The organism is Paenibacillus paludis (assembly GCF_042610515.1).
Classification (GTDB): domain Bacteria; phylum Bacillota; class Bacilli; order Paenibacillales; family Paenibacillaceae; genus Paenibacillus_AQ.
Genome location: NZ_JBGJZP010000013.1, coordinates 57,672 through 173,014, shown reverse-complemented (window position 1 = coordinate 173,014; position 115,343 = coordinate 57,672). Strand labels below are relative to the sequence as shown.

At 49.9% G+C, this 115,343-nt stretch carries 97 protein-coding genes, 2 tRNA genes, 1 other RNA gene and 6 pseudogenes (2 of these 106 cut by a window edge); 78 read left to right on the top strand and 28 right to left on the bottom strand.

All coding sequences use genetic code 11. The annotated features are described in order from the left end of the window. The 12 genes from trxB to ACAN56_RS23080 all read left to right on the top strand — a co-directional run. Positions 1-916: the 3' portion of a thioredoxin-disulfide reductase gene (gene trxB, locus ACAN56_RS23135; RefSeq protein WP_038584642.1), read on the top strand. The gene continues 38 nt to the left of window position 1, outside the view; the window shows 916 of its 954 coding nt (coding positions 39-954); the start codon falls outside the window, past its left edge; its stop codon occupies positions 914-916. A 204-nt stretch (positions 917-1,120) separates the two neighbouring features. Continuing rightward, positions 1,121-1,348, top strand: coding sequence for a DUF1858 domain-containing protein (locus tag ACAN56_RS23130; RefSeq protein ID WP_038584645.1), 228 nt, complete (start codon positions 1,121-1,123; stop codon positions 1,346-1,348). A gap of 42 nt (positions 1,349-1,390) precedes the next feature. Continuing rightward, positions 1,391-2,650, top strand: coding sequence for a DUF438 domain-containing protein (locus ACAN56_RS23125; protein ID WP_076113246.1), 1,260 nt, complete (start codon positions 1,391-1,393; stop codon positions 2,648-2,650). Positions 2,651-2,969: 319 nt separating this feature from the next. After that, positions 2,970-3,920, top strand: a complete 951-nt coding sequence (locus ACAN56_RS23120; protein WP_038584650.1) for an ROK family glucokinase — start codon at positions 2,970-2,972, stop codon at positions 3,918-3,920. Positions 3,921-3,966: 46 nt separating this feature from the next. After that, complete coding sequence (gene rapZ, locus ACAN56_RS23115; RefSeq protein ID WP_038584653.1) at positions 3,967-4,866, top strand: RNase adapter RapZ; 900 nt, start codon at positions 3,967-3,969, stop codon at positions 4,864-4,866. 57 nt (positions 4,867-4,923) lie between these two features. Beyond that, complete coding sequence (locus ACAN56_RS23110; RefSeq protein WP_179091833.1) at positions 4,924-5,859, top strand: gluconeogenesis factor YvcK family protein; 936 nt, start codon at positions 4,924-4,926, stop codon at positions 5,857-5,859. Between the two features lie 42 nt (positions 5,860-5,901). After that, positions 5,902-6,831, top strand: coding sequence for a DNA-binding protein WhiA (gene whiA / locus ACAN56_RS23105; protein ID WP_038584659.1), 930 nt, complete (start codon positions 5,902-5,904; stop codon positions 6,829-6,831). A 97-nt stretch (positions 6,832-6,928) separates the two neighbouring features. Beyond that, entirely contained in the window at positions 6,929-7,198 is a 270-nt protein-coding gene (locus ACAN56_RS23100) for an HPr family phosphocarrier protein (protein WP_019914358.1), read from the top strand. Between the two features lie 147 nt (positions 7,199-7,345). Continuing rightward, a complete protein-coding gene (locus tag ACAN56_RS23095) occupies positions 7,346-7,870 on the top strand; it encodes a GNAT family N-acetyltransferase (RefSeq protein ID WP_379145899.1) in 525 nt (174 codons plus the stop codon). 126 nt (positions 7,871-7,996) lie between these two features. After that, positions 7,997-8,755: an SIMPL domain-containing protein gene (locus ACAN56_RS23090; protein ID WP_379145898.1), complete on the top strand. Its 759-nt coding sequence runs from the start codon at positions 7,997-7,999 to the stop codon at positions 8,753-8,755. Positions 8,756-8,991: 236 nt separating this feature from the next. After that, the gene (locus tag ACAN56_RS23085; RefSeq protein WP_379145897.1) at positions 8,992-10,092 is read left to right on the top strand and encodes a PdaC/SigV domain-containing protein; all 1,101 of its coding nucleotides are present in this window, start codon (positions 8,992-8,994) and stop codon (positions 10,090-10,092) included. Between the two features lie 121 nt (positions 10,093-10,213). Beyond that, entirely contained in the window at positions 10,214-10,852 is a 639-nt protein-coding gene (locus ACAN56_RS23080; RefSeq protein ID WP_379145896.1) for a GDSL-type esterase/lipase family protein, read from the top strand. A gap of 100 nt (positions 10,853-10,952) precedes the next feature. On the opposite strand, the gene clpP is transcribed toward ACAN56_RS23080, so the two are convergent. Both clpP and ACAN56_RS23070 read right to left on the bottom strand, forming a co-directional pair. Continuing rightward, on the bottom strand, positions 10,953-11,549 hold the full coding sequence (gene clpP, locus ACAN56_RS23075) for an ATP-dependent Clp endopeptidase proteolytic subunit ClpP (protein WP_038584671.1): 597 nt from the start codon (positions 11,547-11,549) through the stop codon (positions 10,953-10,955). 192 nt (positions 11,550-11,741) lie between these two features. Further along, a tRNA-Arg gene (locus ACAN56_RS23070) sits at positions 11,742-11,816 on the bottom strand. 332 nt (positions 11,817-12,148) lie between these two features. Between ACAN56_RS23070 and ACAN56_RS23065 the strand changes: the two genes are divergently transcribed. The 11 genes from ACAN56_RS23065 (at position 12,149) to ssrA (ending at position 24,792) form a co-directional block, all read left to right on the top strand. Continuing rightward, the gene (locus ACAN56_RS23065) at positions 12,149-13,201 is read left to right on the top strand and encodes a sugar-binding transcriptional regulator (RefSeq protein ID WP_038584674.1); all 1,053 of its coding nucleotides are present in this window, start codon (positions 12,149-12,151) and stop codon (positions 13,199-13,201) included. Positions 13,202-13,317: 116 nt separating this feature from the next. After that, positions 13,318-14,328 (top strand): type I glyceraldehyde-3-phosphate dehydrogenase, encoded by a 1,011-nt coding sequence (gene gap / locus ACAN56_RS23060; RefSeq protein ID WP_038584677.1) that lies wholly within the window; start codon positions 13,318-13,320, stop codon positions 14,326-14,328. Between the two features lie 110 nt (positions 14,329-14,438). Beyond that, positions 14,439-15,620, top strand: coding sequence for a phosphoglycerate kinase (locus ACAN56_RS23055; protein ID WP_038584680.1), 1,182 nt, complete (start codon positions 14,439-14,441; stop codon positions 15,618-15,620). 33 nt (positions 15,621-15,653) lie between these two features. Continuing rightward, positions 15,654-16,409 (top strand): triose-phosphate isomerase, encoded by a 756-nt coding sequence (gene tpiA / locus ACAN56_RS23050; protein WP_379145894.1) that lies wholly within the window; start codon positions 15,654-15,656, stop codon positions 16,407-16,409. 2 nt (positions 16,410-16,411) lie between these two features. Next, positions 16,412-17,956: a 2,3-bisphosphoglycerate-independent phosphoglycerate mutase gene (gene gpmI / locus ACAN56_RS23045; protein WP_038584686.1), complete on the top strand. Its 1,545-nt coding sequence runs from the start codon at positions 16,412-16,414 to the stop codon at positions 17,954-17,956. 58 nt (positions 17,957-18,014) lie between these two features. Further along, positions 18,015-19,301, top strand: coding sequence for a phosphopyruvate hydratase (gene eno / locus ACAN56_RS23040; RefSeq protein ID WP_038584689.1), 1,287 nt, complete (start codon positions 18,015-18,017; stop codon positions 19,299-19,301). A gap of 125 nt (positions 19,302-19,426) precedes the next feature. After that, entirely contained in the window at positions 19,427-19,690 is a 264-nt protein-coding gene (locus tag ACAN56_RS23035; RefSeq protein ID WP_038584692.1) for a YesK family protein, read from the top strand. A gap of 148 nt (positions 19,691-19,838) precedes the next feature. Further along, a complete protein-coding gene (secG, locus tag ACAN56_RS23030; protein ID WP_038584695.1) occupies positions 19,839-20,072 on the top strand; it encodes a preprotein translocase subunit SecG in 234 nt (77 codons plus the stop codon). A 244-nt stretch (positions 20,073-20,316) separates the two neighbouring features. After that, on the top strand, positions 20,317-23,358 hold the full coding sequence (rnr, locus tag ACAN56_RS23025) for a ribonuclease R (protein WP_379145922.1): 3,042 nt from the start codon (positions 20,317-20,319) through the stop codon (positions 23,356-23,358). A gap of 396 nt (positions 23,359-23,754) precedes the next feature. Then, positions 23,755-24,234, top strand: a complete 480-nt coding sequence (gene smpB, locus ACAN56_RS23020) for an SsrA-binding protein SmpB (RefSeq protein WP_038584698.1) — start codon at positions 23,755-23,757, stop codon at positions 24,232-24,234. A gap of 193 nt (positions 24,235-24,427) precedes the next feature. Further along, positions 24,428-24,792: a transfer-messenger RNA gene (gene ssrA, locus ACAN56_RS23015) on the top strand. Positions 24,793-24,970: 178 nt separating this feature from the next. On the opposite strand, the gene ACAN56_RS23010 is transcribed toward ssrA, so the two are convergent. Then, positions 24,971-25,186 (bottom strand): hypothetical protein, encoded by a 216-nt coding sequence (locus tag ACAN56_RS23010; RefSeq protein ID WP_379145921.1) that lies wholly within the window; start codon positions 25,184-25,186, stop codon positions 24,971-24,973. 103 nt (positions 25,187-25,289) lie between these two features. Continuing rightward, entirely contained in the window at positions 25,290-25,499 is a 210-nt protein-coding gene (locus ACAN56_RS23005; RefSeq protein ID WP_342437925.1) for an AbrB/MazE/SpoVT family DNA-binding domain-containing protein, read from the bottom strand. Between the two features lie 446 nt (positions 25,500-25,945). On the opposite strand from ACAN56_RS23005, the gene ACAN56_RS23000 reads away from it, so the two are divergent. The 6 genes and pseudogenes from ACAN56_RS23000 to ACAN56_RS22975 all read left to right on the top strand — a co-directional run bounded on the left by ACAN56_RS23000 (position 25,946) and on the right by ACAN56_RS22975 (position 30,446). Next, on the top strand, positions 25,946-26,929 hold the full coding sequence (locus ACAN56_RS23000) for a hypothetical protein (protein WP_379145891.1): 984 nt from the start codon (positions 25,946-25,948) through the stop codon (positions 26,927-26,929). Between the two features lie 436 nt (positions 26,930-27,365). Next, positions 27,366-28,217: a hypothetical protein gene (locus ACAN56_RS22995; RefSeq protein ID WP_379145890.1), complete on the top strand. Its 852-nt coding sequence runs from the start codon at positions 27,366-27,368 to the stop codon at positions 28,215-28,217. 13 nt (positions 28,218-28,230) lie between these two features. Continuing rightward, positions 28,231-28,673: pseudogene (locus ACAN56_RS35520) on the top strand (Rpn family recombination-promoting nuclease/putative transposase); the annotation flags it as partial. Positions 28,674-29,173: 500 nt separating this feature from the next. Continuing rightward, entirely contained in the window at positions 29,174-29,617 is a 444-nt protein-coding gene (locus ACAN56_RS22985) for a UPF0158 family protein (RefSeq protein ID WP_379145886.1), read from the top strand. 18 nt (positions 29,618-29,635) lie between these two features. Further along, positions 29,636-30,013 carry a hypothetical protein gene (locus ACAN56_RS22980; RefSeq protein ID WP_379145885.1) on the top strand — a complete coding sequence of 126 codons (378 nt, stop codon included), beginning with the start codon at positions 29,636-29,638 and terminating at the stop codon, positions 30,011-30,013. 148 nt (positions 30,014-30,161) lie between these two features. Further along, the gene (locus tag ACAN56_RS22975; RefSeq protein ID WP_379145883.1) at positions 30,162-30,446 is read left to right on the top strand and encodes a hypothetical protein; all 285 of its coding nucleotides are present in this window, start codon (positions 30,162-30,164) and stop codon (positions 30,444-30,446) included. A 194-nt stretch (positions 30,447-30,640) separates the two neighbouring features. Here ACAN56_RS22975 and ACAN56_RS22970 read toward each other — a convergent pair whose 3' ends face one another. Continuing rightward, on the bottom strand, positions 30,641-33,085 hold the full coding sequence (locus tag ACAN56_RS22970; protein WP_379145881.1) for a TOTE conflict system archaeo-eukaryotic primase domain-containing protein: 2,445 nt from the start codon (positions 33,083-33,085) through the stop codon (positions 30,641-30,643). A gap of 91 nt (positions 33,086-33,176) precedes the next feature. Between ACAN56_RS22970 and ACAN56_RS22965 the strand changes: the two genes are divergently transcribed. Next, the gene (locus tag ACAN56_RS22965; RefSeq protein ID WP_379145879.1) at positions 33,177-33,722 is read left to right on the top strand and encodes a DUF6155 family protein; all 546 of its coding nucleotides are present in this window, start codon (positions 33,177-33,179) and stop codon (positions 33,720-33,722) included. Between the two features lie 292 nt (positions 33,723-34,014). Continuing rightward, the gene (locus tag ACAN56_RS22960; protein ID WP_379145878.1) at positions 34,015-34,245 is read left to right on the top strand and encodes a hypothetical protein; all 231 of its coding nucleotides are present in this window, start codon (positions 34,015-34,017) and stop codon (positions 34,243-34,245) included. On the opposite strand, the gene ACAN56_RS22955 is transcribed toward ACAN56_RS22960, so the two are convergent. Next, positions 34,242-34,493, bottom strand: coding sequence for a hypothetical protein (locus ACAN56_RS22955; RefSeq protein WP_379145876.1), 252 nt, complete (start codon positions 34,491-34,493; stop codon positions 34,242-34,244). The genes ACAN56_RS22960 and ACAN56_RS22955 overlap by 4 nt on opposite strands. A gap of 163 nt (positions 34,494-34,656) precedes the next feature. On the opposite strand from ACAN56_RS22955, the gene ACAN56_RS35515 reads away from it, so the two are divergent. From ACAN56_RS35515 to tnpA, 4 genes and pseudogenes are all read left to right on the top strand, one after another. Then, positions 34,657-34,797 carry a DUF5131 family protein gene (locus ACAN56_RS35515; RefSeq protein ID WP_489685705.1) on the top strand — a complete coding sequence of 47 codons (141 nt, stop codon included), beginning with the start codon at positions 34,657-34,659 and terminating at the stop codon, positions 34,795-34,797. A gap of 2 nt (positions 34,798-34,799) precedes the next feature. Further along, a pseudogene (locus ACAN56_RS22950) lies at positions 34,800-35,357 on the top strand (DUF5131 family protein). A 43-nt stretch (positions 35,358-35,400) separates the two neighbouring features. After that, positions 35,401-36,465, top strand: coding sequence for a hypothetical protein (locus tag ACAN56_RS22945; RefSeq protein ID WP_379145874.1), 1,065 nt, complete (start codon positions 35,401-35,403; stop codon positions 36,463-36,465). 167 nt (positions 36,466-36,632) lie between these two features. Beyond that, positions 36,633-37,147: pseudogene (tnpA, locus tag ACAN56_RS22940) on the top strand (IS200/IS605 family transposase). An 807-nt stretch (positions 37,148-37,954) separates the two neighbouring features. Here tnpA and ACAN56_RS22935 read toward each other — a convergent pair. Continuing rightward, positions 37,955-38,179 carry a helix-turn-helix domain-containing protein gene (locus ACAN56_RS22935; protein WP_038584711.1) on the bottom strand — a complete coding sequence of 75 codons (225 nt, stop codon included), beginning with the start codon at positions 38,177-38,179 and terminating at the stop codon, positions 37,955-37,957. A gap of 287 nt (positions 38,180-38,466) precedes the next feature. On the opposite strand from ACAN56_RS22935, the gene ACAN56_RS22930 reads away from it, so the two are divergent. Further along, the gene (locus ACAN56_RS22930; RefSeq protein WP_379145873.1) at positions 38,467-38,736 is read left to right on the top strand and encodes a DUF6809 family protein; all 270 of its coding nucleotides are present in this window, start codon (positions 38,467-38,469) and stop codon (positions 38,734-38,736) included. An 80-nt stretch (positions 38,737-38,816) separates the two neighbouring features. Further along, a pseudogene (locus ACAN56_RS22925) lies at positions 38,817-39,322 on the top strand (Rpn family recombination-promoting nuclease/putative transposase); the annotation flags it as partial. A gap of 425 nt (positions 39,323-39,747) precedes the next feature. Here the strand turns inward: ACAN56_RS22925 and ACAN56_RS22920 are convergent. Then, positions 39,748-42,129, bottom strand: a complete 2,382-nt coding sequence (locus ACAN56_RS22920) for a glycoside hydrolase family 94 protein (protein ID WP_379145871.1) — start codon at positions 42,127-42,129, stop codon at positions 39,748-39,750. Positions 42,130-42,551: 422 nt separating this feature from the next. Between ACAN56_RS22920 and ACAN56_RS22915 the strand changes: the two genes are divergently transcribed. From ACAN56_RS22915 to ACAN56_RS22845, 15 genes and pseudogenes are all read left to right on the top strand, one after another. Next, entirely contained in the window at positions 42,552-42,884 is a 333-nt protein-coding gene (locus ACAN56_RS22915) for a hypothetical protein (RefSeq protein WP_379145870.1), read from the top strand. A 24-nt stretch (positions 42,885-42,908) separates the two neighbouring features. Continuing rightward, the gene (locus ACAN56_RS22910; RefSeq protein ID WP_379145869.1) at positions 42,909-44,090 is read left to right on the top strand and encodes a hypothetical protein; all 1,182 of its coding nucleotides are present in this window, start codon (positions 42,909-42,911) and stop codon (positions 44,088-44,090) included. Positions 44,091-44,099: 9 nt separating this feature from the next. Next, positions 44,100-44,873 carry a hypothetical protein gene (locus ACAN56_RS22905; RefSeq protein ID WP_379145868.1) on the top strand — a complete coding sequence of 258 codons (774 nt, stop codon included), beginning with the start codon at positions 44,100-44,102 and terminating at the stop codon, positions 44,871-44,873. Next, positions 44,870-45,319, top strand: coding sequence for a DUF5085 family protein (locus tag ACAN56_RS22900; RefSeq protein ID WP_379145867.1), 450 nt, complete (start codon positions 44,870-44,872; stop codon positions 45,317-45,319). The genes ACAN56_RS22905 and ACAN56_RS22900 overlap by 4 nt, the downstream gene beginning before the upstream one ends. A 1-nt stretch (position 45,320) precedes the next feature. After that, positions 45,321-45,785, top strand: coding sequence for a DUF5085 family protein (locus tag ACAN56_RS22895; RefSeq protein WP_379145866.1), 465 nt, complete (start codon positions 45,321-45,323; stop codon positions 45,783-45,785). 58 nt (positions 45,786-45,843) lie between these two features. Continuing rightward, the gene (locus ACAN56_RS22890; protein WP_379145865.1) at positions 45,844-47,730 is read left to right on the top strand and encodes a hypothetical protein; all 1,887 of its coding nucleotides are present in this window, start codon (positions 45,844-45,846) and stop codon (positions 47,728-47,730) included. 38 nt (positions 47,731-47,768) lie between these two features. After that, positions 47,769-48,515, top strand: coding sequence for a hypothetical protein (locus ACAN56_RS22885; protein WP_038584732.1), 747 nt, complete (start codon positions 47,769-47,771; stop codon positions 48,513-48,515). Positions 48,516-48,576: 61 nt separating this feature from the next. Continuing rightward, positions 48,577-53,202, top strand: coding sequence for a type VII secretion protein EssC (gene essC / locus ACAN56_RS22880; RefSeq protein WP_379145864.1), 4,626 nt, complete (start codon positions 48,577-48,579; stop codon positions 53,200-53,202). After that, a complete protein-coding gene (locus ACAN56_RS22875) occupies positions 53,195-53,446 on the top strand; it encodes a hypothetical protein (RefSeq protein WP_038584738.1) in 252 nt (83 codons plus the stop codon). Before essC ends, ACAN56_RS22875 begins: the two co-directional genes overlap by 8 nt. A 36-nt stretch (positions 53,447-53,482) precedes the next feature. Further along, positions 53,483-53,782 carry a WXG100 family type VII secretion target gene (locus tag ACAN56_RS22870; protein WP_038584741.1) on the top strand — a complete coding sequence of 100 codons (300 nt, stop codon included), beginning with the start codon at positions 53,483-53,485 and terminating at the stop codon, positions 53,780-53,782. Between the two features lie 17 nt (positions 53,783-53,799). Then, positions 53,800-54,102, top strand: coding sequence for a pore-forming ESAT-6 family protein (locus ACAN56_RS22865; protein ID WP_038584744.1), 303 nt, complete (start codon positions 53,800-53,802; stop codon positions 54,100-54,102). 74 nt (positions 54,103-54,176) lie between these two features. Further along, a pseudogene (locus ACAN56_RS22860) lies at positions 54,177-54,926 on the top strand (serine/threonine protein kinase); the annotation flags it as partial. Positions 54,927-55,031: 105 nt separating this feature from the next. Continuing rightward, positions 55,032-55,820, top strand: a complete 789-nt coding sequence (locus ACAN56_RS22855; protein ID WP_052092410.1) for a vWA domain-containing protein — start codon at positions 55,032-55,034, stop codon at positions 55,818-55,820. A 133-nt stretch (positions 55,821-55,953) separates the two neighbouring features. After that, positions 55,954-56,640: a PP2C family serine/threonine-protein phosphatase gene (locus ACAN56_RS22850; RefSeq protein WP_379145863.1), complete on the top strand. Its 687-nt coding sequence runs from the start codon at positions 55,954-55,956 to the stop codon at positions 56,638-56,640. 205 nt (positions 56,641-56,845) lie between these two features. Further along, positions 56,846-57,175 (top strand): annotated as a pseudogene (locus ACAN56_RS22845) (glycoside hydrolase family 88 protein); the annotation flags it as partial. Between the two features lie 631 nt (positions 57,176-57,806). On the opposite strand, the gene ACAN56_RS22840 reads toward ACAN56_RS22845, so the two are convergent. Continuing rightward, positions 57,807-58,691, bottom strand: a complete 885-nt coding sequence (locus ACAN56_RS22840) for a TIGR03915 family putative DNA repair protein (protein ID WP_379145862.1) — start codon at positions 58,689-58,691, stop codon at positions 57,807-57,809. Then, a complete protein-coding gene (locus ACAN56_RS22835) occupies positions 58,691-60,001 on the bottom strand; it encodes a putative DNA modification/repair radical SAM protein (RefSeq protein WP_379145920.1) in 1,311 nt (436 codons plus the stop codon). Before ACAN56_RS22835 ends, ACAN56_RS22840 begins: the two co-directional genes overlap by 1 nt. A 231-nt stretch (positions 60,002-60,232) precedes the next feature. On the opposite strand from ACAN56_RS22835, the gene ACAN56_RS22830 reads away from it, so the two are divergent. The 5 genes from ACAN56_RS22830 to ACAN56_RS22810 all read left to right on the top strand — a co-directional run bounded on the left by ACAN56_RS22830 (position 60,233) and on the right by ACAN56_RS22810 (position 64,596). Beyond that, entirely contained in the window at positions 60,233-60,682 is a 450-nt protein-coding gene (locus ACAN56_RS22830) for a LytTR family DNA-binding domain-containing protein (RefSeq protein WP_038584758.1), read from the top strand. Continuing rightward, positions 60,675-61,085 (top strand): hypothetical protein, encoded by a 411-nt coding sequence (locus tag ACAN56_RS22825; protein WP_379145861.1) that lies wholly within the window; start codon positions 60,675-60,677, stop codon positions 61,083-61,085. Before ACAN56_RS22830 ends, ACAN56_RS22825 begins: the two co-directional genes overlap by 8 nt. A gap of 187 nt (positions 61,086-61,272) precedes the next feature. Then, positions 61,273-61,464: a hypothetical protein gene (locus ACAN56_RS22820; protein ID WP_038584764.1), complete on the top strand. Its 192-nt coding sequence runs from the start codon at positions 61,273-61,275 to the stop codon at positions 61,462-61,464. 205 nt (positions 61,465-61,669) lie between these two features. Then, positions 61,670-64,456: a glycoside hydrolase family 3 C-terminal domain-containing protein gene (locus ACAN56_RS22815; RefSeq protein WP_379145860.1), complete on the top strand. Its 2,787-nt coding sequence runs from the start codon at positions 61,670-61,672 to the stop codon at positions 64,454-64,456. Next, the gene (locus ACAN56_RS22810) at positions 64,456-64,596 is read left to right on the top strand and encodes a hypothetical protein (RefSeq protein ID WP_379145858.1); all 141 of its coding nucleotides are present in this window, start codon (positions 64,456-64,458) and stop codon (positions 64,594-64,596) included. Before ACAN56_RS22815 ends, ACAN56_RS22810 begins: the two co-directional genes overlap by 1 nt. 89 nt (positions 64,597-64,685) lie before the next feature. Here the strand turns inward: ACAN56_RS22810 and ACAN56_RS22805 are convergent, their stop codons facing one another. From ACAN56_RS22805 to ACAN56_RS22790, 4 genes are all read right to left on the bottom strand, one after another. Further along, on the bottom strand, positions 64,686-67,367 hold the full coding sequence (locus tag ACAN56_RS22805) for an ABC transporter permease (RefSeq protein WP_379145857.1): 2,682 nt from the start codon (positions 67,365-67,367) through the stop codon (positions 64,686-64,688). Next, positions 67,364-68,047 carry an ABC transporter ATP-binding protein gene (locus tag ACAN56_RS22800; RefSeq protein ID WP_038584773.1) on the bottom strand — a complete coding sequence of 228 codons (684 nt, stop codon included), beginning with the start codon at positions 68,045-68,047 and terminating at the stop codon, positions 67,364-67,366. The genes ACAN56_RS22805 and ACAN56_RS22800 overlap by 4 nt, the downstream gene beginning before the upstream one ends. 66 nt (positions 68,048-68,113) lie before the next feature. Next, a complete protein-coding gene (locus ACAN56_RS22795; protein ID WP_379145856.1) occupies positions 68,114-69,304 on the bottom strand; it encodes a sensor histidine kinase in 1,191 nt (396 codons plus the stop codon). Then, on the bottom strand, positions 69,297-69,980 hold the full coding sequence (locus tag ACAN56_RS22790; protein WP_076113435.1) for a response regulator transcription factor: 684 nt from the start codon (positions 69,978-69,980) through the stop codon (positions 69,297-69,299). The genes ACAN56_RS22795 and ACAN56_RS22790 overlap by 8 nt, the downstream gene beginning before the upstream one ends. A 166-nt stretch (positions 69,981-70,146) precedes the next feature. On the opposite strand from ACAN56_RS22790, the gene ACAN56_RS22785 reads away from it, so the two are divergent. Then, positions 70,147-70,680, top strand: a complete 534-nt coding sequence (locus ACAN56_RS22785; protein WP_379145855.1) for a lysozyme inhibitor LprI family protein — start codon at positions 70,147-70,149, stop codon at positions 70,678-70,680. A 130-nt stretch (positions 70,681-70,810) separates the two neighbouring features. Here the strand turns inward: ACAN56_RS22785 and ACAN56_RS22780 are convergent, their stop codons facing one another. Continuing rightward, complete coding sequence (locus ACAN56_RS22780; RefSeq protein WP_076113433.1) at positions 70,811-71,236, bottom strand: LSm family protein; 426 nt, start codon at positions 71,234-71,236, stop codon at positions 70,811-70,813. A gap of 189 nt (positions 71,237-71,425) precedes the next feature. On the opposite strand from ACAN56_RS22780, the gene ACAN56_RS22775 reads away from it, so the two are divergent. Then, positions 71,426-75,166: an alpha-L-arabinofuranosidase C-terminal domain-containing protein gene (locus ACAN56_RS22775; RefSeq protein ID WP_379145854.1), complete on the top strand. Its 3,741-nt coding sequence runs from the start codon at positions 71,426-71,428 to the stop codon at positions 75,164-75,166. Between the two features lie 241 nt (positions 75,167-75,407). Here the strand turns inward: ACAN56_RS22775 and ACAN56_RS22770 are convergent, their stop codons facing one another. Next, positions 75,408-75,815 carry a DUF6855 family protein gene (locus ACAN56_RS22770; RefSeq protein ID WP_038584784.1) on the bottom strand — a complete coding sequence of 136 codons (408 nt, stop codon included), beginning with the start codon at positions 75,813-75,815 and terminating at the stop codon, positions 75,408-75,410. Positions 75,816-75,945: 130 nt separating this feature from the next. Here ACAN56_RS22770 and ACAN56_RS22765 point away from each other — a divergent pair, with 130 nt between their 5' ends. Next, positions 75,946-76,863: a helix-turn-helix domain-containing protein gene (locus tag ACAN56_RS22765; RefSeq protein WP_379145853.1), complete on the top strand. Its 918-nt coding sequence runs from the start codon at positions 75,946-75,948 to the stop codon at positions 76,861-76,863. A 195-nt stretch (positions 76,864-77,058) separates the two neighbouring features. Here ACAN56_RS22765 and ACAN56_RS22760 read toward each other — a convergent pair whose 3' ends face one another. The 4 genes from ACAN56_RS22760 to ACAN56_RS22745 form a co-directional block, all read right to left on the bottom strand. Then, positions 77,059-78,858: a helix-turn-helix transcriptional regulator gene (locus tag ACAN56_RS22760; protein WP_379145851.1), complete on the bottom strand. Its 1,800-nt coding sequence runs from the start codon at positions 78,856-78,858 to the stop codon at positions 77,059-77,061. Positions 78,859-78,984: 126 nt separating this feature from the next. After that, positions 78,985-79,974, bottom strand: a complete 990-nt coding sequence (locus ACAN56_RS22755; protein ID WP_379145850.1) for an NHL repeat-containing protein — start codon at positions 79,972-79,974, stop codon at positions 78,985-78,987. A 4-nt stretch (positions 79,975-79,978) separates the two neighbouring features. Beyond that, complete coding sequence (locus tag ACAN56_RS22750; RefSeq protein ID WP_379145848.1) at positions 79,979-80,416, bottom strand: DUF3788 domain-containing protein; 438 nt, start codon at positions 80,414-80,416, stop codon at positions 79,979-79,981. Continuing rightward, positions 80,413-81,426, bottom strand: coding sequence for a DUF4037 domain-containing protein (locus ACAN56_RS22745; RefSeq protein ID WP_379145847.1), 1,014 nt, complete (start codon positions 81,424-81,426; stop codon positions 80,413-80,415). Before ACAN56_RS22745 ends, ACAN56_RS22750 begins: the two co-directional genes overlap by 4 nt. Positions 81,427-81,626: 200 nt before the next feature. On the opposite strand from ACAN56_RS22745, the gene ACAN56_RS22740 reads away from it, so the two are divergent. Continuing rightward, positions 81,627-81,710: transfer RNA gene (locus tag ACAN56_RS22740), tRNA-Leu, on the top strand. A gap of 87 nt (positions 81,711-81,797) precedes the next feature. On the opposite strand, the gene ACAN56_RS22735 is transcribed toward ACAN56_RS22740, so the two are convergent. Further along, positions 81,798-82,709 (bottom strand): helix-turn-helix transcriptional regulator, encoded by a 912-nt coding sequence (locus ACAN56_RS22735; RefSeq protein WP_379145846.1) that lies wholly within the window; start codon positions 82,707-82,709, stop codon positions 81,798-81,800. Between the two features lie 158 nt (positions 82,710-82,867). On the opposite strand from ACAN56_RS22735, the gene ACAN56_RS22730 reads away from it, so the two are divergent. The 17 genes from ACAN56_RS22730 to ACAN56_RS22650 all read left to right on the top strand — a co-directional run bounded on the left by ACAN56_RS22730 (position 82,868) and on the right by ACAN56_RS22650 (position 107,461). Then, a complete protein-coding gene (locus tag ACAN56_RS22730; RefSeq protein WP_379145919.1) occupies positions 82,868-86,050 on the top strand; it encodes an alpha-mannosidase in 3,183 nt (1,060 codons plus the stop codon). Further along, positions 86,051-87,166 carry a glycoside hydrolase family 88/105 protein gene (locus ACAN56_RS22725; RefSeq protein WP_379145845.1) on the top strand — a complete coding sequence of 372 codons (1,116 nt, stop codon included), beginning with the start codon at positions 86,051-86,053 and terminating at the stop codon, positions 87,164-87,166. 139 nt (positions 87,167-87,305) lie between these two features. Then, positions 87,306-88,352 carry an inositol 2-dehydrogenase gene (gene iolG, locus ACAN56_RS22720; RefSeq protein ID WP_379145844.1) on the top strand — a complete coding sequence of 349 codons (1,047 nt, stop codon included), beginning with the start codon at positions 87,306-87,308 and terminating at the stop codon, positions 88,350-88,352. Positions 88,353-88,390: 38 nt separating this feature from the next. Beyond that, on the top strand, positions 88,391-89,221 hold the full coding sequence (gene iolB / locus ACAN56_RS22715; protein ID WP_379145843.1) for a 5-deoxy-glucuronate isomerase: 831 nt from the start codon (positions 88,391-88,393) through the stop codon (positions 89,219-89,221). 176 nt (positions 89,222-89,397) lie between these two features. Continuing rightward, entirely contained in the window at positions 89,398-90,408 is a 1,011-nt protein-coding gene (locus tag ACAN56_RS22710; protein ID WP_379145842.1) for a LacI family DNA-binding transcriptional regulator, read from the top strand. A 356-nt stretch (positions 90,409-90,764) separates the two neighbouring features. Further along, positions 90,765-91,775 (top strand): 5-dehydro-2-deoxygluconokinase, encoded by a 1,011-nt coding sequence (gene iolC / locus ACAN56_RS22705; protein WP_379145841.1) that lies wholly within the window; start codon positions 90,765-90,767, stop codon positions 91,773-91,775. Between the two features lie 103 nt (positions 91,776-91,878). Further along, positions 91,879-93,339 (top strand): CoA-acylating methylmalonate-semialdehyde dehydrogenase, encoded by a 1,461-nt coding sequence (locus ACAN56_RS22700; RefSeq protein WP_379145840.1) that lies wholly within the window; start codon positions 91,879-91,881, stop codon positions 93,337-93,339. 26 nt (positions 93,340-93,365) lie between these two features. Continuing rightward, entirely contained in the window at positions 93,366-95,336 is a 1,971-nt protein-coding gene (gene iolD, locus ACAN56_RS22695) for a 3D-(3,5/4)-trihydroxycyclohexane-1,2-dione acylhydrolase (decyclizing) (RefSeq protein ID WP_379145839.1), read from the top strand. Positions 95,337-95,374: 38 nt separating this feature from the next. Next, complete coding sequence (gene iolE / locus ACAN56_RS22690) at positions 95,375-96,271, top strand: myo-inosose-2 dehydratase (RefSeq protein ID WP_379145918.1); 897 nt, start codon at positions 95,375-95,377, stop codon at positions 96,269-96,271. A 365-nt stretch (positions 96,272-96,636) separates the two neighbouring features. Beyond that, complete coding sequence (locus tag ACAN56_RS22685) at positions 96,637-98,889, top strand: helix-turn-helix domain-containing protein (RefSeq protein ID WP_379145838.1); 2,253 nt, start codon at positions 96,637-96,639, stop codon at positions 98,887-98,889. A gap of 403 nt (positions 98,890-99,292) precedes the next feature. Then, positions 99,293-100,906 (top strand): extracellular solute-binding protein, encoded by a 1,614-nt coding sequence (locus ACAN56_RS22680; protein ID WP_379145837.1) that lies wholly within the window; start codon positions 99,293-99,295, stop codon positions 100,904-100,906. Positions 100,907-100,978: 72 nt separating this feature from the next. Then, entirely contained in the window at positions 100,979-101,881 is a 903-nt protein-coding gene (locus tag ACAN56_RS22675) for an ABC transporter permease (RefSeq protein WP_379145836.1), read from the top strand. A gap of 25 nt (positions 101,882-101,906) precedes the next feature. Continuing rightward, positions 101,907-102,779 (top strand): carbohydrate ABC transporter permease, encoded by an 873-nt coding sequence (locus tag ACAN56_RS22670; protein WP_340895433.1) that lies wholly within the window; start codon positions 101,907-101,909, stop codon positions 102,777-102,779. 26 nt (positions 102,780-102,805) lie between these two features. Continuing rightward, a complete protein-coding gene (locus ACAN56_RS22665; protein ID WP_379145835.1) occupies positions 102,806-103,756 on the top strand; it encodes a sugar phosphate isomerase/epimerase family protein in 951 nt (316 codons plus the stop codon). Between the two features lie 5 nt (positions 103,757-103,761). Continuing rightward, entirely contained in the window at positions 103,762-104,124 is a 363-nt protein-coding gene (locus ACAN56_RS22660; RefSeq protein ID WP_379145834.1) for a hypothetical protein, read from the top strand. 107 nt (positions 104,125-104,231) lie between these two features. Beyond that, positions 104,232-105,980 carry a hypothetical protein gene (locus tag ACAN56_RS22655; RefSeq protein ID WP_379145833.1) on the top strand — a complete coding sequence of 583 codons (1,749 nt, stop codon included), beginning with the start codon at positions 104,232-104,234 and terminating at the stop codon, positions 105,978-105,980. An 89-nt stretch (positions 105,981-106,069) separates the two neighbouring features. Beyond that, positions 106,070-107,461, top strand: coding sequence for an MATE family efflux transporter (locus ACAN56_RS22650; RefSeq protein ID WP_038584802.1), 1,392 nt, complete (start codon positions 106,070-106,072; stop codon positions 107,459-107,461). Between the two features lie 106 nt (positions 107,462-107,567). Here the strand turns inward: ACAN56_RS22650 and ACAN56_RS22645 are convergent, their stop codons facing one another. The 7 genes from ACAN56_RS22645 to udk all read right to left on the bottom strand — a co-directional run. Then, positions 107,568-108,902, bottom strand: coding sequence for a 6-phospho-beta-glucosidase (locus ACAN56_RS22645; RefSeq protein ID WP_038584805.1), 1,335 nt, complete (start codon positions 108,900-108,902; stop codon positions 107,568-107,570). Between the two features lie 6 nt (positions 108,903-108,908). Then, entirely contained in the window at positions 108,909-109,904 is a 996-nt protein-coding gene (locus ACAN56_RS22640; protein WP_379145831.1) for an N-acetylglucosamine kinase, read from the bottom strand. A 163-nt stretch (positions 109,905-110,067) separates the two neighbouring features. Next, positions 110,068-111,057, bottom strand: a complete 990-nt coding sequence (locus ACAN56_RS22635; protein ID WP_038584810.1) for a LacI family DNA-binding transcriptional regulator — start codon at positions 111,055-111,057, stop codon at positions 110,068-110,070. Positions 111,058-111,139: 82 nt separating this feature from the next. Beyond that, on the bottom strand, positions 111,140-112,528 hold the full coding sequence (locus ACAN56_RS22630) for an ABC transporter substrate-binding protein (protein ID WP_038584813.1): 1,389 nt from the start codon (positions 112,526-112,528) through the stop codon (positions 111,140-111,142). A gap of 55 nt (positions 112,529-112,583) precedes the next feature. Further along, positions 112,584-113,462 carry a carbohydrate ABC transporter permease gene (locus tag ACAN56_RS22625; protein WP_038584816.1) on the bottom strand — a complete coding sequence of 293 codons (879 nt, stop codon included), beginning with the start codon at positions 113,460-113,462 and terminating at the stop codon, positions 112,584-112,586. Next, a complete protein-coding gene (locus ACAN56_RS22620) occupies positions 113,459-114,352 on the bottom strand; it encodes a carbohydrate ABC transporter permease (RefSeq protein WP_379145830.1) in 894 nt (297 codons plus the stop codon). The genes ACAN56_RS22625 and ACAN56_RS22620 overlap by 4 nt, the downstream gene beginning before the upstream one ends. 507 nt (positions 114,353-114,859) lie before the next feature. Continuing rightward, positions 114,860-115,343, bottom strand: partial view of a uridine kinase gene (gene udk, locus ACAN56_RS22615; RefSeq protein ID WP_038584819.1) — the 3' portion only. 158 nt of this gene lie beyond the right edge of the window; only the last 484 of its 642 coding nucleotides appear in the window; the start codon falls outside the window, past its right edge; the stop codon is at positions 114,860-114,862.

Genomic DNA, 115,343 nt, shown 5'->3' with positions numbered 1-115,343 from the left:
GCTGACTGCCGCGATTTATTTGGCGCGTGCCAACCTTAGCCCGCTCGTGATTGAAGGCTTGCAGCCGGGGGGACAACTGACAACGACGACAGAAGTGGAGAACTTTCCAGGCTTTCCTGAGGGAATCCTCGGTCCTGACCTGATGGATAACATGCGTAAGCAGGCGCAGCGCTTCGGTGCGGAATTCAAGAACGGCTGGGTGGAATCCGTGGATTTCTCGCAGCGCCCCTTTAAAGTAACTGTAGATGGACTAGGTGTGCTGGAGGCCGAAACAGTTATTATCTCGACGGGTGCCTCGGCCAGATATTTGGGCATCCCGGGTGAGCAGGAGAATGTAGGACGCGGGGTCAGCACTTGTGCAACCTGTGACGGCTTCTTTTTCCGCAACAAAAAGATTGTCGTGGTCGGCGGCGGCGATTCTGCAATGGAGGAAGCCAGCTTCCTAACCCGGTTTGCCTCCAGCGTAACCTTGGTTCACCGCCGTCCGGAGCTTCGTGCTTCGAAGATTATGCAGGACCGGGCGCGCGACAACAGCAAGGTAGCCTGGGCGCTTAACCGCACGCCGCTTGAAGTAACGGTCGGCGACGCCGGGGTTAAAGGGCTGACAGTGCGCAACAACGAGACAGGTCTTGAAGAACTGGTGGAAGCGGACGGTGTATTTGTAGCCATTGGACACACACCGAACACAGCATTCCTGGGCGGTCAGATTACTACCGATACCAATGGGTACATTGTGGTGAATCCGGGTACGACGGAAACGAATATTCCGGGTGTATTCGCTTGCGGCGATGTGCAGGATACACGTTACCGGCAGGCAATCTCCGCAGCGGGAACCGGTTGTATGGCGGCGATGGATGCCGAGAAGTTCCTGGAGGGCACCATGGTGCATGACTGGAGCGAAACGCTGGATAAATAAGTACAGATTCTTCTAAAATATCTTTTGAATAGGCAAGCCGGCTGGTCCCTTAATCAGGGACCAGCCGGCTTTTTCTTTTATCTTCAGAGATGTGCGGACTTTCGGATTGAACTTTTTTTCACTTAGTGATTGCAATCACTATTGCCCCCTATCGGCTATGCTAAGCTGTTGTTGAGAAGGATTCTCAGTAGGGAGAAGATGTATATGAACAAAGTGCTGAAGATGGATGAATCCATATTCGAGCTGGTGAGCCGGCATCCCGAGGTTGTGGACATTATGACAGAGCTGGGTTTCCAGGATATTGCCAAGCCGGGAATGCTGCAGACCGCAGGCCGTTTCATGACCTTGTCCAAAGGAATCAAACTGAAGAAAATGAATCCGGACGCCGTAAAGCTGACGTTTCAGCGCCATGGCTTCGAGATTCTTGAATAGAGATTATTTGCAAGACGATATGATAAAAGGAGCGGAATTCCAATGAGTGAACTGATTAACAACCGCGAAGTAGATGTGCCTGAGCAGACACGCCGGCAGGCGATGCTCAAAGAAATCATAAAGGAACTTCATGCCGGAAAAAGTGTGGAAGAGGTCAAAGCACGCTTCGCAGAAGCGGTAGGCGATGTTACGGTGGCGGAGATTTCCGCGATGGAGCATTCACTGATGACGGAGGAGGGTATTCCTGTAGCGGAGGTCCAGCGACTGTGTTCGGTGCATACGGCCATTTTCAAAGGCTCCATTGAGCAGATTCACCGTTCCTCGAAGCCGGAGGAGCAGCCTGGTCATCCCGTGCATACCTTCAAGCTGGAGAACCGCGAAATCGAACGTCTGGTCAACTTCCGCCTGGAGCTGCATGCCGGCAAATTTTTGAAGAATGCCAGTGAAGAAATCATCTTCAAGCTGCTGGAGGATCTCAGCCTGCTGCTGGATCTCGACAAGCATTACAGCCGCAAAGAGAACCTGTTGTTCCCTTATCTTGAGAAATACGGAATTTATGGCCCGACCAAGGTCATGTGGGGTGTGGACGACGGCATCCGCGCGATGATAAAAGAGGCTAAAGCTGCACTCAGCCAGTATAACGGCCAAGCCGAGGACATCGGAGTTATGCTTACGAACATCATCCAGGAAGTAAATGAGATGATCTTTAAGGAAGAAAATATTCTGCTGCCGATGGCGCTCGACAAGCTGACCGAAGATGAATGGGTCAAGATAGCCAGAGAAAGCGATGAGATCGGCTTCTGCCTGACTGCACCGGAGCAGGAGTGGATTCCTGAGCGTGCTGACGAACCGGAAGGAGCTGCAGTGCAGAGTGAAGCTGTAGGCGAAAGTCCGCAGGGCTTTATCCGTTTTGAGACGGGCCTGCTGTCGCTTCATCAACTAGAGACCGTACTGAACCATCTGCCGGTCGATATAACGTTCATTGATGAGAATGATGTAGTCCGCTATTTCTCACATGGCAAGGAACGGATTTTCGCCCGGACCAAAGCGGTTATAGGCCGCACGGTGCAGAACTGCCATCCGCCGCAAAGCGTTCATGTGGTCGAGAAATTACTGGAAGACTTTAAGGCAGGCCGCAAGGATGCTGAGGATTTCTGGATTGCGATTAAGGATAAATTTATCTACATCCGTTATTTCGCCGTCCGCGATGAAGCGGGCCGCTACATGGGTACGCTGGAGTTCACACAGAATATCGCACCGATTCGTGCGCTGGAGGGGCAAAAACGCATATTGTCAGAATAATGACAAGATTGATTTACTACACTTGTTCCTCGCCGGTTAACCCGGCAAATCTACCTGACTTCCCGCCCCTAAAGGCCGGGAAGTCTTTTTTGAATCCGCAAAAACCTGTTTTAGTTCTAATTAATCCCGGCTCTGCATTTCTTAACTATGCCATGTGTATTGTCCATGTGTCTTGCCTGGCCAATAAATTCATGTGCTCTGGAGGGCTTAGCTTTCAAATTAGCCGGGTGTGCCGCCTTTCCTTGACCGCAGAGAAAGCTTCTATTATAGTGGGTACGTAGGATTAACTATTTTAGCATAGAAAAAGGTGGCTTGTTACATGTCTGAAAATATCTACGTTGGCGTGGATTTAGGTGGAACCACGATTAAGGTTGGAATCTGCAATGCCGAGGGGAATTTGCTGCACACTTATGAAGGTCCTACAGGGACTGCGGATGGCGTCGATGCCGTCATCGATAACATCGAGAAATATGTGCGCCAGATTGTGGAGGACTCTCCATACTCTTGGGATCAGCTTGCCGGTGTAGGAGCGGGCCTTGCCGGGTTTACGAACATTCGTGAAGGAATCATCATCCTTGCGCCTAACATAGGTTTTAGAGATGTGCCGATCCGCTCCATTCTGGAGAACCGATTGAACAAGCCTGTGAAAATAGACAATGACGCGAATGTGGCTGCACTGGGCGAAGCCTGGAGCGGTGCGGGACGCGGCATTGAGAATTGCGTCTGCTACACACTGGGAACGGGTGTTGGCGGCGGCATTATCATTAACGGCAAGGTGTATCAGGGATTTGCCGGTCTCGCCGGTGAACTGGGCCATATCTCTGTAGTGCCAGACCTGGAAGCGATCCAGTGCGGCTGCGGCAATATGGGTTGTTTGGAAACCGTTTCCTCTGCTACGGGAATTATCCGTATGGCCAATGATGCTGTAGCACGCGGGGACCGCACCTCTCTGTCATTGGTAGAGAAGATTGCGGCGAAGGAAGTATTTGATGCGGCAAAAGCGGGCGACGAAGTTGCAATTCGTATTGTTAACCGTGCAGCGTTCTATCTGGGCAAATCCATTGCGGCGGTAGCTGCGGTGCTTAACCCTGAAGTGTTTATCATTGGCGGCGGTGTCTCCAAGGCAGGAGATATACTGTTTGACGAGGTCCGTCGTGTATTCGCCAAGCTGACTCCCGAGCCATTGCAGAAAGGCGTTACCATCGTTCCTGCCGAGCTGGGTAATGACGCTGGTATTATCGGGGCCGCCGGCCTTTTGTTGCGTTCTTAATAAGCTGGAATTATTCATATACTAATTTTAGGGAGGGGACGCTTTAATGACCGAATTGGAGCAATCTCCGTCGGCTGGTGCCACCCTGATCATTATTACGGGTATGTCGGGTGCAGGCAAGACCATTGCTGTACAAAGCCTGGAGGACCTCGGGTTCTTCTGTGTCGATAATCTGCCGCCGGTGCTGATCCCGAAATTCGCCGAGCTGATTGAGCAGTCGAAGGGGAAAATTGCCAAAGTGGCGCTCGTAATTGATCTGCGGGGGCGGGAGTTTTTTACGGCTTTGTCGGAGTCGCTGGCCTACATCAAAGACGAGTCAACCATCGGCTGCGAAATTCTGTTTCTGGATGCAACGGATTCTGTGCTTGTCCAGCGCTATAAGGAGAGCCGGCGGCATCATCCGCTGGCTCCCAAAGGGATGCCGCTTGACGGCATCCGCCTGGAGCGCCAGATGCTGGAGGAGCTGAAGAATTCCGCCACACTGTGTCTGGACACCAGCAGCATGAAGCCGGTGCAGCTGAAGGAGAAGATCGTATCGCGGTTTTCGCATCTTGGAAAAAGCACACTCTCCGTTAACATTACCTCGTTCGGATTCAAGTATGGCATTCCGATCGATGCAGACCTCGTATTTGATGTCCGCTTCTTGCCTAACCCACACTATGTGGATCAACTGCGGCCCAAGACTGGCCAAGACAGCGATGTCTACGATTATGTAATGAAATGGCCTGAAACGCAGACGTTTCTGACCAAGCTGCTGGATATGCTTCATTTCCTAATTCCGCAATACCGCAAGGAGGGCAAATCCCAGATTATTATCGGCATCGGCTGCACGGGCGGCAAACACCGTTCGGTAGCGATCGCGGAATATTTGGGCAAAATGCTTGGAGTTAGCGAGACGGAATCCGTAGCGGTTAGCCATCGGGATTCCGAGCGTGATCGGCATTAACGAGAGAAGGGATCATTAGTGGCTGAAGAACAAGGGCAGCGTCCGCGTATCGTCGTGATGGGCGGCGGTACCGGTCTGTCTGTCATGCTTCGCGGTTTGAAGGAAAAGCCGCTTGATATTACGGCTATAGTTACTGTGGCGGATGACGGGGGCAGCTCCGGTATTCTGCGCAGCGAGCTGCAAATGCCGCCGCCAGGCGATATTCGCAATGTGCTCACGGCTATGGCTGATGTAGAGCCGCTGATGGCGGAGATTATGAAATACCGCTTCAGCAGCGGAGAAGGACTGGCCGGACACAGCCTTGGCAATCTTATTCTTGCAGCGCTTACGGATATCTCCGGTGACTTTGTCACCGCTGTCCGTGAGCTTAGCCGGTTGTTCGCCGTTCGCGGCAGGGTGCTGCCGGCTGCTGGGCACGCTGTGGTGCTGCATGCGGAGATGTCGGACGGCACGATTATTACCGGCGAGTCCAAAATCCCGGAGGCCGGCGGACGGATCAAACGCGTCTTTCTGGAGCCGGCTGATGTGGAACCGCTGCCGGAGGCGCTGGAAGCCATCCGTAATGCAGATGCCATCCTCTGCGGCCCCGGAAGCCTGTATACCAGCATTCTTCCCAACCTGCTGGTGCCGAAGCTGGCGGAGGCCATTGTGGAATCCGAAGCGATTAAGATCTTTGTCTGCAATGTGATGACCCAGCCTGGTGAAACGGATAATTACACGGTCAGTGATCATCTTCAAGCGGTATATGATCATGTCGGCCTGCACTTATTCGATTACGTTATTGTCAACGACGGGGAGATTCCAGAGCAGGTTCAGGTCAAATATGCGGAAAAAGGCGCCCGCCCGGTGCTGCTTGACCGGGATGTGCTGGACGGTAACGGTTATAAGGTCATTGCGGATAAGCTGGTCTTATTCAAGACTTATCTCCGGCATGACACGAATAAACTCAGTCACCATATTTACCAGTTAGTGAAGGACTGGAAATCCAGATAGTTCTGGTTTGATTTTTGGATGAACATGAAAGAGGTGAGCCCCTTGTCTTTTGCGGCCCTTACAAAAAAAGAGCTGACGATGGTGGAGAGCCAGCCTTGCTGCGAGAAAGCGGAAATGTCAGCGCTGATCCGAATGAATGGTTCGGTGCAGCTTTCGAGCAAAAAGGTAGTTCTCGACATTTCGACGGAAAACGCCGCGATTGCAAGGCGGGTATATTCTTTGCTTAAGAAATATTACCAGGTCCATATCGAGCTGCTCGTGCGTAAAAAAATGCGTTTGAAGAAGAATAACGTTTATATCGTAAGAATCCCAAACCGTGTTCAGGAGATCCTGAAGGATTTGCGGATTGTTTCCGAAGGTTTCATCTTTACCGATGGGATCGACAAGGAAATCGTCGGTAAGAACTGCTGTAAGCGCGCATATCTGCGTGGTGCATTTATGGCGGGGGGATCAGTCAACAACCCGGAAGGTTCTTCCTACCATCTGGAAATCGCTTCCATGTATGAGGAGCACTGCAAAGCGCTGGTGGATCTGGCTGGGGAATTTCACCTGAACGCCCGCTGCATAGAGCGCAAGAAAGGCTTTATCCTATATATCAAGGAAGGCGAGAAAATCATTGAGTTTCTCAGTCTGATTGGAGCGCATCAAGCGTTGTTTAAATTTGAGGATGTGCGGATTATGCGCGATATGCGCAACTCCGTGAACCGGATCGTCAACTGTGAAACGGCGAATTTGAACAAAACGATTGGCGCTGCGGTGCGGCAAATTGAGAACATCAAGCTGCTGCAGCGTGAAGTGGGGCTGGAAAGCCTGCCGGATAAGCTTCGCGAGGTCGCTGAAATCCGTTTGGCACACCCGGACATCAACCTCAAGGAAGTGGGCGAGATGCTGAAGGGAACGGTCAGTAAATCCGGTGTAAACCACCGTTTGCGCAAAATTGACGAGCTGGCTGATAAGGTTCGGGGAAGCTGATTATTTTTTTTCTAGTGTGGATGAGGTTATAATGATATAATATTATAAAATTAATGTGAAATTTTTGGGCAGATCTCAAATAGGGGGTAAGCGTTTCATGACAAAGCACCCGGTAGTTGTACGGTTGAAGACGGGGCTCCACGCTCGGCCGGCAGCATTGTTCGTGCAAGAAGCTAACAAGTTTTCGTCGGAGATTTTCGTGGAAAAAGACGATAAAAAGGTTAACGCCAAAAGCATCATGGGCATTATGAGCCTGGCGATCAGTTCCGGCACGGAGATTTATATTAGCGCGGATGGCGCCGATGCGGATCAAGCTGTAACCGCTTTGACTAGTCTTGTAAGCAAGGAAGAGCTTGAGAACCAATAATTTTGCAAGGTCTTACTTATTCGTACACCAGAAACGTTGCTGCTCTCCCTCTCCGGGAGACAGCCAGTTTAAAAAGCCCCTTTGCGGGCTTTTTTTATTACCTTGTTTAGGAAATTTGAATTTGATGAAACTACAAGGAGAATGAGGATGCACAATCAGGTGACTTTAGCAGAGCCGACAGTAGAGCTGGCGCCGCAGTACTTGGCATTTTACGAAGAATGGCTGGCAGGTGGAGAGATATTCGTCCCTTGGGTAATTGGCATTGATCCCACCGACTTCGCGGCTATGGTCCGGTATTTGCAGGATAACGCGGATGGCGTAAATCTTAAAGAAGGCTGGGTACCTAGTTCTACATACTGGTTGGTGAATGCAGATTCCAAAGTGGTGGGTGCAGTAAATATAAGGCATCGCCTGACTGGAAAACTGCTTCAGAGCGGGGGACATATTGGATATGGGATACTTCGCTCTGAGCGGCGCAAGGGATTGGCAACCGAGCTTCTGAGACAGGCCTTGCTGAAGGCGGGCGGGCTTGGGATTACCAAAGCGCTTGTCGTTTGCGATGACAGCAATATTGCTTCCGAACGGACGATCCGCAGAAACGGCGGGGTGGAGGATGGTTCATACATCGAAGAGGACGGCAACGTGATCCGGAGGTTTTGGATCGAGACGTGAAATGCAGGCGGAATGTAACCTCTGCAAATTTTTTCTTCAAAAGCCTTGGGGGATATGCAACTTTTGCCAAGCAGTTCCGTCTAGAGGGTACCAACAATTTTTGGAGAATGAAAGGGGATGGCAAGGATGAAGAAATGGGGCAAAACAGTCGGTACCGTATTGCTGGCGGGAAGTTTATTGGTAGGGGGTACGGCTTTAAGCGGAGTGCTTCAGGCTCCTGAAAAGGCTTACGCTGCTGAGGATGTGCAGAGAAATGTCGTTAGTGTTGTAGGTAAAGGCGAGCTTTCGATCAAGCCGGATATCGTGTATCTGTCGATCGGCGTCAGCACTTCTGCTGCAACAGCTGAAGAAGCACAGAAGTCCAATGGAGCCAAAATCACCAAGCTGACCAACCTGCTGAAAAAAACCTGGGGTATCGCGGATAAGGACATTCAGAGCACGCAATTTTATGTGCAGCCTAATTACGCCTACACTGAAAAAGACGGTCAACAGGTTAAGGGTTATAACGCCCAGCACACGCTGCAAGTCTCTTACCGCGATCTGACTAAGGTTGGGGGACTGCTGGATGCCGCTTCTACAGCGGGAGCGAACAACATCGGAAGTGCACGGTTTGCCATCGAGGATCCTTCTGCATTCGAAGCACAGGTTATTGAGAAAGCAATGGCTAATGCAGATGTGAAGGCAGCCGCGATTGCCAAAGTGGCCAAACGCAGTCTGGGCCAGGTCGTTACGGTTATCCAGAACGATGACGGTAATAACCCGGTTGTCTATATGGAGAGCGCCCAAATGTCCAAAGCATCGGCCGATATGGCTGCAGGCACTTCGGTTGAAGCGGGAGAAGTTAAAGTATCCACCCAGCTTAGTGTAATGTACGAGCTGAAATAAGAAAGCGACGGGTGAGGCGTTGCTTCCGCTGTGATGGCGGAGGTAACGCCTCTTTTTGCTTTTGAAGTACAGAAGCAGGTGTGAAATCTCTCAATTTGTTTAAAGTAATGTAATAAGACTCGTAATATTTGCAGGGAAACTTTAAGAAACTGTAAGGAGCGTTGTAACAACCACGGTTGCTGTTTATCTTATAATGGGAAGAGTCCATCATCGTACCAGCGGAAGGGGAAAAAAGTATGAAGTATATGTCGAAAGAACAGGCCCGTAAATGGGGTGCAGGATTAATGGCAGCAGGATTGCTGCTGGGCGGAGCTCTTCTGCCTGCAGAGACGAGCCAGGCCGCAGCGGCCAAGACACAGGCTAAAGTCAATTCATCACTTGTTGTATTAAAAACAAACGGAACGATTTCACAGCATACCGGGATCGTAAGCGCAGGGAAAGTATGGGTGCCGGTTGCTTTTATGCGTGATACTCTGGGTATGCCGTTGACGTATGATAAAACGGAGAAAACTTATACGATCGGGAACGGAATTACACGAACCAAGCTGATGGTCTCCGATTACGGCACCTCCATCTCGGTCAATAATTATTTCCTGGGAGAGTTTGAAGGCAAGATTATAAATAACCGTCTGTATGTTCCCTTTGATCTGCTCAGCGATTATTTGGGCTATAAGGGGGATTGGAATGCTGCCTCCGGACGGTTAAATGTGATAAAGAGAACACAAAATCCGATTACGGTAACGACTGAAACTTACAGCAAGGACTACAAGGACGCACCGATCAAGCTGGATTACCCGCAAATCAGCGGTTTGGACAATGCCAAAGCGCAGGCAGCGATTAATAATACCCTTAAGCAGACGTTCCTAAAGTATGCGGAAGGGGCTGAGAAAGAAATTGCCATTAGAGCCAAAGATGACCGCCCCTATGAATACGAAGGAGGATACGTGGTTACGTACAATCAGGACGGGGTGCTCAGCCTTGTGACCAGCCAGTATGGGTATACCGGCGGCGCTCATGGAATGACCTACCGCAATGCCTTTACCTTCTCGCTCAAGGACGGAAAGCAGCTATTGCTTGGAGATTTATTCGGTGCCAACCCCAACTATAAAAAAGAGCTTAATGCAAAGCTGGCGAAGCTGCTGAAAGCAAATGGCGGGTATCTTGGCGGCTTCACCGGCCTGAATACGGAGAAGGATTTCTATTTGAAAGACGGCAAGGCGGTCCTTTTCTTCCAGCTGTATGAATACACTGCATATGCTGCCGGATTCCCTGAGTTTACTTTCACGTTCAAGGAGCTGCTCCCCGGCGGAAGCAGTCCATTTGCCGCATTGAAGTAAATACAGTGACCTGACTGCGAATCCGCCAATGCCGGATACGGACATTTCCCCGTTACCGGATCACCTAACCGTTCATAAGCTAAAGGAGAAACCAGCTTAGGAGCGGGGAGGGAAAGTAACGATGAGTATTCAGTACACGGCGATTGGTGATTCGTTAACGACAGGATTTGGAGCTCTGCCGGGCAATGGGTTTGTTCCGGTCTACCGCCGGATGGCCGAGGCGCGGCTGCGGGTGCCGATCGAATTATCCAATTTGGGAGTCAACGGTTTGACCACAGATGGATTGGAGCAGAGGCTGAAGGGGGATTACAACTATCGGCTTGCCATCAGTGAGGCCGAATTGATTACGATGTCCATTGGCGGCAACGATTTGATCAAGGCGGCCAAAGCGGCGGGCGGCCGGCCGGGCGATCTGGCTCCGGTACTGCAAAAAGCGCTCCGGGAATGCAAGCGCAATTTGCATGACATTATGGGCACGCTTTCGCAGTTGAAGGCGGGCATGCGGAGACCCTATATTATCAGAATAGTAGGACTGTATAACCCCTATCCCCAGTTGACGGAAGCGACGGATTGGGTGCGGCAGTTTAACCACTATGCTGCGGGATATAGCAGCCCGGTATGCCGGTTCGCCTCTATATATAATGAATTTGCCGGCAACGAGCGGGGGCTGCTGTCATTAGATCATTTGCATCCTAACGGAAGAGGTTACCGTGTTATCGCCGGGAAGCTGGACACGTTGGGTTATGGGCGTCTGGGGTAATTCTTCATCAATAGAATAATGTACCTGAACTATAAAACAGCAAAAGAGGCCGGCGGGGATCACTTAGTGGTCCCAACCGGCCTCTTTGTTGTTGCTTGTATTAAACGCCGGCAGGCAGCGTCTTCTCGATAACTTTATCGACAATACCATATTCAGCTGCATCAGCTGCACTCATGAAATAGTCGCGGTCGGTATCCTTTTCGATCCGTTCCAGCGGCTGTCCTGTGCGCTCGGACAGAATGCGGTTCAGCTTGTCGCGCAGCTTGAGGATGCGGCGGGCGCGGATTTCGATGTCCGTTGCCTGACCTTGAGCACCGCCCAGAGGCTGGTGAATCATAATTTCGCTGTTAGGAAGTGCAAAACGTTTGCCTTTGGCACCGGCGTTCAGCAGGAAAGCTCCCATCGATGCGGCCATACCTACGCAAATCGTCGATACATCCGGTTTGATGTACTGCATTGTATCAAATATAGCCATACCTGCTGTAATGGAGCCACCAGGGCTGTTTACATACAGGTGAATATCCTTCTCCGGATCCTCGGCAGCCAGAAACAGCATTTGCGCGATGATGGAATTGGCTACCACGTCATTAACCTCCGTTCCAAGGAAAATGATGCGGTCCTTCAGCAGGCGGGAATAGATGTCATAAGCGCGCTCACCGCGGTTGCTCTGTTCTACTACCATAGGAATATAACTCACGTGGAAAACCTCCTTGAATTGGTTCTTCGAATGTGTTCATTTTTACTGTTACCGTATTAACCACATGATAAACAAATTCAAACAAAAAGTCAAAGAAAGTCAAACTTAGTTGCAAAAAAAAGAGCCATCACCTGGCTCTTTGGTTAATCATTAGTATGAGTGCTGCTAAATTATAGACAAATAAGAAAATAATGGCGCGCCCGCCAAGAATCGAACTTGGATCTCAGGCTTCGGAGGCCTACGTCATATCCATTGGACCACGGGCGCAACAGAAATTATTATAATACACTTATTATGCAAATGCAATGGATTCATCCTGTTGTTTGGAAAATATCTTTTCCCGGATGTCTGTGGCCTCATTTTTAGTCCGGCTGGAAGTATACAGTTTGGGCGTTTGTGCGGCCAGCACAAGACTTTCAGCCCCTTACATGGCTTGGCAGATGTATAAGATGAAAAGAGGTTGAGAATTATACTCTCGGAAGACTTGCACTCCGCGTAATATTTGGGTAGAATATGGGTGGGACTTAAAAAGTTAACCCGGGACATTTTGAGACCACGAACAAGGGAATAGAGAAAGACGAAGTTGCAGGAGTGAAAGCATGCGTAATTTATTAGAAATCCAAAAGCAGCTTCTGCCTGATCTCATGGAAACCCTTAAGAGACGGTACACGATTCTACATCAGATCATGCTGTCCGATATTATCGGACGCAGGACGCTCGCCGCTTCGCTTGATATGACTGAGCGGGTACTGCGCGCCGAGACGGATCTTCTGAAATCGCAAGGGCTCATTGAGATCGAGAGTGTCGGCATGCGCATCAGCGATGCCGGGCGCAGACTGCTTGACCTGCTGGAGCCGATCGCCAAGAGCTTGTTCGGCCTGGATGATCTGGAAGAGAAGATTCGCTCAACGTACGGTCTTAGTAAAGTCATAGTAGTGCCTGGCGATTGTGAGACATCGTTGTTTACCAAACGTGAGCTGGGCCGGGCAGGCGCCAAAGCGTTGCTGGGTGTGCTCCGTGCAGGCGATACGATTGCCGTCACCGGCGGCTCGACACTGGCCGAAATGGCCGATCAGCTGACACCGCCGTTATCCCATTCCTATAAGAACGCCTGGATTGTTCCGGCGCGCGGAGGACTTGGGGAAAGTATGGAGATTCAGGCCAATACCATTGCTTCGACGATGGCCAAACGGCTTGGAGCCAATTACCGGCTGCTGCATGTACCTGATCTGCTCAGCGGAGATGCTTATCAATCACTGGCGCTGGACTCCAATATTGGAGAAATCGTGCAAATCATCCGTAGATCGCGTATTATTGTTCATGGAATTGGCGATGCCATTGAAATGACCCACCGCCGTAAGCTTGATGAGACTACGGTCTCGGAAATACAGGAAGAAGGCGCGGTTGCCGAATCGTTCGGCTACTATTTCAATGAAGACGGTCAGGTTGTCCATACCATGCTGACGATGGGACTGCGACTGGAGGATATTATCCGGACGGAAGTTGTCATCGGAATCGCCGGAGGCAAACGCAAGGCGAAGGCCATTCATGCGATGCTGCGGTTTGGGCAAGAGGATATACTCGTCATAGACGAGGCAGCGGCTGTCGAAATCGGCAAAGAAATCGACGCACAAATACAGCAGGTCCTATAGCATCCAGTTTCTGGAGAGCATTCGCAGTTATTTTGCATTATACTTAACATTGTTGTCTTGACAAGCTTAACAGCCTGTCTTGAATAAATAAAACGAAATCTAGGAGGAACTATTCAATGAGTGTAAAAGTTGGTATTAACGGTTTTGGACGTATTGGACGCCTTGCATTCCGCCGTATTCAAAATGTAGAAGGTATCGAAGTGGTAGCAATCAATGACTTGACTGATGCTAAGATGCTTGCTCATTTGCTTAAATATGATACAACTCAAGGTAAATTCCAGGGTGAAGTTGAAGTTCACGACGGATTCTTCAAAGTAAACGGCAAAGAAGTTAAGGTTCTGGCTAACCGTAACCCTGAAGAACTTCCTTGGGGCGACCTCGGTGTTGACATCGTGCTGGAATGCACAGGTTTCTTCACAACTAAAGAAGCAGCTGAGAAACACTTGAAAGGCGGAGCTAAGAAAGTAGTTATTTCTGCTCCAGCTACAGGCGACATGAAAACTGTCGTTTACAACGTTAACCATGACATTCTGGATGGTACTGAAACAGTTATCTCCGGCGCATCTTGCACAACTAACTGCCTGGCTCCAATGGCAAAAGTGCTGAACGACAAGTTCGGTATCGTTGAAGGCTTGATGACAACTATCCACGCTTACACTGGTGACCAGAACACTCTTGATGCTCCACACGCTAAAGGCGACTTCAGACGCGCCCGTGCTGCTGCTGAGAACATCATCCCTAACACTACCGGTGCTGCTAAAGCCATCGGCCTGGTTATTCCAGATCTGAAAGGCAAACTTGACGGAGCTGCTCAACGTGTGCCTGTAGCTACAGGTTCCCTGACTGAGCTGGTTACTGTTCTTAACAAGAGCGTTACTGTTGAAGAGCTGAACGCAGCAATGAAAGAAGCTTCCGATCCAGAAACTTACGGCTACACTGAAGATGAAATCGTATCTTCCGACATCAAAGGCATGACTTTCGGTTCCCTGTTCGATGCAACACAAACTAAAGTCCTGACTGTTGGCGACAAACAACTGGTTAAAACTGTTGCTTGGTATGACAATGAAATGTCCTACACTGCACAACTTGTTCGCACTTTGGAACACTTCGCTAAACTTGCTCAATAAGATCGTTTTTATATAAGCAGCATCTATAGAGCGGAAACAGAAGTTCCTTGTTTCCGCTCTTTCTAAATGGATTCGTGAGTGAACCAATATGGGTGTGGAGGAAACTAATCATGAACAAAAAGAGCGTCCGTGATGTAGAAGTAGCAGGCAAACGCGTATTCGTACGCGTCGATTTCAATGTGCCAGTGGAAGACGGTAAAATCACTGATGATACACGTATCCGCGAAACACTTCCAACGATTAAATACCTGATCGAGAACGGTGCAAAGGTCATTCTGGCCAGCCATATGGGCCGTCCTAAGGGTCAATTCGTTGATTCCATGCGCCTTACCGGTGCTGCTGTACGTCTGTCCGAGCTGCTCGGCAAACCAGTTGCCAAAGCTGATGAAGCGATCGGCGATGCTGTTAAAGCACAAATTGCTGAACTGAACAACGGTGATGTGCTTGTGCTTGAGAATGTCCGTTTCTATCCGGGTGAAGAAAAGAACGATCCTGAACTGGCTAAGCAGTTCGCGGAACTGGCTGACCTGTTCGTCAACGACGCATTCGGCGCAGCTCACCGTGCACATGCTTCGACTGAAGGCATCGCTCACTTCCTGCCGGCTGTATCCGGTCTTCTGATGGAGAAAGAATTGTCTGTTCTGGGCAAAGCTCTTTCGAACCCTGAGCGTCCTTTCACTGCCATCATCGGCGGTTCCAAGGTTAAAGACAAGATCGACGTTATCGACAACCTGCTGACTTTGGCTGACAATGTACTGATCGGCGGCGGCCTTTCCTATACATTCACTAAAGCTCAAGGCTTCGAAATCGGAAATTCCTTGGTAGACAACGACAAACTTGATGTTGCTCTTGGATTTATCGAGAAGGCTAAAGCACTAGGCAAAAACTTCGTACTTCCGGTTGACGTAGTTGTAGCCGATAAGTTCGGCGCAGACGCCAACACCAAAATTGTTGATACAACTGACATTCCTGCAGATTGGGAAGGTCTGGACATCGGTCCTAAAACTCGTGAAATTTATGCCGATATCATCAAAAACTCCAAGCTGGTTGTATGGAACGGACCTATGGGTGTGTTCGAAATCGACATCTTTGCTGAAGGTACAAAGGCTGTAGCACAGGCTTGTGCGACAACCGAAGGTTACACTGTAATCGGTGGCGGTGATTCCGCAGCTGCAGCAGAGAAATTCCACCTGGCTGACCAAATGGATCATATCTCCACTGGCGGCGGCGCATCACTCGAGTTCATGGAAGGCAAGGCACTTCCTGGCGTAGAAGCACTGAACGACAAGTAAGACGTAGAAGGTAGAAGGAGGCAATCCATTACTATGAGTAGAACACCTATTATCGCCGGGAACTGGAAGATGTTCAAAACCGTTCCGGAAGCAGAAGGCTTCATCGCTGAAGTCAAAGGCCAAGCAGAAGTAGCAGGCGTAGAGACTGTTGTTTGCGCTCCATTTACTAACCTGCCAGCACTGGTAGCAGCAGTTAAAGGCACAAGCATCAAGATCGGTGCACAAAACCTGCACTTCGAAGATAACGGCGCTTATACAGGCGAAATCAGCGGTGTAATGCTGAAGGACCTTGGCGTAGAGTATGTTATCATCGGGCACTCCGAACGTCGCGCTTATTTTGGCGAAACGGACGAAATCGTGAACAAAAAGATGCATGCGGCATTCCGTCACGGCATCACTCCAATTGTTTGTGTAGGCGAAAAGCTTGAAGAGCGCGAAGCTAATCAAACAAAAGATGTGTGCAAAGTTCAAACCGAAGCTGCATTTGCCGGTCTCAGTGCCGAACAGGCTGCTCAGGTCGTTATCGCCTATGAGCCTATCTGGGCGATTGGCACAGGCAAATCCTCCACTTCCCAGGATGCCAACGAAGTTATTGCTTATATCCGTACCCTTGTAAAAGGTCTGTATGATGAAGCAACTGCTGAAGCTGTGCGTATTCAATACGGCGGCAGTGTGAAGCCTGAGAATGTAACGGAGTACATGAGTCAAAGCGACATCGACGGCGCTCTTGTCGGCGGTGCCAGCCTGCAGCCAGCTTCCTTTGTTTCACTCGTTGAGGGGGCGAAGTAAGAATGTCAGCACCCAAACCTGTAGCATTAATCATCATGGACGGTTTCGGTTTGCGCAATACGACTGAAGGCAACGCTGTTGCTCAAGCCAACAAGCCTAACTATGACCGTTACCTGAAACAATATCCGAATACCACACTGACTGCTTGCGGCGAAGCTGTAGGTCTGCCGGAAGGACAAATGGGTAACTCGGAAGTAGGACACCTTAACATCGGTGCCGGACGTATCGTATATCAGGATTTGACCCGGATTGACAAGTCTATCCGTGACGGAGAATTCTTTGATAACGAAACGCTGGTTGCTGCTGTAAGAAACGCCAAATCAACCGGCAAAAAGCTTCATCTGTATGCACTGGTCTCCGACGGAGGCGTACACAGTCATATCAGTCACCTCTTTGCCATGCTTGATCTGGCCAAGAAAGAAGATATGCACGAAGTGTATATTCACGCATTCATGGACGGCCGCGATGTACCTCCTGACAGCGGACAAAAGTTCGTTCAGGATCTCGTAGCCAAGATTGAAGAGGTTGGCGTAGGTAAGATTGCTACGGTATCCGGGCGTTACTTCGCAATGGACCGTGACAAACGCTGGGAGCGTGTAGAGAAAGCCTATCGTGCTATGGTATATGGCGAAGGTCCGAAATATACCGATGCCCTGCAGGCGATCACAGCCTCCTATCAGAATTCCGTGTATGATGAATTCGTTGAGCCTAGTGTTATCGTAGACAGCAACGACAAGCCGGTTGCGGTAGTGGAAAGCGGCGATTCCGTTGTGTTCCTGAACTTCCGCCCTGACCGTGCGATTCAGCTGTCCCAAGTCTTTACCAACTCGGATTTCCGTGGTTTTGACCGGGGTCCTTTGTTCCCGCAAGGCCTGCACTTCGTATGTCTGACTACATTCAGCGAAACGGTGCAGGGCTTCGTGGCCTACTCACCGAAGAACCTGGATAATACCTTGGGTGAAGTGCTGGTACAGCAGAACAAGAAGCAATTGCGTATTGCGGAAACTGAAAAGTACCCGCATGTAACCTTCTTCTTCAGCGGCGGACGTGATGAAGAGCTTCCTGGGGAAACCCGCATCCTGATCAACTCTCCTAAAGTAGCAACTTATGATCTTCAGCCTGAGATGAGCGCATACGAAGTGGCGGCGGCCTGCGTAGCGGAAATCGAAGCGGATAGACAAGATGCTATTATCCTTAACTTCGCAAATCCTGATATGGTTGGACACTCCGGCATGCTGGAGCCAACAATCAAGGCTGTTGAAGTGACGGATGAATGTGTGGGTAAAGTTGTGGATGCCGTTGTAGCCAAAGGCGGCGTGGCAATCATCATTGCCGACCACGGCAATGCGGATATGGTATTTGACGAGAACGGACGTCCGTTCACGGCTCATACTACCAACCCGGTTCCTTTCATCGTAACTACCGAAAATGTTGTACTGCGCGAATCCGGTATCCTTGCTGATGTGGCACCGACGATTCTGGATCTGATGGGACTTCCGCAACCAGCGGAAATGACCGGACAATCCATGATCGCCAGCCGTAAATAAGCAGGATTTAAGCTTCACCATCACTACCAAAACCCATGATAAAAGGAGATTAACTTACATGACTATTATTTCTGATGTGTACGCTCGCGAAGTCCTCGACTCCCGCGGTAACCCTACTGTAGAGGTTGATGTTTATCTGGAATCCGGTGCTAAAGGCCGCGCTATCGTTCCTTCCGGCGCTTCCACTGGCGCTCATGAAGCTGTAGAGCTTCGTGACGAAGACAAAAACCGTTACCTGGGTAAAGGCGTTCTGAAAGCTGTTGAGAACGTAAATGAAATCATCGCTCCTGAAGTAATCGGTATGGACGCTCTTGACCAACTGGGCATCGACAAATTGATGATCACTTTGGACGGTACTCACAACAAAGGCAAACTCGGCGCTAACGCAATTCTGGCTGTATCCATGGCCGTAGCCCGCGCTGCAGCAGCAGCTCTGGATGTACCTTTGTATGTATACCTGGGCGGATTCAACGCTAAACAGCTTCCAGTACCAATGATGAACATCGTTAACGGCGGCGCACATGCCGACAACAACGTAGACGTTCAAGAGTTCATGGTTCTGCCAGTTGGCGCACCTAGCTTCAAAGAAGCTCTGCGTACAGGCGCTGAAATCTTCCACGCTCTGAAATCGGTACTGAAAGCTAAAGGCCTGAACACTGCAGTTGGCGACGAAGGCGGATTCGCTCCTAACTTCACTTCCAACGAAGATGCATTGTCCTCCATCATGGAAGCTATCGAAAAAGCCGGTTACAAACCAGGCGTTGACGTATTCCTTGGTATGGACGTTGCTTCCACTGAGTTCTTCAAAGATGGCAAATACCACCTGGAAGGCGAAGGCAAATCCTTCACACCAGCTGAATTTGTTGACCTGCTCGCTTCTTGGGCTGATAAATACCCAATCATCACCATCGAAGATGGCTGCTCCGAAGATGACTGGGAAGGCTGGAAATTGCTGTCCGAGAAACTCGGCAACAAAATCCAACTCGTTGGCGATGACTTGTTCGTAACCAACACTGAGCGTCTGGCTAAAGGTATCGAAGAAGGTATCGGTAACTCCATTCTGATCAAAGTTAACCAAATCGGTACTTTGACTGAAACTTTCGATGCTATCGAAATGGCTAAACGTGCAGGTTACACTGCAGTTATCTCTCACCGTTCCGGTGAATCCGAAGACAGCACCATCGCTGATATCGCTGTGGCAACCAATGCCGGCCAAATCAAAACAGGTGCTCCTTCCCGTACAGACCGTATCGCTAAATACAACCAATTGCTTCGTATCGAAGATGAACTGGGTGAATTGGCTCAATACAACGGCCTGAAATCCTTCTACAACCTCAAAAGATAATTATTTTTGAGTCAAGCTTTTCAAAGAGTCTGCCGGTTTCCGGCAGGCTCTTTTTTATTTGAAATTGCATCTGCCGCTCTGAATAGGTATTCTATAAATGTAGATAATTGGAAGGAGTGGATTGAATGAATGCTATTGTGGCAGGGATTGCGATTGGAATACTGATTGTAATCATAAGCTTAGTTTTTACACGAATCCGGGGACTGCATTCCGGGCTCACGTTTTATCCGGGGATTGTCGGCTTGGTTGGCGGTGCAATTCTGCTCGTGCTCAGTTTTTCAGTGATTGGGCGCTGGGAAGGGATTGCCTATGCCTTTATGTGTGTTCCTATCATTGTGATTTCTGCGCTGTTATTGCTGACTCTTACGTTTTTCAGGAGACAGGCTTAGGAGATTGACACCCGGTATCTCCAAACTAGATTCGTAGTCAGAAGGTTGTATTCATACGGTAGCTATGATAAAATAAAAATGCTGTTTATGAAACGTAAAACCTAATTTAGCATAGATAGTGATGCTTGGACGTAGGAGGTGGAAGTGAATGGATATCTTTTTGAAAGTAGTTCTCCTGATTTTTTCCGTCGGTCTGATTGCGGTCGTTCTTCTGCAAAAAGGGAAAAGCGCAGGTCTCTCCGGTGCCATCTCCGGCGGTGCTGAGCATCTTTTCGGTAAAACTAAAGCACGCGGTATGGAGCTTGTACTGCAGCGTGTAACGGTTGCACTGGCAGCTGGATTCTTCATTATGGCGATCGTTGTTGCCATTGTAGTTGATTAGGACGTCTACAATAAGCCTTCGCACTGTTCTGAATAGAATGGGGCGTGGGCTTTTTTGGTGCAATTTTTTGGACTGCGTTAACTTTGTGATAATCATTACAGGGATGCTCTGGATTGATTTCGTGTATACTAGGGTATGAAGTATATAAAGGTAAAATTTACTTGAATGATTTCGGGTGAAGCAGGACAAGACATACATATATGCCAGCAGCGCTTGAAGGCTGCGGAGGGCCGAGGTGACTAACTTGATAACACAGGAAATATTGCTTGATTTTATGCGGGAGACCGCTTATAAACCGCTCACTTATGACGAATTGGTAAGCCACTTCGAGTTGCAGGATAGCGCGTCGTTTAAAGCGTTCGAGGATTTGCTGCTGGAGCTTGAACAGGACGGGAGAGTCGTGCTGACCCGGAATGCCCGTTATGGCGTGCCGGAACGGATGGATTTATTGCGTGGACGGCTGCAGGCACATTCGAAGGGGTTTGCTTTTCTAATCCCGGACGACCGTGATCATCCCGATGTGTATGTACACGCCAACGATTTAAAGGGTGCGATGAACGGGGATATCGTACTGGTGCGTGTCACTTCGAAAAGTCCGTCCGGCGGGCGGATGGAAGGCGAAGTGGTGCGGATCGTGAAAAGAGGTGTGCTCCAGACTGTTGGGGTATTCCAAAGCCTGGAGACCTACGGTTTTGTGCTGCCGGATGACAAGCGGATTAACCGCGATATCTTTATTCCGAAGCAGTCCTTTATGGGAGCGGTCGACGGCGAGAAGGTTGTGGTCCGCATTGTAAATTACCCGGAAGGCCGCGCTGCGGCTGAAGGGGAAATCATTGAAATTCTGGGACATAAGGACGACCCGGGTGTTGATATTTTATCCGTAATCCGTAAGCACCAGCTGCCTGAGGCTTTTCCGTCTGAAGTGATGACCGAAGCGGAGCAGGCACCGGATTCCATTACCGATGAAGAAATTATCCAGCAGGGACGCCGCGATTTGCGCGGGCTCAACATTGTCACCATCGACGGTGAGGATGCCAAGGATCTGGATGATGCGGTTAATGTGGAGCGGCTGGAGAACGGGCATTACAAGCTGGGCGTCCATATCGCCGACGTCGGCTATTATGTGCGCGAAGGTTCGGAGCTTGACAAGGAAGCTTATGACCGCGGATGCAGTGTGTATCTGGTGGACCGGGTGATTCCGATGCTGCCGCACCGTCTTTCTAACGGGATTTGCAGTTTGAACCCGCAGGTGGACCGGCTGACGATGTCCTGTGAGATGGAATTTAATGAGCATATGAAGGTCGTGAAGCATGATGTCTTTACGAGTGTAATCCGCACCAAAGAAAGAATGACTTACTCCAATGTCCGTAAAATCGTCGAAGACGAAGATCCGGAGCTGCTGGAGCGTTATAGTCCGCTGATCGAGGACTTCCGTCTGATGAAGGAACTGGCCATGAAGCTGCGCGATGCGCGGATGCGGCGGGGAGCGGTTGATTTTGACTTTGAAGAAAGCAAGATCATCGTCGACGAGAACGGCAAAGCTGTTGATATCGTAAAACGTGAGCGTTCAGTAGCCGAGCAAATTATCGAAGAGTTCATGCTGGCGGCCAATGAGACGGTAGCCGAGCATTTCCACTGGCTAAAAGTGCCGTTCCTCTACCGGATTCATGAAGATCCGGATCCGGAGAAGCTGCAGAACTTTATGGCCTTTGCCGCCAATTTCGGCTACCACGTCAAGGGACGCGGGAATTCTGTTCACCCGCGCGCGCTGCAGAGCCTGCTGGAGGACATTCAAGGCACTAAGGAGCAGACAGTCATCAGCACGATGATGCTGCGCTCCATGAAGCAGGCCAAGTATGATGCGGAGAGCACGGGCCATTTTGGACTTGCGGCGGAATACTATTCCCACTTCACATCGCCGATCCGCCGGTACCCGGACCTTGTCATTCACCGCGTGATGCGCGAGGTGATCGAGAACGGCGGAGCCCTAAGCCAGAAGCGTCATGATTACCTGTCCAGCCGGATGCCTGACATCGCGCAGCAGTCCTCTGAACGCGAACGCGTAGCAGTGGAAGCAGAGCGTGATACGGAGCAGCTGAAGAAAGCGGAATATATGCAGGATAAGGTCGGCGAGGAATTCGAGGCGATGATCAGCAGTGTAACCAGCTTCGGCATGTTCATTGAGCTGGAAAATACCGTCGAAGGCTTAATCCGTCTCAGCGCGCTGAGCGATGATTACTACCACTTCGACGAAGCTCATATGGCGCTCATCGGCGAGCGCACCTCGAAGGTGTTCCGTATTGGCGACGAGGTGAAGATCCGTGTCGCCAAGGTCAACATGGACGACCACACGATCGACTTCGAGCTGGTCGACATGAAGCCGCGTGCGGCGGGCGAGCACCGCAGCTATAGCGGACGCAGCGGTAAAGGCGGCCGTCCTGGCGCCGGCGGCTTCAGCAAGCCGTCCGGTGGAAAAGCCGGCGGCAAGGGCCGCACCGGCGGTAAAGGCAAGCCCGGCGCTGTCGGCGCGGGCAAGGGCAAATCCGGCGGCGCGCTGANCGGACGCAGCGGTAAAGGCGGCCGTCCTGGCGCCGGCGGCTTCAGCAAGCCGTCCGGTGGAAAAGCCGGCGGCAAGGGCCGCACCGGCGGTAAAGGCAAGCCCGGCGCTGTCGGCGCGGGCAAGGGCAAATCCGGCGGCGCGCTGAACGCCGGCAGAGGCAAGTCCGGCGCGGTGGGAACCGGCGCCTGGGAAGCGCCGCGCACAGACGCGGCGGCCGGTAGCGGCGCGCCAGCAGGCGGACGCGCCAAGCGTGGCAGCGGCGGCCCTGCAGAGGCCGCACGCCGGGCTTACGCCGCCCTGAACGGCGAAGCGGGCGGCAGCAGTGCGCCGCGCGAACGCAGCGGCGGGGGACGTGGCCGCGGCGGAGAGGCCGGAGGCGGTGCCGGGGGACGCGGCATCAGCTTCGGGTTCGGCTCCGGTAAGGGCGGCTATGGCGCGCCAGCCGGCGGCGCAGGCGAGCAAGGTGCAGGCGAGCTGCGCGGCGTTGACGCGAACACCCGGTTCAGCAGCCGGGAGGATCGCGGGTTCGAGAGCCGCAGCGGAAGCACAGAAGGCAAGAATAAGGGCCGCCGCAAGAAGAACAAGAGCGGCGTGTTTATTGGCCCTTCCGTCACTCCAGGCAACGTGGAGACCTCCGACAAGGTAGCCGCTAAGCGCAGTGACAAAGGCAGCAATGCGGAAGGCGCAGTACGCCGAAAGAAAAAGAAGAAAAAACCTCAGGAGTAAGCTGAGATGATGAAGGCGCTGTTCCCGTGAAGGGAGCGGCGCTTTTTTACTAATAAAGAATTTTATGTTCGGGGTCCCCCGCAAAAGGAATGCATAAACTTCCAAGTCAAAGTCACCCTACACTGGGATTAACGTCAACCCATTTATATCCTATGTGGTGTTGTGCCAGGATGTATTTTTTATTTATCCATCATATTGTATATAAATTATCTCCAAAGCGGGGCTTACTGACATACGTATGTCAAAATGCCTGGTGGTGAATGGGCGCTGCTTCCTTGCGTTCCCCGGAGCGATTTTGATACAATATAGATCTGACGTTTGGATAATCAAACTTACCTGCTTGTTAAGGCAATTTGATTGTCTCTGCTTAGGAATACGATTCAAGGAGTGACTCTCATGGGTAAAAAAGCAGACGGGAAAGTGCTCGCCCAGAACAAAAAAGCTTCCCATGATTATTACATCGAGGACACTTACGAAGCTGGCTTGGTGCTGACCGGCACAGAAATCAAGTCGCTGCGTAATGGACGCGCGAATATTGGCGATGCTTTTGCGACGATTCGAAACGGTGAGATTTTCGTGCACAACATGCATATCAGCCCTTTTGAACAAGGGAACCGCTCCAATCCTACCGACCCGACGCGTACACGCAAGCTGCTGATGCATAAAGAGCAGATTCACAAGCTGCTGGGACAGTCCAAGCGTGAGGGATTCACCATCGTGCCGCTGAAGGTGTACGTCCGCAACGGATACGCCAAGCTGCTGATCGGCCTCGGTAAAGGGAAGAAAGAGTACGACAAACGCGATTCCGCCGCAAAACGTGATGCTCAGCGCGATATCCAGCGTGTGCTGCGCGACAAGCAAAAGATCGCAAGATAAGCCCGGGCAGGAGAATGCCCAATGTTCCAGATTCCACCTTCAATTCCTTTAACCTTCGTGTTAAAGTGTTGATAAATGTGCTATACTGTGTAAGTAAAGCTTAATGCTTCTTTGCAGTCTTCTTGAAGAAGAGACTGTGGATCGGATCACTTTTGCTCGCTGGTCCGCTTAATCCGAAGCGCCCTTTTAATGAGGGGCCGTTCTTGGATTCGACGGGGGTAGTTCGAGCATGAGTAGCGAGTAGTGGGGACGCGTCCGCTTCATCAACGCTAAAGCCTATTAAACGGCAAACAACAAACAAACTACGCTTTCGCAGCCTAAGAAACTGTGTGCGTGCTTCTACCCTGCATCGCCCATGTGACAGGGATAGGGGCTAACAAGTAGTGGGATACGCTGTCTCATCTCCGCCTGCGGTGAGCTGAAGAAGACAATCAGGCTGACCCGAAGGGGACCCGGTTACGGGGGGCTTCTAGGGTGACATCAAATCCGTGACTACACTCGTAGAAGCTTATGTGCCGTTATCTTCGGACAGGGGTTCGAATCCCCTCGGCTCCATATGGAGTATCACCAAAAAAGCGACCTTAACGGTCGCTTTTTTTGATTTATGCCCTAATCTGGACACAATGGGCTTCAATAATATTGGATAATTCCTTAAGCGTAAATTTATGATTAACCATATCTAGCGTGAAATCTTCAGCTTTCTTCGTATCCATCTCAAAGGTCAAATTATTGAGCTTTAAATAAACAATAAGTGCTGTAAAGGCAGACCGTTTATTGCGTTGTGAAATGAATGGTTTTGGCCTAATGATTCAAACAATGCAGCGGCTTTTTCAAGAATAGCAGAACAAGCTTCATCCCTAAAAGCGGAAGATTGCGGGCGAAAGACTGCCGATTCGAGTAACCCGGTGTCTTTTACACCAATTTGTCCTTCAGGGCTATACCGTTGAATCATTGCTAGATTAATGGCAATTGCTTCTTGTATGGATAGATAGCGAGTTAGCATCCTTTAACTTTAAGCCCACGTAATGTCTGATCGTATTTATGCATAACGTCTGTCAAAGAATCCATGAAGTCCTTGCTGATTCTATTAGGCAATGCGACTTTATTTGATTTTCTGATAATAATCCCCCCATCGCTTCGTTTACATCAATAAGAACAGTATCCCCTTGATCTAGTCCTATCTGCTTTAAATCATCTGTCATAGTAATGCTGAGGCTATTTCCAAACTTTGAGACTTTACGTTCCATTTCGATCACACTATTCATTGGAGTTCCTCATAACCAATATATATTACGGTCACCCTGAGCTTGGCTAATGTCATGTCCCTTTAAATATAAAAAAAGTTGTTGTAATTCATATGTAATATGTTTACACTAAAAGTAATAAATTGGTAATAACGAAAAAACGCGGACGGTTGTGAAGTGTTTCACAAAAATCACCTGAGGTATGTAAGTGATGGTAGGGATTATTTGCAACATCTGCTTTTGAGAAAAATTATACATAGTATTGCCCTCATTAATTCAACTGATATCTGGAAACCCAATAGAGGCTTGACACCAAAGAAAGACGAAAAGTTAGCTTGTACCAGTTAGAGATCCCGCTTTTGTGGAAGGGGAATTATGTAAGGTGGTGGTAGATGTTAAGGTTGGAATCCTTGTAGACCCTATAATCCAAACTTAGTCATATCTTATAATGGAGAGGTAGATGATAAATGAAGAAGAATTTTTTATTATCAATTACACTATGTTTTTCCTTGCTTTTCTGTTTGGCAGTACCTGCAGCCTTTGCTAATTCAGTAAGTGAAGATGAAACCCTGAATAATGGATATTCAATAACTGATGCCTATGAGTACCCATTACAAATAGATACTGGGGAATGGAAAGAAATTCAATCCTCCGAGGAAAAAGTTAAGGTTTCTCAAATCCCAGAATCCATTTTATATAATATGACGACAGAAGCATTGGTAGAAACAGTAATGAATTATCCATTAATGGTTACTATGTACGCTTTTGATACCGAACAAGCAGGATTTAATGCCGTTTACAGTACTTTTAATGGTTTACAGGAATTAACAAAGAGGTCTGACGCCGCCTTTGAATTAGAGCGATATCGTAGTAATACTGCTCTTTTAAAAACAACAGATACTAAAATAATCGTTCAAAGTTATTATGCCGAAACTTTACTTGCAGCTATTGGCTCTAATAGCCGTGTAAGTTCAGATAGCGTTATTACTCCATATTTCACCAACAGTTCTGTAACTACACCTAGAGGTACTAGTGTGCCGACATTTAAAGATCTGACCTGGGCGGATCATGGATATACATCGGCACAAGGGGCTGCAATTCAAGCTCAGTTCGTAGCAGCATTTCCTAATGCAACAGTTTTGAGTGCTCAGAATCCCAGTTATAATTGTCACTCGTATGCATGGTATTCTACAAGTTCGGCTAATACACATTGGATGAATAGCTCAAGTGGGTATAGAACGGATGGCAGCTATACCAGTGGAACGGCGAGAGTTGGGAGCAAAGTGGATTATGGAGCAGGAGATCATTCAGCCATTGTAACATATGTTGGAGGAGGATCGGGACCCAATATTACAGTTAAGTCAAAGTGGGGACATAATGGAGTGTTCTCACATAATATTGTTGATTCTCCTTATACGATGGGTGCTTATTCTTGCACTTTCTGGAATTGATTATAACCACAAGTTATAATACTGTTTCTCTGGTTATACGTGATAGTGATTTGAAGGATGGGTTACAGTAGTGATGTTATTGAGGACTAAAGTTCCTTCGGTTGACATCAAAACTGTGACTACACTCGTAGAAGCTTATGTGCCGTTATCTTCGGACAGGGGTTAGAATTCCCTCGGCTCCATATGGAGTAAGTGAAAGACACCTTTAAGGGTGTCTTTTTTGATTTAGCAGAAGTGTTAGATGATACGTACTCGTTAAAAGGCAGGGTATAACTTTTTTTGTGCTTACATCCTCCACCGTTTAGGAATTGGATTCGAGAGTGAAAATATGGTGTGAGTATGTTATTCTTTAACAAATCATTATATACTTTTTCAACGGAAGCACCGTGCCTAATTATTTATTAAGCATGGTCTTTTTGATGGAGGAGATGGAAGAATGAAACATTCTTTAGAAGTGATTTCGAAAGAAATAAGGAGCAGGGTTGAGGCGAAGTTTCCGGTATTATTGGCTAATTTAGCTGAAGAGTTAGCATATGACATGATGTTTACGCCTAAATATAAAATTACTCGCGAATACGACCCTCCATGGGATTGTTCGGGTATGCTGGTTCAGGAAAATGATTTAATCTCGGTTGATGATTATTATAGTGTTGAAGACTTTTTTGATGAGTATACCGGGCAATCTACAGCTAGCTATACAAGTGGTATTGGTTTTTTACATAATAGTTTTGGAGAAAAGTACGAAGATGTGGTTAGAGAATTTGTTTTTGGATGTTATATTGAGGTTCTGTCAGAAACAGATAATAACCTTCTCATTCAGCAATTGTTAGCGCATGGATATGATATCTCAGGGACGGAAAATGAGGATATCATCCAAGCTGTCACGGATTATGAGCTCTTTGAAGAGCCATTCTGGTATCATCTTGAAATTATTGAGCGTGTGAAGCCGCTTAGCTTAAAAATGATGGTTGCCCGTGGTAAAAATGGAGCTGTAAAAAAGCGTCATCATCAATTAGCAAGGCGTATAGAAGAAGATAAAAAAATAAGTTTCGAACAGAACGAAGCATATAAAATTTGGAATAAGCTACAGAAACTATTTCGCTTACAAAAGGGATATTCACTCTCAAAGATTGAAATGAAGGATTATATAATGTTTAGTGAATTTCTAGAATATAGCCGTATATCTTATGACGAAAAGATCTTCTTAGCTAAATATATGGGCAATAAGTTTTCTAATAAAGTATGTGTGTGTTTGAAGGATGGGCAAGGAATCAACTATAGTGATTAGGTTGCTGGCGTGCCTCAGCGAGGGAGACAAATATCCTGAGTTGAATAAATGCGTGACGATTAACATTTTAAACTATGGGTTCTTAAAGAATGAGCAATATCATAACGTATTCCATCTGCGGGCGGGCTGATTAATTGGCTATTGTTCTTAACGGGTGCCGATACATCACAATTGGAGGTGCTAAAGATGAATGAGCCGGGTTTGGAAAAGGCTATGGATACTTTGCAATATTTGAGTCAGGATTCGGATGCCAGACGATTGTATGAGGCTAGACAGAAATATTTGCATGATGAAGCATCTATGGTTGAGGGGGCGAAGTCTGCGGGTATTGCAGAAGGCGTAAACAAAGGAAAAAAAGAAGTCGCTCGTAAGTTGCTGGCAATGGGGATGGATTATGCAGCTGTAGCTAAGGCAACAGGGCTTAGTGAAAGTGAAATAAAGTCGTTAAATCCTTAACATGTGGTTGTGGTGTTGTTTACCATGCAAGCTTCATCAACGCTAAAGCCTATTAAAACGGCAACCAACAAAACAACAACACTTTCGCAGCCTAAAGAAACTGTGCGCGTGCTTCTGCCCTGCATCGCCATGTGACAGGGATAGGCTCTAATAAATAGTGGGATACACCGTCTGGTCTCCGCCAGGACGGAAGAAGGAAGAAGATAATCAGGCTCACCCGAAGGGGACCCGGTTACGAGGGGCTTCTAGGGTGACATCAAAACTGTGAATGCACTCGTAGAAAGTTATGTGTCGCTATCTTCGGATTGGGGTTCGGCTCCCCTCCATCTCGAAACCCTCTCCTAGAGCGCATTTTTTTTATTTTCCAGGACCTGAATTGTAGTCCAAATGGCTATAATGGCTCCTAATATTTCGGACTTCCAAGTTGTCTGCTTAATTTTGCCCACACTGAAATAGTTCTGCTAAAATAGGATCATATAAATCAAGTGAGGTCGATCGAAATGAAATTAATGGACGAGCTTATTGATGCTTACTTGGATAACAACTTTGAGCACCCGTATTATTTGGATCTGCATACTGGACAAGTCATTTTGGATTTAGATGAGGCGTATACAGGGGAACCGGGAATCGACTGGGATGACGAGGAAAACGAAGAACGTTATATCGATATTCCAAAGATTGATTCAAATGAGGCATTTTATGTAATGACAAAATTTGCTCAGCGTACTGAATCCGATCCCGAGGATGAATTATTTGATGCTCTTGGTGGTAATAAACCTTTTAGAAGGTTTAAGGATGCGCTTGATAGATTGGATATTTGGGAAGAGTGGAACAGGTTCGAAAACAAGTATGCAGAAGAAGCAATCCAATCGTGGATGGATCGGTTTGAGCTGGATTACAATGAATTTAGCGAAAAGCACAATAATAATATTCCTTTTTCATAATGAAAGGGCGTAGTTTGTTTGAATAGACAAGAGTTACAGAAGAAGGTTCGTCATACGGTGCAACAATTGATCTGGGAAAAAGGGTATGCGAGCCCACTGGATTTGTTCTTGAAGATGGAGAAGGTCTCTCCGAAGCTTGTTGAGGAATGGAGATTAGGAAGGGTTCCATATCTTGAACGGGTTCTTCATGGCAACTTGGGTCAATTCAGCTTCATCATGAAAGAATTCCGAAAAACTGCAAGGGAGATCAACCTTAAAGAGTCCTATACCGCCTATATGTCCTGGGGAAAAGGTTCGAAACGCCCGCTACGTTTCTCGAAATCAGGTAACGACCAAGTGGAACGATACTATTCCACTCACTATGTAAAGCTGCCAAACCCCGAGCAGCCCAATTAAAAGTCGCTTTTAGTGGGGCTTAATCAGCCGCAAAGATGTAATGAAGAGGGGGCGTAATTATGTGTCGGGTGGATTCTTGTGAAGGAGCAAGAATGTTTGCGGCTCTTGGAATATGTCAAGAAGCAGCCTTCTCGAATGGAACAGGGGGGTGTCCAAGGTACGATGGGATGAAGTTCAGGAGCGTTTTCCTAATGAATGGGTCGTTTTTGAGGCGAATAAGGCCTATTCCAAGGAAGGCCAGCGTTTTATTGAAGAAATGTCGGTGATTGACTCCTATGTGGACTCTACCAAAGCATTGAAACGGTACAGTGAGTTACACCAGGAAGCTCCACATCGCGAGTATTGTTTTTTCACACTTCCCGTCCTGAGGTTGTGGCGCGAGAACGATATGTGGGGATCAGAGGGCCAAGATGAATATAACAGAAATCTTTGATACTGGAGAAATGCAACTGAAACTAACATTCGCTAAACGGCTATCTACATACAGTTTCAGCAACAATCCCCGCCGAATTGTGGCTCTGCACGTCCACCCCTTAGTTTCTAGTTTCTAGAACCCCCTTCCCGGCAAGGCTTTTCAGCTTTTTTTGGGAAAGGGGCTCTACACGTCTTTTCCATTGTATTAAAACGTTACAGCTCCGCCCCCTTATATCCCATCTTCCGATAGCCTTTCACTCTTTTCTTGAACATCGCCATTAACATAGGGACCTGAAGGTCGATATAATCATATATTTTTACTTCTTCTTTATTCACATGACTTCGGTGCAAGCGGCCCGCATATTGCTGCAAGGTGCCTGACCAAGAGATAGGATGGACAAGGAACAAGGTATCCAGTCTGGCATCATCGAAGCCTTCGCCTATCAGTTTTCCGGTCGCGATAACCACACGTTCTTGATCATCTGGAATAGAGGCGATTTGGGCGCGTAGAGCCTCTCTCTGTTTTTTCCCCATTCTGCCTTTAAGCATAATTACGTTTTTCGCAAAAGACTGCAATCTCTCTGCAAAATATTCAGCATGAGCGGTTCGTTCAACCAGTAGCAGCGGAGAGCGGCCTTCATCCAGGCAGGTAAGCAAATCGTCAAAAATAAGAGTATTACGTTCTTCGTTGTCTACAAGTTGCTGATAGATGTCCTGAATACCGGAAATCTTTTCTCCTGGCTTGATCTGAAAATGGGTATACCGAGGAACAACTCTTAAAGAAAATCCTCTGGAGCTGCTTAAGGCTTTGGCATCCACCTTTAATAGCACTGGTCCAAGCTGAAATCGTACGATTGCTTCTTGTCCGTCCTGGCGTTTAGGTGTGGCAGTTAAGCCGAATACATACTTAGCTTTTACTTCACGAAGAACCTGTTCGAAGCTGTAGGCTGATACGTGATGGCATTCATCCACAATGACTTGGCCGTATTCACTTACAATAGGTTTAACAATCCCTTTATAGTTGAGGCTCTGAATGACAGCAATATCGATGATGCCGGTTCTTTTGTTTTTGCCACCTCCGATCATACCGATCGCTTGTTTTGGAACTTCGAGAAAGGTTTGCAATCGCTCCTGCCATTGTTCCATGAGCTCCCGGCGGTGCACCAGAATAAGGGTGTTTGTCTTTCTTGAAGCGATGATGCTGACTGCTACGACAGTTTTACCGAATGCGGTTGCTGCCGAGAGAACGCCTATATCCCGGCTTAGAATCGCTCTCGCCGCTGTATCCTGAAGAGTGGTTAGCGTACCGGTGAACTCTGCCTCTATTGAAGTTCCAGACGAACGTTTATCGTCAAGTGATACTTTGACCTGATTTTGCTCAAAAAAGGATAACAGATCCTGCAAGCATCCCCGTGGAAGAACCACGTAACTCTCCAAATCCTCTGCACATGAGATAACCCGGGGTTTACCGTAGGTGGAGAGCCGCATAGCTTGTGATTTATAAAAATCGGGATTGGAGAACGACGCCAATTTAATCAGAGCATGAACGGCACTTGAAGGAAGTCCAGACTTAGGAATATAAAGACGATCTGAATGCAGAATCTGTATTTCAGCAGGCAATGATTCCATCAAAATCGGCTGCTTCTGAATATAATTACTCTGTTCCTCTGCCATTCCGGTTACTTCATCGTCAGATGCTGCTATCAGGGTGTCATTATTGAACAGTCTATGTTCCCCGTGCGTGTATATAAATTGCTTTACTTCGTCTTCGCTCATCTTGCCAAGTCCGGATAAAACACTCCATTGGTCAGCATAGGGCTCGAAGTGTTCATCAATAAAGCTGCTGTTTCCCTGTTTACGTGGTCCACCCTGAAGCGGCAGAGCAATTAGGTTGCCAAATCCGCCTTTGGGCAGCGTATCCTGATTGGGAAACAGGCGGTCGTAGGATTCCATGCCGATCTGATATCTCTTGTTCATGGTTAGACTCAGTAAAGTCATTCCAAATCTTCTGGCAGTAGCAGCTTCAATATTTTGACTGAAGAAAATCCAGATGTGACCCCCATTACCGGAGCGGGAGCGCTCTAACAGTGCAGGGATTTCATGGCTTCTACATATCTGCATTACGACAGTAACGTCCTGCTTCCAATCATGTTTGTCGAAATCCATTGCCAAAAACCAGCAGGTTTCATCCGGCAGCATTGGATATATGCCAATCGTTCTGTCTTGCCTTGCATCTAAATGGGATGACAGCACTTCGTTTGTAAGGGGCATGAAGCTCTGATGTTTGCAAACGGAGCATTTCACTCTGGGTTTCTCACACACCGAAGTCCACTCATTGGCGCAGACGGGCGAGTAGCCGGACTTGCCTTGCTTGTTGCTCCAGCGAATCGGGTATACATCGTCTCTTCCGCGAAAATAACTTTGATATATTGCGAGCTTGTCCTCTACTGTTGAGTACTGGTGAACATTCGATTCTCCAACAGTTGTTTCTTTGCTTACTTTTGCCGGAGAAGTGGAATTAGTCGTTGTTTGTTCATCCGTACTTGTTCTATTCTCCTCAACCGTAAGCCCCAGCAGACTTTTTAACCGGGCGACCTCCAGCTTAAGTTCTTCAATATGTGCTAAAGCTGCGTTATATTTGTCCTTCATATTGTCCATTGATTAGCCCTCGTGTTTTATTTATATTATACCTTGTAAGCAGCAGAGTAATAATGCTAGGAATTATCACCGGATTAAGGAGATCATCATAATGCTGAAATTAAGAAACTCAACCATTAAAAAGCATTTGAACAATCTTACGAGGGAAGAGCTTGAAGCTGAAGTCTTGAATTTGGCCAAGAAATATCCGATCATTCAGGAGCATTATTTTTCCGTGCTATTTCCTGATCAAGGGGAGGTCTTAACCAAGTACAAGAAAATTATTGAGAAGGAATTTGGCCATCATAAGGGGGAGATTTTGCGGTACCCGATTATGAAGAAAGCAATAAAGGATTTTAGTAATGTTTCAAACAACAAGGAGCAAATTGCAGAAATCATGATTTTTACAGTGGAATGTGGAGTGGACTTCACACTTTCATTTGGAGACATTGATCAAAAATTTTACCATACTATAGCAAGCATATATGAACAAGCCTTAAAGCATATTGTAGACAATCAATTAGAAGACAAGTTTGTAGGTCGATGCAACCGATTAATGCTGAGCAGTCAGGATATTGGCTGGGGTTTTGGATTTGATATGATGGATTTGTATAATGACTATTTAGGACAAATGGATGAAGAAGAAGACCTTGAGTAGCTTATACGGACGAATTATTTAACCGTAAAAATCGAAATCCGAGCGAGCTGTTATCCTAATGCTGCCCCAAAGGGAAGAACTGCAACGGTTATTGAAAGGGCCAATCAGCTTGCAGTCGCAGAGGCCAAAAAGGCTGGAGCTTCCATTTATTATATAAAAGATGGCAAGTTGATACGTGAAGACGCCACCGGGCAAAAATTCGAGATTACTTACGATGTAGCTGGAAATCGCACAATCAGTCCTCAAATAAGGGGAATTAATCGGGTAGCTTCAAGAGTGGAATAGGGAGGTAATGGATTGCCAAGAAGATATCCGTTGGAGATATGGTCAATCTTTAAGTAACCTGAAGCATGCTTTGGAAATTTCAGATGAAGTCACCATTATCGACAACACCGGTGAACCCGAGGTTGTGGCGGAGATCAAACGTTCACAGATTAACTTTTGCCAAGATGAGATTCCTACGTGGGCTAGGGAGGCTTTGGAAATGACTTTTAATAAGTTGCTCCAAGTTAGGGGTAATTAAGCGAGAGCAAGGGACATGGAGCGTCTTGTGGTTGCAATGTTTACGTCATAGCCCTGCGATTCCAAGAGTTCCTTGTATAGGCTGTTTCCTCCCATGGAAATCAGGAGTTGCATGACCGTTTCAAAGGGCAGCTTTTTCTTCCGGGTAAAATCTTTTTCAAGTTTTTTTACAAAAGGTGCGGGTGAGGCTGACATTTCTCGTATGAGGGATGTCAGCGTTTTTTTTAGCGAATTTGCGTACTGATCCATTGGCGTAACCTGCTCGTTGTTTCAAGGGGATTCGTCACACATTTCCATCTGGCTACAAGTCTAAGGATTACAGCGATATCGAAGAGCCCGCACTATTTTAACTTTAGATTTTTGGAAATATGATATAATTTTCATCGAGAGGGGCAGAGAAATATAATCAAATATTGAATGGACAGAGGCGACATGGAACCCCGTAACTGGATGCACCAAGGTTTCAGAGGGATGCAAGAATTGTTATGCATTAACCATGGCTAAACGCTTGCATGCAATGGGTAACCCTAGACATTTAAATGGATTTATGTAACTTTGCATGATGAGCTTATTGGGGTTCCATTAATATGGAAACAACCGAAAAGAAATTTTGTAAACTCTATGTCCGATTTATTTCATGAGGGTGTGCCGTATGAGTTTATATTGAAGGTTTTTGAAACGATGGAAAAGGCTCATTAGTACACATTTCAAATACTTACAAAGTGATATGAAAGATTGATGAATCTTGCTCGTGATTTACCTTGACCACCGAATGTCTTGCAAGGAGTAAGTGTGGAAAAAGAGCGCGTAACGTTTCGAATTGATCATCTGAGAGAGGTGACAGCCAATCGGAGGTTCTTATCCTTGGAACCTTTGTAGGGACCTTTTGATAACTTAAATCTTGACGGTATACATTGGGTTATAGTTGGTGGAGAACCAGGCTTTGGGGCAAGACCTATGAAAGAGGAGTGGGCAACAAGTATTCACGATCAATGCCTCGACCAAAACGTTGAATTTTTCTTCAAACAGTGGGGTGGAGTTCGGAAGCGTCGGATAGGTAGAGTTTTAGAAGGGGACATTTGCAGTCAATATCCTCTTGAGGTAAATAAGTGAAATGCTAGTTGCGGCAAATCATATTCATAAGGACGGTTATAATATGTTGGGGTACTTAGTGAATGCAAACTATTGTGATGAAGAAAATGATTATCAAATTGAATATATAGAAGATGATATTGAAATAGATATGTTGGCAGATTTAGAACTTGAAAAAAGATTAGTGAAAAAAATTCGTAGTAATAGTGCCCTGTTGTCAGAATTGTTTATTCCTGACACAGAATACATATATAAATATCCTCCGAGAACGAGAATGGAAGTTGAAGGAGGAGCTAAGATTGCACTTAGAAGAGGTGCCAGATTAAATGAAACAAAGATTTATAATTTAGTCTGTAGGTTTAAAAATAAGAGACAAGATAATTCAAAAGCACTAGCTTTTATGTATCGACCATTGAGCAATAACGATGAATGGGTGGTACTTCAAGCAGATAATACTGAACTTACATTAGAGCTCGAAAAATTTGAGTTTGGGAGCTATGCGGACGATTACTATGGTATGGGGAGAATCGATCGTTCTCAGAAAATGAGTATTGAGGAAAACATGGAGAAACTCAATATTCATGAACGCTGTGCACAATCTTTAATGCATGAATTTGGACATGTTCTTCATTGGAGAATGTTTGACCACGAATTAAACTCATCAGATCCTGCAGATATTTATCTATGGTTTCTTGAGAACGATTATACTTCTAACGTTGACGCACGGAATCCGAAATATTATCATGCGTCAGCTCAAAAAAAACTTCATTTCTTAAAAGAGTCCTTAGTTGAGGATTATCGAATTTACTTGAACATAATGGCAGAGAGTGGTATGTTTATACTACCGAATAAATACAATTTTGCGGGTGACTTTTGCGAACCAGAATTACTTAAGGAGGGGATGATGATCATGCAACAAATGCTTAAACCTGTTTTGGATAAAAACTCACTGTTTCGGAAGTCGAGCAATGCCTCAAGAGATGATATGGACGTTGTAGCAATGCGTGAAATTCATGAAAGTTCGCTCCAAGAGGATTGGGTTCCTGGCAAAAGAAGAATGTCCGCTAATGATCATCTTGCTGTTTATACTTCATTGTTACAAAAACAAACCAGTACAGCTAGTCGCTAAGCGTTCTAATCAACCCACTCGATGAGTGGGTTTTTGATTATGGCTTTAGCCAGTTGAGCACGCGAAGCGTGGGAAACAAAAAATCACCTGCTATGCGGGTGTTGCAGTGATGCTTATAGCAAAAAACCACCTGATGCGAGCGTTATACTAGGAGTGTTCAAGCTACTATGTATAACGAAAGGAGAAGGTGGTTTTTTGTGGCACAAGCCAGAGAAGGCATGGCATACACCAAATGGATGTGCAAATACCATATCGTATTCACCCCAAAGTATAGACGAAAGGTGATCTACAATCAATACAAGGAAAGTATTCGAGACATTTTGAAGCAACTGTGCGGATATAAAGGAGTAGAGATTATCGAGGGACACCTCATGCCCGATCATATCCATATGCTGGTCAGCATCCCACTGAAAATGAGTGTATCTAGCTTTATGGGATACCTAAAAGGGAAAAGTGCGCTGATGATCTTCGATAAGCATGCAAATATAAAATATATGTATGGAAATCGTCTTTTTGGGCGGAAGGCTATTACGTAAGCACCATAGGACTCAACGAGGCAACAATTAAGAAATACATACAAGAGCAGGAAAGTCACGATATTGCGCTGGATAGGCTGAGTGTGAGAGAGTACGAAAACCCCTTTAAGGGGGAGTCGGTAGTCCAAGCACCCCTTCAGGGGTAGGCAAAAGAGGCAAAGGCATAGTAGCTTGAACGAAGTGAAAGCCAGCGCCTTAGACGCTAGCCAGCACCAGAGGCTTATAGCCTCAGAGCAAACCACCCGTTTGACGGGTGGTTTTGATTGAAATTCTTCTACCCTGCATCGCCCATGTGACAGAGATAGGGATAAGGGCTAACAAGTAGTGGGATACGCCGTCTCGTCTGGTCTCCGCCTGCGGTGAGCTGAAGAAGACAATCAGGCTGACCCGAAGGGGACCCGGTTAGGGAGGCTTCTAGGGTGACATCAAATCCGTGACTACACTCGTAGAAGCTTATGTGGCGTTATCTTCGGACAGGGGGTCGAATTGCCTCGGCTCCGTATGGAGTATCAGTGAAGACACCTTAATTGGTGTCTTATTTCATTTTAGCAGTTGTTTTGGACTATACGTAGCGGTTAAAAGGCCTGCTATGACACCGGTTCTGTGGCTTGCTGTCAATGGATACAGTGAGTTTTACTGAGTACATACGAAGAAAGGAGGTTCTGGCCGCTACGTAAGCAGTGTTGAATACGATTCCCTTCGGCGTGTGTGTTCTTCCATTCCCCATTATCCGTACTTCGATTATTTAAGACTACTTCTCTAAAGCCTCTAAAGCCTCTAAAGCCTCTAAAGCCTCTAAAGCCTCTAAGCCTCTAAAGCCTCTAAAGCCTCTAAAGCTTCTTAGTTCTTCGATTACTTCTACTGCAAACAGTTTGAGGAAGTAGATAATTAGGGGGCATCCAATTGAGCGGATGCTCCTTTCTTATTGAAGAAATATCAAGCGTTGTTATGTCTCAATCTTTTTCAGTATCAACCAAGTCAATAATCTCACGAATATCCTCGATATTTAAAGCCTCTGCAATTTTAACTATATGACTGAAGCTAATACTTTCTCTCTTCCCGTTAGCTAACTCACTCAATGCTGCATGTCGAACATCGGATATTCTGGACAATTGCCGCAGCGAAATCTTATGCTTATTGGTCAATTCAGATATTTTTACTACAACTCTTTTCCCCACCTTAATCCCCTCACTTGTTCCGAGTTTTACCTTGACTATACGTATAAGCGTACCGTATAATGATTTTGTACTTGGTACGTATATGCGTACCGAATTGAAGTTTATTATTCTTTTTTTCACAACATGGAGTAGAGAATGCCTCTAAATTTGCACTAAAATGAGCAGGTAAATCTATTTCTACAAAAATGTATTATATTCATTGGGTAAGTTGTCTTAAATATCAAAACGTAACTGTTGACAGTAATGTATAAATGAAACTGATTCAGTGCCCCAAAAAGGAGGCCTCCATGCCAAGCATTCTCGAATCCCTATACCACGGTAGTTTGTTCCCTAACGAACACGTTATCCCCAAAGATTCTAATTATCGTCCGTTAAACAAACAGATCATCGAGTCTATAGAAACTTGGAAAAGCAAGCTGTCCGAAGGAGATTTTGAGGAACTGGAGTCTTTATTGGAGCTGTATTCGCAAGTGCAGGGGATGGATATGACGGCTGTGTTTGTGTGCGGACTCAAGACCGGAGCGGCGATGATGATTGAAATTCTAGTCGATGATTAAGAATGGCGAAAGCCCTCTTCGATTCTTCTCTAAAACCCTCAATGCTTCAAAACAGAAACCTGATTCAATCTGAGCAGTAGCTGAAGAAGTGCGTAGCGATTAATATTTTGAACTATTCGTTTTTGAAGAATGACCGGTATCATAATGTGTTCACCTGAGGGAAGACCGGACTGGGATATCTTTGATTGATGATATTGAGGTCCATTTTCTAGAGCTGCCTAAGTTGGATGAACATAGTGTTCCGACTGAAGGCGGATTGATCAATTGGTTGTTGTTTCTCAAAGGTGTTGATACATCATATTGGGAGGTGCTGAAGATGAATGAGCCAGGGCTGGAGAAGGCGATGGATACCCTGCAATATTTGAGTCGGGATTCTGAGGTCAGACGGTTGTATGAGGCCAGACAGAAGTATTTGCATGATGAGGCATCTATGGTTGAAGGGGCAAAGTCAGCGGGGATTGCAGAAGGTGTAAATAAAGGAAAAAGAGAAGTAGCTAAGAACTTGTTAGCGATGGGTATGGACCATGCTGCTGTCGCTAAAGCAACTGGTCTGAGTGAAGATGAAATCAAGTCTATAATGTTTTAACGCCCGTATGGTTTGAGATATTAATAATAAAAACAAGGACTATGGAGGGCAGGTCCAAGTCCTTGTTTTTTGTTTATAGCAAGCTCTCCGAAAGTCTAGTACACATGTGAGTTCATATTTTTGAGAAGTCGTTCGCATTGATTTCTAATGTGAGCCAACCCTGTATTAAGTTGATCCAGGCCAAGGCTCATTACTTTAGAGTAAGGGACTCGAAACGCATTTGCTAAACAGCGTTTGCATAGAGCACTAACATCGGCCCGCGCTGAATTGTGGCTCTGCACCTCCACCCCTCGCCTCCATAAAAAGTATCAGTGAAGGCACATTAAATGGTGTCTTTTTTCATTTAAACAGCTATTCAGGGTTGTACATAGTGATTGAAAGGATTTATATGGCACGAGTTCAGCTTCTGATTTTCGTTCAATGCCTTACCCCATAATGACCCGCACGTTGTTTTCGGCTTTCATTTTGGCGATTGGGATTAGGTCCCCTTGAATTTCTTCGCCGTTAATGACGATATGGGTAACCCCTTTTTGGACGCCGTTCTTGTTTTCTACCTGAATGTTCAGCTTCTTACCGCGGAATTCCCGCGCCATGGAGAAGTCATTCCAGCTGGAAGGAACACATGGGTTGATGCGAAGGCCATCCATCTGCGGCTGAACGCCCATGATGCCCTCCACCAGAGAGACCATCACGGTCGAGGCGGTGCCGGTGAGCCAGTGGACATGGGCCCGGCCTTGATACGGGCTGTCTTTGGACTCGACGAACTGACCATGCACGTAAGGCTCCAGTTTACGGATTTCGGCCTTATCGTTCATGCTGGCCGGACTACAATTCAGGAAATATTCGAACGCGCGTTCACCGTTGCCAATCATGGTTTCCGCTAAGATGAGCCATCCCTGCGGCTGGCTGAAGATGCCGGCGTTTTCCTTGGTGGAGGCGTTGAAAAGAGCCATCAGAGCCACTGGCAAACCGTACTCCCGGAACGGCGGGTAGAATAACATGGTGCCGTAATCGGTCCGCAGATTCTCGTACACTTTATCCATGGAGACCTTTGCCTGTTCCGGGCGGGCGGCGCCGCTTAATACGGCCCAGCTTTGCGGATTCAGCCAGATTTTTGCTTCATCATTCTCCCAGGAGCCGATTGTATAGTTGTCTTCGGTGAACCCGCGGACGAACTGATCGTTCTCCCAAGCATGCTTCTGAATGTTCCCGTCGAGCTCATCAAGCAGGCCCTGTGCCCACTTTACGTCGTCCGGCTTGTTCTTATTTTGCGCGATTTCCATGAACACTTTGAAGGCCATGTACAGCTGGAAGGCGACGAATAGCGACTCACCCTTGGCTCCGAGACGCAGACAATCGTTCCAGTCCGCATGAAGCCCGACCGGCATGCCATGTGCACCCATACGATCCAGACTGAATTGAAGGGCCTGGCGCAGATGCTCGTACACCGTGCCCTCACCTTTATCTGAATAAGGTATCACTTCATCAGTAAAGTCCCAGTTGCCACTTTCATTTAAGTATTTAATGACGGTTGGGAACAGCCACAAGGCGTCATCGGCGCGATAGTGGGGATGACCGGTTTCCCGCACGTATTCCGGGTCGTCTGGTGTGCCCTCGTGACCAGGGTTATGATCAAACTTCACCAGTGGAAGTCCACCGCCGTTGGAGACCTGGGCGGAAATCATCAGCCTCAGACGCTCAAGGGCCATCTCATGATCCAGATGAATGATACCTTGAATATCCTGTACGGTATCCCGATAGCCGAGTCCGTTACGAAGACCGGAGTATTGGAAGGAGGCTGCACGAGACCAGATGAAAGTGATGAAGCATTGATATGCGTTCCAGGTGTTGATCATGTTGTTCAGATTATCGCTTGGTGTCTGGACCTGGAAGCGGTTAAGTTTGCTGTGCCAGAATGCCTTCAGTTCTTCGAGTTCCTTGTCCACGACAGACAAATCTTTGTAGTGGCTGAGAATTTCGGACGCGCCTTTCTCGTCATATTGTCCCAGAAGGAATGCGATTTCTTTCTCTTCTCCCGGCTGCAGCTCCACGTTGATCTGCAGAGCGCCGCAGGAGTTGGTGTTGTAGTTTAATGAATTGCTACATTGGCCGTTTGCAACGGAGGCCGGATTGCCGTAGCTGCGGTAATCGCCGAGGAACGTATCCCGGTCGCCGTCGTAAGCGGTTACCTCTGCACCTGCAGCACCGAAGAATCTCCAGCTCTGATCCTCGGGAACGTTTTCATTGATGGATTGAAGGATCATATTGTTTTTGTAGTAGGTCCGTGAGATGAACAGCGTGTACTGAAGGTTGACAGTATCCTGCTCGTAATTGTTATTGTTGGTTAATTCGACAAATCCGAAGAGAGCCAGCTTCCGCGCTTTGGAGTCATTATTGCGGACCTTCATGCGCCACACCTCGTAGGTTTTGTTCAGCGGCACATAATATAATGATTCTGTATGGATATTGTCGTAATCCGAGACGATGTTTGTGTATCCGGTTCCATGATGGCATACCGACTTGTACTGATCCAGATCTTTACCCACGGGCTGCCAAGAACCGGACCAATAATCCCCGTTCTCCAAATCTCTCACGTAAATGTAGCGTCCAGGCTCGTCCTTTGAATTAAAATGGTAGCGGACATGCCGCCCGTTGGCTCCAGACTTTACAAAACTGTAGCCCCCTGCGTTTCCTGAGATAATGGCGCCGTATTCCGGCGAGCCCAGGTAGTTCGCCCAAGGGGCAGGCGTATTCGGTTTCGTAATGAGATACTCTTTGTTCTTTTCGTCAAAGTGACCGTATTGCATAACCATTCCTCCTATAAAGTGGATGATGGGCAGGGCAATAAACGCGCGTTCACAAACGGGTGAAGTTTCCCGGCCCAATTTCATTATAAGATAGTTTTAATCAACCTATAACCCCATATTTGTGAAAAATCAACAAAGAATATCAAACTAAGGGTTTTTCAAGTTCTTCTAATAAAGGCGGGAAAACGGAAAGGTTTTATCGCCTTATTGATGTGTCGAAGGACTTTTTTTTCGTAATACGCAAAATTTAGTTTAACATGTCGTTTTTGATGGTAATGTATGTATATTGTGTGGTTATATAATGAATCAACCAAGTTTTTATGTATTCTGTATATGCATTAGGTCCACGGAAGCTTGTACATAGATCACATTTAGTGTTTATTTGGGTTGGGAGTTAATCTAACCTGCGAAAGGATGATTTTATGAAAATTGATGTCCAAAGGGAGAGCGGAATTGCCCGGGAGATCGGCCAGCATGAAGTTTCTCTGGGCGCAATCAAAGAAAATCTCGAGTTGTACAAGGAAAGTTTGAGAAAAAGCTGGGATGCAGATGAAACTATACATATGACACATGTCATGGAACTGATTCAAACGAGTATTGGAAGGGTCGCATCAAGTCTTAGAGCGATTGAGTCGGATATTATATCTACGGCAAATGCGATAAGACAAGAAGAAGATGCGAAGGAGGCAGCAGAAATCGCAGCTAGAGAGGCAGCATTGAAGCAGCAGCTCAAGAATAGTCCGCATACTAAATAAAGTCTGTGCCGGGAGGACACTGTATTGAATACCATTTTCCTAGATGAGAATCTTATTCAAATTGCATCAACCCATCTTTCTAAGTACACCTCTGACTTATCTGACGCAGTGAGCAGACTTTCCCGGTTGCTTGGTCAAATTGACAATAGAGTTCTGTCGCGAAGTGATGTAGGCAGCCGGTTAGGCAACCTGTGTAAAGAGCTGGGGGATTTACAGGAAAAGCTGGGGAATTTCAAGAGGTTTGTGGAGAATGAAAGTGGAAAATATTTTGATATTGAAGATTATTTGGTTAAAGTCGGATTGTCATTCAGCTCAAACCCCATAGACCAGTATGAATCTCAATTGGCTGGCGATCCTTTCTTTCTGCTGGCCTTCCGCAATGCCGTGAATGATGTATTCTCTGGCATTACGAACTCGGATACATTACTCCGGTATAAAGATTTGCAGTTTAAAACCGTTAAAAAAGACGGGAAGATTCTCATTCAGCTCGTCAATGCGGAAATGGTTACGGGCAGACACTATATGGAGTATAGAGACGGGTTGGTCCGGCTCTTGGGCGGGGAAAGTGGAACCTTCAAGAAGCGATACGTGAACCGGTTAATTAACGGGGATGGAATACCTCTGTATGTTGATGGCCATGGAGTTATCCAAGATAATATGGACCGTTTTAATAGACTGACTCCTGTAGAACAATTCATCAATGGAAGAAGCAACAGATTACAAAATATGAAGGATGTATTCAAATCTTCTTATAAAGACGGGATGACGCTCTGGGATGATTTTAACTGGAAAAACACGACGGTCTTGTCTAAGGGCGGAAAGTTTCTAGGTGCAGCCGGGACGGTTCTGGCGGTAGGAGATAACTTTGTGGAGACATTCAGAGACGGCGGGAAATGGGATTTCAACTTGAAGAACACCGGTACTTTTGCTGTGAACACCACGGTGGATGTTGCCGCCGGTGCGGGTGCAGCAGCAACTGGTGCCGTTATCGGCTCGTTTGTGGTGCCACCCTTGGGAACTGTAGTGGGGCTCGCCACAGGCGTAGCTATAAACTTTGCCCTGAATGCCAAGTTCGGAGGTCCGCCGCCGAAAAGTGTAGTCGATCATACGAAAGATTTGGTTAACGATGCAGTGGATGCTACTTGCGACGCTATCAGTGGTGCTGTATCAAACATCGGAAAGGGCTTGAATAAATTGATATGGTAGGAGGCTCACATGTTAAAGCAATATAACGAGGAGTACTTCGCTAAAATAAAGGAAGCCGCGCGTGAACGCTTGCGTCCTGATGGTGTATCTGTATTTATTATAGCTACCTTAGTGTTCAGTGCTGTAATGATCGCGGTTTCGCTTAATGCGGTTCTCTATGGTGATAACACCGATTCGAGATGGATGATTTATTTAATTGTAGACATAGTCCTCTGGGCATTCCATTTGCTGGCTGCGCTTTTATTTTATAATGAGAAATTGGCCTACAAATATCAAAAAATTCAGGCCTATATACTATGTTTCATTTCCCTGAAATTTTCACTTGAGATCTATTTGGTTTATTTTCTCATGTGTGAAGACAGGGGAGCGGAGCCGTTCATGACATCACTCGGTCTGCTGATGTTGTTAGGCGGAATTCTTTTTCTGATCCTCTCCACTTGGCGGGCAGTACATCGGGTAAAACAGGGTCATTTACGAAGAGGCGAAAAAGGATTATATAACTTTGGAGGATCCAAGTCTTACATAAGTTTCCCTGTTATTTATCTCGGAGCCGTTATTGCCGGATTTGTGCCTAGGATGTTCGCGGATAGCAGCAGTTATACATCCTTTGAGCCTGTTATTGCCTTGGTGCTTAGTGTACTTATTCAGTATCTCTCCGCAATGTTCCTGCCTGAATTCATCCTACTGGCATATTGCAAAGGGCGGTTCCAATCTTTTCATATCCAACCACCCAACCAGCGTAAAGCGAAGCAGCAGAAGCCACGGGGGGGACACAAGGCATGAAAATAAAGCGGACTCCGATTATATTCCATAACGTCATCAGTTGTACCAAAACCTGCAAAATAGAGGAATGGCATCAGCTGGCCAGAGAGCTTCGTAATTCCGTTGTAAGCAGTGGCTTATATGGTACAGGTCCGATCATTTATCAAGTTTCCAATCTGAATTTGGACGTAGGGGAGGCTGACTATTCCTTCTACATTCCTGTTAATGCACCTGTAGAGATGGAGAAAAATGAGGATTATCACTTTACGGAAACTTTGAAATTTACAGACGGGCTGCTGCTCAGACACGCTGATCTCGACGAGGATATCGAAGAGTCATACGCTGTTCTGCGGTCATGCGCCGAATCCTATCAGCTAACGCTTGAGGAACCCTTTTACAATATCTATCTGGACGTCTACGGAGATGGAATTATTGATATCTTTGCTCCGGTCATTAAGGAGGGATAGTGTGGTAAATCCAAAGGATTCGATAAAGTACACCAGTGTTGTCTCCAGAAAGTATCATTTCTACTATAAGGATCTGGAGCAGCATCTATCCGATTTTATGAGTGATGTATTCAAGCTTAAGGCTACGATTAAAGGCCCCTTATTCTATTCTATAAACAATATTCCACTGGATGAAAAAATGCATGCTGAATTTTTTATTCCTATCCAAGAGGATTATCTGGACGTGACAGAAGATATGCATTTCCACAGTTATTTCTGCATTGACCGGATGATATCTACTTGTGATCTTGCCGATTATGAAGCAAGCACGGAGACCACTTATGGAGAGCTGCTTCACTATATGGAGAGCAATTATTTGCGCCAGACGACTCCCATTTTTCATATCGTTTCCGGCGACCGGACATTACCCTATTTGTTTATCAAAATCGGAGTCAGCGCTCAAAGTGCTGAGGAAATTTGGCTGTGAACGGCGGTACAGGACGGTTATCAGCGAATTGAACCGCATGTAGAAAGGATGCAAGGAGATGGCATTCAATCCAGAAACCAATGAAGAATTAGTGATTGATGGGAAGGTTTATGTTGTTCAGGGGCATCCGCTCATGAGTGAGATCCCCTACGGCCAAGAGGGCAGGCAAGGTACGGTGTATAAACTCACCAGCATTCAAGACGGCATTTCCAAAGCGCTGAAAGTATTCAAACCCGTCTTCCGGCAGCCTTCTAATGTATATTTGTCAGAGCAGCTTGCGGCCTTTTCAAAGATTGATGGACTTCAGGTCTGTGAACGGGATGTATTGATTCCTCAGCGGGACGTACAACTGTTGGGAAGTCACCCGGAGCTGCTGTATGCTGTTCTTATGCCATGGATCAATGGTCCGACCTGGATGGATATCATACTGGAAAAGAAAGATATTCCCCAAGAAACGGCGCTTCATACCGCCAGGTCCTTGGCTGAAGTATTATCTTTCATGGAGCAGCGCGGGTTGGCGCATGGGGATTTATCAGGCTCTAACGTTATGATTCCCGGACTCCTGCATGAGATTATGCCCTTAGTCAAATCATGCATTCAGCTGATCGACATAGAGCACATGTATGCGGTCCACCTCGACAGACCTGAATATATGACGATGGGATCACCCGGATACTCTTCCGGGAGAAGTGATTATCAGCATCTTTGGAACAAGTATGCAGATCGTTATTCCGGCAGCATCCTGCTCGCGGAGATGCTGGCATGGTTCCATCCCGAGATTCGGGAAGCGGCATGGGGTGAAAGTTATTTTGACCCCGGGTTGATGGAAAATGATCAGGATAGAGTAGCTTTAATTAATAGAGTGTTGACTGAAAATTACGGCGGCGAGGTTGCGGGTCTTTTCCGTAAAGCATGGGAAAGTGATGCGCTATATCAATGTCCAGCATTCGGAGAATGGTATATTGCCTTATCATCGGTCAGCCTTGGCTACACGGACTCCTCCGAAGAGGTCCGGGCGGAAGGAACAATGACTTCAACGGCCCTCCCATCCGTTCTTCGTCCGACTCCAATGGAAGAGTTGTCAGAATGGGATGAAGCGCCGCTGGGTAGAGCAAGAATGCTGGAAAGTTCAGGGGATTTACAGGGAGCCTTGGCGGCTTACACAGCATTGCTTGCCGGTCCCGTTGCTGATTCCTCTCTGCGCCATGAAATCGAAGTTTCCATACAGGTGATTCAGTCTCTGCTGGCTGAACAGCATTCGAAAGAAACTGCGCCGGAACAGGAAGAACCGCGCCAGCCGGCAGGCAAGAAATGGCGGCTCGGAATGCTGATTGCCTTGGCGGCAGCTATTGTGCTCGGCGGCAGTCTGACTGTAAGGGGAATGATGGGCGAATCGGAGCCCTCTAATGAGGCTACTGACGTTGCCGCTCAAGCAACGGTGCAGCCAACGGCAACAGCCCAGCCAACGGTTGCCGCCAGCCCGTCAGCGGCTGCTCTGGCGCCCGTAACTACGGAAAAGCCGACGCCAAAGCCGACAGCTCAGCCGACGGTTATACCAACGCCGAAGCCGACAGCTCAGCCAACGGTTAAACCAACGCCGAAGCCGACAGCCCAGCCGACGGTTAAACCAACACCGAAGCCGACAGTCCAGCCAACGGTTAAACCAACGCCAAAGCCGACAGCCCAGCCAACGGTTAAACCAACACCGAAGCCGACAGCTAAACCAACAGCCAAACCAACGTCGAAGCCGACAACTAAACCGGCGGCAACCGCCAAATCAGTAGCGAAGAAGCAAAAAATCAAAGCGCTGGAGGATAGCATTCTTTATGCCTACAACGTTGAAGATGATACGGAAAAGGTTATTCGTCTAGCTAAACAACTAAAAGCACTGGATAGCAATAACAAGCTGGCACGAAGCATGCTAAAAGAGCTTACAGGAGAGTAGTTATACAAAAGTACATATAACATTTAGGAGGAATAGATATGAAGAAGTTTATCTCAGGCTTTATCTGCGGTGGATTATTATTCGGAGGTGTTACCGTATTTGCGGCAGATTTAAAGGGAGCCCTATTCAATATTAATAGTGTTGAGGTGGATGGCGCGAAGATTACGGTGAATAGTAAAAATAAACCTTTTACATTCCAAGGCTACGCTTATTTTCCCAGCTATATGCTGCCTGAGCTGGGTTATGAACCTTCGCGTTCCCGTGACGGGAAGACTGTAATCTTAAATTCAACGGGCAAGAAGGTTTACGCAACCACCGGCACGATTGAGGCAGGCAATGATTTCCTGATCGGAGCCCCTGAAGTGGTTAATACGAACGCAGAGAGCAGCATTATGTACGACGGCAGCACTGTGATTAAAGAGCAGAACGGGACCACCCATTTGAATTATATCTATACGATGCTTGGAGACTATACTCCGGATAGCAAGGGACAAGCAAAGATTACCTATCAACTGGATGAAAAGTACAGACAGTTTAATGCGAAAGCGGCTCTAATTCAGCATAAGCTAGGAAGCGTCAGCACGCAGCCGGTCACGGTAGATGTTTATCTTACAAATAAAGGCGGGCAAACGACCTTATACGGATCGTACACATACACGTCCACTCAAGAACCCCAAAATTTGATTGTGCCGCTTCGTTATGTGGATAAGATTACATTTGCGATAAGCAGTCTCGGTGCTTCTAAAGTGGAATTTGCCATGTTTGATCCAGTATTCATTAAATAGTAATCCTGCAGGAAGTTAGTGCCGGATATTTGGTGGATTTGAATAGGGAGTGAAGATACGCATGCAGCTATCACTGCTTAAAGACACGGTCATCTATACTTGTGTTCTTCCCGAGAAACAGAAGGGACAATACTGGATCACCCAGAGAAATGAACAGAATTATGAGGAGAACGTTATCAGCATTGAAGGCATTGAGGGGAAATGGATTCTAAAGTCCAATAAACAGGCCGTTATTCTGGACAGCAACAAGTCCACTATTAAGGAAATTGCCATAGAACCCATGAACATGTACTCCATTCATCTTATCCGAACGAATGAGTATGTAGTGCTCTTCTCTGAGCCTGTCTCCCGTGACAGGAACACCTTTAAGAAGCTGAAGTTTCATGCAAACAGCAAAATAACGATTGGACGGGCAGAGAATTGTAATCTGCATTATGCCAATAAGTATACCTCATCCCTTCATGCTGAACTGTTGATCAATGGCTCTACCCTGACGATTCAAGACCAGAGCAGCGCAAACGGAACGTTTGTGAATGGGAAACGGGTCACCAGCAAAGTGCTGAAACTAGGAGATGTCGTCTATATTATCGGTCTCAAAATTATTATTGGCCCCGATTTTATCGCCGTGAACAATCCGGACGGTCAGCTAAAGATCAAAGGAGCTGCGTTTCAGCCGTATGTTAAGCAGACGGCAGCTGTGGTTGAGGAGGAGGAATTGGAGGAGATCGCCGTTTCCCCTGAATTCTTCTACCGTTCTCCACGGTTTAAGCGGGATATTCAGCAGGCGGAATTTGTAATTGATCCTCCACCTTCACTCGGTAATATGGAACAATTACCAATCATGCTGATGCTGGGTCCGTCCATCACTATGGGGATGGCCTCACTTTTCACAGGGTTGTTTGCCCTCCAGAATGCACTCAGTTCCGGGGGGAATGTCAGAAATGCAATGCCTACTCTAGTAATGTCTATGAGCATGCTGCTAGGTACAATATTATGGCCTATCTTGGCCAGAAGACATGAGAGCAAGCGGAGAAGCCGGCGCAATCAGGAGAGAAATGTGAAATACAAGGCATATTTGGAAGAGCTCCGGCAAAAAATTGCAGATGAGTGTGCCTATCAAAGCGATATTCTACATGAGAACCTAGTGACTGTAGAAGATTGCGTTGGCCGCATAGAACAAAGGAAGCGTAATTTATGGGAGCGAACCCGCAGGCATAATGACTTTTTATCGCTTAGACTGGGACTGGGAACCGTTAACCTGCAGGCAGAAATTAAGCATCCCGAAATAAGATTCAGCTTGGATGAAGATGAATTGCGGAAGGAATTAGAAGAGTTCATCAAAGAACCGAAGCTCCTGAAAAATGTGCCGTTGCCGCTGTTATTGACGGAGGATTGGATAGCGGGAATTATCGGCACCAGGGAAGCCGCCGTTATGCTTACGAAGCAGCTGATCCTGCAGCTTACCGCACTTCACAGCTATGATGAACTAAAGCTCGTCTTTCTCTATGATACAAAAGAACAAGATACTTGGGGATTTGTGAAATGGCTGCCGCATGTATGGAATGAAGAGGGCAGTTTGCGGTTTGTCGCAACGGAGCTAAATGAAGTGAAAGAGCTGTCCAGTTATCTGGAAAAAGAGCTGTCCGCCCGGGAAATGCTCTCATCTGATGAAGAAATACGGGAGTTGTCGCCATATTACGTGATTATAGCTGCGGACAAGCAACTGGCGGGCAAAGCTGAAATAATCAACGGATTATTAAAGCAGAAAAAGAACCTCGGCTTCAGCATTTTGCATCTTTATGATCAGCTTATGCATCTTCCCAAAGAGTGCTCTCTGGTGATTGAGTGCGACGGTGAAGATTCGAATATTTTTGACAAAGATAATATTTCCGGGAAATCGCTATCTTTCCGCCCTGATCCTTATGAGATCCGTAATGAGCTTGCGCTTGCTGTCCGGCTGGCTAACATCAAGCTTGACACATCAGGGTCTAAATATAATCTGCCGGATATGCTAACCTTCCTCGATATGTTTGGCGTCGGAAAGATAGAGCATCTTAACGCCTTAACCCGCTGGAAGGATAACGATCCGGTATTGTCACTGGAAACTCCTATTGGTGTGGACACCACGGGAGCCTTATTTCAACTGGATCTGCATGAAAAATTCCATGGTCCTCATGGATTGATTGCCGGAATGACAGGTTCGGGTAAAAGTGAATTCATCATGACCTTTATATTATCACTGGCAGTGAATTATCATCCTCATGAAGTAGCCTTTATCCTTATCGATTATAAGGGCGGCGGGATGGCAAGCGCATTCTCTAGCCTTCCTCATCTTGCAGGAACGATTACCAATTTGGACGGCGCTGCGGTAAAACGTTCGCTGATTTCAATCCAAAGCGAGCTGAAACGACGCCAGGCCATATTTCAGGATATTCATAGCCGGCTTGGTCTTAGCAACATTGATATCTATAAATACCAAAGGCTTTACCGGGAAGGGCAGGTATCCGAACCGCTTCAGCATTTGTTTATCATTTCTGACGAATTTGCCGAACTTAAAACCCAGCAGCCGGAGTTTATGGAACAGCTGGTAAGCGCTGCGCGAATCGGACGAAGTCTGGGCATCCACTTGATTCTGGCTACTCAGAAGCCTGCGGGTGTCGTAGACGACCAAATCTGGAGCAATAGCAAATTCCGAATTTCATTGAAGGTCCAGGAGAGGGCCGACAGTATGGATGTAATCAAAAGACCGGATGCCGCCGAATTGTCCGTTACGGGCAGATTTTATGTGCAGGTAGGCTTTAACGAGCTGTTTGAACTAGGGCAATCTGCATGGGCCGGCGCACCGTATGATCCATCGGACCGGATTGAACGTACACCGGATCACAACCTCACGATAATTGATACGCTGGGCCGTATTGTAAAGCAAACAGCTGTTAATAAACGAAAAATCAGACAGGCCAATCCGGAGAAGCAGATTAGCAAGATTAATGAGTATCTATCCCACATTGCTGCCGAAGAAGGCATCAAGATCCGGCCGCTGTGGTTGGAGCCGATTCCTGCTGTGATTTATCTGCATGAATTGAAGAAGAAGTACCCTAACTCCCCTTCTTTTTATGGTGAGATTAATCCTGTAATCGGCGAGGTCGATGATCCGGTGAACCAGAGACAGCTGCCCATGACCTTCCCGCTCTCCCGGGACGGCAATGCCATCGTTTATGGTACGGCCGGAAGTGGCAAAACAGTCTTTCTGACGACACTTATCTTCTCCTTGATAGAGCAGCATACACCCGAAGAAATCAATATATATATTCTGGATTTCGGTTCGGAAACGCTGGGAGCCTTCTCAGAAGCACCGCATGTGGGTGATGTAGTCTTCTCTCATGACAGTGAAAGGGTTAATAAACTCTTCCAGATGCTTCAGCAAAAAATAGAACAAAGAAAGAAAATATTCTCACCGTATGGGGGTGACTTCGGTTCTTATAATCGCGTATCTCCGGAACAAGAACCATCTATATTAGTCGTCATTCATAACTATTCTGTATTTACTGAGCTTTTTGAGGGTAAGGAAGAGGTGATCTCGCTACTCAGCAGAGAAGGCCTGAAGTATGGGATTTATTTTATGCTGACTGCTCTTAATACGGGAGCTGTACGGTACAAAACCTTGCAGAATTTCAAGCAGCTCTACGTGCTCCAGCTGAATGATCCATCCGATTATTCCGGTGTGCTCGGCAATGTAGGGGGCGTGTACCCTTCCAAATTGAAGGGCAGAGGTATCTTCAAGAAAGACAACGTCTATGAATTTCAGCTGGCCCATATTCAGGCAAACGGCAACAATCTGCTGAATGAATTGCGTAGCAGCTGCAGCAGCTATGCGAAACAATGGACAGGAACAACTGCTGAACAGATACCGATATTGCCGGACAAGGTGGATCTTGCCTTCCTCAAGAAAGATATTCATCGCTGGAAGGACGGATTGATTCCTGTAGGGGTGGAGAAAGACAGCCTAAAAGTATCCTATATGGAACTCAGCCAAAGCTATATTCAGTTGGTAGCTTCCCGCGATCATGATATGACTACTTTCATGCAGGGCCTGGTCGAGGTACTCTCCGAGCAAGGCTCTTCTGATTCGGAGCTGTTGGTGCTAGATGCCAATAGACAGTTTACGGAAGACTTTCATGGGAAGTGGCGCTATATCAATGACCATAGCGATGCTGCCGAACAGGCAGTTATTGAATTGTTCAATATGCTGGTGCTGCGGAATAACGCCTTTAAGGATGCACTTGCTGCCGGCCAGCCGGTTCCTGTATTCAATAAACTGACGGTAATTGTGCTGTCGGTATCGGCCTTGCTGTCCAAGCTATCCGTAGATGCCAAGGATAAGTGGAAAGTTCTGCTTGAGAAGGGGAACGCCGCCTATCAGGTTCATTTTATATTGGCTGAACGGGCTGCTAATATCGCGGCATTCTCCTTTGAAGCTTGGTTTAAAGAGCATGTGGCCGGAGGTGAGGGGATATGGATTGGAGACGGTTTTACCGATCAGTACCACATGAAGCCGGCCAGATTCAGCCAAGAGATGTACCGCGAGATTGGGGACGACTTCGGGTACGTGGTGCATCGCGGGAAGGCTGTTCTGGTGAAGCTGCTGTCTGCCAGTGCGCTCGTGGAGGAGGAGGTCCCCGTTGGATAAGATCATTATTGAGCTCTATATTCCGGCAATCAGCCAGACACACGATGTGATCATTCCTTTAGATCTTCGTCTGCATGAGATCGAAGGCCTGCTGGCAGCTGCAATCATGGAGCTGTCGGGAGGGGTCTATATCAGATCAGAAGATACCGTCATCTGCGATAAAGAGACCGCTACAGTGCTTGATATTAACCTATCGGCAAGGGAGCTGGGATTAAGTAACGGCTCCATGCTGATGTTAATATAAATTTTATGTTTTTTTAATCAGAAAGGAGTAGAAATAATGTCGAAAATTACTGTGGATCCTGCACGGCTGGAATCAGCAGCACAGAAGATGGATGGTCAAGCGTCTGAGTACGCCACGCAATACAAGAAGTTATTCACAGAGGTAAACGCTATGGGTGCCGCTTGGAAAGGGGCCGACAATACGGCATATGTTACCCAGATTCAAGGCTTTGAGGAGGATTTTAAGAACATGTACGATCTGCTGCTTAAATACTCCGAATTTCTAAAACTGAGCGCCAAGATGTACCGGGATACACAAAGTGAAATTATCAATTCTGCTAAAAAATTAACTAATTAAAGAAGGGGGCTGCATGTATGTCAACGGAAGGAATTCAAATTTCTTTACCTGAGGTAGCGAATACTGCCGGAACGATCCGATCCATTAATGAAAATCTCAGCGCCAGACTGGACGAAATTAAAATGGAGATGAACGCACTTGCCTCCACCTGGCAAAGTGATGCAAGCAATACCATTCGTGAGAAATTTAAAGGGATGGAACCCCGCTTTGAGGAATATAAGAACGTCATTATTTCCTATGCTACTTTTTTGGATACAACAGTAAAAGGATATGAAGATACGGAAAACGCGATAAAAAACAATGCGAGCCAATTCAAATAACAGCTTCTATAGGAAGGGTAATGGACAATGTCCGTTGCCCTTATTAGCACTGAACCAGGGATAGGAGAAGGAATATGTTGACTAACGGAGAGATTCTTGGAGGAAGATATCTGGTAGAAGAGCTTATTGCCAGAGGTGGCATGGGTGCTGTATACCGGGTACGGGATACCAGATTGAATCGTAAGATTTGGGCGGTTAAGGAAATCATTATCGATGCTGAAACCGATGGCAGCAGCTTTCTGGAAGAAATACGGATTCTCAGCAATCTGTCCCACCCGTACATCCTGAAGATAGCGGATTATTTTGAGCCGGATGATGAGGGAAGAAGTTATCTGGTGATGGAATATGTGAACGGGCACACGATTGAAGAGATATATGGGGATAACAAGACGCCGGTAACAGTGCAGCGTGCGCTTAAATATGCCGTGCAGCTATGCGAAATTCTGAACTATTTACATGAACAGCCTAAACCGGTGATTTTTCGTGACTTAAAGCCTTCAAATATTATGGTGGATGAACACGACAATTTGAAGCTGATCGACTTCGGAATTGCAAGGACCTTCAAGAAGGGGCAGTTAAAGGATACGGTGGCATTAGGTACAATGGTGTTTGCAGCCCCGGAGCAATTGGAAAATGGGCAGACGGATTTCCGGACCGACTTGTATTCACTGGGTGCCACACTTTACTTCCTGCTCACCGGTGGAAAATATTATTCTTCCGTTCACTCTACCTTTGCGCTCATCTCTCCTGAGGTTCCATTGGAATATGTGAAGCTGATTAAAAAATTACTTGAAACAGACCCGGATCAAAGGGTTCAAAGCGCGCGTGAAGTGAAAAAACAATTAGAAAACATCTCTAAACTAATGATCGGTAAAACACCGGTCGTTGAACCGACGGTTATGATCAATAATCACGATGGAGCTTCACCAATGACTGGAGATTTAACCGGGGGATTAGCCCCCAGGGAAAAATATACAGTACAGGCTACGCAAAGCACTCCGGCATTGATTATTTATCTAATTGATGTTAGTGCTTCAATGGGGTTGGAAATGAATAATGTCAGAAGAATAGATTTAGTGAAAAAAGCATTGGTTTCTACCATAAAGCAAATGGTCTACCGCTCCACTAAGGGGAGCCGGATTGCAGCACGTTATCGGATCGCTATTCTTCCTTACAGTGACGAGGTAGACGACTTGCTGGGAGGCATCAAGGCGATCGATCAAATTGCCAGGACGGCGACGCTGCCAGAGCTTACACCCATGCGATTTACGGATACAGCACTTGCGTTTCAAAGAGCGGAGGAATTGCTTCTGGAACAGTTGCCCCTTATGCAGAAGTGTCCGGCTCCATTGATTTGCCACATGACTGACGGCGTGCATACCGGAGAGGATCCCGAACCGGTGGCCAAACGGATCATGGAGATGAGTGTGCCTGATGGGAATGTGCTTATTGAGAACATTTTTATAAATGATCATTTTCTCGAAGAGCCTGTTAACGACCCGCGGAACTGGAAGGGGATTCTGCCCGGAATGAATCTGAAGGATGACTATGCGCTTAAACTCAGAAACATGTCTTCTGCACTTCCGGAAAGCTACCGTAAGATGATGACTGAATTCTCTTATACTCTGCAGAGCGGAGCTCTGATGATGCTGCCTGGCAGCAGTCACGAAATGGTATCTTTAGGCTTCCAGATATCTGCGTCTACTCCGATACGATAGGACAGTGATGCTAGAGATGAGATTATTTCAGATTGACCAACGATTGGAATATCCTCTGTCGTCACTGCAAGCAGGGCCTTTTTCCATACGCTGCACCTATGCCCGTTCCAGAGAGACACGGCAGGGAGATGATATGGGGCAGGACTATATAACCTATAAAATAACGGATGACAGCATCCTGTTCTGTGTATGTGATGGGGTCAGCCAGTCCTTTTACGGAAATTTAGCAGCAAAATACCTAGGGGATTATCTGCTGCAATTCATGTCTGAATCCGATTGTTTTAATTCTGCGGACAGCGAAGTTGTAAAGTACAAGTTATCTTCAGGCTTGCAGCAAATGACCGCCCCGGCTACAAATATGATCAACCATTATGAACTCCCTTCGCATATTGGCGGCCTCTTCCGTGAAGTACTGGAGGAGAAACGCTTGAAGGGCAGCGAGACTACATTTGTATGCGGGAAGATTAGCTACACGGCTGACAGCAACAAGGGTCAGATCACCGTAGCCTGGCTGGGAGATACAGCTATTCGTCTCTTCGATCATGGCACTGAGATTCCAGGCTTAGTAAGCGGGTTTTCCCAATGGAACCGTTGGTCGACTTGTCATGGTGTTATGGGAGAAGGACCTTCTATTCTGTCTATGGATCTTGCAAAAGGTTCCGGTGGACCGAATTGTATACAAATATTCACGGACGGACTAATGGGGTACAGGAATTGGAAAAGGTATCCGGAAAACGCGGAACTTCGACAGATGATTGAAACGTCGTATAACCATGTTGCCAGTGATGATGTTTCTTTTTTGGAAATTCGCTGGAATTAATTGTTGGTTAGTCCTAACCATTTGAGTAGGGCTGCCAAATAAGTTGAGAAAATAAACTATACATAAGTAAAACGGACATTGTGGTGATTGTCCTTTATTTAAGTATAATACAAAATATGGTAATCGGGATTCTGATAATATACTCTTAATCTTGGATGTGGTCCATGGAATGAAGCCCTAAGAGCAAGATGGCCCGCAATAAAGCTTTGACGCTCCGCAGGGGCCGGATACGAAACGGGACAGCTCCGCCTCTGCCATCGCCGCCTGCGGCCTGCTGGAGATAGCCGGACAGATGGATGCGGGCAATCCGGAGCGCCAGCTTTTCCTGGACGCTGCGGAGGTATTATTGAAGTCACTGGCAGAGCATTATTCCACGCAGGGTGCCGAGGAAGCGGAAGGTCTGCTGAAGCATGGTTCGTACTCCGTTAGAGGTGGCGAGTCCCCGGATGACTACACCATCTGGGGCGATTATTACTATTTTGAAGCATTGATGCGGCTGGAGCGGGGCATTCCGGGATACTGGTACGAGTGGTAGCCCGGAAGCAAGCTTGCTCTTTCAAGCTGGAGAAGCATAAGCAAGAGCACCTGAATGGGTGCTCTTTGTGCTTTTAGAGCAGATGGCCTGCTGAAGCGGATTAAAATAGGCGAGTGATCAGGGGACGCAGGTTCCAGCCGCAAGAACACTCCTCCAGAGTGTTTTTTTAAAGATAAGAATTTATATGCTAGAGCGTGACTTCAAACTGGAAGAGCACTGGGGAAGCAGGGATTTAGTATTGAAAGTAGGGTCCCTAAAAGCCCGCAGCGGGCTCGTTTACTCGGGAAGGACTCAGGAGACGCTAAGGAGAGTAAAACCTCTGTTTATTCTCCTTTGCGGACCCAGGCGACCCTATCAGCTCTGCATTCTATTTAAAAACGGCCATCAGGGAGAAATAACTGCGCTGGAGTCCATTTTCCTACTGTAACAGGCTAAGAGCCCCAAATAAGTGCAACTCGGTCCGTTCGTGCTCAGAGCCAGGAATACACTTTCCGGATGCACACACACGCCTTCGTAAGAAGAAAGAAGTCTCTGAAACACCGAAACGTAAACCTCTACCGAAAAAACTACCTGGTGGCGAAACGCCTTTCTCCGCGTGTGATGAGAAAATGTGTACTGTAAATTGTCCTTATCATTCTCGCTGAAACGGATCTCGTCCTTGTAAGGACGACGCAGCTGTTTCTACTTGGTGCAATTCACGCCGCTCCTTGCTCTTCAGTCGTGTAGTTTGCGCCTGTTTTGCTGTGAGCACCGGTACCGCCGCAGTGCCCCCGTCCATTTCCGTAAGATGCTTCCAGTAACGTTTGGGCATCAGGGAGGAACGCAGCCGGTCGTTGCGGCGCTCCTGAATACCGATGGCAGTATAGAACTTCTTCCACAGGCGGCGATAGGCCTCCTCAGCCGCATCCGGCTCCGGGGGTATCCATTCCTGGAGTGGAATAATGGCTTCTTGCCCGGGCTGATGGATCAGCGCCATCCTATGGGTCTTGTCATAGATCATGAAGCTTTCGCCCTGAAACCGGTCGCAGAAATGCTCCTGAATGACAGGGAGCACGTAGTTGCGGGGTTCAATCACCGCTGCCATGACCGGACCGTAAACGGAAAACCGCACAAAACCGAGAAAGAGATGCCCTTCCCGCCGCAGATGCTGTACCGCCTTCTGCAAGGCGTTCACGGTATCATCGGCAAGCATGTCCATAACCTTGCGGCCATGCGTGAAGCCGAGATACAGAAAATTCAGCAGCAGCAGTTCCTTGTCTGGCGTACATGTCCAGAATCCTAAACGGACAAGCTCTTCGGCCTCAGGACAGATGCGCAGAGGTATGGAGCGCAGTACGCGGTCTGCTTTGACGTTGTCGGTCTCAATCCATTTGGATTCCAGCAGCAGGCCTTGCCCTTCACCCTCCGAATGTATGGTTAGCGGAGTTTCTTTCCATTGGTAGCTCTCAAACACGCAGCATAGCAGGCCCTCAAAGCTGCCGTCATAGGTATAGGCCAGAGCGGCCGTCTTGAACATCAGGAGGATTCTCCTTTCCTCAGTCCTGCCGCTCCCGCTGCAGGCAAGGCTGCCAAATACGTGTCATCGAACAGGGAAAGCTGCTCGTACTGCGGCAGTAGAAACGGGGACAGCTCTTGGCCGGACATGAGTGAACGAAGCAGGGTATGCTCGCCGACTTTTAACCCCTCCAGCATTTTTCCCTTACAGGTAATGAAAAATTGAGCGCGCTTCAGCACGACACCGAGCTTCTTCAGCGCGTAAAAATCCAATGTCCCCGCCCGCCGTGCTTTTACAATCCGCTGAGCACTCCTTACGCCGATGCCCGGTACACGCAACAGCGTTTCGTACGGCACACGATTGATTTCGACCGGGAACTGCTCGCGGTGATTGATGGCCCAGCTGCATTTGGGATCAAGCAGCGGATTGAAATTGGGCGCCGCTTCATCCAGCAGCTCCTTGGCCTGAAAGCCATAGAAGCGCAGCAGCCAGTCAGCCTGATAGAGCCGGTGTTCCCGCAGGAGCGGCGGTTTGGTGTCCAGGGAAGGCAGCAGCGAATGCTCTACCACCGGGGTGTAGGCAGAGTAAAAGATACGCTTCAGCCCATACTTCCGGTACAACCCTTCCGTGAGGTTGAGAATCTGGTAATCGGTGTCCGGTGTTGCCCCTACGATCATTTGTGTACTCTGCCCGGCCGGTGCGAAGCGGGGAGCATGGTTGTATTTGACAATGTCCGAAGAATTCTCGTTTATCTTCTCTTTAATAAGGGCCATCGGTTTCAGAATGGACTGTTTGCTCTTATCCGGAGCAAGCCGGCCCAGGCTTTCCTTGGAGGGCAGCTCAATATTGACGCTCATGCGGTCGGCGAGCAGGCCGAGTCTGGAGAGCAGTATATCATCTGCGCCGGGAATTGCCTTCACATGGATATAGCCCCCGAAGTGATGGACGTTCCGCAGCAGCTCTAGAGCGGCAATCAACTGCTCGGTTGTATAATCGGGGTTACGCATAATGCCGGAGCTGAGAAACAGGCCTTCTATGTAATTGCGGCGGTAGAACTGCATGGTGAGGTCTGCGATTTCCTCCGGTGTAAATGCAGCCCGGCGCGTCTGATTCGATTTGCGGTTGATACAATAGGCGCAATCATAAACACAGCTGTTCGTCATGAGCACTTTTAACAGTGAAATGCAGCGGCCGTCCGCCGCAAAGCTGTGGCAGATGCCCATACTGACGGCATTGCCCATGCCTCCGGCCTGACTTTTGCGGTCCGATCCGCTTGAGGTACAGGCCACATCATATTTGGCCGAAGCCGTTAAAATTTCGAGTTTCTCCATGATATCCACGGTCAAATCCCCCTCACTTGGGAAAAGTATAACCCGAACAAATGTTCTTGTCAAAATCAAACAAATACATAAAAATACACACATAAGGGTGTCCCTTCGTGTCAGTGCATATGCGCCGCAGCGCGCCGTGCAACAAAGCCGCAGGATTTTGCAAGAAAACGCAATACTATAGTTTTAGCAAGGTTTTGCTTATAAGATCAGTTGTGAAAGGAGGATGCAGCATTGAACGTTATATTTGAAGCCGATTCAGCATTAGACCGGGGTGTCGCCAAAGTAAGTACCCATCCTGCGGAAAAGGAACATTGGGGGAATATTAAAGAGGCTATTCATACCGCAGAGAAAAAGCTTGTAGTGATCAACGCGAAAAATGACCGCCATGTTCAAATCGGGTGGAGTACGGTTGCTGTAATTGAAGCGGAAGACCGCATGTGCAGCGTACGTGTAATTACCGGAGAAAGGTATTTGCTCAATAAACGGTTGAAGGTTGTCGACGAAAGTCTGGATTCAGCCCTTTTTATGAAAATCAATAATCAAACCATCATCAATACGGGCTATATTAAAGAGTTTTCATCCACAGGCAACGCAAGGATTCAAGTGGTGCTCACGGATCATTCCAGTTACTTTGTCAGCCGCTATTACATTAAACAATTCAGGGGGAGATATCATGATTAGCCAGTTCAAGCATTCTTTTTTTCAAGTATTTACGGTGACATCCTTATGGGTAACGTTACTGTTAACGTTGTTTTATAGGGATCAACCGATCAGTATGGTATACCTGTGGCATGTTGCGGGGATTGCTGCAATATCGGCCGTATTATTTGGAATTATGTACGATGCCCTATGGAATCATTTCACCTTAAAGCCGTTCTGGAATATTCTGATTTCCTCCATTATTACAATAGCCGGCGGAATGCTGATTGTCTGGTTATTTTCACAAGATATGTTTCACGTTATTCTGCCCTGGTGGCCCGGAATGCTGTTATTGTCGGTTGTAATGCACACCATCGCTTTTTATTTCTACGCTAGAATAGACAGCCGAAAAAGAGTGGAAGAGCTGAACAAGATACTGAAGTAGGCTGCAACGGGGCGAGGGGCTGAAAGTGTTATTCCCAAGGAATCAGTTACTCCTGGCTCTGCAATCTGGCCAAAATGTATGCGCATTCCTACTTATGCTATAATAGCATCTAATAGTAGATTAGATTGATGGTTTAGGCTGCGTGGGTTTGCCGATTTGTGAAAATTAGGTCAGGGGTGTTGCAGGGATGAGAGGATATAACATTTGGCGTCCGTTGATGCTGATATTGGTTGCGCTGCTTACGAGAAGTGTGGTTACGAACCTGTGCCTTCTGTTTGGCATGGGCAATGATTCAGCGACCAGCGTCGGCATGATCGGCGCGATTATAGCTGCGTTTGTGATGTATAACCGGATGACGAAACAACGGCGTAAAAAATAAAAATCAGGCCTCCAGGGACTGCGTCCCTTCGTGCTTTTCCTAAACACCCGCTCCAGGAGCGGGTGTTTAGGAATGTCTGGGTGGATGAACAAGCCGAATATTCACAATATTAACAGATGAAACTTTGCTTTTATAGAAGCTGAGCTTGTATATTAATATTAAGTTGTTGAAATAAGTATAGAGATGATAATAGGGAGAGAATACATTGAGCACACAAAGTTTTGGAGTTCCATTAGAAGGGTTTGCTGAATTCAGCAGAGTCGTCGCCGCAGAAGGTGCAGTGCTGTTAAAGAATGAAGGACAAGTTCTTCCGCTTCAGGCAAGTGACAACGTTGCCATTTTCGGCAGAACCCAGGTGAATTATTATCGCAGCGGAACCGGTTCGGGCGGCAGTGTCCATGTTTCGCATACAACCAATCTGCTGGATGGTCTTCGGAGTAAACAGAACATTTCCATTAACCAGCCATTGGCAGCTGTATATGAAACGTGGATCGAGAGCAACCCGTTTGATAATGGCGGCGGGGGCTGGGCTGCAGAGCCGTGGCACCAGAAGGAGATGCCTTTAACCGATGAACTGGTGTCAGAGGCAAGAGCCAAATCCAATAAAGCAATCGTAGTGATCGGACGTACGGCCGGAGAAGACCAGGATAATGCCGACGAACCGGGAAGCTACCAGTTAAATGATGAAGAAAAAGCGATGTTGAAGCAGGTGACGGCCTATTTTGAGCAAACCGTCGTTGTGCTGAATGTCTCCAATATTATCGATATGAGCTGGTTGAACGATGAAGGTTATGCGCACCCCATCCCTTGTGTGATTTATGCTTGGCAGGGCGGTATGGAGGGCGGCAATGCGATTGCCGACGTGCTGGCCGGAGAAGTGACACCAAGCGGTAAATTAACCGATACGATTGCTTATTCCATCGAGGATTATCCCTCGACCCGTAATTACGGCAATGAACTCAAGAACTTCTATCAGGAAGATATTTATGTGGGCTATCGTTATTTTGAGACGTTTTGCCCGGAGCGGGTTCAATTTGAATTTGGATACGGTCTATCGTATACCCGGTTTGAAGTGAAGCCGGAAGAAGCCAAAGTGATCACCAAAGATGGGGAAGCCTACATTGCTATTGAAGTAAACGTATCTAATACGGGAACTGCCTTTGCGGGAAAAGAGGTCGTTCAGGTCTATTATGAAGCGCCGCAAGGCAAGCTGGGCCAGCCGGCCAAAGCTTTGGCTGCCTTCGTGAAGACCCAACTTCTCCAGCCGGGTGAATCGCAGCGTCTGACTGTAAGCTTCCCTGTTCATTCGATGGCCTCTTACGATGACGCCGGAGTGACCGGTCATGCTTCTGCTTATGTGTTGGAAGCCGGGACATACCGCCTTTACGTGGGAACCAGTGTTAAAGCGCTGGCTGAAGTGGGCGTGGAAGGACAGAGCGGTTACAGCGTGGAAGCTCTTCAGGTTGTGGAGCAGCTGCAAGAGGCGCTGGCGCCGACGGAGAGCTTTACAAGAATGCACCCGGGAGCCCGCAAAGCAGATGGCTCTTATGAACTTGCCTATGCAGAGGTACCGAAACAAAAGGTTTCTATGGCTGAACGCATTCAGGGCAATCTCCCTGAAACCTTAGCGCAAACCGGCAATCAAGGATATAAATTAAGAGATGTCCATGAAGACAAAGTCAGCATGGAGGCTTTCATCGCCCAGCTTAGCGACCAGGATCTGGCGGCGATTGTCAGAGGCGAAGGCATGAGCAGTCCGCTCGTTACACCGGGTACGGCTTCGGCTTTCGGTGGGGTAAGCGATCAGCTGTTCAGTTATGGAATTCCGGTTGGCTGTACCGCAGACGGCCCGTCGGGCATTCGCATGGACAGCGGGCAGAAGGCGACACAGGTTGCCATTGGAACCTTGCTGGCAGCAACCTGGAATGCTGAATTGGTGGAAGAGCTATATGTCATGGAAGGCCGGGAGCTGTTAAGCAACAGTGTAGATGCGTTGCTGGGACCGGGTCTGAATATCCGCCGCAGTCCATTGAACGGGCGCAATTTTGAGTATTTTTCGGAAGATCCGCTGATTTCAGGGATTTTTGCTGCAGCCTGCACCCGCGGGATTATGAAGGGCGGCTCCAACGCCACACTGAAGCATTTCGCCTGCAACAATCAGGAGAAGTACCGCAGTAAGGTGGATGCGATTGTGTCCGAACGGGCGCTCCGCGAGATTTATCTGAAAGGTTTTGAAATCGCGGTAAAACAGGGTGGAGCCAATTCGATTATGACCTCCTATAATCCGGTGAACGGGCATTGGGCGGCATCCAACTATGATTTGAATACTACGGTTCTTCGCGGAGAATGGGGCTTCAAGGGCATCGTGATGACTGACTGGTGGGCGATCATGAACGATGTCGTGGATGGAGGTCCTGCTGACCGGAGGAACACAAACTGGATGGTCCGTGCACAAAATGACTTGTATATGGTTGTCAGTAACTATGGTGCGGAAACCAATGTCTGGGGAGACAACACGATTGAATCCCTGGACAATGGCACTCTGACCCGTGGAGAGCTGCAGCGCAGCGCTATCAATATTTGTGAGTTCCTGATGCAGGCACCTGTATTCTCCAGAGAACAAGTGATTGCAGAAACGGTTGATGCCTTCAAGGCGAATCCGGCTCTTGCCGCTGGGCAAGCACAAACCGTAGCTGACAATGCAGTGGTCCAAACGGCTGCAGCCGGATCGACCTTCATAAAAGTTGATCAAGCGGGTGTATACCGGATCTTTGCAAGCGTCATGTCTCCGGATACAGAGCTGGCTCAGAGTGCAGCCAATATGACTCTAAACGATCAAGTGGTGACGACTATTCAAACCAATGGTACGGACGGCAGATGGATCACGCTGAAGCTCGTGAAGATTGAGCTGGAAGCAGGCCTCTATGAAATGAAGTTTGATTTCGTCAAACCAGGCATGCAGATTAACGCGATTGAATTCAAACAAGTGTAATGAAAACGGCCTTGAAGTTTGGCGACACCTGGAAACGGATCGATTATGCTACATCTGTCGGTGACTGGATCGCCTATTCCATTGACAAAGATATCTACGTTGTGAAGAAGGATAGCACCGGGCTCAAGAAGCTAAACTAGAAGCACCTCTGAAATAAGGATGGAAAAAGGTAATAAAAAGACACCTCCAGGGGTGTCTTTTGTTCTTTAAGGTAGTATATGTTGTGCGATTACAAGTTCTCATCTTTGATGGCATCAATCACATTCTCCTGCCGTATCTTTGCGCCGGTGATTTGGTAGGCCAGTCCTACACTGCCTGCGGCAAGGATAAAACAGCCTGCTAATTGAAGCCAAGGGATCCCGGCCAGAAAGTCCTTCCACGTAGCGGCAATTGCGTAATGCAGCATAATACTGCAGACGCCGGCCAATATCGGTATAGACAGCAGGGAGGGCAACAATCCAAAGTATAGTCCTTCCAGCCGCAGCATACGTTTCATCCCCCGGGGAGACAAGCCCATACTGCGAAGGATCGCGAACTCGCGTCTTCGGGCTGAAAGGTTGCCGGATACGGTGGAAAAAGCACCTGTGATGCCTATGCAGCCGAGCAGGATGGCAAAGCCGCCGACCAGCAGCTCGATGGAGCGGAGGGCCTTCCGGTTGCTTTCCTCCCGGCTTAGCAGCGTGGTAATGCTCCAATCCTCGGGCGGCAGGTACTGGTTCAGGATCTCACCGGCCTGCTGCCGGGCCACAGCCAGCTGTTCCCGGGGAATGTCCATCTTATAGGTAATACTCTGGTAATCCAGTGCCCGCTCCATGCTGAGTTTCTGAACAATACCTTCATACGTGTCCATCGGCACGATCACCACCAGATCCAAGGGATAGTGATATTCGTCGAGCGCGGGATATTGGCCGGTCACCGCACCAACTGCAAGCTTATACTTTCCACCCGTATGCGGCTGGTCAGAGAAATGATCTTCTTCAATAGTGATTGAATCACCGGCGGCAAGCTGAAGATACTCCGTTTCCGGGATGTTGTACTTTTCGATAAAAGAGGGAATATTGCCGCTGGTCCGGTTAACTATGATAGCCTTGGACTCACCCTGATCAGCAAATAGAGCTGCGTCTACCCCAATCTGGGCGCAGTAAGCGGCAAAAGAGGCACTGTCTAGTCCTTTCAGCTCCAGAAAAATTCGCGGCTGCCCCTCCTCTTGCAGCAGATCGGTAGGGAAGCTGCTGCCGGAATCACCGAGATAGTAGCTGTCCTGAAATCCACCGGCAGCGGCAAAGGCCGGATGGATTCGCTGCTTATCCCATTTAAGGGAGTGTTCAGCCTTCCGGTACACCACCTGCTGCTGAACACCGGACAAGCCGGACAGCTGCTTCATCATAGCCGGATCGGGCTGCTCCACGGTGGTCATAGACAGTTCGAAAGTGTATTGTTTCTGGGCCAGCGCCAGCTTCTGGTCGGCCATCCAGATGACCGCGAAGCTTTGAAAGCCTACGAGTAGCGTAATGAACAGCGTGAGCGAGATTATCGTCGTGCGATAGGCTTTTTTGTTGGCTGCAAACGCGCTGAACGCAAGCCCGCCCTCAGGGCTTAGTCTGTTATGTATCCAGCGGTATTCGCGTGTCTGCCCCGCCTTCCTTGTAGCCGGGACATTTCGGATGGCTTCTATCGGCAGCAGTTTGGCCAGTTTCCGGGCAGGCGTCCATGCGGACAATAATACGGTGGCAAAGCTTGCTGCCCCTGCTATGCCTACGATGGGCCAAGAGAATGCAATGCGTAAATGGTTGTTCGCAGAATCGGCTAACAGGGCGTCGATGGCTTTGATAATAACTGCCATTCCGGCGTAACCAAGCAGCAGTCCCAGGGGGATGGCGATGCAGGCCAGTCCCAAGGCTTCATATAATACAATGCGGCGAATTTGCTTCGGTGTTGCGCCAACGCTTTTGAGAATACCCAGTTGCCTGATTTGGCTTGCTGTTGTAACTGTAAAGGCATTGTAGATCAATATGGTGAAGAGGAGCATCACCAGCCCCATCGTTAGAAGGGCAGAGAGTACATACCCGGAGGTTAGGGTAATTCCGCCATGGACACCGGGCCCCTTGAGCCCGTACAAGGCGAGAAGCGGTGTATTGTAAGTAATGGCGTAGCTTCCGGAAGCATTCGGCTTCTGGCCAATGTTCCCGGCCAGCTGCGGAGCCGTTTCATAAGCATCAGAGATGTTACGTAGCCGCAATGAGACGTTAAACAGCTCTTTCGGTGAAGCCGTCTGCATATCCGCGAAGCCATAGGCAGAGTAGCAGGGATAAGAAGATACGGAGGATTCATTGATCGTTCCCGTAATGATGAAGGCTTGTTCACCAGCAGGCTGAAAGGTTTCACCTTGGAGTCGTGGGGCATAGTCCGCCACCGGCCTTCCATCCAGCATACGTTGCCCTATGGGAAGCTGAAGGCTGTCTCCTATTTGGTATTGGGGATTCTCGGCAAAAAATAATTTGGATACGATGATCTCGCCCTTATTCTTTGGGATCCTGCCTTCCAGTAGTCTTCCTGTACGCGGGCTGTTCTCCCAAGCGGCATCGCTCAGCTGTACCAGATTCAGATAAGGCCGCTTTGTGCCCTCCAGCTGTAGCGACTGGTGCTGCGATTCCAGATAGACCTCATCCACCTGCGGATGGAGCTGAATATATTTCAGCTGTTCTGCCGGAACCGGTTGTCCTAAACGGGCATGCCAATTACCGCGGTCCTTGACGGTCGTATCCACCTCGTTAAGCCACTGGGAATAAAGTAGAAAACCAGAGGCGCAGAGTAAGGTGGCAGCGATCAGAATGGCCGTGAAGATGAACATTGTGCTGCGCTTGTTCGCCTTGAGATGGGAGCGGACGTAGTCTCCGATGATAGTATTCATTGCCGGATCACCTCGTCGGAAACAATGCGGCCGTCTTCCAGGGTGATAATCCGGTCCGCTTCCAGCGCAATCTTCTCGTTATGGGTAATGAGCAGAACGGTCTGATTGAATTGCCGATGGGACAATTTCAGCAACCCGACCGTTTCCTCTGTATTTTTCCTGTCGAGATTTCCGGTCGGTTCGTCCGCCAGTAGGAGAGCAGGTCTGTAAATCAAGGAACGGGCGATAGCCACGCGCTGCTGCTGCCCGCCGGATAGCTGGCCCGGCAGGTGGTCGAGCCGCGATTCCAATCCCAGGCTGCGGATAATGTCCTGTAGCCGCTGTTCATCCGGCACCCTTCCATCCAGGAGCATTGGCAGTACAATATTTTTCCGGACACTTAAGGCAGGGATAAGATTATAGAACTGGTAGATCAGCCCGACCTTCCTTCTGCGGAATACCGCTAATTCTTCTTCGTTCAGCTGTGCAATGTTCCGGTCCTCAATCATGATCGTACCGCTGGTCGGGCGGTCTACGCCGCCCAGCAGATGCAGCAGAGTGGACTTGCCGGAACCGGAAGCGCCGATAATGGCGACGAATTCGCCTTTTTGTACCGACAGCTGAACGGAGTCAAGGGCGGTAACGAGCGAATGTTCCGAACCGTAGGCTTTCGTCAAGTTCTCACAACGTAATATTTCCATGGGTGGAGCCTCCTTTGTACGGTCCACTCTACCAGCCCACGGTGACATTCCGGTGACGGTGGAAGATTAATGGGCATACCACTTGATGACAAAACGGGCCCCGCCCTCCGGCCGGTTCTCCGCATGGATGCTGCCGTTCTGCCGCTGAATGATGGAATGGGCCAGCGCAAGACCGATACCAACGCTGTCCTTGCGGGCATTGCTCCCTTTGTAAAAGCGTTTGAATATATGCGGAAGTTCTTCCGCAGGAAATCCCGCCCCGGAATCCTCCACTATAATTTGCGTGTACACGGGGTTCAGCGCGTAAGATACAGTGATGTTGCCGCCAGTAGGGGTATGCTCCGAACAGTTCATCAGAACATTGAGCAGTGCTTCCGAGCTCCAATGGTAATCTCCGCGGTAGCTGATGGCGGGGCTGGATTGAAGGGTCAAGGTTTGCCTTCTGCCGGAGAGGATATTCTCCAGAGGTTCAGCGGCGCTGGCCAGCATCGTGTACACATCCACCGGAAGCTGCTGCAGTTCCAGCGTTCCCGCATCCAGCCTGGACAACGTCAGCAAGGACGATACCAGACGCTCCAGACGGGTTAGCTGGCTTTGGATTTTCTCCACATATAAGGCGTCTGCGCTGTTCTGCCTGCTGTCAGCCAGTAATTCAGCCATCAAAGAGACAGAAGTCAGCGGTGTCTTGATCTGATGGGCAATGTCGGACAGATTGTCGGCGAGCGATTGCCTTTCCAGCACGGCTGTCTCACGGGTATGCCGCAGCTCTACAACAGTCTTATATAATTCGTCTTCCAGGAAAGAGTATTCATCCTCACCAGTCCGGGGCAGAATATGGTGCTGTCCCTGATTAATGGAATAGAGATAGGCTGTCAGTCCGGCGATTCTTTCCTTTCTTTTGATTTGTAATCGATACTGAACTGCTGCAAACAGCAGAAACAGGAGCATCCACAGGCCCACACTTCCCGCGATGATCAGCAGGCGGTTCTTGTTATTAAAAGTGTGGAGGGTATACCCATAGCGGTGCAGAAGTTCGGTGCCGGTCTGCAAATCGGCGGCATTCTCGTCATGCAGTCCTTGTAGCAGGGCCTGTTCCAGCTCCGGGTGGCGGCTGTAGGATGTCCCGGTGAGCCGCGCCGTTTGGGTATATTCAGCCTGCGAGACGAGCCGGGATATGCCAATCCCCATAACCAGTCCGGCAAACAAGGCAGCGGCGAAGGCCAGAAGGAGAAGCCGGCTGTACCTGCGTCTATTCATCATCCGGCTCCAGGCGGTAGCCGATGCCGCGAATCGTCTTGATGCTGGAGGAAGGGCCTAATTTCTCCCGCAGCCGCTTTATCATCACGGTCAAAGTGTTATCGTTGACAAAATCCCCGTCCGCATCCCATAATTTCTCAAGCAGCACTCTGCGGGTCAGCGTCTGATTCTTGTTCTGCAGCAGCAGCAGCAGCAGGCGGTATTCACCGGCGGTCACCGGCACCTCTGTTCCGCTGCAGAATACCTGCGTTTTGACCGGATCGAGCAGAAGTGCTCCGCAGGTGAGGCGGGCTGACGCAGGGGCGGCGATTCCTGTCCGGCGCAGTACGGCCTGGATGCGGGAAAGTACCACACTAAGCTGAAACGGCTTAACGATATAATCATCAGCCCCCATATCCAGACCCTGCACGATATCATGCTCGTCATCCCGCACAGTCAGGAAGATTACCGGAATATCGGACATCTGTTTGACATAAGAGCAGAAATCATAGCCGTTGCCGTCAGGAAGATTCCAGTCCAGCAGGATCAGATCATGGGGGCTGGCGGTCAGCATATTTTTGGCGGTACTGACCCGATCGGCATGTTGAATACCAAAACCCTTTTGCAGCAGGAACACTTTAAGTCCAAAGGCAATAGTCTCGTCATCTTCAACGATCAGAATTTGTTGTTGTCTCATGTTTCTAGTATATCCATTTTAGTTTTTGGAAGGAAAGTATATCTTTAACTATACCTGCGATGATTACAATGCTGCCAATGCAGGTAATATATACAAATAAGCCTCTGCTAAAAGGTAAGCCAAACCACACGATATATACTATAAACCGATGATAGGGTGAGGACGAATGAGAAAAACAATGATATTGACTCTATTGACCTGCAGTTTAGTATTTGCCGGTTGCAGTAATAATGCAGACAGCAAGGTAAATTCGGCAGAGCCGGATCAGACTGCTCAGCAAACAGTAACAGCAACGTCGCCGGAAACGTCGCCTGCAATCGGGCAGGAGCCTGCCGCCGGATCGATGAAGCAGGACTATTTGAAGAAGCTGGATAAGATTGAAGAGGGGCTTACGGATTTGCAGGCTTTATCTGATGAAGGGACAACGGCGTCGATGATCGAGGCTGCGGACAAGGAGTATGGACGGTGGGATGCGGCTCTAAATGAGATTTACCAGGTGCTCAAGCAGCAGCTCCCGAAAGATGAAATGGCCAAATTAAAAGAAAAGCAATTAAAATGGATCACAGAAAGAGATGAAACGGCGGCGAAGGCAGCGGCAGAATTTGAAGGCGGAACGATGGAGCCGCTGGAATATGCAGCGACCCAGTCAGGGGTCACGAAGGAAAGATGCTATGAGCTGGTTGAGCTGTATATGAAGTGAACAGGATACATCGCAAAAAAGACACCCCCGGGGTGTCTTTTTAATATTGTAAGAAAATATATACAGAAACGGATGTCGTTCTTTGTTAAAGAAGGAATAGCTGGTTCTTCTTTGGTCGGCCCCTAAGCTGCTAAACCCCGCCTCCTCCCCCCATCAATCCCTTAAGCCCACTCATAAACGGTCTGATTGTCTTAATCATGCCGTAGCCCATCTTCATCACCGGCATAGCTTTCTGAATCATTCCGAAGAAGCGGAGTCCGCCGCCCATCAGTCCGCCCAGTCCGCCAAGCCCCCCGCCCAGTCCGGCAGCGCCGGCACCCGAGCCTCCGAGCAAGGATCCGAGCAACGGCAGAAATGCTGAGGTTGTGGCCTTTTGCGAACGGGAGGTGGAAGCTCTACGTGGTTTATGGTTACTGCGCTGTTTGGAGAGAATGAGCGCCCCCTGATCGAGTCCGGTTATCCATCCTACATAGGTACGCCCGTCATGCAGCGTAATGCAGACCTTTCGGCCCTTCAATCGTTTTGCCTGCTTGCGCACTCTTGCTGAATTGCCCATTTGCAGATCACCTCATTGTTCTATTTACTCCTATAGTACACAGAGGATTGGATACGGCTTGTGCTAGTTCCACGAGTATGGCAAAAAAAGTTGAGAAATAACCGCCTAATGAGGTAGTATAGCTATATGGTATTTATTTTTATAAACTGATTCATATTTATATTAAATAAAAGGTTGGGAGAGACCCTAATGACTAATTTCCGCGATCAAATCATTGCACATTACAAATTCGAGGATGCAGACCATATCGCTAAAGACAGCTCTGGACAAGGGCGGAACGGAGAGGCCTTCGGCAAGGTAGCACCGGTAATCTCCGAGGTGAGCGGCAGAGTGGCTGCAACGTTTGCGGGTGGTGATGCAGGAACCTCGTATGTCCGGCTTCCGGCGGACTTGCTTCAAGATGTAAGCGACAACACGGGGATAACCGTTGCTGCATGGGTGAACTTTGCCAAGGGCTCTAACGTATGGGAGCGGATCTTTGACTTTGGCAAAGGGGAGAAAGGGCCTTATCTGTTCCTGACACGTAATTTGCGCGGTACCCTGTCTGCCGGCGGCGATCTGGCCGTTGATCCGGGCAGAGGATTTGCCGGGGGCGAGTGGATGCACATTGCCATGTCTGTAACGGGTACGCAAGGCGGCACTTTAAGCAGTGCGGGTCCGGTGGTGTATGTGAACGGTGAAGCCGTGGCCGACGGCTCGATCAGCCAGACCTCCAGCGGCAACTATGCCCAGCTGCGCAGATGGTTCGCGACCTTTACGGATTCGGACAACTACAGCAGCAATTTTATCGGCCGTTCGCAGTTTGCTGCGGATGCAGACTTTGCCGGCTCGCTCTCGGATATGCGGATTTATAAAGCGGGTTTGTCGATGGACGAGGTCATTGAGGTGATGTGCGATTCATTGAGTAATGAAGAGATCGTAAGGCTGGCCAGAGACAAGTATCTTGCCTTCCCCACGACCATAATCACTAAGGACTTGTCACTGCCGGCTTCGCTGATGGGCGGAAAAGTTGAAGTGAGCTGGAAATCTAGCCAGCCTGCGGCGCTTCTGGATAATGGACAGGTTCAGGAAATAAGCTCTGCTCAAGCGGCAACCCTTACCGCAGTTCTGACCCGGGGGCCTGTCTCTATGGAAAAAAGCTTCGACGTCTCAGTGCTGCCGCAGGACCTGCCTCCATATACTCTGACCATCCATGGGAATAAGGAAATCCTCGATGTCAGCGAGGTGATGTACGGCTTGTTCTATGAAGACATTAACAACGCAGCGGACGGCGGAATTTATGCTGAGCTGGTGCAGAACCGCTCGTTCGAATCTTTTGCTTTTGATACCTATTCCCATACTTCCGGGGAATGCGGCTGCTCCACCGGCCGGAACCGCGAGCCCTTATTCGCGTGGTCCGGAGATACCGGTAAGATGCTCCCGCAGCACAGCGGCGGACTAAATGAACATTTTGGCGTAAAGGACCCGGAAGTAAATGCTTATTATGTGACGGTGGCGGATGGCGCCGTGATTCAGAACAAAGGGTTTGCTGATTCCAACGGAAATTGTGCCATGTCCATACTAACGGGCGCGAAGTACGATTTCACGATCTGGGCGAAGGCAGAGTCAGCCGGTACAATTACGCTGCAGCTTCAGGGAGCGGACGGGTCAGCAATCAGTGATTCCGTATTCGTGAAAGTGGAGGGCGGAAACACCTGGAAGAAGTATGGAGTGGATGCCAAGCTTGTGCTGACGGGTTCGGCTACGGCTCTTGGCCAGCTGGCGCTTGCTTTTGCGGGTGAAATTTCGATCGACATGGTGTCCCTGGTTCCGCAGGATGTATGGGGGGCAGGCGAGGAAGAGCACTCCCGGTCGGCTCACGCCAACTATACGGGTAACCCGAACTACCGGCTGAGAAAAGATCTGGTGAACGCGCTTGTCGGCATGCATCCGAAATTCCTGCGTTTCCCCGGCGGCTGCATCTCTGAAGGCTCATTTATTTGGGAGAATGTGTATGACTGGAAGGATTCCATCGGAGCGGTTGAGCTGCGCAAAGAAAATTACAACGTATGGGGCTACATGATGACTATGGGCCTCGGCTATATGGAATATTTCCAGCTGGCAGAAGACCTTAATGCAACTCCGCTTCCGGTGATGGCTTGCGGCGTGCTGTGCCAGGCGCGTTCGGACTACGCCCATCCGGCCGGAGGCGAATTACGGGAGTATTACATCAAGAACTTTACCGACCTGATCGACTTCGCCATCAGCATGGACTTCGAGAATAACGAATGGGCGGCCATGCGCAGCAAGATGGGCCATGAAGCTCCGTTTGATCTGCGCTATCTGGGCGTAGGCAACGAGAACTGGGGTACAGAGTTCTTCGCCAACTTTGAAGTGTTCAAGACATCAATAGATGCCTATATGGAGCAGAACTATCCGGGGCATGAGCTGCATATTATCTCCACGGTTGGCGCGCAAGCGGACGATGATGCGTACCAACAGGGCTGGAAGTTCCTGAGCGGCAATCTCAGCGGATCGGCTGAGGTGGCTTTTGCCGACGGGCATAAAGTAATTGAAGAAACGGTAACCTGGTACGGGCAGCAGAGCAACTACATGGACACGATTGCCGATGAGCATTACTACCGTTCCAATGACTATCTGCTTGCGAATGCCGACCGGTATAATTACTACTATAGAGCGTATAACGCTGACGGCAGCATCGACTGGAAGGAAACCTCCAAGGTATTTGTCGGGGAATATGCTTCTACGGACAAAAACACACTGGCCGGCGCAGTAGCAGAGGCAGCGGTTATGACCGGATTTGAAAACAATGCGGATGTCGTTCTGCTCGCCGCCTATGCGCCGCTGTTCAACAAGGTGCTGACGGACGGGACCTACCGCTGGACACCGGACTGCATCTGGTTCGACGATGAGACGGTGTGGTTCACCCCGAACTATTATGTGCAGCAGCTGTATGCGAAATATTTGGGCAATAAAGTACTGGCAACCTCCTTCTCCACGTATAGAAACGGCAAACCGGCAGCACTTCTTCCTCATGGCGGAATTGAAGTCGCGGCAGGCAATGCTGATATTCTGGTGAAGCGCGTGACCGTAACGTCGAACAAGGATGGCCGTGTGCTGCTTGATCAGGACTTTACACAGGCGCTGGATCCGGCTTGGCAGACCATCCCCGGCTCCGCAGGGTATACCGTTCAGGCGGATAAAGGGCTTGTACTTAAAGCTCAGACCAGCGGGCTGAACGGCCTGTACATCCTGAATGACAGCTGGACCGATTACAAGGTGGAGGTTGTTGCTTCGCGAATCGCGGGGGAGGACGGTTTCTACGTGGGCGCAGGGCTGACTGACATTTCACCGGAGAACAAGGACGTCCTCGAATATGCTATCAGCTATGGCGGCAATGCTACCGGTGTGAAGGTGTACAAGCAAGGCGTGGAAGCCTATACCTTGGGCGACTACTCTTCCAGCACGGCGGCAGGCAATCTTAGAGCAGCCAGCTATGAAGAGATTTCCGACAACACGGAATACACGATTACAGTGAATTACGGTGGTGAAAACGGAGAGAGCCTGATCTGTTCGTATACGGATGGCAGAGCAGCCAGCAAGGTGCTGGACTACAAGCTGGAGGCCTACAACAGAGAGATCTTCAACTCGGTTACAAAAGACGCGAAGCATGTGTATGTAAAGCTTGTGAATGCCGATGATGTAGACAAAATAACGCAGCTGCAGCTTGAAGATTTGAAGGTCGGGGCAGCCGCGAAGCTGATCACCTTGACTGGCGAAGCCCAGCTTGTACATGTGCCTAATGTAAACCAGAAAAACAATGAGCAAATCGTGCCTGACGAGCGGGAGATTACACTGAACAGCAGCAATATTGTTCTTAATCTGCCTGCTAACTCGGTGAGTGTGCTGGTGCTGAATCTTAAGGCATAAAGAAGCGTCTGCTCTGTACTATGCAGGCTTTAGCAGCAGCAGGTGCAAAATAATATGCAGTACTGCACAGAAGACACCCTTAGGGGTGTCTTCTGCTATATCTCATGCCAGTATCAAATGCAAACATCACAGCCCAAGAATAGCTGATTAATGAATAATGTGTTCATACGGAATGCAGCGTGCTGTTTAGTCGGATCGTGTTGAAGGGCTTGATTCGGGTAAAAGGTAGGGATTCCATCCCTTACAGTGCCTTCATACGGTTGTTCCTTGGCTGATGCTCGACTTCTGCAAGTCCTAATGCCTCCATTAAGGGAGGGATATACATACCGAATCTGCCGCGCAGACCCTTTTTCAAGCCGTACCAGCCGCCGACCGGGTTGTCAGGAGAACGCCCCCAGGCTTCGACCGTGCCTGCTTTTGCCGGCTTCTGCTCATCAGCGCTGCCCAGCTCCATCCACTCCCCATGCTCCTTAAGCATGGCGTACAAGTCATTGATGCAGCGATAGTCGTAATGCAGCACGGTTTTACCTACCGTGCAGACGATAATGGGTTTGCCGTCTTTTTCATCTTTATACATTTCATATTCAGAGGTTAGCGGAGGCGTCTTTAATTTCCAAGGATTTTCTTTTGTCCCTGCATCTGTTGGCATATCGTTTCTCCTTTGCGCTGCAATATTAGCTTCCGTGTATTATAAAGAATACAAATACTGATTGCAATTCAGGTCAAATATACAAGCGCTGCCTTTGCTAAGATCATCAATGAGAGGAAGGGAACCTTCAATGGTGGAATGGAATGAAATGGTTCAGCTCATGATTGATTGGATTGATGCTGATCTTACAGCAGCGCCAACACTGCTGAGAATGTCGGAACAGCTTGGGTATTCCCCTTATTACTGCACCAAGCAGTTTCACGCGCTGACCGGGACGACACTCAGGGATTATATCTGGATGCGCAGAATCAGCCGTGCCGCCCTGGAGCTGCGCGACACGGATACGCGAATTCTGGATATTGCCGTAAAGTTCGGGTTTTCGTCGCAGGAGGCATTCTCCCGGGCTTTTTCGAAGGCTTTTAACACGACCCCGTCTGCCTACCGGAAAGCACCCTGTCCCATTCCACTGACCATTCGTGCCGAAGTGTTCACTCCTTATCATTATCTGATCAAGGAGCGGGATAAAATGAGAGAAGTGCATTTGCAGGAAGCGGAGATTAAGCTCGAAGTCATACCGGCCCATAAATTCATCGGGATCTGGGACCTTGCTTCCCATAACTACGCCGGGTTCTGGGAGAACGGGCATGATTGCGATGAAATCTCCGGAACGCTGGAGAGCATGTCTCATCATACGTTAGCTGGACAACTGGGCCAGACGGCCGGATGGTTCTATAAGAACGGCCAAAAAGGTTACTTGTACGGAATCCCTGTTTCATCGGATTACAACGGGAAGATCCCTGAGGGGATGGAGTGCAGGGATATTCCGGAATCGGAGTATCTGGTCTTTTTTCACCCGCCATTTGATTACCTGAAGGATAATGGTCAAGTGATGCGGACTGTTGAGCAAGTGGCCTGGAACTACGATCCCAAGGTCATGGGTTATGCCTGGGATGAAGAAACGAAGCAGGACTATCAGCGCCATTTCCCCGAGGGCTATGGCTATGCGGTGCTGCGGCCAGTGAGAAAGTTAACTGGAAACGAGGAGTAAGCAGCGGGCTGATCTCGAAGAGAATTTTCCCCGATAGGTGCATAGTGCAAAGAAACAGTCTACAGTGCAGGCTTTCGCCAGGATTTGCCCACGTGATCCCTCCAAATAAGCTGAACAAAAGAACCTGTCACCCAGTTCAAGGGCCACAGGTTCTTTTATCATTTGTTCCTATACTTCAATTTATGAAGAAAGTCTTTAAGCCTCTGCATGGCGCTGGCTGTTCTCCAGTATCTCTTTAGCCAGCCCATCTCCACGGTGTTCGAGCATGCTTACGGTTTGCAGTAGCTCCGCCTGCCGGCTTCGGTGCTCATTCGTCCAGAACGGGCGGGGGGAAACGCCCGGCTCTATAGAAGCTGGATCGGTCATTCCCTTGTAAAAACCTTCAAGTAAGGCGTCGATCTGTTCATACACCCCGGCCATCTCAGCCAGCGCGCCGGCTTCGGCAGGATGCTGCAACAGCGGCAGCGATGCTTTTAAGTAAGCTGCGGCGCTTCTACGGGCATCGGTTAGTGCCATCATGCAAAAGTAGTTTACGCTGAACCTGCGTTCAAAATCAGAGGTTTCTGCATCTTGGTACCACCGGCTGCTGAGCAGACCTTCGCACCAGGTATCCAAAGCCTTATAGCCGAGCTGGTAGCCTCTATTGTCATCGGCCCTCATGGAGTCCAGCTTGACCCTGAGTGAAGCATAGAAGTTGTCCAGAGCTGACGGTACATGAGCCTGGCTGTCAAAGCGCATTAGCATATAAGGCCAATGGTCCACATATAAATAGCCCTTGCTGACCTTCATATCGCTCTGAAACTCTGGATCGTCGTGCAGACTCTCGAAGGTTTCTTCGTCAAAATAGCTGCGGCACAGCAGGGTATCCCCATTGTCCAAGTACCCTGTAATTACGCCCCACTCGGGGGCAACCCTGAGGTTGATCGCTATCGGCAGCTGATGCTTCCGAATGCTGTCCATTAGTTTTTGCTTCTCCTGTTTGCGCTCTTCCGGTGTAAGCCGGTTCGCCCGGCTGGCTGTAAGACCATAGGCTTTATGGGCAGCAGCTGAATAATCATAGGCTACGAGCGCATCGGCTGAGCTATAATCCCACATAGGTGTAAAAGAAATTCTCCAGCATGCCCCGGACACCCCCATTACCTGCTCATAGGTAGTCTCAATCCCCCTTGTGCTCAAAGACAGATAGAAGGCTCCTGCCCATGAGCAGTCCATTCCTTGGCCGAAGCCAAGTCGGCCTACATTCTCAACAATATAATGCTGCCGGGACGGTTGGATGGCGAAGAGGCGGGTCCGGTCCGGGCTGTAGTGAATCTGCTCACCTTCGGCACAGCTTACCGCATGAATACCCTCGGCATTCAAGTAGAGGAGCAGCAGATAATCGTTGCCATCATTGTCGATAAGGCTTGGGAAAAGCTCGTGGCTGACCGTGAAATGCTCCCACTGAAAGAACTCATAATGCTGCATCTTCTTCAAAACATTCCGGTGGATCAGCTCATTTCCATAGGAGGCGTACACAAATTCCAGTCCGCTTTTGCCGGAGGTATACCCTTTGGAATGGACATCAATCGTCAGAAGCTGTTCTTTCAGCGCATAGGCTGAATAGATTCCCGCAGGCGTCTCATATCTGACAATCAGCACCTTGGAGCGGTCGCCGGACAGACAGCCGGGGAAGATATGATCGCTGACGGTGAAGGACAGTCTGTTGCCGGCCACGAACTGGTTCACAAAGTGGGTGACATCATGGGAATCCCGGCCGTCTGTGTATACGGCGGAAAGTACGACTAATTCCTGGGGCAGCAAAATGCCGTCAATGGGGTGGCCCAGTACACTGGACAGCAAAGGCAGGGTGGCGGTTTCGGGCAGGGACTTCCCTGTTTCCCATTTGGAGACGGCTTGAGCCGTGACATTGAGCTGTTCGGCCAATTGTTCTTGGGACAGCTGTTTTTCTTTACGGAGCATGGCGATGCGTTTGCCGACTTTTTCGCTACTGATCATAGTTACCTCTCCCGAAATTGAATTCGACGTCGTAATTTCATTATAATCCCGGACTATGGAATAACCATGGATTCAAGGAGGGGAGAGGGGCGGCGTTTTCCAACCGGCAGTTGAGCCGGACGACAGTCATGGGCATTTTTCCAGAATAATCAGCTCCCCGTCCCATTCAGGAACAAACAGCTGACCGTCATAATAATCGAGGCTGCATATTCTCGGCAGCTGAAGGCTGAAGGGATCTGGAGTATCCAGAACATGCTCCGCTGGAGAAACGATGTGCGGGGTTCCGGCAATGGTGGTGATGATCCCGGAGCGATGGTCAACCCTGCGGACGACATGATTTTGCGTGTCTCCGATATACAGATTGGAGGCTTCGTCGAGAGATAGTGACCATGGCCCGTCAAAATGTTCTCCGCTGCTTGAACCGAAGGTAGCCTGGATCGCAGATCCCCCATCTCCGGTGTAACCGCCGCGGCCCGTTCCCGCAATCACCGTGACTTCTTCATTAACGGGATCAATCTTGCGCACACAGTAGTTTTTGCTGTCCAGCACATACAGGTTTCCATCCGCTCCCCGTCTTAAATCATAAATCCAGTTAAACTGCACCTGTGTAAAAGATACTGTGCCCGCCTGAAATCCTGGTTCACCCGTTCCTAGCGTAGTCATTAAATTACCTTTCAGATCAAATTTATGGACCCGGCATCCGGTCACTTCATTGATCCACAAGAAGCCGGCAGAATCATACTCACAATTCCCAATATCCTTAAATCCACAAGCCGCTCCGTCTATCAGCAACCGGGCTTCTCCGGCAGCAGGGTTAATTGCGAATACTTTGTTATTCCCGCTGCTGGCGACGATAACGGTCTCCTTATCCGGAAAGGTAATATAAGTAGGGTTGAGGATATCCGCATAGATATGCCTAACATGCTCTCTGACGATCTGATTACCGGCCGTCCAGTTCAGAGTGTCCGTATCCGTCGCGATTTCCCCAACCCAGTGTGTATCATGGTCCAAAATATAGCGGGTACCCTGTGGATTATGAAAGCCAAAGTGGCAGTAGCCGTCGATAAGCTTCAGTTCTTTTCCGAATTGCAGCCGCTCTTTAATTCTCCAGTTCATCCAATCACCCCCGCTTCTTGGGTTTTTTCTTGATCAGGATCATTTGCTCAATATCTTTAAGTTCATCTATAGAATGCACTTTAATCCATAGCCATCGTCCATCGTGGAATTGAGCAGCAGCTTCATACACCGATTTGAAATATGTCCCGAACTCTTCCATTCTAGCCGTGTACGCTTCGATCTCCTTTTTCCCGAGTACAAGCAGAACGGTAAAGCCCTCTTTTTCCGGAAACATAGCAAATAAGGTCTTCCCGCTCTTGCGGTATCTCACATTCCAGCCATAATTTTTTCCGCCAAAATTGAGTTCTGACTGTTGATCGTAATTTTGTTCGGCAAAGCGGCTGAGTTCGATCCATGCTTGCTTGGCCTCTGCGCCAATAAACGTATAGATCTGTTCTTCCGTAGGAACAACTTCTTTATCACATAATCGCTGGCTATTCACTCTGACTCCTCCTTAATTTGTTCTACTAAGGCCGCAAACCACGAGTCTAGTTCCTCCGGTTGAATGGATAGAAGTTTGTGCTTATCTACAATGATTTGGTCTTTGGTGACGGAGGTAAAGCGGACAAAAGGTTCTCGCGACAACATGGATAAACCCATGTGATCCGTCCATTCCTTAATGGGGAGACTGTCTTTAGGCAGCAGAAATTTCAGTAGATCATAGAAGGTTTTGTGCATTACATTCAAGTTGTAGCCCGGACATTCCTTGCTGATGATATAAGAATCGACTTCCCGCCAAAGGTGCTCGATTATGGCCTGTCTTACAATCAGACTCTCCTTGGAGAGGTCCCCGGTGCTCATCATCTCCTTGAGTCTTGTTTCCCAGCAGGCCGGAGTCCATGGCAGCGTTCTGCTCATGTGGACCAGCCATTTCTCATGCGGCACATATTCACGGTTGGCAATAAATAAGGCCTCCAGCAAGCGGGTCGCTGCCATATTGAGCATGGAGTGGCCCTGCACGGGATCACCTCTGTGAATCCAGATATCCCCAGCCAGCCGGAAATACCACCAGCAATTGAATAACAAGCCTTCGGCATGCAGCGGCTCTGGTGTATGCGCCAGCTTTTCTGACATCATTTTGGCGATTTGCCCCGTGGGATCGTACAGGACTTTTGCATAGGATAAATCCCACAGCGCCACGCTCTCCCATGACCGCTGCAGCTCTTCTTCCAGATCTGAGATCTTGATGTCATACAGATAGCTGCCGATCCTGGTAATACCTAGGGGGATAGGGGATTGTCCGCTGTTCCACAGCTCATACGGGGAGGACTCCAAGTAGAAAACCAAATCGATCTCCGATAACTCGTCGGCATACCCGCGGGATAATCCGCCGTTCAAGGTGATGCCCTGGACGCCGTCCAGAGATTCAAAATTCTTCATTCTGCTATCCAGTTCCGCGAGGAATAAATGAAGCTTGTTGGTGCTTGTTGCCGTTACATAAGGCCTGCTCATACAAAATCACCTCGTTATTGATCTGTGACCAAATGGGAAATCGTTAGTAATAATATATAGCTATGAAAACGGTCTACCTATGATATTAGTCTTAAACGCCAGGCCTTACATTGGAGAATTTAAATGCTAAATAAAAATTAACTTGCCCTATTGTTAAAATCATGATATATTAATTCCTGCACTGCAATAAACAATACTTTGCGGTCATGGCGGAATTGGCAGACGCGCTGGCTTCAGGTGCCAGTGGTAGCAATATCGTGGAGGTTCGAGTCCTCTTGACCGCATACCAAGAAAGAAAGCTTCTGAATTGTCCCTACGGACAGCTCAGGAGCTTTTTTTCATTGGGTTCAGCTGCTCAAATGAGCTTCAGCTTAGTAGGACAACAGGGTTGAGCTTGGACTGGACGAGGCCTGATGCTTACGGAACGCGGACGGAGACATGCCGCTAAGCTTATTGAATACGCGGTTAAACTGGGAGAAGCTGTTGAATCCGCACTGCTCGGCGATGTCGGAAATCTTCTGCCGGGTGATGATCAGCAATTGCTGGGCATTGCGGACCCGGGTCATCTGGATATATTCGGTCAGTGTAAAACCGGTGACCGATTTGAACTGGTGCGATAAATAATAGGGACTGATATAGAACTCCCTGGAGATGAACTCCAGAGACAGCTCGCTATTGTAGTGACTGTGGACATATGCGGTGATTGAATATATTTTTTGCATAATAGAATTCCCGATTTCTTCTAGTACATAGTTGCTCCGCTCCCGCTGCTGGTACAAAGCGCATAAAAATTGCTGGAAAAGGCTGTGAATCAGTACAGGGTTCAGCGGCGAAGCGCTGTGCGACAAGCTGAAGATAGTGTTAAGGGGATCAAACACGGCTCTCCGCGTCTCACCCGTCAAACGGTAGACCGGCACTTCTTCCCCAAAAGGGAGAAGCATATTTTTGTAAGCGGTTTCTAAACCGGGTATATTTTGGGGCACGGCAAAGTTAATAATCAGCCGCTTATGTGGCGGACCTGCCGGATACTGGGTCTTATGCAGCCGGTGAGGGCGAAGCAGAACGATGTCATATTGCTGAAGGGGGTGCACGTTGCCTTCGATGATATGGGTGGCTCTGGAATCGAGTAAGATATGAATCTCATAAAAATCATGGAAATGCTGAAACTCCATATTGATATTATGGGACCGCTGGTCATAATCAAAATAATAAAAAAGCGGATCAGCCGGAGTGTTGATGCGTACGCTATACCCTTGCTCATACAACAGGTCGCTTTCAAGCATATGCCCTCGCCGCCTTATTTTCTAATATGCATTTATTATATGTGCAGAAAAGCAAGATTTGCAATATAAGAGGGGAATTCCAGCAAATATAAGGTAGTTTTTGATCGGGAGGGTTTGCTATAGTGGCGATATGAAAGCGGATACAAGGAGTGGAAATGATGTTTTTAACAGAAGAAAAGCTGATCCGGCGTCAGGCGGAAATCGGAAAGTACAGATACCGCAAGGTGCTGGAGCTGAATGAACTGGAGCTCGCGGAGGATGAGGACGGGGCCAATCGCGTCTATCCGGAGGCCGTATCATTTGATGGCAAGATCAGGCTGCAGGAGCTCTGGCGCGGGCGTGACCGTTATGTCTGGCTGCGTGCCGTGGCGGTGCTGCCTCCGAGTCAAGCGGGCTTCAAGATCGCGGGAAGATTTGACTTCGGCAAGTCGGGGAGCTTCAACAACTCCGGGTTTGAATCTCTGCTATTTGTGAACGGAGAGCCTTATCAAGGCGTTGATACCAACCATAGGGAGGTTATCTTTGGCGATGCATTAGGCGGGCAGACGGTGGAGCTGGTCTTCCGGCTGTGGTCCGGTCTGGAGGGCGGAGGGCCGCCCGTAGTTCAGGAGCACCGGATTAGCGAGGCGATGCTTGGTTATCTCGATGAGACGATTGATGATCTGTTCTATATGTCGCAGGCGGCGCTGGACACCTGCCGCTATCTGGGCAGCGACCAGCCGGAAAAGCAGTGGCTGAAAAAGGCGCTGAATGATGCCTTCCGGGAAATTGACTGGTCTGAGCCCGGCTCGGAAGCGCACATGATTTCGCTGTACCGGGCAGATGCCAGCTTGAATCAAGCGGTGGATGCCATGCCTAAAACGTTTGATATGACGATTACAGCTGTTGGGCATACCCATATTGATGTCGCCTGGCTGTGGCGGCTAAAGCATACGCGCGAGAAAACGGCACGTTCATTCTCTACCGTACTGCGGCTGATGGAGGAATTTCCGGAATATCAGTTCCTGCAAACGCAGCCGCAATTGTATGACTATCTGGAGCGTGATTATCCTGATCTGTTTCACCGCATCTCCGATAAGATCAAGGAAGGCCGCTGGGAAGCGGAAGGGGCAATGTGGCTGGAGGCGGATTGCAATATCCCGTCCGGCGAGTCGCTGGTCCGCCAGATTTTGACGGGTAAACGCTACCTTCGTGAACAGTTCGGCATCGAAAGCAAGTATTTATGGCTGCCTGATGTGTTCGGGTACAGCTGGGCGCTGCCGCAGATTTTGCGCAAGTCAGGCATAGACACATTCATGACAACCAAAATCAGCTGGAACCAGTTCAACCGGATGCCGCATGACACGTTCTGGTGGCGGGGGATGGACGGTTCAGAGGTTCTGACGCATTTCATTACAACCTCTGAGAAGAACGGGGATGCGTATACGTATAACGGCCGGATGACTGCCGCTCTGCTGCGGGGAATCTGGAATTCGTATCAGGATAAGGACATCAATGATCATCTGCTGTTTGCTTATGGCTGGGGCGACGGAGGCGGCGGGCCTACACGGGAGATGCTGGAGCTTAGGCGGCGGTTTGATAAGCTTCCGGGGATGCCTAAGCTTAAGATGGGCAGTGCGGGGGAGTATTTTGCCGGGCTGCATGAGCGTATCCGGGATGCTGAACCGCAGGTGCATACCTGGAACGGCGAATTATACTTCGAATGCCACCGGGGAACCTACACCTCGCAAGCCCGCAATAAAAAATACAACCGCCGCCTGGAGCTGCTGCTGCGGGATGCGGAGTGGCTGCACACGCTGACCGGTGTGAGACGCGGCGATCTGCAAACCTCTTATCCTGCGGCTGAACTGCGTGAGATTTGGGAGATCCTGCTGCGCAACCAGTTCCATGACATTATCCCGGGTTCATCGATTAAAGAGGTATACGAGGATAGTGACCTTGAATATGCGGAAGGGGAGGCCCGGTCGCTGGCACTAATTAACGGTGGGGGAGGAAACGGAGGTTTCACCGGCGGGCAAAAATGCTTCACACTACTCAACAGCTCGACCTGGGATCGTCCGCGTTATATTGAATTGCCGGGCGAAGCTGCAGATACAGGCGTCATCCGGGATGCGACCGGGATGCTGCTGGAACAACAGCAGACGGCAGATGGCGGCAGGCTGGTGTATATTCCTTCCGTGCCTGCACTCGGCACGTCGGTTCTGCAATATGAACGGGGGCAACAGGAACATACCGGCTTGGAGGGAGAGGGGCAGCTTGCCGATATTGCCGCGAACAGTCTGACCACACCGCTGGTTGAGGTGGCCTGGAACGATCAGGGGCATTTCACCTCGATGCGTGACCGCCGGAACGGCCGCGAGCTCTTGGCACAAGGACAGCGCGGCAATGTGCTTCAGGTATTCGAAGACAAGCCGCTGGATTATGAAGCCTGGGATATTGATATCTTCTACCAGGAAAAGATGACGGAAATCTCGCAGCTTACGCAGTGCGGGCTGGTCGAGAACGGTCCGCTGCGGGCTGTGCTGCACATGGTATGGACTTATCATCGCTCGACGATTACCCAGCAGATTATGTTCTACCGTGATACGGCAAGAATTGACTTCCGGACAGTCGTCGACTGGCATGGGCATAATCAATTGCTGAAAGCAGCCTTCCCGGTCGATATCCATGCCATGGAAGCTACCTATGATATTCAGTTCGGCAACGTCAAACGGCCGACGCACTGGAACACGAGCTGGGATTATGCCCGTTTCGAGACGGTAGGTCATCAGTGGGCCGATCTCAGTGAGAAAGGGTATGGTGTAGCCCTGCTCAATGACTGCAAATACGGTTATGACATCAAAGACAGCGTGCTGCGGCTGACGCTGCTGAAATCGGCCGTTCACCCCGATCCGGAGCAGGATCAGGGACGGCATACCTTCACTTACGCCCTTTATCCGCATATTGGCGATTTTGTGGAAGGCGGGGTGGTCCAGGAGGCCTGGGAGCTGAATAATCCCCTGCGTTCGGTCCCGGGACATCTGGAAGGAGAGCCGCTGTTCTTCATCGAGGGCAAACATGTGCTGATCGATGCCATAAAGCGCTCGGAAGATGGCAGCCATGTGGTGCTTCGCCTGCATGAATATGCCGGTTCACGGATGCAGGTGCGTATAGAGAGCGCCTACCCCATCGAATCCTGGCAGGAATGTAATTTGATGGAGGAGCCGCAGGAGGCGTGGCGGGAGGATGATTTGGCATTCCAGATCAAGCCTTATGAGATCAGGACGTTCAGAATAAATATGGGAACAGCGCAGGATGAGGGAACACCCCAAAATAAGGCGGGAAAAGGAGCAGTGCTATAAATGAACAACAGCCGGGTTAACAAGGCCGAAATCGTCGGAAAGCTGGACCGGGTGACGGATAAGCTGCTGAAGCTTGCGCGGCCGGACAACGAAGCAGAATTGCAGAGCTTAGGGGAGGATGCAGGCAGGAGGGGGTATTTTGCCCGTGATTTCGGAATGGAGGAATGGGACTGGCCGCAGGGCGTGGGGCTGTATGGTCTGCAGAAGCTTGAGCAGCATTTCGGGGACGACCGTTATCAGGCTTATGCCAAGCCGTGGATGAACCGGCAGCTTACGAAGGGACTGCCAAGCCGGAACATCAATACGACGGCCCCGCTGCTGTCGCTGATGGAGCTGGAGGAGGCGGAGGAACTAAGCGCTGAATGGGTGCAATGGCTGATGAATGATCTGCCCCGGACGAAGGAGCTTGGCTATCAGCATGTCACAACAGGAGCGAGCAAGAGTGAAATTACACTCCATGACAATGAAATCTGGATTGACACGCTGTTTATGGCTATTTTGTTCACGGCAAAAATGGGGGTTAAATACGATAACTCCGAATGGCGGCAAACGTCGCTCCACCAGTTGCTGCTGCATATCAAATACTTGTATGACAAAAAGACGGGATTGTTCTTTCATGGCTGGCACTTTGGCGGCCGGCACAATTTCAGTGAAGCGATCTGGTGCCGCGGCAATGGCTGGTTCACGCTCGGCCTGCCGGAGTATCTGGAGCTGATGCGTCCGTATCTGGACAGCGGAGTCTTCACTTACCTTCAGCAGATTCTGCATGCACAGGCAGAGGCCTTATTGGCCTGCCAGAGCGGGGACGGATTGTGGCATACGCTGCTGGACGTCCCGGACAGTTATACCGAAACATCCGGGTCGGCAGCCATCGCAGCCGGTATTCTGCATGGTGTACGCAGGGGGCTGCTGCCGGAGGCATATGCTGAACCGGCCCTGATAGCGATTCGGGCTGTGCTGGACAGAATTGACGATGAAGGTACAGTGCTAGGTGTATCAGGAGGGACACCGATCGGGGCGGCAAAAGAAGATTACAAGGGGATCATTATCGCCCCTATGGCCTACGGGCAGGCGATGGCTTTAGTCGCGCTGGGTGAAGCCTTGCATTACTGCTGAGGTTTGCATCCGGCAGCTAACGGCAGTGAAATCCGCCGATATTACAGGCGGCGAAAGATTTGCTTGAGACTTCAGTGGTGCTTGGAGTATACTGTTCTCGGGATGGTTAAGCGCTTACCTCAAAGGAGGATAAGCGAACATGGTAAATCCAATCGTAGTAGGCATTATCGGGGCGGGCAGAATCGGCCGCCTGCATGCGGATAATCTGCGCGTAATGCCGTCGTTTAAGCTGAAATCAATCGCCGAGGCTGTGGTGAGCGAGGAATTGCTGGCCTGGGCGGAGAGCCGGAGCCTTGGCTCCGTATTTGTAAATGGGGAAGCTATTCTGAATGACCCTGAGATCGAGGCGGTGTTTATTTGCACACCGACGGATACCCACGCAAGCTGGATTGAGCAGGCAGCCCGCGCCGGGAAGCATATTTTCTGTGAGAAGCCGATCAGCCTGTCGTCGGCGCAGACCAGCCGGGCACTGCAAATTGCAGAGGAAGAAGGCGTACTGCTTCAGGTCGGCTTCAACCGCCGTATGGACCCCAGCTTCCGCAAGCTCAAGCAGCTGGTCCAGTCAGGAGAACTGGGCAGTCCGCATATTGTGAAGATCACCTCGCGTGATCCGCAGCCTCCCGGCGAGGCTTATGTGCGTTCGTCCGGCGGAATGTTTATGGATATGACAATTCACGATTTTGATATGGCCCGCTACCTGATGGGCGAGGAAGTAGCCGAAGTGTATACCCGGGGGGCCAATCTGGTCGATCCGATGTTCGGGCGCTGCGGAGATGTAGACACGGCTGTCATCACCTTGACCTTTGCCAGTGGCGCGATCTGCGTCATAGATAACAGCCGGAAGGCTGTCTATGGTTATGATCAGCGGGTGGAGGTATTTGGTTCGCAGGGCTCGGCCACCGCCGACAACTGCCGCCCGACCACAGTGGAGGTGTCCACTGCGGCTTCGGTCACCCGCGATCAGCCGCAGCATTTCTTCCTGGAGCGGTACAACCAGGCCTTCATCGATGAGGTTGCCGCATTCGCACAGGCGATCACCCTGCAGGAGCCGTTAATCTGCTGCGGTCTTGACGGGCAGCAGGCTGAGCGGATTGCCGAGGCCGCCATGGAATCGCACCGGACCGGGCTTCCGGTCAAGCTGTCTGCGTGTGCCGGAGAGGGAATATCGGTGATACAGGCATTGTAAGCGGATGCATAGTTTAAATATGGAGGAGGACGGTGAGGATGTCCGATCTAATCATTAAGGCCGGGGCGCCCGGCAAGGATGGACTGGTGGCGTCAGTGAGCAAAGAAAGCGCCGGATGGAAATACGTTGGGTTTGAAGTGTTTCAGCTGCAGGCTGGAGATACGCTGAACCGCAGCGCGGAAGGGAACGAAATCTGCCTGGTGCTGCTGGCGGGCAAGGCGGATGTAAGGGTAGACGGCCAGTTGTTCGCCGGTATCGGCGGGCGTATGTCTGTGTTTGAGGATTTGCCGCCGTATGCGGTGTATGTCCCGGCAGGAGGGCATTATGAAGTTACAGCCTTGACGGAGCTGGAGCTGGCCGCTTGTCTTGCGCCGGGGACAGGCAAATATGCACCGCGGCTGATCGCCCCGTCCGATACTGTGGCCGAGGACCGCGGTTCAGGCAGCATGTCGCGCCGGGTGGTCAACATCCTGCCTGAGCAGAGCGAGGCCGAGAGTCTGCTGGTCGTCGAGGTGCGCACGGGCGGCGGCAACTGGTCCAGCTATCCCCCGCACAGACATGACCGGGATAATCTGCCGGCGGAGTCCTATCTGGAGGAGACCTACTATCACCGGGTGAATCCCGCCCATGGCTTTGTAATGCAGCGTGTGTACAACGACGACCGCAGCCTTGATGAGACCATGGCCGTGCCCGACCGCAGCATCGTGCTGGTTCCGGAGGGCTATCACCCGGTATCCGCACCGCCGGGCTATGATTCTTATTATCTCAACGTAATGGCAGGCCCGGTCCGTACATGGGTTTTTCACAACGATCCGGAGCATGAATGGCTGTTCAGGAAGCAGCAGCAAAAACCGGATGAGAGGGAATAAAGGGCAGGTATAAGAGGAGGCTTCCGCATGGCGGAGGCCTCCTCTTGTGCGGTTATCCTGGCTTTAAACTCAGCCGCTGCCCTCAAGTCTCCGGCACTGCTGAATAGACACTGTCAGCCTAGTTCCCTATAATCGAGGTATAAGATGGCATGAACGTAAAGGCGGGCTAACTAACGATGAAACCTACGATATATGATGTGGCACGGGAAGCGGGAGTCTCAATCGCTACGGTGTCCAAGGTATTGAACAAGAGCGGGCGGATCAGCGATAAGACACGGGAGAAGGTCCACCGGATCATGGAGGAGCTGAATTACCAGCCGAGCCTGGTGGCCTCTGCGCTGACGAGCCGCCGGACGGGAACGATCGGGCTGATGATTCCCGATATCGCCAATCCCTTTTTTGCCGAGACAGCCCGCGGCATTGAGGATTATGCCCAGGAACAGGGGAGCGACTTAATCGTGTGCAGTACGGACCGCAGCGATGAGAAGGCGGCCAGATATATCTCGCTGCTCTTGCGCAAACGGGTGGATGGCCTGATCATTGCTTCTCATCCCGGTAATCCCGATCTGATCCGCCGTCTGCTGGCCGATCATGTGCCGTTCGTGCTGTTCTCGGCCGATATCCGGATGATGGAGAGCAACAGTGTCACGGTGGATGACTATAAGGGAGGCTATCAGGCGACGGAATATTTGCTGTCCCTGGGACATCGCAGGCTGGGCATCATCTCCGACAATTTGCCGGGGAGCAAGCTGCGCGCGGAAGGCTTCCTTGATGCGTTGAAGGCGGCAGGTATTCCCTTCGACAATCCGGCCAATATGACACATACTTCGGCCACACTGGAGAATGGCCGCAAAGCGGCAGCGGCGATGCTGGACCAGGCGGCCGAGCACCGGCCGACAGCGATATTTGCCTGCAACGATCTGCTGGCGATCGGGGTATTGAAGGAGGCACGCGGCGCAGGCTTGTCCATTCCCCGCGATCTGTCTGTAGTGGGCTTTGACAATACAATGCTGGCTGAGATTTGTCATCCCTCCTTGACCAGCATCGCCCAGCCCCTGCGCGAGATGACGGAGCAGGCCATGATTCTGCTGAACGAATCCATCGGCAATCCGGAGAGTCCCAAGCGCAAGATCATGCTGATGCCGGAACTCGTTGTCCGTCATTCCACGGGTCCGGCCCCGCGTTAAGAAGAAATAGCCGCTGCAACCTGAGAAAAAGCCCAATCCTATCTGAAGACCTGTCCCCCTGCTTTGCGGCGGAGGAGAGGTCTTTTTTTGTATGTTTTCGGGGTTCCCGCTTTGTTTTTTCGCTTCTTTACCGGCCCATAGGCTTGGGACATGGTATCGCTTTCAAATTCAGGATTGCCAAACCGGAGCTTCTAAACTATACTAAAGGAGAAAATTAGGTTAAGCGCTTACCCTCCTCCCGGTGATTTATGTTTGTTTTTTAATGATTTTTAATTGATCCCTGTTCGTCCCATCCATTTTACTCCATCTTTCTTATTCATTCTTTTCTCTGAAGTTTTTTTCAAGGAGGCGTCACTATGAACGGTTTACAGTTTGATCCCGCCCGGCTGCTGGATTTAATCGCCGTCGGCCGGCTCTGTATTGATTTGAACGCCAATGAAACCGGAAGACCTATGGAAGAGACAATGACCTTTACCAAATATGTCGGAGGCTCTCCTGCTAATATCGTGATCGGTACGGCGCGGTTAGGGATGCGCACCGGTTTCATCGGCAAAATTGCCGATGACCAAATGGGCCGTTTCATCCGGACCTATCTGCAGAACAATGGCATTGACGACAGCCAGGTGACGGTTGACCGGACCGGTGCGGTGACAGGGCTTGCTTTTACAGAAATCAAAAGCCCCCAGGAATGCAGCATTCTGATGTACCGGGACCATGCAGCGGATTTGCTGCTGAACACAGAGGAGATTTCGGAAGAATATATCGGGAAGTCCAAAGCGCTGTTGATCTCAGGCACCGCACTGGCGCAGAGCCCCTCCCGTGAGGCGGTGTTTCTGGCGCTGGAATTTGCCCGCAAGCATAACGTCACCGTATTTTTTGATCTGGATTACCGCCCTTACACCTGGAAATCGGCAGCAGAAACGGCTGTCTACTATAATCTGGCCGCAGAGAAATGCGACTGCATCATCGGTACCCGCGAGGAATTCAATATGATGGAGAGCTTGTACAATGTGACAGGCGCAGACGATGAGGCAACGGCCAGCCGCTGGTTCTCGCATCAAGCGAAGCTGGTCGTCATCAAACATGGCGGGAGCGGCTCCATCTCCTACACAGCAGACGGGCAGACGCACCGGAGCGGCATTTTTCCTGCCAAGGTGCTGAAGACGTTCGGAGCCGGAGATTCTTATGCCTCGGCCTTCATCCACAGTCTGATGCGCGGCGAAAGCGTCAGCGAGGCCATGCGCCGCGGCAGCGCCTCAGCCTCGATCGTCATCTCACGGCATAGCTGCTCAGACGCGATGCCAACCTTGGGTGAATTGGAAGCGTTCTTATTATCTAACGAGGAAATCACTGCAGGTGCAGAGTAAGCAGAACAGCAGAAGCTTGAGAACACAAACTAAACTCAGACCGCACAGCTATGCAGCAATACATTAGCAGCATCACATCACTAGAGACGAAGGAGTGGGCAGGATGGCACAGCAAAGCGTGCAAGTGCTGAACAACTATATTGACGGGCAATGGGTAGAGGCAGATACGAAGCTGACGGAGCCGGTGTATAATCCGGCCACTGGTGAGGAGCTGGCCAGAGTTCCGCTTTCCGGCAGAGCCGATGTTGACCGGGCTGTGGCAGCGGCAAAAGCGGCTTTTGCAGACTGGTCCAAAACGCCGGTGCCGCGTAGAGCGCGGATCTTATTCAAATATCAGCAGCTTTTGGTGGAGAATTGGGATGAACTGGCTCAGACCATTACGCTGGAGAATGGAAAAAGCTTCAAAGAGGCTTACGGCGAGGTGCAGCGCGGTATCGAGTGTGTGGAGTTTGCGGCTGGTGCGCCAACGCTGATGATGGGCCGGCAGCTGCCGGATATCGCGACAGGCATCGAGTCCGGCATGTACCGCTATCCTATCGGTGTGGTCGGCGGCATCACTCCGTTTAATTTTCCGATGATGGTGCCCTGCTGGATGTTCCCGCTGGCCATTGCCTGTGGGAACACCTTTGTGCTGAAGCCCTCCGAACGCACGCCGCTGCTGGCGGCGCGTCTGGCCGAACTGCTGGAGGAAGCCGGACTGCCGAAGGGCGTACTCAATGTGGTAAACGGTGCACATGAGGTGGTGAACGGCCTGCTGGAGCATCCCGATGTCAAGGCGATTTCCTTTGTCGGCTCACAGCCGGTGGCCGAGTATGTCTACAAAAAGGGAACAGCGCATTTGAAGCGGGTTCAGGCACTGGCTGGGGCGAAGAATCATTCTATCGTGCTGGCAGACGCGAACCTCGAAGCTTCCGCAACGCAAATTGTTAACGCAGCTTTTGGCTCTGCCGGGGAGCGCTGTATGGCTTGCTCTGTGGTAACGGTGCAGGAAGAGGCCGCTGATGAGCTGATTTCGATCCTGCTGCGCGAATGCGACCGGATGACCATTGGTAATGGACTGGACGAAGATACGTTTCTTGGACCGGTCATCCGCCAAAGTCATAAGGACAAAACGGCCGTCTATATTGAACAGGGAATGGCTGAGGGGGCGAATTTGCTCAGGGACGGCCGGGAAGACGCTGCTGTGCAAGGACCGGGTTATTTTATCGGCCCGACGGTGTTTGACGGGGTGACCAGGGCCATGAAAATCTGGCAGGAGGAAATCTTCGCGCCTGTCCTGTCGGTAATCCGGGTCAAGGATGTGGAAGAGGCGGTTGAAATCGCCAATGCCTCGCGTTTTGCCAATGGGGCCTGTATTTTTACGAATGACGGCGGGAAAGTGCGTTATTTCCGCGAGCATATCGAGTCAGGCATGCTTGGTGTCAATGTCGGGGTGCCGGCACCGATGGCCTTTTTCCCTTTCTCTGGCTGGAAGGATTCCTTCTACGGTGATCTCCATGCGAACGGAAGCGACGGGGTTGAATTTTACACACGCAAGAAAGTCGTCACTGCCCGCTGGCAGTAACAAAAGGGCGAAAGGAGGAAATTCATGTGACACGAATCAGATTAACGACGGCGCAGGCGCTGGTGAAATTTTTGGATCAGCAATATGTGGATTTTGGCGGCGGGCCGGAGCGGTTCGTACACGGCATATTCACAGTTTTCGGCCACGGCAATGTACTCGGCTTGGGGCAGGCGCTGCAGGAATCACCGGGTGAACTGACGGTCTACCAGGGAAGGAACGAGCAGGGAATGGTTCATGCGGCGACCGCATTCGCCAAGCAGAGCCGCAGGCGGCGGATTATGGCTTGTACCGCTTCCGTTGGGCCGGGTTCGGCCAATATGCTGACGGCTGCCGCGACGGCGACGGCGAATCAGATTCCCGTCCTGCTGCTGCCCGGCGACACCTTTGCCACCCGTCAACCCGATCCGGTGCTGCAGCAGATGGAGCATACCTACAATCTGTCGATCACAGTCAATGATGCCTTCAAGGCGGTGAGCAAATATTGGGACCGGATTTACCGGCCGGAGCAGCTGATGACAGCACTGCTGAACGCCATGCGGGTGCTGACCGATCAAGCCGACACCGGGGCGGTTACGATCGCACTGCCGCAGGATGTACAAGGAGAAGCCTGGGACTATCCGCTTGATTTCTTCCGCAAGCGTATCCACAGGATCGCCTCCCGTCTTGCCCGCCCGGATGAAATCGAAGCGGCAGCCGGGCTTATTGCCGGTAAACAGCGGCCTTTGCTGGTCTGCGGAGGCGGAGTCCGGTATGGGGATGCCGGAGCAGACTTGCGCGCTTTCGCGGAGAAATTTGCCATCCCGTTCGGTGAGACGCAAGCCGGAAAAAGTGCGGTGGCAAGCGACTGCGCCTACAATCTCGGCGGCATAGGCGTCACTGGCAATGGCTGCGCCAATACGCTGGCTCAAGCTGCGGATCTGGTGATCGGTGTCGGCACCCGGTTCACGGATTTCACCACAGGCTCGAAGAGCCTGTTCGCTCATCCTGAGGTGGAGTTTCTGACGATCAACGCCTCTCCCTATCATGCCGCCAAGCTGGATGCGCTTGCCGTAGTCTGCGATGCTGCCGAAGGTTTGAAGGCGTTATCTGCAGCGTTGGAAGAGCGCGGTTACCGCTCTGCCTATACGGACGAGATCATAGAGGCAAAGAGGGCATGGGCAGAGGAGCGAAAGCGTCTGGCTGGCGTGGAGTATTCCGTGAAGGAGGGAGCTATGAAAGAGGCGGCAGACCGCCCGGCAGGTTTTTTTGTGCCGGAAATTGCCGGACATCTGGATGAGAAGCTCCCCGAGTATGCGGCAAAGCTGAATACTTCGCTGACGCAAACACAGGTACTTGGGATACTCAATGAATATCTCCCGGAAGACGCTATCGTCATCGGAGCGGCAGGCAGCCTGCCGGGCGACATGCAGCGGATGTGGAATTCTGCGGTGGCTGATACTTACCATATGGAATACGGCTTTTCGTGTATGGGATATGAAATTTCCGGGGCGCTTGGCGTGAAATTGGCTGAACCCGAGCGGGAGGTATACGCCCTGGTCGGCGACGGCAGCTATCAGATGCTGCATTCGGAACTGGTAACCAGCCTTCAGGAGAATAAGAAGATCAATGTCATCCTGCTCGACAATGCGGGGTTTGGCTGCATCAACAATCTGCAGATGGAACAAGGATTGGACAGCATGGCGACTGAATTCCGCCATCGCGGCCCGGACGGCCAGCTGAGTGGCGAACTGATGCACATCGACTATGCGGCCAGCGCCGCGGGCTATGGGGTCAAGACCTTTCGTGCCGTGACGACCGGGCAGCTGCGCAGCGCTTTGGACGCAGCCCGGGGGCAGGAGCGCTCCACGCTGATCGATATCAAGGTACTGCCCAAGACAATGACACATGGCTACGGAGCCTGGTGGCATGTTGGTGTACCGGAAGTGTCCGGCAGCGAAGCCGTGCAGGCCGCTTACGGGCAAAAGCTCGGACAGCTGGATAAGGCGCGCAGCTATTGACAGAGCTATTAGTGAAAATGGAAGGGGTAGAATCGATGATGTTCAAAGAACATGCGGTCCGGCTTGCGATTGCTCCCATCGCCTGGACCAATGACGATATGCCTGAACTGGGACGGGACAATACCTTTGAGCAGTGCATCAGCGAGATGGCGCTTGCCGGATATCAGGGAAGCGAGGTGGGCAATAAGTATCCGCGTTCTCCGGACCGGCTGCACCGGGCGCTGGAGCTTCGCGGACTTCAGATTGCCAGCGCCTGGTTCAGTGCGTACCTGACTGTGCGCCCTTATGAGGAGACCGCAGAAGCCTTTTGCGCGCACCGTGATTTTCTGCATGAGATGGGAGCCAAAGTGATTGTCGTTTCCGAGCAGGGGCGGAGCATTCAAGGGCAAATGGATACGCCGCTGTTCGCCGGCAAGCCTGTGTTCACGGAAGCGGAGTGGGCGGCACTCGCGGAAGGCCTGGGCGGGCTGGGCCGACTGGCCGCAGACAAGGATATGACACTTGTATATCACCATCACATGGGGACGGGGGTGCAGACGGGGGCCGAGATTGCTAGGCTGATGGAACTCACGGAACCCGGTGAGGTCTCCCTGCTGTTCGATACCGGCCATCTGGCCTTTGCCGGCGAGAATCCCTTGGAGGTGCTGCGTGCCCATCTGCCGCGGATTAAACATGTGCATTTGAAGGATATCCGCCCGGAAATTACCCGGCGTGTCCTGCGGGAGCAGCTCAGTTTCCTGCAGGCTGTAAAGGAGGGAGCGTTCACCGTACCCGGCGACGGGTGCATCGCGTTTGCTGAGATCTTTGCCGAATTGGCCGCGTCCTCCTATACGGGATGGTTTGTGGTGGAAGCGGAGCAGGACCCGGCGCTTGCTGATCCTCTTGAATATGCGATGAAGGCGCGCCGCTACATCAGAGAAATCAGCGGTTTGTAAACCGCTTGGACAGCAGCTAGCCTATGTTCGGCAGCTGCCCAGGCGGATGTGTATGCGGGGTTGCGCGGCTGCGGCTGTGCGCACCCCGCCTTTTTCATTCCATAGGAGAGTGTGTTCTTCTGTCGGTGCATTGGCACACGCTAAGCTTGATGTGTGGAAGGTCATGATGCAGCGAATATGGGAGAAAAGACTTTGATTAATCCATTATTTGCCTTGTTGGCCGGGCCTTGAGCGCATGTGCTATAATGGCAGCAATTCGGGCGGATACTCCGTCTATGAAAGCGCATCCAAGTATTAGGAGCTGCGTGCACACGAGCGGCCGAACTGCGTTCTGGTATCCTAACGGTTGTGGAGGGGGTTGTCTATTGTTCCGTACCTGGTATCGCCGATTGCTGCTATCCTATTTTCCTATCTTTTTGCTTACCGTGACGATCCTGATTTTTGCCTCGTTTGTGTTTATCAATGACATTTCCCGGATGGAAACCAAGAAAGCGGACCGCATCTCTGCCAGCTATCTCATGGATAATGTGGACCGGAGTATCAAAGAGGTCCAAATGTCGGTGCTGGAGGCTGTTGAACGCAGTGATGCTTACAAGCGATATTTTAATAACCAAGGTCAGGCGGATACGGGGGCAATCTATGCTGTTGCCCAGAGCCTCCGCAACCTGACCCATGAATCTGCCTACATTCAATCGATCTATCTGTACGACAAGATAAATGAAAGCGTTTTAACAGAAACTGGTTTAAAGGAGCTTTCCGGATTTATAGACGAAGGCTGGATCAGACGCATAACCTCCGGCGCGTTGCAGGAAGGCTGGCAGCCCGTCAGAGAATATAAGGTTGAGTTCGTTCAGCGTACGCCAATACGTGTGCTTACTATCAATAAAGCGATGCCTCTTCCCTTCGGCGCGGAGGGGGTGCTGGTCATCAATATCAAAATGAGCGGGATTGAGCAGCTTGTCGACAGCATGGTCAACGAACAGCTCTCCTTCCTGACCATTCTTGGCAGCGATGGACAGACCGTGTATCAGGCTCATTCAGACAGCGAAGGTGCTGCTAGCGGCAAACTGTTGAACACGCTCTATCTGGAGAGGCTCGGCTGGACGTTCTCCAGCGGAATCAAGGCAGGAAACCTGTTCGGCTGGGTTTCTGTGATTTCCTATCTCTGGGTGGCGATTGCCGTTGGAACGGTGGTATGTGCGGTTTTGTACCTGGTGTATGTTACCCGGCGCAATTATAAACCGATTCAGGTGATTATGAACCGGATTGAAGGCCATCAGATCCGGAGGATGGACCAATCGACTGACAGGCCTGACGAAATGATGCTCATTGACGGGGTGCTGGAGGATCTGATCAACAACATGACGGATTATGATAAAAAAAGCAGGGAGAATCTGCTGCTGCAGCGCAGCAAGCTGTTCACCGATCTGCTGAACAGCGAGCGGCTGGACAATGTCATTCAGAGGATGGAGGAGCTGTCGCCGCTCACCGGCGCCCACTCCTCATCGCGCTTTACGGTTGTGCTCAGCGAAATTAACCGCTATGAGCAGGTATTTGAGGACCGCTATACAAGGGGTGACCAGAATACGCTCAAGTTTGCCCTGATGAATGTTTTTCAGGAATTGGCGCGAAGTGCGGAGCTTCAAGGCTGGGCGGAGTGGATCGGGACGCAGCGGGCAGCGATTCTCTTCCTGGCGACCGGAAGCGATGAAGAGATGACCGGAAAAATCCGCATATTCGCCGAGAATTGCCGCTCCTGGGTAGAACAGAATTTGCGCATCTCGCTCAGCTTCGGCATCGGACCGGCTGCAGCCGGTCCCGGCTCGATTCGGGAGTCTTATGCAGCGGCTGAATATGTAATGCAGCACAAGCTGCTGATGCACGAAGACATCGCTTTGGCGGAATGCGGGGAAGCCCGCCAGCCGCTGCTTGAAACGTATAAATATCTGCAGATGATTGCCGAATTTGTCAAGCAGTTCCGGATGTCGAGCGGCCAATGGCGGGAGCAGCTAGAGCGGATTTTTGTAGCGTTTGAACAGGATTTTCTGCAGGATGACGATATCCGCTCACTAATTCAGGCTATGCTCCAGATGCTGAGCCGGGAAGTGGCCGTAATGTCAGAGCAGCTGCAGGACGAACTGTCGGCGGAGAAAACTTCGATACGGTTGAAGGGGCTGGAAGAGGCCGAATCTATTGATGAGGTGAAGAGTATTCTGTTTGAATATTTGACCGATTTATTCCGCACCTATGTCTCTGTCAGCGAGACCAAAAGCTACCGGGCCATGGTCAACGAGATGAAGAATTATATAGAAGAGAACTTTGCCAATCCCGATCTTTCGCTGAAGCATTTAAGCGACCGGTTTCAGGTATCCGGCAAATATGCCAGCTATCTGTTCAAAACGGAATTTAAAATGAAATTTGTTGATTTCGTAACGGAGCTGCGGATGAAGGAAGCCGAACAACTGCTGCTGGAGACGGAATATTCGCTGCAGGATATCGCGCTCCAGGTGGGCTACGCGAATGCCATTACGTTCGGAAGGGTATTCAAACGGGTTGCCGGAATCACGCCGGGTGATTACCGCTCTTTGAAGCGCGGCCGCGGAGCTTCCAGAACTTGAGGCCGCATGTTTTGTTTAAGGCACATCCAGAGGCAGCTGCTGCTTGTCGGTACAGAAGGTGAAACGTTGAATTCATTTTTGGTAGTTGGGCCGCATTCCTGCTCGCAAACCTCCGTCAGGAGCATGCAAACACGGATGCGGTCTTTATTTTTACACTTTTGAAAGCGGTTTATCATACGAAAATGGTTGGTCCGATAAACCGGAAGTCCGAATTTGCGGCAAGGGGAATATCCGAAACAGGTTTATTGTCAGAGCGCCGAAAGTTATGGAATACTGGGGGCATCCCGGAACAACAAGCGGCCAAGCAGCACCTCAGATGGATTCCGCTTAGGGACGGACAGGTTGAAGGCTCGGGGATCATAAAGTCACCATTAAAGCCTGCAAAGGCGAAGGAGATGGAACAATGACAGTGAACGTAAACCAAAGAGTTCTGAAGAAAGCAATCGGCATCGGATTGACTGCGGTAATGGGGGTAACTCTGCTGGCCGGATGCTCCTCCGACTCTAAAAACAACACGGCAAACGGGGGAGCGAAAGCAGAAGGGGACAGCGCCAAGCGGGTCACCCTCAAGGTGGAGGTATTTGACCGCGGCAACAGCCCGGCACCGCATACGATCACCAACAACTATTTAACTAAGCTGGTGCAGGAAAAGTTCGGTGATCCGAATAACATTGATGTCGAATTTGTACCGGTTCAGCGCTCTGAGGAAGTTACGAAGCTGAATGTGTTGATGGCGAGCAATACCGATGTGCCCGATATCGTGTTTACGTATGATTCCAGTGTATTTTACCGCTACGCCCAGCAGGGCGGTCTGACCGATGTCGGAGCGCTGCTCGATGAATATGGTCCGAACCTGAAAAAGTTTATTGGTGAGGATACGCTGGCATTCGGCCAGCTCGAAGATAAGCAATATGCAATCCCGGGCAAACGGGCGATCACGGGCCGCTACAGCTCCTACATCCGCCAGGATTGGCTCGATAAACTGGGCTTGCCTGTGCCAAAGACGACTGATGAACTGTACACTACTTTGAAAGCGTTTAAAGAGAAGGACCCGGGCGGTCTCGGCAGCAAAAACATCCCTATGGGCATGGCGCTGGCTCCGGCCCAGTTTGAAACGCTGATCTATTCCTTCATGAAGCCGGTCAACGGCGATCTTACCTACAGTCAACGTTATGAGCTGCCGCTTCACGACGGCTTCAAGGATGCTTTGCAATTTCTGAATAAGCTGTACAACGAAGGACTGGTCAGCAAGGACTTCAGTCTGGATGAGAATAAAACCCAACTCGCCAAAGATATCCAGAACGGCAATATAGGCTACTGGTCGGAAGATGTGGATGTCTTGTTCTACGCCGATGGTACCTTGGATAATCTCTACAAAAATGTGGAAGGCAGCAAGGTGCTTCCCGTAGATGTGTTAACCAACGCCAATGTTGACAACAAGCATATTAAATCCCGCTATGCCTCCAACGGTATGTATATCATGATTCCGAAGAGCAGCGAGCGTGCTGTGGAAGCGGTTAAATACTTGGATTGGATGGCCTCCGGCAATAATCTGATTGATATGTACAGCGGCGTTGAGGGAGAGAACTATGACATGGTAGACGGCATTCCGGTGGTCAAAGCAGATGTCTCCCAGGAGTTTGCCGACCGTCTGTTTAACGCCGGTGACATGGCCATTATCTCCAACGGCAAAAACATCGGCGACCAGGCCACTAACGAAAAAGCTTGGGTAAGCGGCTTCCCGGAACGCAACCAAGACATGCTGAAGCAATCGATCGCGATTGCCAACACCGACACGGTCGGCCCGATCGTCTTCGGCAAACCGATTGAAGCGGAATCCCAATACGGCACTACACTCAATGACAAACTAGCCGTGATCATTGTAAAGACAGCAATGGCTAAGCCGGAGCAGTTTGAATCGATTTACGAGCAAGAAATGAAGGATTACATGTCCCTGGGCGGAGATAAGCTGAAGCAAGAACTGGAGCAGGGCCTTAAGGAGCTTTCGGCTAAATAAACAAATAAAGTGAAAACCGGGGGGAGGTGGGATATCGCTCCACCCGGTTTTTCTCCATAGGAGGAAACCGACTTGAGCAAAGCGACATACTTTAGACGGTATTGGCAACTTTACGCGCTGCTTTCGCTGCCTATTATTTATTTCGTGATTTTCCGTTACGGCCCTATGTATGGTGTGCAAATTGCTTTTAAGGATTTCAATCTGTTCCAGGGAATCAGCGGCAGTGAGTGGATCGGCTTCGACGCCTTCCGCGAGGTCTTTGGAATGAGGGAGTTCTACAGTACCCTGCGCAATACGTTTATGCTGAATTTTCTGGATTTGCTGGTCTCTTTCCCGGCTCCGATCATCCTGGCGATTATGCTGTATGAAATCCGGTCGGTATGGTTCAAAAAAATATCGCAGACCATTCTCTACATCCCCCACTTTATTTCCTGGGTGATCATCGGGGGGATCGTCTATCAATTGTTCGGCAACCAGTCCGGTATGATAAACGGTGTGCTGGAGAGTCTGGGGCTCAACCCCATTCCGTTTCTGACGGAAAAAAATCCGTGGCTGATTACTTATCTGTTCACAGGTGTCTGGCAAAGTGCCGGTTGGGGAACCATCCTTTATCTGGCTGCATTAACCGGTGTCAACAGGGAGCTGTTTGAAGCTGCCGAAGTGGATGGAGCGACAAGGCTGAAGAAAATCCGCTATATTACGCTTCCCAGCATTAAACCAACCATCGTGACTCTACTAATCCTTAATCTCGGAAAAATGGTCAGCATCGGCTTTGACCGTCCTTACATTATCGGGAATACAGCTGTGCGTGAATATTCCGATGTACTCAGTACCTTTGTGTACCGGATCGGTCTGGAATCCGGCCAATATACGCTGGCTACTGTTGTCGGATTGTTCCAGGCGGTGGTGGGGCTGGTCTTCATTCTCGGGTCCAACTATATTTCGAAAAAAGTGACCGGCGACGGCATTCTATGATAAAGAAGGAAGGAGGCGGAGTGCTATGAGTGAACGTACCTCAAACCGGATATTTGATATCGTCAATATTACGTGTGTTATCTTGTTCGTTCTGTTCTGTCTGGCTCCATTTTTGCACGTAATTGCTGTGTCGCTCAGTTCCAACCGGGCAATCACTTCCGGTGAAGTGACGATTTTCCCCATTGAAGTGAACTGGAATGCGTACATCAAGGTATTTTCTGACAATGCAATGATCCGCTCGCTCGTTTTCACGATTATTCTGACGGTTGCCACCACGGTGCTGTGTATGCTCTTCACTATCGCAGCAGCCTATCCGCTGACCAAAAGCAAACTGAAGGGCCGCAAGTTTTTTATGTATGTTATCATCATCACCATGTTTTTCAGCGGCGGCATCATTCCTGAATATTTGCTGATCCGTGATTTGCATATGCTCAATTCGGTCTGGGCGCTTATTCTGCCTGGCCTGGTCAGTCCCTTTAACCTGATCATTTTGATTTCCTTCTTCAATAACATTCCGCCAAGCCTGGAGGAATCGGCCGAAATTGATGGCAGCTCCCATTTTCGCACACTGATGAGCATTGTCCTGCCGCTGTCCATGCCGGTTATGGCCACGTTGTCCCTCTTCTATGCGGTGGGAAGGTGGAACGGTTTCCAGGATTCGCTGATGTATATTAACAATCCGGATCTTTATCCGCTCCAGCTCAAGCTGTTCCAGATGGTGCAGAACAATATGGTTTCTGAACTGACCCAGATGGAAGGTGCCAACCGGACTGCGCTGACACCGGAGAGCCTCAAGGCGGCAACGGTCATCTTTGCTACAGTGCCGATCCTTGCCGTATATCCGTGGCTGCAGAAATATTTTGTCAGCGGAGTTATGCTTGGTGCCGTCAAGGGCTGAACCGGAAGGTGTAAAGAAAGGAGAACATGGTTGTGGAGGACAAAGGAGCATTCTCATTCTCAACTTGCTGGAATATTAAGCGCCACAATGACGGCGGCGCGATGCTGCGGGAAATCCGCGATCTTGGATTTCGGCGGGTGGAGCTGAACTATAATGTCACTAAAGAAATGCTGACAACGATTGAGCCGATGATCGAGCGGGGGGAGATTGGCATATCCAGTGTTCATAACACATTCCCCCACGTTGCGGACCCCGATTATGGCACGGATTCTGTGCTGCTCGGCTTTCAGGAGAAGGAGAAGCGGCAGCGGGCGGTTGAGCTGCTGGTCCGTTCGGCCGAATACGCGCAGCGCTACGGCGGTGAAGCAGTTGTTGTACATCCCGGCGAAGTGCCTTTTCCGAATGATATCGGCAAGGAGCTGGAGCAGCTCTACAGCGGGCAGGGCAGGAATTCGGAAGCTTACCGCAGCAAATGGGCGGAGCTGTTGGAACGGCGGGAAGCATACAGCGCCGGCTATGTGCAGACGATTATCGAAAGCCTGGATAAAGTATGCAACCGGGCGGTTTCCAAGGGCCTAAATATCCGTTTTGGCATTGAAACACGCTCCAAGCCGCAGCAAATTCCGACGCTCTCGGAAGCGAAAACAGTAATAAGGGCCTTAGAGGGGGCGCCTGTGGGCATCTGGTATGACACCGGCCATGCCATTATGATGGATCGGCTGGGGTTGTATGACAGCGTGGGGGAAATGGAAGAACTGATGGATGATATTGTGGGCGTTCATATCCACGAAACCATTGGCCTCTCCGACCATTGGTGTCCCTATGTGAACAGCGGGAATATGGATTTCTATGACGCATATTTGCCGATGATTGAGCGGGCGCAGGTCAAGGTGTACGAGCTGAAGGCGGACTGCCGGCAAGAAGAAATCCATGAAAGCCATCGCCTGCTTGCTGCTAAGCTGGCGGGCAGAGGGTAGGCCAAATGCTGAACGCTGAGGATCGCAAGCTGGCTGCTCTGTATGCGCCGCGCTTATTGTTCGATCAGAACGAGCCGTTCTTCCCGGTGCGCATTGGCGTAACCGTGCTGCGGGAGGACGGGGTTTCTCCGTCCTTCCGGCGCCGTCTGGCAATGAGCCGTCCTGAGGTGGAAACCGTTCTGGAATACGCCATTTATTACGATTATGATATTCAGCATCTCTATGATCTGGAGCATGTGTGGGTTTATATCGGCAAGAATGGAGAAACGGCGGATGTCGAGGTCAGCTTTCACGGGAAATACTTGAAAGGGCTGCTGCGCCGCTCCGCCAATTTAAGCGGAACGCGGGCCGGTTGTATCCTGGAATGAGCTGTTTGCGGAAATTCCCGGACGAATCAGAAATGAGCTGAAACGGCTGTAGACTTGCTGTCACAGCCCAGGTATGCCGCAGAATGCTTAAATTGGAGGGAATTACAATGTATAAGCAACTGGTGGACAGTAATGACATAGCGGTGGAGGAAGGACTATCCCGGCAGGTGCTTGATCAAGAGAGCCGCTATTATGGAGGGACTCTTGATCCGGGCACAGGTGTTGCCTGGGTCAATCACACAACCGGCACGCCGACCGACATGTGTTATTGGGGGGCTGCACTGGCGAATCCCGATTCCAAGTACTACCGGGATGAACGGCTGCTGGACCGGCTGCGGCTGGCGGCGGAATTTGTGCTGCGCGCCCAGCATAAGGATGGCTCCATCTCCCCGGGCTGGACGAATTATCATTCTCCGCCGGATACGGCCTTTGTCATCGTAGGCTATGCTCAGCTATACCAGTTGCTGGCCCGGCTGGAGTGGGTGCCGCTTCAGCCGGTGCTGGACAATATGCGGCTGTTTCTTAAACGGACTATTCCCGTCATGCTGACTGGAGGCTGCCATACTCCGAATCACCGCTGGGTGCTGTGCGCAGCACTTGGATTTCTGCATGAGCTGTTTGGACTGGAAGAGGCCGTGCAGCGGGCGGATCAGTGGCTGGCAGAAGGGATGGATATTACTCCGGATGGAGAATGGACGGAGCGGAGCAACGGTATCTACAGTGCAGTCAGCGACATCATGCTGATTCATGCCGCCCGTTTGCTGGACCGGCCGCAGCTGCTGGAGCCGGTCCGCTTGAATCTGCGCATGATGGTCTATCTGGTCCATCCTTCAGGCGAGGTCGTTACCGATTATTCCGGGCGGCAGGATCTGGGAAGCGTTCACGATCTGTCTCCTTATTATTTGCCGTATGCGATTCTGGCCCGTTCCGACAACGATGCTGTATTCGCAGGCATGGCTGAATGGGCAGGCCAAATGCTTGCTGATCCGGGGGTCTGCTCCGTCAACGTGCTGGTGCGGATGCTGCTGGAGCCGGAGCTTCAGCAGCCGTTTGAGGCACCGGCGGCCCTTCCCGTGACATATGAGAAAATACTGAACGGCGATTTTCAGCGGCATGGCTATTTGCAGAATATAGAGGCTGCCGGCCATCAGGGCCGGATCAGCCACAGCCGCCTGCATACCGATTTCGGAGCGCCCGTTGCCCGTTACAGGGACGGCAACACCAGCGTGACGCTGATTACGGAGACGCCGTCTTTTTTTGCGCTCCGCCACGGTGCTGTGCGGCTGCTGGCCGTACAGCTGGCTTCTTACTTTTATCCGGGATTTGTGCCGATGCAGGAAATGACCCGGCTGCCTGAAGGATACCTCCTGGCGGGAGAGCAGAAGAAGGGCTATTACGGCCCGGTCGCTGAAGCGCTTCTTCCACAAACATCAGGGACGCCGGTCAGCCCCTGGTATTTGCTCCCGCACCAGAGCCGTCCTCTGACGCATGAACAGACGTTTCGCGTAGAGGCAGAGGTTCAGCGTACGGACACAGGATGGACAATCCGGCTGCACAGTGAAGAACCAGGGGAGGTCATGACCCAGCTGTCCTTCATCTTTGGACAGGAAGGAAAATTCACTTCAGGAGAGCTTCAGACTGTAGAAGAGGACTGCTATCTCTGGAGCGGCGGCGACCTTCGTTATACCTGTAGTGAGGACTGGATTGAACTAACGGGGGGCGAGTCGGGCCATCTGGCGACTTCGGTACGCGAGGCGAAACTGCAGAACAACTGCAAGGCGGTGCTGGTTAACATTATGACCCCGTTCGATAAGACGTTCACTCTGACTCTCTCTCCTTCTATGATAAGAGGATAACAGCTGCAACAATCGGCAGCTTCCTTGACTTCTGTACTTCATATGTTAGAATTACGAGGCCCAAATTCTAATATAAAGAAGTGAAGTTTATGCTAGAGCCTAAGGTAAAGGTGAAACAGGGCAGCCTGTTTCTCGACAAGCATTTTTCCGGAGAATCCATTGACTATCGCCAGATCATCTCACTATTTATTCCTCTTCTGGTTGATCAGGCATTTGTAGTTGGTCTGAATCTAGTGAATACGGCGATGATCAGCTCGTCCGGTGTGGCGGCGATCAGCGCTGTGAATATGATAGACTCGCTTAATATTTTTCTGATCAGTGTATTTATTGCAGTTTCAACAGGGGGGACCGTTGTGGTCGCCCAGTATAAGGGGAGCGGTAACGAGCTTATGGTCTCCAAGGCCACTGCAGGTGCAGTATCCTCCGTATCTATGATGGCCTTTTTCATCGGCCTGTTCGGGATTGTATTTCACGGTCCGCTGCTGAATGTACTGTTCGGTGCAGCTTCGCCGGAAGTTATGGACAATGCGAGAACGTACCTGATCGGGAGCAGCTTGTCCTATTTGGGCATTGCTGTTGTAGAAGCCGTATGCGGCGCCCTGCGCGGAATCGGAAGGACGAGGGCGTCGCTGGTGCTTTCGCTGATTATGAACCTGGTCTATGTGCTGCTGAACTTTGTATTTATCAACGGACTGCATATGGGTGTATTCGGCATGACCGTTGCGATTAATATATCCAGATATTTGGCGGCCGTCTGCGCGCTGGTCTATCTGTTCCGGCTGGATAGCAGCCTGCATGTGAAGATCCGCGATCTGCTGGCCTTGAACTGGACGATGCTCAAAAGAATCATGTCGATCGGCCTGCCGTTTGCCGCAGAGCAGATGTTTTTTAACGGGGGGAAGATTCTGACCCAGATCTTCATTGTCAGCCTGGGCACCTATGCGATTGCTACGAATGCCATCTCATCTACCTTGGCCGGGGTCATGCAGATTCCCGCCAATGCCTTGTCTCTGACGCTCATTACGGTGGTGGGTCAATGTATGGGCAGCAGGAATGTAAAAGACGCCCGGAAATTCGTCAAATCGTTTCTCTGGTTGTCTTCGGCATCCTTTGTCCTGATGGCCTTGCTTATTTTTCCGTTTTTCCATCCGCTGGTGTCACTGTTTCATCCACCCGCCGAGATTGTCGGGGATATCTTCCTTGTCTTTCTGATTAATTCGCTGGCGCAGATCCCGCTGTGGTCGGTCAGCTTCATTACGCCTTCGGCGCTTAGAGCGGCAGGAGACTCGAAATTCACCTCTATGGTGTCGATGCTGTCCATGTGGCTGTTCCGCGTAGTGCTGGGATATGTCCTGGGTATCGTACTTAATATGGGCATAGTCGGGGTATGGCTGGCGATGAACTGCGAGTGGGGCGTGCGGGGCTTCATCTTCCTGCGGCGTTTCCTTGGAGAGAAGTGGGTGAAGCACCGGGTCATCTAGATAGACATTGAAACCCTGCTTCCATCTTAAAAAAATGAAGAGACTGCTTCACCCGCTGCATCATACGCGGGCGGAGCAGTCTCTTCTGAGTTAGGGGAGGAGTTGCTTATTGCGCCGGAGCGGGAACCGCTGCGGATGGGAAGAAGTTGGGCAGATACTCCTTATTCGCTTCCAGCATTTCATCAAGCATAGCGATAGCTACCTCGACCGAAGGGACCAGCGGATGGTGAGCCATCGCCTGGATAGCCAGGCTGCGGTCACCGCTTACGGCGGCATCAATTGCAAGCTGCTCGTAGGTTTTGACGGCATGGATGAGCCCTTTAGCCATCTGCGGAATTCTGGTCAGCGGCAGCGGCAGCGGCCCGGTCTTGGTCACGACACAGTTGACCTCAATACTGGCATCCTCCGGAAGAAAGTCAAGGATACCGCGGTTGGCGACATTAAGGGTCTGGATGTCATTCGTGCCGTTGTGCAGCGAACGCATCAGGTTCACCGCCGCCTCGGAATAAAAGGATCCGCCGCGCTGCTCCAGCTGCTTCGGCTTCTCCTTCAGCTCCAGATTGCTGTAGATCTCAAACAGCTCTTCTTCCACACGCTTTACCACTTCGGCGCGATTTCCGCCTTCCTTGAACGATTTCTGCTGCTCTTCAAGCATCGCATCGGTCATATAGAAATATTTCAGATAATATGAGGGCACGGCGCGCAGCGATTGCAGGAACTCGGGATTCCACTCCCGTGCGGGCACATTCTTTGCACTGTAGCCGGCGGTGTCGGCCAGCATGTCATCCAGCTTGTCTTCGCCTTCGACATCAATGCGGGTGATCCAGTGCAGATGATTCAGGCCGACAAATTCGGCATAGATCCGGTCAGGTGCGGCGTTGTATTTGGCCGATACCTCCTTGATCAGCCCGATGGGGGCATTGCAGAGGCCGATGCTCTTCACGTTCGAATATCTCAGTACGGCTTCGGTCACCATTCCTGCCGGGTTGGTGAAATTCAGCAGCCAGGCGTCAGGCGCTAGCTCTTCGATATCCCGGCAGATGTCCAGGATGACGGGGATCGTGCGCAGCGCTTTCAGCATTCCGCCGGGGCCGGTCGTTTCCTGGCCGATAACGCCGTATTTCAGCGGTATGGATTCGTCGCGTCCCCGGGCATCCAGCATGCCGACACGGATTTGTGTGCTGACGAAGTCCGCGCCTTCTATGGCTTTGCGGCGGTCGGTGGTGAGATGGACTTCAATCGGCAGGCCGGACTTTTCGACCATGCGTTTAGCCAGACTGCCGACAATATTCAGCTTGCGTTGTCCTTGTTCAATATCCACGAGCCAGAGCTCGCGGACCGGGAGCTCCTTGTAATGCAGAATGAATCCTTCTACCAGTTCCGGTGTATACGAAGAGCCTCCGCCGATAACGGCGATTTTCAGTCCTTGCTTAGCTGTCAAGATAAATCACTCCTGTCCTGTTGTGATAGGGATAAGTTCGAAATCCTGAAACACACGCATCTTCTCATAAATATCGCTGGTAATGGTGAGGCCGTCACTTTCCAGGGCTGACCAGACAGCACCGACCACAGGCTCAGTGGATAGGGTGACTACAGCGGCAAGAGGAGCCGCTTCTTGTACGGCCTGGCTGATAGGTCCACGGATCCAGCCGCGGTCGCCCCGGGTGAGCAGGCTTCCTACAAGCACTACGTCGAAGGTGTCATTCTCCATGCCCAGCTTGTGAATGACTGCTGCGGCAGCTTTGCCCAGCTCCATGCCTTGGTGCTGCAGAATCGCTAGCGCCGCAGCATCTCCTTCGGCGGCCGCCGGGAACAACAGGCGGGCAGCGTCAAGTGGCACATGCTTGCCGTGATCAAGAAAGTCATTGTACATATCTTCCACCCGCTGATAGCCGAGCAGCTTCAGCAGCGGCGCAGTCAGAAGGGTGGGGGATTCCCGGCCGTCCCAGGCGCGGATAACGGTGCGGAACACTTCGATATTCAGCGAGCCGCCGCCGCCGAAATCGCCGTACATATAATCGAAGCCGCCGCATTGATAATGCTGGCCCTGCGGATTGCGTCCGGCGGCGTTGGTGCCTGTGCCGCAGATCAGCGCGACCCCGTAAGGCCGGCCTGTACCCGCCCTTAGTCCAATCATCGGGTCGCCGCTGAGTGTATAATTTGTAAATCCGATCCTGCGTATCATCGGGTGGAGGATATCATAATCCGTCTTCCGGTCGGCGCCGGCAAGCCCGAGATAAGCATGCTTGATATCGCCTAGCTGCAGCCCGGCTTCCGCAAGTGCGGCGAAGGAGGCTTCGCGAATGCTCGCAGCGGCTTCCGTAGCGCTAATCTGGTGATTGCCGTTGCCACTCCTGCCCTTGCCAAGCACATTGCCGTGCTCATCGCAGAGCAGGGCATAGGTTTTGCTTCCTCCCCCATCGATCCCCAAGTAGTAAGTCAATGGTCGTCACTCCTAAAGTTTTGTGAGCATCACTTCTCTGAATCTCTTCGTACAAAACTGGCTTCGAAAGCATTTGCTTAGTTTTGTGAGCATCACTTCTCTGAATCTCTTCGTACAAAACTGGCTTCGAAAGCCCTCAGGTGGAATGATTGCAGGTGCGGTTCTACCTGGAAGAGGTGGAGTCACGTACAATCAGCTCCGGATCAATCCGGATGTTAGCACCGCGTTTCATATTTCCGTTGATGCGTCTGAGCAGCATATCGGCAGCGGCAAGCCCGATCTTATCCGCCGGCTGGCGCAAAGTTGTCAGATGCGGGCGCAGCTGTGAGGCGATATAGTGGTCGTCATATCCGACGATGGCTACCTCCTCCGGCACGGAGATGCCGGCCTCCATCAGCGCGTTGATCAATCCCAACGCGATATTGTCATCCCCGGCGAATACAGCCGTGGGCAGCTTGCCCGCCTGCAGCCAGCGTTTGCCGGTGTCATAGCCCATGCCGATATCGAAATCGCCATGGACAATCTCAAACGGCTCCAGCCCTTTCTCCTGCAGGGCCTGCAGGAAGCCGCCGCGCCGCTCCCGTGTGCTGCGGAACATCTCATTGCCGCAGAGGTGGGCGATGGAGGTATGGCCAAGCTCAAGCAGATGGCTGCCCGCGGCATAGCCGCCCTTGAAGTTATCAATGGTGATGGAATAGGCGTCGTTCCCCTCCTGCTGATTATCAATCAGCACATAGGGGATTCCGCGCCGTTTCAATTCCACAATATAATTGTCTTCTTGCATCGGGGAGAGCAGAATCAGGCCATCTACCCGGTCCTCCTGAATCAGATAGTGGTTCTCATTGAAGTCGATGCCTGTCGAGATGGAGATGGCCAGGTAGTAGCCGTGCAGGGCAAGCACGTCATTCAGCTCCTTGACCACGGCATCGAAGAAGGAATCCTGCAGTGTCGTTACGATAAGGCCGATAATCCCGGTCTTGCCGCTGGCAAGGCTGCGCGCAGCCGCATTGGGCCGATAATCCAGCTCCTTGATTGCATCCAGCACCTTCTGGCGGTTATTCTCCCGCACCGTCCCGGCGCCATTCAGCACCCGGGAGACGGTGACAACGGACAATCCTGATTTTTTGGCTACATCAAAAATACTTACTTTCATCGCTAGCGCTCCTTGCGGCGGATTTTCCGAAGCTATATTCTATCTCCAGTATACAAGGCTTACGGAATATCCGCTAAACGTCTTATCTCTTAATAATTTCGGTAACTTTCTTCTGAATGACCGGCATCACTTCTTCAAGGGTTTTGTGTCCGGTCTCGACAGGCTGCAGCTCATTGATGAACATATCATTGATCTGCGAATATTTAGTGATGAGGTGGTTGTAGGATTCATAGCCATATTTAACAGCGCCTTCGTATACCTTCTTCACATCCTCGGGATCAATGCCGTCAAAATGTTTGTAGTAGGCTTCTGCTGCTTCGGTGTTCACAGGCGGGTTGCCGCCGCTCAGCTCAATCGATTTCTCCTGAACTTCAGTCGTCAGCAGGAATTGAATCCATTCAAAAGCTTCCTTCGGATGTTCGGAGTCCTTCAGAATCATTAGCGGGTCGACGAACAGGGTGCTGCGCACCTTGTCATTGCCGCCCCATGGCACTGCGGCCACGCCGATGTTGAACGGGAAATCATTGGCTCCCGCGAGGTTCCACGAGCCGCCGATCGACATGCCGATTTTGCCTGCGACGAATGGATCGCCGTTCTGGCCGGCTACGCTTTTGCTCCACTCGGAGTTCGGTGAGACTTTATCCTTGAAGATCAGATCGAACAGCTTTTGGTATGCGGCAATAACCTCCGGAGAATCAAAATGAGTTTCGGAAGGAACGCCGCCATTGGTCCAGGTGTCCTCGGAGTAAGGCTCCGCCCCAAAATACAGCGGCCGCATATCCCGCTCGGCCCAGGTAAAGTCGACACCGTATTGTGTTTTAGCGATATCGTCGGAGATGAGCGTCATTTTTTTTGCTTCCTCGACCATCTTTTCAAACGTCCAGCTCTTATCTTCATAGTCGCTTGGCGGATAGGACAGCTTCGCAGCATCGAACATATCTTTGTTATAGAGCATCAGGGTGACATACATATTGACCGGGATGCCGTAGGTACGGTTGTTTACGGTGTAGATCTTCATCAGGTTATCCGGTATGTGGTAATCTCCGGCTTTGAAGCCTTCCTCCGCGATCAGGTCGGTCAGATCAAGCAGCATGTCTTTGTTGTAATATTCTGCGAACCCGCCGTAGCCGTAGTGGCTGGTGACATCGGGAGATTTGCCTCCGGCAATCAGCGTCTGGAGCTTGCTGTCAAACTGCTCATACGGCGCTTTTTCCACCTTGACCTTGATGTTCGGGTGCTCCTTCTCGAAATCGGGAATCAGCTTTTCGATAAAGGTGCGGTCTTCCGAATCAATCGTGTAATGGGTAATGGTCACTTGTTTCTCTGAACCGCCGGAGTCTCCGGTATTTTTGTTTCCCGGGGCCACATTGCTTGCCGACTTGCCTCCTCCGCAGCCTGACAGCATCACCATCAAGGCCATGGACGCTGCAAGCAGCAGTGCGAATGACTTCCTTGTACTGTTCCTTTTCATGAGCGAATCCCTCCATCATTTCAAGTATATTTGGCCGCCAAAAGTACAGCGGAGATTACTTGATGCCTGTCAGTACTATGCCTTCCACGAACTGCTTCTGGGCCACGGCGAACAGGGTGACGATTGGAACCATAGCCAGCACGGAGGCGACCATCAGCAGATGCCAAGGCGGGATGCGGAACCGCGACGAGGTGAGCGAGGCCATGCCGACCGGCAGTGTGAATTTGTCCGAGGAGCTTAAGTAGAGCACCGGTGTGAGCAGATCGTTCCAGCTGTAAATAAAAGCGAAGATGGCGACGGTCGCCAGTGCCGGTGCGGACAGCGGCAGCGCAATGGTACGCCACATCTTCAGTTCGCCGCAGCCGTCGATTCGTCCGGCGTCGAACAGCTCTTCGGGCAGCGTAGAGAAGAATTGCCGCAAGAGGAAGATGTTGTAGGCGGAACCGAAGAATGCAGGCACGACCAGCGGCAGGAAGGTATCGATCCAGTTCATTTTGGAGAAGAGCACGAACTGCGGGATCATGATCGCCGGATAAGGCAGCATCATCGTGCTCAGCAGCAGGGCGAACCAGAGCTGGTTGCCCCGGCCTCTGTATCTGGCGAAGCCGTAGGCCACCAGTGCCGAGGAGAGCAGGGTGCCAATGACGGTGAGTCCGGCGATGATCAGGCTGTTCTTATACAGTGTACCGAACTGCAGCGTATCAAAAATCTCCGTGTAATTGCTCCAGGCCCAGCTCTCCGGGAGAAAGGTCGGCGGAAATTTCAGCATTTCCCGCTTCGATTTCAGGGAAGTCGAGACCATGAAGAAGAGCGGAAGCAGCATAAGGAAGGTTGTAATCAGCAAGGTAATGAAGCTGGCGATCTTTACGGGATCCGCTTTCCGCCGGGAATGGGAAGTTGGCACCCGGGGACTGGTGGCCTTGACGGTACTCATCGGCGTTCCCCTCCTTCGTAATGAACATAACGGTTGGACAGCTTCATAATGATGGCCGTGAACACCAGAACGACGATCAGCAGCACCCAAGCCAGAGCTGACGAGTACCCTGCCCGGTATTCCTTAAAGGCGGTGTTGTACAGATTGTAAACATAGAACCAGGTGGAATAATTGGGACCGCCCTGCGTCATGACGAACGCTTGGGTAAAGACCTGGAAGGAGTCGATCAGGCCCATAATCAGCTGGAAGAGCAGCACGGGAGAGATCATCGGCAGCGTAATGTTCTTGAAAATTTTAAAGCGGCCCGCACCGTCCAGTCTGGCGGCTTCAATTAGGCTGGACGGCACGCCCTGCAGCCCTGCAAGGAAGAGAATCATACCGGATCCGGCTGTCCAGAAGGACATGATGATCAGGGCATACAGTGCGGTGTCCGGACTCATCAGCCAGGCCGGGCCGTGAATGCCAAACCAGGAGAGCATGTAGTTGAAGAGGCCGATCTGTGGATTGAAGATCCAGTACCAGAGTAGAGACATCGCGACGCCTGACACCATGCTGGGAAAATACATTGCTGTCCGGAAGAAGCCCCGCAGGGGAATCGTCTGGTGCAGCAGCAGCGCAAAGCCGAGAGCCAGCAGCATCTGTACCGGAACACTGATAAAGGTGTATCTAAGCGTGACCGTTACCGACTTCCAGAACAGATCATTGTGAAACATTTCTGTGTAGTTGGCCAGGCCGATAAACCTGGGAGGGTGAATAATGTCGTAATCGGTGAAGCTGTAGTAAAGCGATGATATGATGGGGTACAGCGCGAAGACCAGGAAACCGATAAGCCAGGGCGAAATAAACAGATACATGTAGAACGTCCGACGCCTGCTCTCACTCTTAATCACGGACACACCAACCTTTCGATCTTAAAAGTATAAGCGCTTTAACTTTTGTCGTAAATAAATGTCGTAAAAAGGCAATATTACTGTATTTATTATTTATAAAGTTTAACCGCTTTAACTTTTAAATCCACCTGATGACATTATCATAGTGGAAGAACCAGAAATAATCAACCCTTATTTTATTGAATAAAGCGCTACCAGTCAAATAAAATAACATTCGGTATGGTTTTTTTATATTTTGTTGCTGAAAAAACATGAAAATTTCATATGAGTGTAAGGTTATATAACTCTATAGTGTGAATTGGGGGGGGTTGTTTGATGCCGATTTGCTTTCCTGACTAGAATCCACTGTCAAAGTGGAGCTTTCATTCCATGGATTACTGATGTTACTTTAAAAAACAGGTACCCTCCCTATAAAAAGGACGGTACCTGTTACGTATCATTTCAAAATTCTATTTCTCGCCGAAACGGATACCGTCCTGTTTGAGGACGATATCCGTTTCCACTTGTTTACCGCGTGTTTCCGTTCCACTGCTCATCGCCCGAAAGATATTTCTCGGTCAATACGGACAACAATTCGATGCCAACCTGATTCTGTCCGCCTTCAGGGATGATGAGGTCGGCGTATTTCTTGGAAGGCTCGATAAACGCCTCATGCATTGGCTTTACCGTCGTCAGATATTGCGTGTGAATGGAGCGGATGGTCCGGCCGCGTTCTTCAATATCCCGCAGCACCCGGCGGAGAATACGCACATCCGGGTCTGTATCTACAAATACCTTAATGTTCAGCTGTTCCCGCAGCTTCTCATCGGAAAGCACATGCAGCCCTTCGAGAATAACAATGTTGTTGGGCGCAAGCTCAACCGTCTTGTCAGTGGAGCGGGCATGAACTGTGAAGTCATACACTGGAGCGTACGCAGCTTGTCCGGCTTTCAGACAATCCAGATGCTCAATCAGCAGTTCCGTATCGAAGGCCAGCGGATGATCGTAATTG

Excerpts from the sequence above, each read along its gene's own strand:
- ACAN56_RS23130 (WP_038584645.1), top strand. The coding sequence starts at position 1,121 with ATGAACAAAGTGCTGAAGATGGATGAATCCATATTCGAGCTGGTGAGC.
- ACAN56_RS23125 (WP_076113246.1), top strand. The coding sequence starts at position 1,391 with ATGAGTGAACTGATTAACAACCGCGAAGTAGATGTGCCTGAGCAGACA.
- ACAN56_RS23120 (WP_038584650.1), top strand. The coding sequence starts at position 2,970 with ATGTCTGAAAATATCTACGTTGGCGTGGATTTAGGTGGAACCACGATT.
- rapZ (WP_038584653.1), top strand. The coding sequence starts at position 3,967 with ATGACCGAATTGGAGCAATCTCCGTCGGCTGGTGCCACCCTGATCATT.
- ACAN56_RS23110 (WP_179091833.1), top strand. The coding sequence starts at position 4,924 with ATGGGCGGCGGTACCGGTCTGTCTGTCATGCTTCGCGGTTTGAAGGAA.
- ACAN56_RS23100 (WP_019914358.1), top strand. The coding sequence starts at position 6,929 with ATGACAAAGCACCCGGTAGTTGTACGGTTGAAGACGGGGCTCCACGCT.
- ACAN56_RS23095 (WP_379145899.1), top strand. The coding sequence starts at position 7,346 with ATGCACAATCAGGTGACTTTAGCAGAGCCGACAGTAGAGCTGGCGCCG.
- ACAN56_RS23090 (WP_379145898.1), top strand. The coding sequence starts at position 7,997 with ATGAAGAAATGGGGCAAAACAGTCGGTACCGTATTGCTGGCGGGAAGT.
- ACAN56_RS23085 (WP_379145897.1), top strand. The coding sequence starts at position 8,992 with ATGAAGTATATGTCGAAAGAACAGGCCCGTAAATGGGGTGCAGGATTA.
- ACAN56_RS23080 (WP_379145896.1), top strand. The coding sequence starts at position 10,214 with ATGAGTATTCAGTACACGGCGATTGGTGATTCGTTAACGACAGGATTT.
- ACAN56_RS23065 (WP_038584674.1), top strand. The coding sequence starts at position 12,149 with ATGCGTAATTTATTAGAAATCCAAAAGCAGCTTCTGCCTGATCTCATG.
- gap (WP_038584677.1), top strand. The coding sequence starts at position 13,318 with ATGAGTGTAAAAGTTGGTATTAACGGTTTTGGACGTATTGGACGCCTT.
- ACAN56_RS23055 (WP_038584680.1), top strand. The coding sequence starts at position 14,439 with ATGAACAAAAAGAGCGTCCGTGATGTAGAAGTAGCAGGCAAACGCGTA.
- tpiA (WP_379145894.1), top strand. The coding sequence starts at position 15,654 with ATGAGTAGAACACCTATTATCGCCGGGAACTGGAAGATGTTCAAAACC.
- gpmI (WP_038584686.1), top strand. The coding sequence starts at position 16,412 with ATGTCAGCACCCAAACCTGTAGCATTAATCATCATGGACGGTTTCGGT.
- eno (WP_038584689.1), top strand. The coding sequence starts at position 18,015 with ATGACTATTATTTCTGATGTGTACGCTCGCGAAGTCCTCGACTCCCGC.
- ACAN56_RS23035 (WP_038584692.1), top strand. The coding sequence starts at position 19,427 with ATGAATGCTATTGTGGCAGGGATTGCGATTGGAATACTGATTGTAATC.
- secG (WP_038584695.1), top strand. The coding sequence starts at position 19,839 with ATGGATATCTTTTTGAAAGTAGTTCTCCTGATTTTTTCCGTCGGTCTG.
- smpB (WP_038584698.1), top strand. The coding sequence starts at position 23,755 with ATGGGTAAAAAAGCAGACGGGAAAGTGCTCGCCCAGAACAAAAAAGCT.
- ACAN56_RS23010 (WP_379145921.1), bottom strand. The coding sequence starts at position 25,186 with ATGATTCAACGGTATAGCCCTGAAGGACAAATTGGTGTAAAAGACACC.
- ACAN56_RS23005 (WP_342437925.1), bottom strand. The coding sequence starts at position 25,499 with ATGAATAGTGTGATCGAAATGGAACGTAAAGTCTCAAAGTTTGGAAAT.
- ACAN56_RS23000 (WP_379145891.1), top strand. The coding sequence starts at position 25,946 with ATGAAGAAGAATTTTTTATTATCAATTACACTATGTTTTTCCTTGCTT.
- ACAN56_RS22995 (WP_379145890.1), top strand. The coding sequence starts at position 27,366 with ATGAAACATTCTTTAGAAGTGATTTCGAAAGAAATAAGGAGCAGGGTT.
- ACAN56_RS22985 (WP_379145886.1), top strand. The coding sequence starts at position 29,174 with ATGAAATTAATGGACGAGCTTATTGATGCTTACTTGGATAACAACTTT.
- ACAN56_RS22970 (WP_379145881.1), bottom strand. The coding sequence starts at position 33,085 with ATGGACAATATGAAGGACAAATATAACGCAGCTTTAGCACATATTGAA.
- ACAN56_RS22965 (WP_379145879.1), top strand. The coding sequence starts at position 33,177 with ATGCTGAAATTAAGAAACTCAACCATTAAAAAGCATTTGAACAATCTT.
- ACAN56_RS22960 (WP_379145878.1), top strand. The coding sequence starts at position 34,015 with ATGGATTGCCAAGAAGATATCCGTTGGAGATATGGTCAATCTTTAAGT.
- ACAN56_RS22955 (WP_379145876.1), bottom strand. The coding sequence starts at position 34,493 with ATGGATCAGTACGCAAATTCGCTAAAAAAAACGCTGACATCCCTCATA.
- ACAN56_RS22945 (WP_379145874.1), top strand. The coding sequence starts at position 35,401 with ATGTTGGGGTACTTAGTGAATGCAAACTATTGTGATGAAGAAAATGAT.
- ACAN56_RS22930 (WP_379145873.1), top strand. The coding sequence starts at position 38,467 with ATGCCAAGCATTCTCGAATCCCTATACCACGGTAGTTTGTTCCCTAAC.
- ACAN56_RS22920 (WP_379145871.1), bottom strand. The coding sequence starts at position 42,129 with ATGCAATACGGTCACTTTGACGAAAAGAACAAAGAGTATCTCATTACG.
- ACAN56_RS22915 (WP_379145870.1), top strand. The coding sequence starts at position 42,552 with ATGAAAATTGATGTCCAAAGGGAGAGCGGAATTGCCCGGGAGATCGGC.
- ACAN56_RS22905 (WP_379145868.1), top strand. The coding sequence starts at position 44,100 with ATGTTAAAGCAATATAACGAGGAGTACTTCGCTAAAATAAAGGAAGCC.
- ACAN56_RS22900 (WP_379145867.1), top strand. The coding sequence starts at position 44,870 with ATGAAAATAAAGCGGACTCCGATTATATTCCATAACGTCATCAGTTGT.
- ACAN56_RS22890 (WP_379145865.1), top strand. The coding sequence starts at position 45,844 with ATGGCATTCAATCCAGAAACCAATGAAGAATTAGTGATTGATGGGAAG.
- ACAN56_RS22885 (WP_038584732.1), top strand. The coding sequence starts at position 47,769 with ATGAAGAAGTTTATCTCAGGCTTTATCTGCGGTGGATTATTATTCGGA.
- essC (WP_379145864.1), top strand. The coding sequence starts at position 48,577 with ATGCAGCTATCACTGCTTAAAGACACGGTCATCTATACTTGTGTTCTT.
- ACAN56_RS22870 (WP_038584741.1), top strand. The coding sequence starts at position 53,483 with ATGTCGAAAATTACTGTGGATCCTGCACGGCTGGAATCAGCAGCACAG.
- ACAN56_RS22865 (WP_038584744.1), top strand. The coding sequence starts at position 53,800 with ATGTCAACGGAAGGAATTCAAATTTCTTTACCTGAGGTAGCGAATACT.
- ACAN56_RS22855 (WP_052092410.1), top strand. The coding sequence starts at position 55,032 with ATGACTGGAGATTTAACCGGGGGATTAGCCCCCAGGGAAAAATATACA.
- ACAN56_RS22850 (WP_379145863.1), top strand. The coding sequence starts at position 55,954 with ATGGGGCAGGACTATATAACCTATAAAATAACGGATGACAGCATCCTG.
- ACAN56_RS22840 (WP_379145862.1), bottom strand. The coding sequence starts at position 58,691 with ATGTTCAAGACGGCCGCTCTGGCCTATACCTATGACGGCAGCTTTGAG.
- ACAN56_RS22835 (WP_379145920.1), bottom strand. The coding sequence starts at position 60,001 with ATGGAGAAACTCGAAATTTTAACGGCTTCGGCCAAATATGATGTGGCC.
- ACAN56_RS22825 (WP_379145861.1), top strand. The coding sequence starts at position 60,675 with ATGATTAGCCAGTTCAAGCATTCTTTTTTTCAAGTATTTACGGTGACA.
- ACAN56_RS22820 (WP_038584764.1), top strand. The coding sequence starts at position 61,273 with ATGAGAGGATATAACATTTGGCGTCCGTTGATGCTGATATTGGTTGCG.
- ACAN56_RS22810 (WP_379145858.1), top strand. The coding sequence starts at position 64,456 with ATGAAAACGGCCTTGAAGTTTGGCGACACCTGGAAACGGATCGATTAT.
- ACAN56_RS22805 (WP_379145857.1), bottom strand. The coding sequence starts at position 67,367 with ATGAATACTATCATCGGAGACTACGTCCGCTCCCATCTCAAGGCGAAC.
- ACAN56_RS22800 (WP_038584773.1), bottom strand. The coding sequence starts at position 68,047 with ATGGAAATATTACGTTGTGAGAACTTGACGAAAGCCTACGGTTCGGAA.
- ACAN56_RS22795 (WP_379145856.1), bottom strand. The coding sequence starts at position 69,304 with ATGAATAGACGCAGGTACAGCCGGCTTCTCCTTCTGGCCTTCGCCGCT.
- ACAN56_RS22790 (WP_076113435.1), bottom strand. The coding sequence starts at position 69,980 with ATGAGACAACAACAAATTCTGATCGTTGAAGATGACGAGACTATTGCC.
- ACAN56_RS22785 (WP_379145855.1), top strand. The coding sequence starts at position 70,147 with ATGAGAAAAACAATGATATTGACTCTATTGACCTGCAGTTTAGTATTT.
- ACAN56_RS22780 (WP_076113433.1), bottom strand. The coding sequence starts at position 71,236 with ATGGGCAATTCAGCAAGAGTGCGCAAGCAGGCAAAACGATTGAAGGGC.
- ACAN56_RS22775 (WP_379145854.1), top strand. The coding sequence starts at position 71,426 with ATGACTAATTTCCGCGATCAAATCATTGCACATTACAAATTCGAGGAT.
- ACAN56_RS22770 (WP_038584784.1), bottom strand. The coding sequence starts at position 75,815 with ATGCCAACAGATGCAGGGACAAAAGAAAATCCTTGGAAATTAAAGACG.
- ACAN56_RS22765 (WP_379145853.1), top strand. The coding sequence starts at position 75,946 with ATGGTGGAATGGAATGAAATGGTTCAGCTCATGATTGATTGGATTGAT.
- ACAN56_RS22760 (WP_379145851.1), bottom strand. The coding sequence starts at position 78,858 with ATGATCAGTAGCGAAAAAGTCGGCAAACGCATCGCCATGCTCCGTAAA.
- ACAN56_RS22755 (WP_379145850.1), bottom strand. The coding sequence starts at position 79,974 with ATGAACTGGAGAATTAAAGAGCGGCTGCAATTCGGAAAAGAACTGAAG.
- ACAN56_RS22745 (WP_379145847.1), bottom strand. The coding sequence starts at position 81,426 with ATGAGCAGGCCTTATGTAACGGCAACAAGCACCAACAAGCTTCATTTA.
- ACAN56_RS22735 (WP_379145846.1), bottom strand. The coding sequence starts at position 82,709 with ATGCTTGAAAGCGACCTGTTGTATGAGCAAGGGTATAGCGTACGCATC.
- ACAN56_RS22730 (WP_379145919.1), top strand. The coding sequence starts at position 82,868 with ATGTTTTTAACAGAAGAAAAGCTGATCCGGCGTCAGGCGGAAATCGGA.
- ACAN56_RS22725 (WP_379145845.1), top strand. The coding sequence starts at position 86,051 with ATGAACAACAGCCGGGTTAACAAGGCCGAAATCGTCGGAAAGCTGGAC.
- iolG (WP_379145844.1), top strand. The coding sequence starts at position 87,306 with ATGGTAAATCCAATCGTAGTAGGCATTATCGGGGCGGGCAGAATCGGC.
- iolB (WP_379145843.1), top strand. The coding sequence starts at position 88,391 with ATGTCCGATCTAATCATTAAGGCCGGGGCGCCCGGCAAGGATGGACTG.
- ACAN56_RS22710 (WP_379145842.1), top strand. The coding sequence starts at position 89,398 with ATGAAACCTACGATATATGATGTGGCACGGGAAGCGGGAGTCTCAATC.
- iolC (WP_379145841.1), top strand. The coding sequence starts at position 90,765 with ATGAACGGTTTACAGTTTGATCCCGCCCGGCTGCTGGATTTAATCGCC.
- ACAN56_RS22700 (WP_379145840.1), top strand. The coding sequence starts at position 91,879 with ATGGCACAGCAAAGCGTGCAAGTGCTGAACAACTATATTGACGGGCAA.
- iolE (WP_379145918.1), top strand. The coding sequence starts at position 95,375 with ATGTTCAAAGAACATGCGGTCCGGCTTGCGATTGCTCCCATCGCCTGG.
- ACAN56_RS22680 (WP_379145837.1), top strand. The coding sequence starts at position 99,293 with ATGACAGTGAACGTAAACCAAAGAGTTCTGAAGAAAGCAATCGGCATC.
- ACAN56_RS22670 (WP_340895433.1), top strand. The coding sequence starts at position 101,907 with ATGAGTGAACGTACCTCAAACCGGATATTTGATATCGTCAATATTACG.
- ACAN56_RS22665 (WP_379145835.1), top strand. The coding sequence starts at position 102,806 with ATGGTTGTGGAGGACAAAGGAGCATTCTCATTCTCAACTTGCTGGAAT.
- ACAN56_RS22660 (WP_379145834.1), top strand. The coding sequence starts at position 103,762 with ATGCTGAACGCTGAGGATCGCAAGCTGGCTGCTCTGTATGCGCCGCGC.
- ACAN56_RS22655 (WP_379145833.1), top strand. The coding sequence starts at position 104,232 with ATGTATAAGCAACTGGTGGACAGTAATGACATAGCGGTGGAGGAAGGA.
- ACAN56_RS22650 (WP_038584802.1), top strand. The coding sequence starts at position 106,070 with ATGCTAGAGCCTAAGGTAAAGGTGAAACAGGGCAGCCTGTTTCTCGAC.
- ACAN56_RS22635 (WP_038584810.1), bottom strand. The coding sequence starts at position 111,057 with ATGAAAGTAAGTATTTTTGATGTAGCCAAAAAATCAGGATTGTCCGTT.
- ACAN56_RS22630 (WP_038584813.1), bottom strand. The coding sequence starts at position 112,528 with ATGAAAAGGAACAGTACAAGGAAGTCATTCGCACTGCTGCTTGCAGCG.
- ACAN56_RS22625 (WP_038584816.1), bottom strand. The coding sequence starts at position 113,462 with ATGAGTACCGTCAAGGCCACCAGTCCCCGGGTGCCAACTTCCCATTCC.